We start from the raw sequence: 115,343 nt of genomic DNA on the forward strand, positions 1-115,343 counted from the left end.
TAAAGAGAATAATGGATGGTGGTGTAAAGAAGCAGAAGATTATATATTGAAAAAGGGGGAGAAAATAGATGTGTGATTGCCAAAGATTAAAAGATAGAGTAGCAATTGTTACTGGAGCAGCTCAAGGGCTTGGTGAGGCTCTTGCTTATAGGCTTGCTAAGGAAGGTTGTGATGTTACTGTTGCTGACATAAAAATAGATAAGGCTCAAGAAGTGGTAAGAAGAATTGAAGAGGAATATAAAAGAAGGGCATTAGCTATAAAATGTGATGTAACTAATGAGGAAGATGTGAAAAATATGGTAGAAAAGACGGTTGAGGTTTTTGGAAAACTTGATATAATGGTTGCTAATGCTGGAATATTGATAGCTCATGATATTACTGAATTTCCTCTTGAGGATTGGAAAAAGGTTATTGATGTAAATTTGACAGGCTATTTTCTCTGTGCGAGAGAGGCGGCAAAGGTTATGGTGAGACAAAGATCAGGTGTCATAATACAGATTAATTCAAAATCTGGTAAAAAAGGGAGTTTTAGGAATTCTGCTTATTCTGCATCTAAATTTGGAGGAATAGGTTTTACTCAGAGTATTGCATTAGATTTGGCTCCATATAATGTAAGAGTGATAGCTGTTTGTCCTGGAGATCTTCTGGATTCACCTTTGTGGAAAGAAAGTCTATATGATCAATATGCAAAGAGATTAGGGATAAGCAAAGAAGAGGTAAGAGAAAGGTATTTAAAACAGGTTCCCCTTGGAAGAGCATGTACTTATGATGATGTGGCAAATGTGGTAGTATTTCTTGCCAGTGATGAGGCATCCTATATTACTGGAGATGCTGTTAATGTTAGTGGTGGGGTAGAGATGAGGTGAAGAAATGAGAGTACATATAGATATTGGTGTTAATGGAGCCTTTTTAACAAGAAGGTGGGAAGAACCTGAAAATTTTATAAGGCTTACAAAAGAACTTGGGTATGATTACCATTCTTTCTGTAGTGATGTTTTAGATCCCTTCTTTAGTGGCGATAAGGAATATCAAATAGAGACAGCAAAGAAAATAAAGGAGTATTCAGAAAAATATGATGTAGATATATGGGACTACTATACAGGGATGGCAACCCATAGGTTCCATGGTTTGTCTCATAGTGATGAAAGAGTTAGAAAGAAAATGAAAGAATGGATCATATCTGCCATGGATATTGTAAGGGAGATGGGGGCAAAATATCTTGGAGGACATTGGGATGCTATTTCTGTAGAAGTATTGCAAGATAATAGCAAAAAAAGAGAAAGAATTAATTACGTTTATAATACTTTTAAGGAACTTGCTAAGATTGCTAAAGATAAGGGGCTTTTAGGCATTTCTAATGAACAGATGTATATACCAAGTGAAAAACCATGGACATTAAAAGAGGCTGAAGAATTTCTTATTGAAGTAAATAAAGATAATGAAGGGGTTCCTGTTTACTTAACTATTGATGTGGGCCATCAGGCTGGTATGCATTACGGACTTACAGGAGACGATCTTTCCTACGAAGAATGGTTAAGAAGATTTGCTTGTTTTTCTCCCATTATTCATTTACAACAGACAAAGCCAGATTCAAGTAGTCATTGGCCATTTACAGAAGAATATAATTCTATTGGACATGTCAAAATTGAGAAGGTGCTTTCTGCAATAAAGTCGTCTTTTGAAAATTATAAAGAAAATCCTGTATCTAAATATTTAAACCCAGTAGATAAAATAGTACTTATAGTTGAAGTTATTCCACCTTCCACAAAAACTGAGGAAAAGGTATTAGAAGAGCTTAAAAAGACCTCTGATTATCTACGAAATTATATTCCTAAGGGAGGAATTTATTATGAATTCTGATGTGGCAAAACTTAAAAAAGAACTTATAGAGATAGGAAAAAGAATTTCTATGGAAAGCTTAATTGTTGGGCCTGGAGGAAATATAAGTGCAAGGCTTGGAGATAGAATATATATAAAAGCAAGTGGATCTTCCTTTGAAGATGCTATAGAAGAGGACTATATAGGAGTAGAAATAGATTCTGGAAATGTTGTAGACGGTGATAAAAGGCCTTCCTCAGAAATTTGGATGCATCTTGAGTGCTATAAGCAAAGGGAAGATGTAATGGCAGTGATTCATACCCATCCTGTATATGCTATTGCATATGCTTTTCAAGATGAATCTCTAAAACCTTTTACTCCTGATATGGTTGCTCTCCTTGGAGGAGAGATTCCAGTAATTGAGTATGTAGTTCCTGGAGGTAAAGAGTTTGCTGAGGCAGTAGGTGAGATTATAAAAAATCATAATGGGGTTTTAGTAAAGAATCATGGTCTTGTTACAGTTGGAAGTAATTTAAAAGAGGCGTTATATAGAACTTTACTTATTGAATCTTCAATTAAAGTAATTTTTGTAGCAAAACTTTTTGGAAAGATGCGCTTCTTTACAAAAGAACAAATAGATGAAATTGATAATTTAGAAGTTGAAAAATATAGAAAAAAATTATTAAAGGATAAATTTTAAACTATTTCCAAGGAATATTATCTCTTCGTCTTACTTGGATTTCGTCAATAACTGCATTATTTCTAAATCTTAATAGAAATACAATAATTTCTGCAATTTCATAGGGTTGTATGAGGAATGATTTTTTAAGATCAGGTCTAACTTTGTTAACAAGATCAGTGGCAACTCCCCCTGGAGATATTAAATGTACCCTTATATCATATTCATGCACTTCTTGAGCAAGGACTTTTGTGAATCCGTGAAGTGCATGTTTAGATGCAGTATAGGCACTTTGATTTACATATCCTTTGTAGCCTACTACTGAAGATATATTTATAATAGTTGGAATTTCTGAGTTTTTCAAATAAGGTATGGCATATTTACATAAAAAATAAGGAACCTTAGCATTAATTGTCATTAAATTATCCCATTCTTCCTCTGACGTTTCTAATAAAGGTTTGGAAAGAGCTGTTCCAGCATTATTTATTAATATATCTAATCCCCCAAAATATTTAGTTACTTTATCAATAACAAACTTTGGAGCGTTATTTTCTGTCAAATCTATTGGTAAAATAAATATATCAATATTTTCTTTTGATAATTCATCTTTTATTTTTTTTAATTTATTTTCATCTCTTGCTATAAGAGCAAGATTAACCTTTTCCTTTGCAAGCCTTCTTGCAATTTCTTCTCCAATCCCTCTACTTGCTCCTGTTATTAATGCTATCTTTTTCTCTAGATTAATCATGAATTTATTATATCATGACATTGATAATGAAAAAAATCTTGACAGAAATGAAAAATAAAAATAAAATATAGACGTAAAAATATACAAAATCTTTGCATAATATTAAAGGGGGTGATCTGTAAATTTAAAAAATCTCTCCTAAATAATATTAAAAGGGGGTTAGATTTATGAAGTTTAAAGGGGTTTTAGTTTTTTTGTTACTTCTTCTCATCGTTTTGACAGTTAATTATTCTCAACAGCCTATAAATTTAAGGGTTGCTTGGTGGGGAAGCCAAACCAGACATAATCAGACTCTTGAAGTAATCAAGCTGTTTGAAAAAAGATATCCCAATATTAAAATAACGCCAGAATATACATCATGGAGTGATTACTGGACGAAACTTAATACACAGGCTGCAGCTGGAAACTTACCTGATGTAATACAACATGATTATCAATATATTACTGAATGGGTAAATAGAGGATTACTTTTACCTCTTGATGATTTTGTTAAGGATAATGTAATAAATCTAAAAGATGTGGCTACTAATTATATAAAGCCTGGAATAGTAAATAGTAGACTTTATGGTATAAATCTTGGTGTTAATGCTCTTGGTCTTGTTTATGATCCTGAATTATTCAAACAAGCTGGTTTTCCTCTTCCAAAAAATGATTGGACTTGGGAGGAATTTAAAAATACAGTTATACAAATAAAGAAAAAACTTTGTATTTATGGTGTTGAAGGCTTTACAGGTCAAATAGAATGCTTCAAAATTTGGTTAATTGAGAATGGAGAATGGTTATATTCTCAAGATGGTAAGTCCATAGGTTTTAGTAAAGACACATTTGTAAAATGGTGGAAAATGATGCTTGATATAGAGAATGCGGGTGCTGCTCCAGATGTAACAGTGGATGTTTCAAGGACAGGTCTTGGAGTTGAAGATCAATTTATTGTTAAAAAGAAATCTGCCATGTCTCTTGCTTGGAGTAATCAGCTTATTGCTATATCAAAAGCTGCTGGCAGACCTTTAAAGATGGTTCTTTTCCCAAGGCTTGATAAAAAATCAAAATCTGGTACCTATCTTAAAGCTTCCATGTTTTTCTCTATTTATTCCAGGACAAGATATCCTAAAGAGGCAGCTATGTTTATTGATTTCTTTACTAACAATTTAGATGCTCATAAGATTATGAAAGCAGAAAGAGGAGTTCCTATTTCAAGTAGAGTACAAACTTTCTTAAAACCATATATTGAGGCTTCTCAGAAAGAGGCTTTTGCTTTTGTAAGACTTGCTGAAAAAGAAGGATCGCCTACACCTCCTCCTGATATTCCTAAACATGCAGAGATATCAAATAATGTTATAGCTCCTATATGGGAGCAAATTAGATACAAGAAGATTGGATTAGAGGAGGCCTATGATACTCTTAAGAAAGAAGCAGAGAAAATATTGAATAGGTAATTAATGTTTTAGGGGGAGAATAATAAAATTCTCCCCCTTTTATACTTTATAAGGGGAGTAGATAATATTATGAGGCTATCTAAGAAAAAAAGATCCAATATCTTAGCAGGATATTTTTTTATTTCTCCATGGATTATAGGTTTTTTAGCATTTATTTTGTTTCCACTTGTGGCTTCTTTTCTTTTATCTTTTACTAAGTATGATGTATTAAGTACTCCTAAATTTATAGGTTTTGATAATTGGTATAGAATGTTTTTTGAGGATAGGCGTTTTTATAATGCACTGAGAGCAACTCTTAAATATGTGGTCTTTGCTGTTCCTTTTAGATTACTGTTTGCTTTTATCGTTGCTTTGGTATTAAATCTTTCAGAACATAAGATAATTAGATTATATAGGGCTATATATTATGTACCTTCTCTTGTTGGGGGAAGTGTTGCAGTAGCAGTAATGTGGAAACAAATTTTTGGTATGGATGGACTTGTAAATTATATATTACAGAATATTTTGGGGTATTCAGAAAAGATTATGTGGCTTGGTGATCCTCGTTTTGCAATATGGACTTTAATTTTACTTGCAATGTGGCAATTTGGATCTCCTATGCTTATATTTTTAGCAGGGTTAAAACAGATACCTGTAGAACTATATGAGGCTGCAAGTATAGATGGGGCAGGATTTTGGAGACAGATATTCAAAATAACATTGCCCCTTTTAAGTCCTGTTATATTTTTTAATCTTGTTATGCAAACAATTGGAGGATTTATGGTTTTTACACAAGCTTATATTATAACAGGAGGAGCACCTTTAGATACTACTCTATTTTATGCTCTTTATGTATATCAAAAGGCTTTTAGAGATTATGATATGGGATATGCATCTGCAATGGCTTGGTTCTTATTAGTTGTGGTAGCAGTCGTGACTTTTATTTTGTTTAAAACTTCTAAAAAATGGGTATATTATGAGGCATGGGAGGTTAAGTAATTTATGATAAAGAAAACTTTAACTTTTTATGTAATTTATTATATCCTAATTAGTATTTTTGCCTTTGTAATGATTTATCCACTACTTTGGTTGATAGGTTCGTCATTTAAAACGCATCAGGAGATATTTTCAGATATGACATCACTTATTCCTAAAAAATTTATGATTGAGAATTATATAGAGGGATGGGAAGGATTTGGAGGTATAACCTTTGCTACTTTTTTTAAAAATTCTTTTATTTTATCCACTGGAGTAACTATTGGTATAGTTATATCATCAACCATGATTGCCTATGGACTTTCAAGAATCGCTTTTCCGGGAAGAAATTTTTGGTTTACAACTATAATGTTAACCTTACTTCTTCCAGGACAAGTTCTTATTGTTCCACGATATATACTTTTTTATAAACTTGGTTGGGTTAATTCCTTTAAACCCTTAATTGTTCCTGCCTTTTTTGGGGGTCCTTTTTTTATTTTTTTGATGATGCAGTTTATAAGAGGAATTCCCTATGAATATGATGAGGCTGCATCTATTGATGGGGCTAGTAAATATCAAATATTTTGGTACATTATCTTGCCAGGATTAAAACCTGCTTTAATCACCAGTGTAATCTTTGCTTTTTATTGGACATGGGATGATTTTATGGGACCCTTATTGTATTTAAATAAACCAGAGTTATACCCTGTAGCTCTTGCTTTAAAGGCTTTTGCTGATCCTACAACTATTACAAATTGGGGAGCTGTTTTTGCTATGTCAGTTCTGTCGCTTATTCCTATTTTTATTATTTTTATATTTTTCCAAAAGTATATGGAGACAGGTATTGCTACTACCTCTGTATCAAAGTTATAGAATTCTTAATAATTAAAATTGGGAGGTCTAAAAATGGCAAATATTAAGATTGCTTTTGTAGGAGCAGGAAGTGTCAGGTATACCTTAACTCTTATTTCAGATCTTTGTAAAGTAAAGGGATTAAATGATTCTTCTGTATCATTAATGGATATTGATGAAGAAAGATTGAATGCTGTATACAATCTTGCAAAAAAAATTAATGATGTACTTGGAGCAAATCTTAGGATAGAGAAAACTACAGACTTAAGATTTGCTGTAGAAGGAGCAAGCTTTGTTATTAATACTGCTCTTGCAAGGGCTGAGGGGCATGAAGATGGATATGTACAATATGAAATTATGAGAGAGGTTGGAGAGAAACATGGTTATTATCGGGGTATAGATAGTCAAGAGTTTAATATGGTTTCTGATTATTATACTTTTACTAACTATAATCAATTAAAACTTTCTCTTGATATAGCAAAGGTGATAGAAAAATATGCTCCTTCTGCTTATATGATGCAGACTGCAAATCCTGTTTTTGAAATTACTCAGCTTGTCTTACGCCAGACTAATACAAAAATAATAGGTTTTTGTCATGGTTATGGTGGAGTTTTTGATTTGATAGAAACTTTAAATTTGGATCCTAAAAAAGTGGATTGGCAAGTTGCTGGAGTAAATCATGGTATTTGGCTAAATAGATTTTTATACAATGGTGAGAATGCATATCCTCTTATTGATAAATGGATAGAGGAAAATTCATCAAAATGGGAACCTAAAAATCCATGGGATGCCCAATTAAGTCCTGCATCTATAGATATGTATAGATTTTATGGGATGATGCCCATTGGAGATACATGTAGAAATGGAAGTTGGAAATATCATTATGATTTAGAGACGAAAAAGAAATGGTATGGTAAATTTGGATGCATAGATAATGAGATAGAAAGGCCTAAATTCTATGAAGCTTTAAGAGTTTATAAGAGAAGGCTTATTGAATTATCAAAAGATGATAAAGTAAATCTTTTGGATGTTTTCCCTGAACTTAAAAGGGAAAGTTTGAGTGGTGAACAACAAATTCCTTTTATTAATGCAATTGTAAATGGGGAAAAACAGAGATTAGTTTTAAATATCCTTAATAATGGAATTATCTCTGATATTCCTAAGGATGTGGTGGTGGAAGTTCCAGTAATAGTAGATGATAATGGAATACATCTTGAAGAGATTAAGCCTGATTTAACAGATAGAGTTAAGAAATTTTATTTAACACCTCGAATTATGAGAATGGAATTTGCTATAGAAGCATTTGTTACTGGTGATAGAAGAGTATTGGAAGAAGTTTTGATAAGAGATCCAAGAACAAGATCATATGAACGAGTAAAGGAAGTTATAGATGAAATTTTAAATTTACCTTTTAATAAAGAGATGAAAGAGCACTATTCCCACTAAGAGTTAGTAAGTACTTATTTCTTTACCATAAAAAGGCCACTTAAGTACCTTGGTAATCCTTCTCGGCAATTTAGAGGAGGGTTACCAAGGTTTTTTCTGAATTCATAGTTTTTATACTCTCAACAATAGAAAAATGATGGCAATATTACACAAATCTACATCAAAGATTGATTTTATTTATTATTGACCATAACTTTTTTTTGTGATAAAAATAAAACATAAAAACAATAAAAAATGAAAATTAAATTTGAAAAAATAAATAGAAAAATAAAAATATATAGGGGGTAATACTATGATAAATTATGAAAAAAGGTATGAGATTTTAAGGAATATGTTAGAAGATGAAGGTATAGATGTAGAGGGGGTTGAGAGGAAGTTAAAGAATTTTAGGGTCGAAACTCCTTCTTGGGGTTATGCTGATTCTGGAACCCGATTTGCTGCATTTAAGCAAAAAGGATCTGCAAGAAATGTAAAGGAAAAGTTGCAAGATGCTGCTATGGTGCATAAATTAACTGGAATATGTCCTACAGTTGCTCTTCATATACCATGGGATATGTATGATGATTGGGATGAACTATTAAAATATGCTGAATCTCTTGGAGTTAAACCAGGTGCAATTAATCCAAATCTATTTCAAGATGATGAGTATAAGTTAGGAAGTTTAACTCATGTTGATAAAAAAGTAAGGGAGAAGGCTATAAATCATATTAAAGAATGCATAGAAATAGCTAAAAGACTTGGATCTAAAGATATTTCCCTTTGGCTTGCTGATGGTACTAATCATCCTGGGCAAGATGACTTTAGAAAGAGAAAACATAGATTAGAAGAAAGCTTAAGAGAAGTATATTCTTATTTGGATTCCGATATGAGGCTTCTTATAGAGTATAAGTTTTTTGAACCTGCTTTTTATCATACGGATATTCCTGACTGGGGAACAGCAATGATTCTTTCAAGAAAGCTTGGAGATAGGGCTTATGTACTTGTAGACTTAGGACATCATCCTCTCGGGACAAATATAGAGCAGATTGTTGCTATTCTTGTAGATGAAGGAAAACTTGGGGGATTCCATTTTAACAATAAAAAGTATGCAGATGATGATCTTACTACTGGCTCTATAAATCCTTATGAATTATTTTTGATATTTAATGAACTGGTTTCTGCGGAAGAAGATGGTTTAAAGATGAATATTGCATATATGATAGATGAATCTCACAACCTTAAGAACAAAATAGAAGAGATGATACAAAGTGTTGAAAATATATTTAAAACTTATGCAAAAGCTTTAATTGTAAACAGAAAATTGTTAAGAAAATATCAAGAGGAATGTGATATTGTCATGGCAGAAAATACCTTGGTAAAAGCCTTTGATACTGATGTTATGCCATTAATTTATAAAGTAAGAGAAGAAATGGGAGTTCCTCTTGATCCATTGAAGACTTTTCGAGAAAGTGGTTATATGGAAAAGGTTGTTAAAGAGAGAGTATGAGGTGATAAATATGAAAGAGAGAAGGTTTATTGCTATTGATCTTGGGGCAGAAAGCGGAAGAATTATGTTGGGAACCTTGAAGGATAATAGAATAACTCTTGAAGAGATTCATAGGTTTGTAAATAGGCCTGTTGATATTCTTGGGAGACTTTACTGGAATGTTACACAGATGTTTCAAGATATTAAAGAGGGTTTGAGTAAGGCTTTTTCTAAATATAAAGATATAGAAAGTATAGGGATAGATACATGGGGTGTAGATTTTGGATTGGTTACGAAGGAAGGTTATTTAGCAGGGATTCCTGTATGCTATAGGGATCATAGGACAGATGGGATTCTTGAAAAGGCTTTTAGAGTAATGTCTAAAGAAGAAATTTATAAATTGACAGGAATACAAATAATGCAAATTAATACCTTATTTCAACTCTATAGTATGGTGCATGAAAAATCTTCTCTCTTTAATTCTTCTCATAAACTGTTATTTATGCCTGATCTATTTAATTTTATGTTGACGGGAGAGATGATAACTGAGTTCTCTATTGCAACTACTTCTCAGATGTATAATCCTTTTAAAGATGATTGGGAAGAAGAAATCTTGAATAAATTTAATATTCCTAAGTACATAATGCCCACTATAGTTCCTTCTGGTACAGAGATAGGTAAGTTATACAGAGGGATTCAAGAAGAATTAAATGTTAAGGATGTTTCTGTAATTGCCCCTTGTGAACATGATACAGGATGTGCTGTAGTGGGAGTTCCTGGAAAAGGTGAAGATTGGGCATATATTAGTTCAGGAACATGGTCATTGATGGGGGTTGAACTTAAAGAACCTATTATAAATGAAGAATCTTTTAAGGCAAATTTTACTAATGAAGGTGGTTATGGTAAGACTTATAGATTTTTGAAAAACATAATGGGACTTTGGCTTTTACAGAGAGTAAAAAGAGAATGGGCTAAAGAAGGGTGTGACCTATCATATTCTGAGATTACTAAATTGGCTGAAGAGGAAGAACCCTTTAAATATTTTATAAACCCTGATGATGTATCGTTTTTAAATCCACCGAGCATGGTAAAAGCAATTCAAGATTATTGCTATAAAACCCATCAAGGTATACCTGAGAAAAAAGGAGAAATAGCAAGATGTATATTGGAATCTCTTGCTTTTAGGTATAAAGAGGTCTTTGATGATCTTGAGAGAATTTTAAAGAAGAAGATCAAAGTTTTACATATTGTGGGAGGAGGCTCACAAAACCAATTACTTTCACAATTTACTGCTGATGTTCTTGGTATACAAGTTATTACTGGACCTGTTGAAGCAACTTCTTTAGGGAATATAGTAGTACAAGCTATAACAAAGGGAGCAATAAAAGATATAAAAAAAGCAAGAGAAATTATTGAATCCTCTTCTGATATGAAAACTTATTATCCAAAGGATACTGAGAAATGGCAAAAAATGTATGAGAGATATAAGGAGATTACAAATATAATTTAAGAAACCTTTTTCTTTTAGATTGAAATCCCTCTCAAAAAGATATAAAATAAAATATAATAATTTTAAGTTGGGAGGGATAAATTATGGAAAAATTGAAGGAACTTTTACAAGAAGCCGACTGGACAAGAGAAAAACATGTTCCTGTGATAGATATACTTGAAAAGGATAGAGAAAAAGGGGTTAAAGTAAGGGTTTCTGTAGGAAAAGAGATTCCACATCCCAATACATCTTCTCATTTTATTGCTTGGATTGAAGTATATTTCTTGCCAGAGGGAGAGAAGTATCCATATCAGCTTGGAAGATTTGAATTTACATCTCATGGGGCATCCACACAGGGTCCAGATACAAGTACTGTTTACACAGATCCAATAGTAGAATTTGTTTTTAAGACTCAAAAAGATGGAAAAATTTTTGCTTTATCCTATTGTAATATTCACGGACTTTGGGAGGGTTCTGCAGAATTAAAGTTCTAATATTTTGATTTAAAAGAGTATAGTTTTATTAGAGGAGGGCCTTTTGGGCTCTCCTTTTTTTGCTATAACAAAATATTGAATTTTTTATAAACTTATAATTAAAGTATTTTATATATCCATATATTACTCTGAATATCTTTTATTTTTTTCTTGACTTAAAAAATTCATAAGTATATAATTTTGTTACTAAAATGCAATGTTATTGTATAATGTGCAAAGGGGGTTTATAATGAAGTTTAAAGTTGCTAATTTAAATATAAAAGTTGGTTTACTATTATTTTTCATGTTCATTCTTTCAAGTGGATGTTCACCGAAAGTTAATAATGTTTCTACAAGTGTTCCTAATCCACCTAAAAATCTAACTGGTTTAGTTCTATCTGAGGTAAGGGTTAGATTAATGTGGGAAGATAAATCTAATGATGAATTAGGATTTATTCTTGAAAGAAAAAAAGAGGGAGATACTTGGCAAGAGGTTAAGAATATTCAAGCTAATATTACAAGTTATATTGATGTAGGTTTAACTCCAGGATGGAAATACTATTATAGAGTAAAAGCATATAATGCTTATGGTAGTAGTTCATATTCAAATGAGTTTGTTTGTATTACTCCCGTTATTATTGCTCCTACTAATCTATCGGCTGGTGTAACATCGGATGGAAAGGTTAAGTTAATTTGGGAAGATAGATCTGAGATAGAGGAAGGATATAAGATAGAGAAAAATGATAATGGTAATTGGATAGAAATAGGATCTGTAACCTCAGATATTAATGTTTATGTTGACAATGATGTTACCTGTGGAAATACTTACTCTTATAGGGTAAAGGCATATTATTCAAATGTAGAGAGTGAATATTCTAATGTAGCTTTTGTTTTTGTTGCCCCAATTGATAATGGTGTTGATTTCTCATTAATAGGTTTTGCAACCTTAGGTGGGGGTACTACAGGTGGTGAAGGAGGAGAGGTTGTTTATGTAAGTGATGGAATTAGCTTGCAAAATGAAATAAATAAAGGAGGGCCAAGGATAATATATGTTAATGGAATTATAACTCCAGAAAATAGTTCAGGAAAGTATGTGATATATGTAAAAAATGTGTCAAGAATATCCATTATTGGCGTAGGTACAAATGGGGAACTAAATGGAGTTGGAATAAAAATTAATAATGCTAACAATATAATAATTCGTAATCTTAGGATTCATCATGTTAAAGACCCTAATATAGCAAGTCAAGGACCAGATTGTATTACAATTGAAGGTCCTTCAAGAAATATATGGATTGATCATTGTGAATTTTATAATCAATTCCAAGGGATTGATAAAGATTATTACGATGGGCTTTTAGATATTAATGGGGCTGTAGATTATGTTACTATTTCTTGGTGCTATTTTCATGATAGTTGGAAGACAAGTCTAATAGGAAGTTCTGATTCTGATAATTACAATAGGACTATTACTTACCACCATAACTGGTTTAGAAATTGTAATTCGAGATTACCAAGTTTTAGATTTGGGGAAGGGCATATCTATAGTAATTATTATCAAGATATTTCAAGTTCAGCTATTAATTCACGAATGGGTGCAAAATTAAGGATAGAGCATAACTATTTTGAAAATGTAAGAAATCCTATAGGATCTTGGGACAGTCAAGAAATTGGATTTTGGGATGTAGTAGGTAATATTTTTGTTAACTGTTCAGGTAGTATGCCTACAACTTCTACATGTTCTTATACTCCTCCTTATAACTATACTATTACGCCAGCTGATAAGGTAAAAGAAATTGTTACTCAATATGCAGGTGTTGGAAAGATTAACTTTTAAAAGAAAGGGGGTGTGAATTACTAAATATTTTCTTTCTTGAAAAATAAATTCTTAAGGGGGGCAAAAGTTATGAAAAAAGTAAGAAATTTAAGTCTTATTTTGATTGTTATTTTAATAATCTTGTTAGTAAGTGGATGTACTCCTAAAACAGAACAGCCTCAACCACAGCCTACTAAACCGAATGCTCCAACAGATTTGACTGCAGAAGTTGTTTCAGGTACCGAAGTGAGACTTGCATGGAAAGATAATTCTAATAATGAAGAAGGATTTAAGATTGAAAGAAAAACATTAGATGGAGAATGGTCTGAAATAGCAACAGTAGGTGCAAATGTAAATACATATAACGATACAGGATTAACTCCAGGTACAACTTATTATTACAGAGTAAAGGCATATAACTCTGCAGGAGATAGTGATTATTCCAATGAAGTTTCTATAGTACCATTATACTCACCTACATGGGGCACTCATGATTGGACTAACACTTTTGAATTTCCAAGTGGATGGATAGATGGAAATGCAAATTATCCGATGCAAAACTTCTGTACAGTACAGGATGGAATCTTAATATTTGATACTACATATACTGCTGGTGCAACACCAAGTTTCAGGTATAATTTTGAAGCTTGTGCTCCAAATTCCTTCAGTATGACAATAGTACTCAAAGCTAAAGGAGATGTAGGAACAAATGTGACAAGAGCATGGACCCTCGATATTCAGACCGCTTTATATAGAGGAGGTTTTGAGATTCAAACTAATCCAACTCAAGTGAGAATATTAAATGGGACATCAACTTTAGCTTCCTATACCATGACTACTACCGATTGGCATATATATTGGTTTACTGTAAATTACACTGTAGATGGCTTATATGCCAAATTATATGTAGATAATAATTCTACTCCAGTTCTTGAAGGTATTATAAATGCTGCTCCTTCTACTCCACCTGATCCTCAGTTTATGAGGCTTGGTGATACTTCAACTTCAGCTTCTAACTTGTATAAAAGTCAGCTTGACTGGATATTCTGGACCTTTGAGGGGGCCTTTGCTCCAAATGAGGTAAAACTTCCTGAAGGTTTCAATTTGAATCCTTAAAAAAAGTGTATGGAGAGGGCTCAAGAATAAGCCCTCTCCATTTTAGAAGGTTTTACAGGAGGTACAAAATAACATGTTTCGAAGAATCTTTTTATTGATATTTATAATTTCTGTTTTTATAATAACTGGATGTTCTGCTGAACAGATTGAGGAGCAATTTAATGTAATTATAAATAATTCTCCAAAATCTGTGGTGATAGATAATCCATATGTTATAGAAGTTATACCTAATCAAGATGCTTATTTAAGCCTTTATTTGAATGACAAGGAAGTATACAAGGATAAAGAAATAAAAGGAAAAGTAAGTAACTCTATTCAATTTTCATTTGAAAAGTCGAGGGGTAATTCTTTGAGAATTGAGATAAGAAATAAGAAAGGTGAAATATTGGAATATAAATATGAAAATATTCTATTTCTTCCGAAAGTTCAAATAGTGGTTGACAAGAATTATCAAGGTGAAGAAGGAATGGAAATAAATGGAAGGAAGTATTTTAAGAGTGTTAAAAATGCTATTACTTATATAATGCTAAATCAGAGTAATTACAATAACCAAAGAGTATATGTATTTGTCAGAAGCGGAGATTATTATGAAAAAGTTAATATTGGATTTCCCAATGTTAGTTTGATAGGTGAAGATGTTAATACAACAAAAATTTATTATGATCTTGCTGCAGGAACACCATTGCCGGGGGGAGGTACTGTAGGAACATCAAATAGTGCAAGTGTTACTATAAATAGTAGTGCAACTGGTTTTACAGCAGAAAATATAACATTTGAAAATTCTTTTGATGAGCTTAATACTACTATTACAAGTAAGCAGGCGGTAGCTGTTCTTACCCAATCAAATAAAGCTGTTTTTAAAAATTGTAAATTTATTGGAAATCAAGATACTTTATATGTAAGAGGAGGAATCCATTATTTTGTTGATTGTTATATAGAAGGAGATGTGGATTTTATTTTTGGAGATGGAAAAGCAGTTTTTGAAAATTGTGTAATTTTCTCTATAGATCGTCCTGGAATAACACCAAAGGGTTACATTACGGCAGCAAGTACAAAGATTGGAAATCTGGGATTTTTGTTTATTAACTGTAAATTGTTAACAAATATTACAGAACCTAATTCAGTATATTTGGGAAGACCATGGCACCCTAGTTCAGATCCTTATAGTGTTAATTCAAATGTGGTATTTAGAAATTGCTATTTAGATCAACATATCCATCTTGATGGATGGACTGCGATGAGTTCTAAGGATCCTAATACAGGTGAGATTATTTGGTTCTATCCAGATACAGAGAGATTTTTTGAGTATCAAAATTATGGTCCGGGGGCTGTTGTTAATAATAAACGGCGACAGCTTGAAGGAGATGATATAACTCTATATTCAAAAGAGATTTTTTTGGGAAATTGGGATGTAGAAAGTTTTATTTTAAATCTTTATGAGAATTAGGAAGGCTAATGAAAGGGGGGTAAATATGAGAAAAATAATATTTTTAATAATATTATTAATGCTTTTGGGACCTGCATTTGCCCAAGTTAATATCTATAATAAAGTAGAGTTTTCTACAAAATATTATCCTGATTCTAAAAAGCTCAATTTTAATCCTAATTATTCTCTACAATTTAGCTATAAAGAAACTAATATTGATGCTTATCTTGATATAAGAGATGGAGGTTGGAGAAGCTATTTAAATATTTCAAATTTATTAGGAGCTTTAAATGTGTATTTTACTAAATATTACTTAAATATAGAGGGAACAAGAGCACTTTTTGATTCTCTTTTATACAGTAGGTTAGGAGGAATTAATGGAGTTAAAGTATCTTTGAATAAACCCATAAAATTTACTGCCACCTATATTCCAAGGCAAATTGAATCTGATGTAGATTTTAATCTTGGAAGATTAACCCTTAAGATTGAGACTTCCCCTATTTCTGCGAAGTTGATGGGATTGAATATTTATGGTTTATACGACAAAGATATGCTTAACATGGTTGAAACATATGTTGTGGGAGCTGAAGTATCTCCATTATCATTATTAAATTTGTTCTTTGAATATGGGAATAATTCAAGACAATGGGCTATTGGTGGATCTTTGAAACCTATACCAAATTTAACTTTGTCAGGATATTATAGAGGTGATGGGGGATATAAATTAGAGTTTGATTTAAAAGATATTGTACCTAAAATGACTTTAAATGGTGCCTATTTCTTGGCTCCTGATTCTGCTAACTATATGTATCTTTCACTTGCTTTGCCTCCTCAGAATTTTGGTAATATAGATACCTTGTATGGAAGATATACCTCTTTCAGAGATTACGATGTGTTTTATTTTAGGTTAAGTTATACCATGGGAAAAATCTCTAATACCTTGAGAATCTATAAGAATTGGAACTTTGGGTATGGATGGTTTGATACTACTGTTCCTTTAACTTTTGAGGATGTAGTTTCACTAAGTTTCTGAAAACAAGGGGGTTTATCAAAATGAGAAGTTTAAAAAGATATCTAATTTTAATCTTAATATTTCTTTTCATTTTAGTAATAGCAGGATGTGGAGCTCCATCTACTGGAGGACAACCTACAACTAAAAAGATAACAATTGAAGGATATGATGAACCTATGATTGGTTTTGCAACTATTGGGCAGAGGACTACTGGTGGTGCTGGGGGAGAAGTTGTTGTAGTACATGATTACTTTGAATTTTTTGATGCTGTTTATCATGCTGATGATACTCCAAGAGTTGTTCTTGTGGATGGTACTATAACATATACTCCAAGTTATTATCTTATAGATCCCAAATATTTAAATACAATTAATATTGCATCTAATAAAACTATACTTGGGCTTGGAGATGGTGCAACTATTTCTGGAATAAGTATAAGAATTGGAAGACAGGGAGATCCAGAAAAAAATATTGTTATAAGAAATATAACTTTTGAAAATGCTCCTGATGATAATATATCTATATGGTGGGGTTCCTCAAATATCTGGATTGATCATTGCACTTTTAAATCGGCTGTTGATAGTAATGTAGATATAACAAGACAAGGAAATTATGTAACCCTTTCTTGGAATAGATTTGAGAATGTAGGAGCAAAAGGTGTGAGTATAGTAGGGAGTGATGATAAATTATCAGATGATGCTGATTATTTAAGGGTTACTTATCATCATAACTTTTTCAATGGTACCGCTGGAAGAAATCCCAGAATGAGGTATGGAATAGTACATATTTTCAATAATTATTATACTGATGTTCAGCTTGGTCCTAATGGTACATGTGCTGTAAGAGCTCTTGTAGAATATAATTACTTTGAGAGAGTTCAGATTCCTGCCTCAGGTACATATAATTCTCCTCCAGGGTTTATTGTTTTTTCTAAAGAGGATCCAGAAAACGGAGATACAAATATCTATATAGAGAGTGGTACTCCTCAGAAAAACTTACCTACTTTAGATCAACTGACAGATGGTATTAATTACGATTTCAGAGATAGAGCAGATGAGTGGCTAAATATATCCAATTGGATACCTTATAACTACTCACCTGAAGATCCTATTAACCTGCCAAGCGTAATCTTAGAGAAGGCAGGAGCTGGAAAGATTATAGTTAAGTATGAGTAATAATAGGGGGGTCCTTTTAGGGACTCCCCGTTGAAACCTTGTCGTTTTATTGGTTAAAAGGAGGTAACAAAATGAAAAGATATCTATATTTGAAGATGTTATTTGTAGTACTTCTGATTATTTTTATTTCAGGATGTACTTATTTTACTCCTAAAACTACCTGGAGAAAGATTCATGGATATTCAGGCAATGAATATGTTAATGATATTATAAAAACAAAGGATGGAAATTACATTCTTGCAGGAATGAGCAATTCTAAGAATATTAATGGAGAAGATGATTTTTATTTTCTAAAGATTGATAAATGGGGAAATATTCTTTGGGAGATATTCTTTTTTGGTGAAAGAGATGATAATGCTCAAAGTGTAATAGAAACTAGTGATGGAGGACTTTTACTTTTAGGTGAAAGCTATTCTTATGCTACAGGAATTTCAAAGGATCTTTTTGCAATAAAGTATGATGCAAAAGGAAATCTTGCTTGGGCTAAAAATTTCGGTGGAATAGATATGGATGGCGGAAGACAGGTTATTGAGGATAGTGATGGAAATTATATTTTTGTGGGATGGACAAGGTCTTTTGGGCAAGGAAACTCTGATTTTTATGTTCTCAAATTAGATCCTAATGGAAATCTTATATGGAGTAAAACATGGGGTGGAAGGAATTTTGATGAGGCAAGTTCGGTAGTAGAAGTAGAAGACGGATATTTGGTGTTAGGATATACTATGTCTTTTGGTAATGGGAGTAAGGATGTAGTACTTGTAAAATTTGATAAGAATGGAAATGTAATTTGGTATAAAACTTATGGAGGAACAAAAGATGATGTGGGAAATAGAATTGAGAAGACAAAGGATGGAAACTTCATATTAGTTGGATCTACACTTTCTTATAGTAACTATAGTGATGTTTATATTATCAAGGTTGATCCTAATGGTGATATGCTTTGGGAAAGGTATTATGGTGGAGATTCGGGAGATGAAGGTGGATGTATAAGAACAACATCAGATGGAGGATATATAATATCGGGAAGTACAAGATCATTTGGAACTACCGGAACAGCTGTATATTTAATTAGATTAGACTCTGATGGTAACTTATTATGGCAAAAAGTATACGATGGAGACGGAGATGATGATGGTAAAACAATAATAGAAACAGAGGATAATGGATATATTTTGGCTGGACTAACCAGATCTTGGGGAGCATCCTTAGGAGATGTATTAATTACGAAACTCAACTCTCAAGGGGATTTTTAACCTTAATTTAAAATTTGCTTGAAAAATTTTAATGATATGGTTATAATATAATACAAATGAATTTCATAATATACAAAGGAGGTGTATAAAGAAATAAAAAAATTTTTAGCTTTGCTTTGATTTTCTTTTATTAAAAAACTTAGTTTGGGGGGATTAAAAATGAGAAGAAATTTTAGATTACTGATGATCTTATTAGTTTTAGTCTGTTTCTTATTAGCCATTTCTCCAGCTCAACAGCAGGTTACTTTAAGAATTATTTGGTGGGGCTCTCAGGATAGACATAATAGAACTTTAAAAGTTATTGATTTATTCCAAAAGAAGTATCCTAACATAAAGATAGTAGCTGAGTATACTGGATGGTCAGAGTATTATACAAAGCTTACTACTATGGCTGCCGGTGGTAATTTACCAGATATAATGCAACAGGATCATGCCTATTTAAGGGGATGGGTAGAAAAAGGATTTTTGCTTCCTTTGGATGATTTAGTAGCCCAAGGAGTGATAAATCTCAAGGATGTAGCAAAAAGTATAGTAGATTCAGGAAAGTTAAAGGGAAAACTTTATGCTATAAACTTGGGTAATAACTCTCAAGCATTTGCTATTGATCCTGAAATTTTCAGAAAAGCAGGTGTACCTTTACCTCCAACTTTATGGACATGGGAAGATTTCAAGAGAATTGCAAGGATAATTCATAGAAAACTTGGAATATATGGAGCAGCAGAAAACTTAGGAGACCATAATGTATTTAGAGTATGGACTATAGAGAATGGTGGCTATCTATTTAGTGACGATGGAAAATCTCTTGGATATGAAGATGATAATGTTTATGCCAACTTCTATAGAATGCTTCTTGAACTACAAGATGAGGGTGTAATTCCATCAAGAGATGTAGAAATAGCAAGAGGAAGTGTAAGCCCTGAGCAAAGATTCATTTGTCTTGGAAAATCTGCTATGCAATTTACATGGAGTAACCAGCTTACTGCTATGAGTAAAGCTTTAAAAGGAAAACAATTAAGACTTTATATGCTTCCTACACTTAAAGGAAAAGTAGGTAATTTCTTAAAGCCTTCCATGTTTTTCGCAATAAATGCAAAAACTAAATATCCCAAAGAAGCTGCAACTTTTATAGACTTCTTTATTAATGATATTGAAGCAGCAAAGATATTAATGGCAGAAAGGGGAGTACCTATTTCCAAGAGAGTACAACTTGCACTAAAACCTCTTCTTTCTCCAGTGGAGAAAGAAATATTTAATTTCATATCTATAGTTGAAAAATATGGAGCTCCAACTCCAGCACCTGATCCTGAAAGATGGCAAGAGATTTATAATAATGTTTACACTCCTCTATATGACCAGATTATGTATAAGAAGATTACCCCAGAAGAAGCAGCAAAGAAGTTCAGAGAACAAGTAATACAGATATTAAAGAGGTAAGTAAATTTTATTTAGGGAAGGGAGGCAAACTCCCTTCCCTATTATATTTTGAGGAGGTAATAAGAGATTTATGAAAAAACTTACTAAAAAGAAAAAACATGATCTACTTATGGGATATATTTTTGTAAGTCCTTGGTTGATAGGTTTTATTGCCTTTATAATTTTTCCCCTTGTAACTTCTTTATACCTTTCGTTTACCAGATATGACATCTTGACTTCACCAAGATGGATTGGTTTTCAGAATTGGATAAGAATGTTTACTCAAGATCCCAGATTTTGGAGTGCTACAAAAGCAACTTTTAAATATGTTTTATTCGAGGTGCCATTGAGGCTTATTTTTGCTTTTATTGTTGCTCTTATATTTAGTATGAAAGAAAGTAAAATTCTTAATTTATATCGTGCTATCTATTATATACCTTCTCTTATTGGAGGAAGTGTAGCTATAGCGGTAGTTTGGAGACAGATATGGGGATATGATGGAATTGTTAATGCATTTCTTTCTATTTTTGGAATTCATGGTATAAACTGGCTTGGAGATATTCGTACTGCTATATGGACTCTTATTTTACTTGCAGTTTGGCAGTTTGGATCTCCCATGTTAATATTTTTGGCAGCGTTAAAACAGGTTCCTACTGAGCTTTATGAAGCTGCGACTATTGATGGTGCAAGTTTTTGGAAAAGACTCACATCTATTACTCTTCCTATGATTACACCAGTTATTCTTTTTAATCTTATTAACCAGATGATACATGGTTTTATGGCTTTTACACAGTCCTATATTATTACTCAGGGAGGTCCATTAGATTCAACTTTGTTCTATGCAGTTTACATGTATAGGAAGGCTTTTAATGATTTTGAAATGGGTTATGCTTCAGCCCTTGCCTGGTTTATGTTAGCTTTAGTTGGCTTATTTACTATTATCATTTTCAAGACCTCTAATCGTTGGGTTTATTATGAAGCAGAGGAGGGAGTATAAGTGAAAAGGAAAACTTTGAATAATATAATTTATTATACCTTTGTTACTTTTCTTGCCTTCATTATGGTATATCCAGCCTTGTGGATGTTAAGTAGTTCTTTTAAACAGCCGTGGGAGATTTTTAGTGATGTTTTAAATCTTATACCTAAGGAACCTACAATAAATAACTATATAGAAGGATGGGGGGGATTTGGTGGTATAACTTTTGCTACATTCTTTAAAAACTCCTTTATATTAGCAGGTCTTAATACTATTGGAACAGTTATATCTTCAACTCTTGTAGCATATGGACTTGCCAGAATTCCTTTTGCAGGAAGAAAAATCATATTTACTACTATAATTCTTACATTGATGCTTCCTATGCAGGTTCAGATTGTACCCAGGTATATTTTATTTTCTAAACTTGGATGGATAAATACATTTAAACCTCTTATAGTACCAGCTTTTCTTGGAGGGCCTTTCTTTATATTTATGATTATGCAATTTGTTAGAGGAATACCTAAGGAACTTGATGAATCTGCCTTTATTGATGGGGCAGGAAGATTTGGTATTTTTTATCATATTATTCTTCCCAACTTAAAACCAGTAATTACTACCGCTACCATATTCTCTTTCTATTGGGCGTGGAATGATTTTATGGGACCTTTGGTATATTTAAATAGTCCTGAAAAATATCCAGTCTCAGTAGCGTTAAGAGCTTTTTCAGATCCTTCTGCAGTAACTAATTGGGGAGCAGTTTTTGCTATGTCTACGTTATCTTTACTTCCTGTGCTTATATTATTTGTATTCTTCCAGAAATATATTGTACAAGGTGTAACCACGTCAGGGCTTAGAGGATAGAGGAGAGGAGGAATTAAAAAAATGAATGATGTAAAGATAGCATACATAGGAGGAGGATCTAAGGGTTGGGCTTGGAAGTTTATGGCAGATCTTGCTCTTGAAGAGAGTTTTTCTGGAGAAGTGAGACTTTATGATATAAATTTTGAGGCTGCAAAAATTAATGAGATTATTGGAAATAGAATAAGTGAACAGAAGTCTGCTAAAAGTAAATGGAGATATAAAGCGGTAAAGGAGATAGGGGAAGCATTAGAAGGTGCAGATTTTATAGTTATTTCCATTCTTCCAGGTACATTGGATGAGATGGAAATAGATGTGCATCTTCCAGAGGAGTATGGTATTTATCAATCAGTAGGAGATACACCTGGACCTGGAGGAGTTATAAGAGCTTTAAGAACTATTCCTATATATATGGAATTTGCTGAGGCTATTAGAAAATATTCTCCCACTTCCTGGGTTATTAATTACACAAACCCTATGGCTCTTTGTGTGAGGACTCTATATACAGTATTTCCTAAGATAAAAGCAATAGGTTGTTGTCATGAAGTTTTTAAAATCCCTAAGATTTTGTCTCTCATGTTAAAGGAAAAGGAGAATATTGATGTCTCACTTTCTGAGATAAAACAAAATGTTTTAGGAATTAATCATTTTACATGGGTAGATAAGATTTCCTACAGAAATATGGATCTATTACCCATTTATGGTGAATTTGCCGAGAAATATTATTATGAAGGTTATGAAGAAGAGAAAGGTAGATGGACTTGGGATTATTTTGCCTCTGCTAATAGGGTAAAATTTGATCTTTATAAAAGATATGGAATAATTGCAGCTGCTGGTGATAGGCATTTAGCGGAGTTTTTCCCTGCTTACTGGTATTTGGAAAATCCTGAAAAGGTAAAAGAATGGAAGTTTTCTTTAACTCCTGTATCCTTTAGAAGACAGCAAGCAAAAGAACTTTATGAGATGAGTCAAAAACTTGCTAAAGGAGAGATGGAATTTCCTATTAAACCTTCTGGAGAGGTAGGAGTCCAAATAATGAAAGCTCTTCTTGGGCTTTCCGATTTCATAACTAATGTTAATTATCCTAATGTTGGGCAGATGGATGGAGTACCAAGAGATGTGATAGTTGAAACCAATGTATATATAACAAGAGATAATATACTACCTATATATGCAGGAAAATTACCTAATGATGTGAATTCATGGGTTTTGAGGCATATTATGAATCAAGAAATGATCCTTCAAGCAGTTTTGGAAAAAGATCTAAAGCTTGCTTTCAGGGCTTTTTATAATGATCCATTAGTAGAGTCAAGATTAAATCATTCTAAAGCCAAAGAACTTTTTGATAGAATGATTGATGGTACAAAAAGATTTCTAAAATATTTTGAAGAAAAATAAAGGAGGTATAGAGTCATGAAGAAACTTTTTATTCTATTACTAATTATTGCTTTATTAATGAGTTTTGGTTTCTCTCAAGAAAATATAGATGAAACTATACTTACTCTTGATGATAAGCCAGTAGGTTTTGGGGCAGGGACAACAGGTGGGCAAGGTGGAAAAGTTGTAACTGTTGATAATATTAATGATTTTAAAAAGTATGCACAAGATAAAGATCCATATATTATTCTTGTAAAAGGAATTATAGATACTAGTAAAGAACAGGGTCAGATTACTATTGAATCTAATAAGACTATTATTGGTATAACAGAAGATGCAGGTATTGTTGGCTGGGGCTTATATTTAAAAGGAGTAAGTAATGTAATTATCAGAAACTTAACCATTAAAAATACTTTTGAAAATCCTAAAAATGATGCCATAACTGTTGAAAACTCTAAAAACGTTTGGATAGATCACTGCACATTAACCAGTGATATGATTGTGGTACCAGAAAGAGAAAAAGAAAAGGATAGAGTTGATGCATTATTAGATATTATCAAAGGATCTCAAGGAGTCACTGTTTCATGGAATATTTTTGAGAATAGTTGGAAATGTACTCAAGTAGGTAGTAGTGATAGCTCTACGGTAGATGTAGATGCAAGGGTAACTTATCACCATAATATCTTTAGAAATACTAATTCAAGAAATCCTTCTGTAAGATTTGGGGCTGTCCATATCTTTAATAACTATTATAAAAATATACTTCTTTATGGTATTGCATCCAGAATGGGGGCAAAAGTTATTGTAGAAAATAACTATTTTGAGAATGTAAAAATTCCAATGACTACTCAGTTTGAAAGTCCACAGGATGGGTATATAAAAGAGTCTAATAATTTTTACTGGGAATGTGGAGAAAATAATATAACTCAAGAATTGGAGGACTTTAATATTCCTTATGAATATGAATTAGATGAAGCTGACGTGATTCCATATCTATTGGAAAAAGGAGCAGGAGCAGGAAAGAAGGTACTTTTACCTTAAAGGAGAGGGTTTATGAAAAGGTTTTTGATTTTCTTTTTAACTTTCTTTTCTCTGTTTGTTATTTCTTTTTCTCAAGAAAAAGAAATGTTGGATTTTGGGCAGAGTGTATATGGTGGTGAAAAAAGTGAAAAAGGTTATGGAATAGTTAAAAGTAAGGATGGATATATTCTTGTAGGAGAGACTTCATCTTTTGGTAGTGGAGGAAAAGATGTTTATATTCTTAAGATAGACAGAAAAGGGGAAAAAGTTTGGGAGAAATTTTATGGCGGGTCTAAGGATGATTATGCCTATTCTATAAATGAGGCAGAGGATGGATATCTTGTTGTTGGTGGTACCAGATCTTTGGGAGCAGGAAATAGTGATGTATATGTGTTAAAGATAGATGAAAATGGAGATCTCTTATGGCAAAAAACTTTTGGCGGTAAAGGTTTTGAAGAAGGTTGGAGAGTGACAAAGGATTCTGATGGTAATTTTGTCATAGTTGGAAGGACTAATTCTTTTGGAAAAGGGCAATATGATCTTTATCTATTAAAAATCGATGGTAAGGGTAATAAGCTTTGGGAAAAAGCATTTGGAGATAAAATGAGTGAATATGGATATGGGGTAGTGTCTGATAAAGATGGTTATGTGGCTGTAGGGATATCTAATTCTTTTTCAGAATCTCAGGATATATATGTAATAAAAGTGGATAAAAAAGGAAACTTGATTTGGGATAAGGTTTTTGGGGGTAAGGGATTTGATTATGCATACAGTATTACTTCTTGCAGGGATGGTTATATGATTGTTGGAAACTCCAATTCTTTTTCTGATAATCCTGATCTATATGTAATAAAGATAGACAAAGATGGAAACAAAATATGGGAGAAAACTTATGGTGGTAAAGGTTATGAGACGGGCTTCCTTATTATGCCTTCTAAAGATGAAAAGGGATATTTGATAGTAGGCGGATCTAATTCTAAAGGGGCAGGAAATAGTGATGTATATGTGGTGAAGATTAATGAGGATGGGGATCTTATTTGGGAGAAGTTTTTTGGTGGAGCGGATTTGGATGAGGGTTGGGGAGCTATATATGATCTTGATTATGTAGTGATCGTAGGTAGATCTGAGTCTTTTAGTACTGCTAATAGTGAGATGTATGTAGTAAAGTTTAGGGAATAAATCCATAGAAAGAGGGAGGAAATATGGTGGATATTATTTCTTATGGTGAGGTGATGGTAAGAATCACCCCTGAGAGATATCGTACTTTTCTAAGTAGTAATACTTGGAACGTGGAAATAGGTGGTACAGAGGCTAATGTTCTTATCTCCCTTTCTTTGTTAGGATTAAAAACTGAGTTTATATCTTTTTTTCCTAACAATTTTTTGGGTTATAGAGCTTTAAGTGAGCTTAGAAAATATGGTGTTGGAACAAATAGGGTGAGGCTTATATCAGAAGGAAGAATGGGAATGTATTTTGTGGAGCTTCATCATAGAACAAAAGGCATAAAAGTGCTTTATGATAGAAAAAATTCTTCTTTTTCCTTAACTCCTCTTTCTGATAGTGATCTTGATTATCTAAAAAAAGCCAAACTTATTCATCTTACTGGAATAACTCCCAGCTTAAGTGAGATATGTAAAAATAATGTGATAAAGATCTGTACATCCAAAAAAGAGAGTCAAAAATTATCCTTTGATGTAAATTTTAGACAAAAGTTATGGGGTGTAGAAGAATGTCGTAGATTCTTAGATATAGTGATTCCCTTTGTAGATATACTTTTTATTAAGAAAGAAGATTACAAGTTACTCTTTGGAAATAATGTAGAAGATGATAAAATTTTATATAATCTTCAGAAGAGGTTTGGAAAGGAAAAAATTTATGTCCTTACAAGAGGGGAAGAAGGATGTTCTGTACTTTATGGGGATAAATATTTTCTTCAAAAGGCTTTATCTACAGATATGGTAGATAGAATTGGGGCGGGAGATGCATTTGTTGCTGGTTTTCTCTATGGGTATTTAAAGGGTAAAACTCTTGAAGAATGTGCCAAATATGGAAATATATTAGCATCACTAAAGATGAGTGTATTTGGTGACTTTTTAGCATTGGATGAAGAGACTTTAGAAGGGTTTTTAGAATCTTTTAATAATGAATGGAGTGTAGAAAGATGAAATCTAAAATAGGTATTGGATCTGCAGGGCAAACTTTAGATATTCTTGAATATATAATTTTGGCTGGAAGAGAGGTTTCTTTAAAAGAGATATCGGAGGAGATTGGGCTTCACATATCTACTGTACATCGTTATCTGTCAACTTTAATTGATAAGGGATATGTTAGAAAGACACCTGCAGGATTATATAAGCCAGGATTTAGAATTCTTGAACTTTCTTCCTATATTCTTCAAAGTCTTGATTTAAGAGATATTGCTCGTCCTTACCTTATTGAGTTAATGGAGAACACAAAGCAGACAGTACATTTAACTATAAAAGATGGATATGAAGGAGTGTATATTGACAAAGTAGAAGGTCCAGGGACTCTTCCTATGATGTCAAGAATAGGTATGAGAATGCCTCTTTATTCAACGAGTTTTGGTAAAGTTCTTCTTGCCTTTAGTTCCGACGATTATATAGAGGATTATCTTAAGAAGGTACCTTTGATTCCAAGAACAGATAAAACTATTACAGACCCTAATAAATTAAGAGAAGAATTGCAGAAGGTTAGGAATCAAGGATATGCTTTTGATAATGAGGAAAATGAAAGAGGAATAAAATGTATTGGTGCTCCTATCTTTGATTTTTCTCAGAGGGTTGTAGCTGCAGTCTCTATATCTGGATACTACTTATCGGTAGAGGAAAATAAAGATATGTATCTCTCTGAACTTTTGAAAACTTGCGAGAAAATATCTAATGCTTTAAGGGGTAAGAAATAAAGGAGGAAATTTGTATGGACTTATCTTGCAATTATGTAGGATTGAAGCTTAAAAATCCTATTATTATTGCGTCTTCAGGACTTACAGAAAATGTTAAAAATATGAAAAAATGTGAAGAAAATGGAGCAGGGGCGGTGGTGGTAAAATCTCTTTTTGAGGAAGAAATATGTAGGATATCACCTACTCCTCGATTTGAGATAATAAATAGGACCATGGGACCTCTTAGATCTCAGACATTTTATTCCTTTGAGCAGGCAAGCCCTTTTGGTCCTGAAGAATATTTTAAGGAGATTAGTAAGGCCTTAAATACCTTATCTATACCAGTAATCCCCAGTATAAATTGTATAACCGATGAGGGTTGGTTTAAATATTCAAAGATGGCGGAAGAAGTAGGTGCTCCTGCTCTTGAACTTAATGTCTCTTGTCCTCATGCATCCATATCCTTTAGAGGACAAGATGTGGATGATACTATCTTGAGAGTGGCGAAAATGGTAAGAGAAAATGTAAATATTCCCATAATTGTAAAACTGCCTATGCAACTTTCATCTCCTCTGGCAATAGCTAAAATTTTGGAAGATATTGGGGTTAACGGAGTTGTTATGTTTAATAGGTTAACGGGTCTTGATATAGATCTTGATACAGAAAAGCCTATTTTACATGGTGGTTATGCTGGACATGGTGGTCCTTGGGCATTTAATTATGTTCTGAGATGGATTGCAACCTCTCGTCCTCATTTGAAATTATCAATTGCAGGCTCTGGAGGAGTGGGGAGTGGAGATGATGTGGCTAAGTATATACTAACTGGTGCTGATGTTGTTCAAATATGCAGTGTGGTCTATCTTATGGGTTATGAAATCATTTCAAAAATATTAGAAGGATTAAAGAGATTCATGGAGAAAAAGAATTATACAAGTCCTTTAGAGTTTAGGGGGAAAGTTTCAGGGAAGGTTATTCTTGGGAATAATGATATTGATAGAAGACATCTTTATGAAGCATATATAGATGAAAATCTTTGCACCTCTTGTGGGATATGTAAGAAGGTATGTATTTATGATGCTCCAATCGAGAAAAATGGAAAATATATTATTACTGATTTATGTAATGGTTGTGGTTTATGTGTAAAGCTTTGCCCTGTAAAAGCAATACGCATAATACCAAGGAGGAAAGACAATGAAAGTAATTAAGGGTGATGTGATAGTTATAGGTGCTGGAGGGGCAGGTCTTAGATCTGCTTTAACTGCTTATGAAAAAAATCCAAATTTGAAAATTATCTTATTATCTAAGAAACCGATTGGCAAAGGTGGCGTAACTGCTAATGCCTTTTCAGATAGAATGGCTTTTCATGCTACATTATCCTATACATTACCTATACAAAATAATTATATTTATCATGCTATGGATATATATAAGATCGGAGGAGAAGTATCGGATTACAATCTGGCTGAAATATTGGCTAAAAATAGTGAAGAAGCTATTAACTACCTTATATCTATAGGGGTACCTTTTGTCAGAACCCACGATGGAAAGATTGATCAATTTCTTACCGATGGTTCCGAATATCCCAGGGCGTGTTATGTAGGACCAAACACTTCTATTGAGATAGCTAAAGCGTTAGCTAAGAAGATAAGAGAAACAAATATTGAGACTTATGAAAATGTAATGGTTTATGATCTTATAGTCAAAGATAATAGGGTTGTTGGAGCAAAAGCTATAGATATGAGTACGCAAGAAAAAATAATTATTAAGGGAAAGGCTTTTGTGATTGCTACAGGTGGAGCAGGATCTTTATATCGTCAAAATGTATTTACTTCAGAAATGACAGGTGATGGATATGCAATATCTTTAAGAGCTGGGGCTCAAATGGTTAATATGGAGTTTATGCAGATTGGTATATGCCATCCTCAGATTCTCTTTGCTGAATCAGGAAGTATGTTTAGAGCTTTGCCTAAGATAGTGGATGAAAATGGTAGAGAATTTTTGTTAGATTATCTTTCAGAAGAGGATAAAGCTAATCTTTGTGTTCTTGAGTTTAAAAAGGGAGCTCGTTGGCCAGTATCTTACGAATCACCTACAAAGGTAATTGATTTGGCTGTCTATCATCATATAAAACAAGGCCACAAAGTATATATGAATTTTATGGAAAATCCATCTTACTTATCTTATGAAAGTATTCCAGAAGAAATATTGAAATGGAGTGAAAAGATTGGAAAAGAGATTTTTAAAGATACTACTCCCTATGAAAGGCTTAAATTAATAAATCCTTCAATTATTGAATGGCTGAAAAATTATAATATAGATCTTTCCAGGGAATTACTTCTCATACAAAATGCTCTTCAACATTTTCAAGGAGGGGTAAAAATAAGGGAAGATGCAAGAGCAAGTTTAGAAGGGCTTTATGCTGCTGGAGAAGTAGCAGGTGGGCAACATGGTGCCAATCGTCCTGGGGGAAATTCACTCCTTGATACTCAAGTATTTGGTAAAATAGCGGGAGAAAATGCAGTTCAATACGCTTCTAAAGTAGATTTTGTAGATTTTAATTTGGATGAGGTGGAAGAAAGAATTTCTCAAAGGGGTTTACCCTCAAAGTTAGTTAGGGAAAAGATCAGAGATATTGTATCTGAATATGGATTTTTAGTTAGAATGGAAGAAGATATTAAAAAAGGTATATCTTTAATAAAAGAAATTAAAAAAGAGGGTGTTTCCTTGGATGAGAATGGGATCTTCTATTACTATGAGACTTTAAATATGTTAGATATTGCGGAATTAATTTTAAATGCTATTTTAATAAGGGATGAAAGTAGAGGTCCTCATTTAAGATTTAAAAAGTTCAATCCCCCTGTTATGGATTTCCTTCCTAAAAGACCTGAATGGAATAAGTACATAATATTTTATAAAAGAGATGGAGAGTTAAAATATGAAATAAAAGAACCTATAAGACCTAAAAACTATGAAGGCTAAGGTTGCAGTTCTGGAAGAATTTAATAAACCCTTAGTTTTGAAAAGTGTAGAGATACCTGAAATTCCTTCTGGTGGACTTTTAGTAAAATTAGTCGCATCAGGTGTTTGTGGATCAGATCTGCACATCATAGAGGGAAAGGATCCCAGAGTGCCTTTGCCTATAATTTTAGGTCATGAAGGGGTAGGAGAAGTAGTAGAAATTAATGGAGAAAAGAAGGATCTTAATGGGGTATCATTAAGGAAAGGAGATCTAATTATTTGGAATAGAGGGATTGTGTGTGGAGAATGTTTCTACTGTAAAGTATTAAATGAGCCATTTTTATGTGAAAACCGAAAAGTTTATGGAATTAATAGATCATTTTCGGAATACCCCTATCTTCTTGGAGCATTTAGTGAGTACATAATATTAGAAGAAAAAACTGAAGTCATAAAACTTTCTTTAAAAGTAGATTTAGAAACAATGGTGATAGCTGGTTGTTCAGGAGCTACAGCAGTTCATGCCTTTGACTATTTGAAGGATAACCTGTTAGGTAGTACTGTGGTGGTTCAAGGGGGAGGACCTTTGGGGCTTTTTTCTGCTGCTTTAGCTAAGTATCAGGGAGCTAAAAATGTAGTGCTTATAACGGGAAGCCTAAAAAGAATAGAGGTAGCTCAAAAGATAGGTATTGATCTTGTAATAAAAAGAGACGAGTTTACTGAGGAAGAAAGAATAAAAAAAGTATATGATGTAACATACGGAAAAGGAGCAGATGTGGTAATTGAGGCTACTGGTTTTAATAGTGCTATAACTGAAGGGATAAAATTACTTAGAAAAGGTGGTACATATTTAATAGTTGGAATTGCTACACCTCAAGATAAAATACCCATAGATTTTTATGATATCTCTTCAAAGAATTTGAATGTTCAAGGGGTATGGGTAAGTGATGCAAGACACTTTAGAAAGGCTGTAACATTCATAGAAAAACATGAGGATATTTTCAGAGAAATGATAACTCATAGGATATCCTTAGAAGAAATAAATGAAGGATTAAAACTTTTAAAAGAGAAAAAGGCAGGAAAGATAGTTATAAATAGATTTTAAAAGGGGGGGAGAAAATCCCCCTCTTTTTTTTAAGCTGTAGATTTATTTATAAGTTTATAGAGAGGACAATATCTTACGGCCGCAGTAAATACTAAAATAAACCCTATTATATGTAAGATTATACCCCAAGCAGTCCCTGAAACAATTCCCCATTTTGTAAGATGAGGTAAAATCATACCAACGATCACCCTAATGATGGCGTCAGTCTTCCCGATGTTCATCCTTTCACCCCCTAATTAAGCTTTATTTTAATTATACTTATAAATTTATAGTCTGGCAATATTATCATCTATTTGTTAAATTCTTTCAAATTTTCTTTTTCATTTTAAAAATCAAGATAGTAAAATAAGATATAAATTTTTGAAAGAGAAGTATTTTAGGGGGAGGTGAAAAAATTGAAAATTATTGATTTAAGAAGTGATACTGTTACAAAGCCCACAGAAGAGATGAGAAAAGCGATGTATTTGGCTGAAGTAGGTGATGATGGGTATGGTGAGGACCCTACAGTAAATCTATTAGAAAAAAAAGCAGCAGAGCTTTTAGGTAAAGAATCCGCTCTTTTTGTAGTCTCAGGAACTATGGGGAATCAGGTGGCTCTTCTTTCTTGGACATCAAGAGGAGACGAGGTTATTCTTGAGGCAGAATCCCATATGTACTATTATGAAGCAGGTGGGATGGCAGGAAATGCTGGGGTGCAACCATTCCTTATTCAAGGTGAAGATGGAATGATGCCTGTAGAAAAGATTAGAAAAGCGATTAGACCACAAGGAAAGGTATTTCCAAAAACCTCTTTAATTGTTTTAGAAAATACTCACAATAGGGCTGGAGGAAAGGTACTTCCTTTAGATTATATGAAAGAGGTATATGAATTAAGTAGAGAATATAACATACCTATTCATCTTGATGGGGCAAGAATTTTTAATGTTTCCGTTTATTTAAAGGTTCCTGCAAAGGAGATAGCTAAATATGCCGATTCAGTGATGTTTTGTCTTTCCAAGGGTCTTTCTTGCCCTATGGGTTCTCTTCTTGTGGGATCTTCAAATTTTATTGAGAGGGCAAGAAAAAATAGGCAAAGGTTGGGTGGGGGCTTGAGGCAGGCTGGAGTTGTTGCTGCTTGTGGTCTTTGGGCTTTAGATAATATGATAGATCGCTTAGAGGAGGATCATAGGAAGGCTTACAATTTATATGATTTTCTCAAAACTATACCAATTTTTGACATTAAAAAGCCAGAAACCAATATTTTAAAGGTAAAAATAAAAAATGGTTTTAAGGCTTCTGATTTGATTAAAAGGTTCAAAGACTATGGACTACTTGCTACAAGTTTTGATGAAGAGACTTTAAGATTTGTGACTCACAAAGATGTATCCTTTGATGATATAGATGAGGCAAAAAATATTATAGATAAAGTGGTAAATTCATTGCATCTCTAAAAAGTTGCAAAAGTCTAAAAGATACTTTTTAGTTTCTTCCCATATTATAGGAAGATTTGTTATAAGATCTCTTATCTTTTCAGGTTTTAGCTTATAGGCGTATATATTTCTAACAACATGTCTAAAAGCTCTGTAGTTTTCAAGTTTTTCTTTGAGCTCTTTAGAAATAATTGCAGGTCTTACATAAGGAATTTCTATAGACATTTGGAGTAAAAGTTCTTTGTGCCAATCTGGTGTTTCTATAATTTTCCCATCTATCTCTTTAGCGATTAAACTAAAAATTCTCTCTAAACCACTATAAAAGTTATGAAGGTTTAGTGCTACACTATCTATATATAGCGAATCCTCTTCTTCAATTAATTCCCAGGCTTTTTGTGCTCTTTTAATTGTTTCTTCTATCTCTATAATTTCATTTTTTATCCTACTTGAAATTAATAAATACATTTTTTTCATAGTAATATACCTTCTCTCTCAAGACTAAGTCTAATTTCTTCTTCACAGCTATCCAAATCAATAATATCTATTTTAAAATCTGTGTTTAAAGATAAAACTTCAGATATTGCTTTAAAATAATCTTTATCAGATATTCCTGATACAGCTAAATCTATATCAGACCATTTTGTAAATAATTCTTTATCTTTAAGAGATCCCACTAATAATACCTTCTTAGCTTTATATTTTTTATAAAGAATTTCAGAGATTTCTTTTGCTAAATTTAATGCCTTTTCATATCTTATGTCTAAAAGCTTTTTTTCTTCTTCCTCAAGTCTTTTTCGGACTTCTATATATTTTCTTTTTTCTTCAAGGGATAAATCTCTAAAGGTTTTACTCATTGCCTAATACTCCTTTATAAATTTGTAATATAATTATAGCATTTTTATAATTTAAGGAGGGATCAAAGGTATGAAGACCTATAGAAAAGAATTGTGGTTTAATCTTCCAACAAGAAGGGGGTTTGTGAATATCACAGATACCTTGCAAAAATGTGTAGATGAGAGTGGAATTAAAGAGGGGCTTCTTCTTTGTAATGCTATGCATATTACTGCAAGTGTTTTTATCAATGATGATGAGCCAGGTCTTTTAAAAGATTTTGAAATATGGTTAGAAAAGCTTGCTCCTGAAAAACCATATAATCAATATTACCATAATGTGGGTGAAAATAATGCTGATGCACATTTAAAGCGTACCATAATGGGAAGAGAAGTGGTAATAGCAATTACTGATGGTAAGCTTGATTTAGGTCCATGGGAGCAGGTTTTTTATGGTGAGTTTGATGGAATGAGGAGAAAAAGAGTACTTGTAAAAATAATTGGTGAATAGCTATTTATACTATGAATTTAACTCAAATTAGTAAAATCTTGCAATTTATTATTTTCATGTATCATTATATAATCCTAAATTAAAATTATTTTGTGAAGGAGGCTTTAAATATTTTATGGCAGATGAATATATTTTTAAGAACCCTTTATTCCCTATTGATGAAAGAGTAAAAAATCTTCTCTCTCTTCTTACCCTTGAAGAAAAGATTAAGTTGCTTCCTACCAGACAAGCACCAATACCCAGATTAGATATAAGAGAGTTTCATATAGGTGGGGAATCCGCTCATGGTGTAGCTTGGTTGGGAAAAGCCACTGTGTTTCCTCAACCTATTGGTCTTGTATCTTCCTTTGATAGAGATCTTATGAAAAAAATAGGAGAAGTGGTCTCATTAGAGGCTCGAGCTTACTACTATATGAGGGGAAAGATTGGGGGACTTATGCTTTGGGCTCCTACTGTAGATATGGAAAGAGATCCAAGATGGGGTAGGATGGAAGAAGGTTATGGTGAAGATCCTTATCTTGCTGGAGAAATGGCAAGTGCATATATACAAGGTATGCAAGGAGATGATGAAGTATATCTTAAAACCGCAATGACTCCTAAGCACTTCTTTGCTAATAATAATGAGAAGGATAGAGATAAATTTTCCGCCAATATTGATCCCAGAAATATGTATGAATATTACTTAGATGTTTTTAGGAGGGTTATAGAAAAGGGAAAAGCTATGGGAATAATGACTGCTTACAATGCTGTAAATGGTGTACCTTGTATAGTAAATCCAATAGTAAAGAAGGTTTTAAAAGAGAAATTTGGATTAAGTGGATATGTAGTAACTGATGCTGCAGATTTTAGTCAAACAGTTACCTCACATAAAACTTTTGATAATCATTACGAGACAATGGCTTATGCTCTGAAAGCTGGAATTGATGCCTTTACTGATGATCCTGATCTTGTTATAGAATCAGCATGGAAAGCTCTTGAAAGGGGATTAATAACTGAAGAGGATATTGATAGGGCTGTTTTTAATACCCTTCGTGTAAGATTTAGACTTGGTGAATTTGATGAAGAAATAAGTAAAAAATTTTATGTTTCTCCTAACAAAATATGTGATAAGGAGCATTCTCAGCTTGCATATCAATCTGCTCTTAAATCTATTGTACTTTTAAAGAATCAGAATAAATTCCTTCCTATAAATAAAGAAAAAATAAATAATATTGCGGTCATAGGTCCTTTAGCCAATAAAAACTATAATGATTGGTATAGTGGTACTTATCCATATAAAGTTTCTATTCTCCAAGGAATAGTAAACAGATTATATAATAAGGAAATAAAATATTATGATTCCTATGATATTATTGCAATAAAATCGGTAAAAAATAATAAATATTTGAGAGTTATAGAATCAGAGATCAGTCCTTTATGGGCTATAAGTGAAGAAATTGGCCCAAGGGAAAAATTTAGATTTATAGATTGGGGATGGGGCAATAAAAGCCTGCAATCTTTAGCAAATAACAAATACTTAACTTGTGATGACTCTAATTTTTCTATCCTGTCTGCATCAGAAGAAGTATTTGGGTGGTTTGTAAAGGAACTTTTCCAAATAGATTCCTTAGGAGATGGTACCTTCTATATTAAGACTTGGCATGGAAAATATCTTTATATAGATGAAGAGAATGGAAATTTGATTAAATTCAAAGATAGTTTTAAAAACCTTCCAGAGGAAAAATTTATAATTGAGAAATTAGAAGATGGTATAGAAAAATCTTGCAATATAGCAAAAGAATCCGATTTAGTAGTATTATGTGTAGGAAATAATCCTTTAGTAAATGGAAGAGAAGGAGAAGATAGAGTAGACATTGTTTTACCAGATCACCAAGAGAAACTTGTTAGAGAGATTTATAAAGTAAATCCTAACACAGTGCTTTTAATAATTAGTAGTTATCCTTACGCTATTAACTGGGCAAAGGAGCATATACCAGCCATTTTATGGTCTTCCCATGGGGGACAAGAAATGGGAAATGCTATAGCAGATGTATTAATTGGAAATTATTCTCCGGCAGGAAGATTATGTATTACATGGTATAAATCTGTAAATGATATACCTCCCATGATAGATTATGATGTAATAAGGGAAAAGAGAACCTATATGTATTTTGATAAAGAACCCCTCTTTCCTTTTGGACATGGACTTTCTTATACTGAATTTGAATATAGTAATTTATTTTTAAATTCTAAAAATTATGGAATAAAAGATGAAATAAGGCTTAGTTTTGAGATTAGAAATGTCGGAGATATGGATTCTGATGAGGTACCACAAGTTTATGTTAGAGCTATTAATTCAAAGATAAAAAGGCCAAAGCTTCAGTTAAAAGGTTTTCAAAGGATATTTATTCCAAAGGGAGAAAAGGTTAAGGTTGAATTTACAGTACCTGTTTCGGAGCTTTTTATATGGGATGTGAGAAAAGAGAAGTATTTAGTTGAGAAAGGAGAATACGAGATTTTAGTTGGTGCTTCATCAGAGGATATAAGATTAAGAGGAAGAATTTATGTGGGGGGAGAGGAAATTGAAGATAGAGATCCTTTTGAGAGAATAAAAGCTTTTAATTTTGATGATGGATACAATTTAGTTTTCAATACAAAAAGAAATTGGGAAGAAACTTATGTAATCTTTCCTAAAGAAGATTCATGGATACTATTTCAGGATTTAAATTTTTATAGACCCTCTCAAAGGATAAGGATGGAAATATCTACTACCAAAAATTCCAAAATGTTTTTATATTTTAGCAAAATTGATAAAGAATTTTCTTTTGATGTAATAGATACTTTTAATGAATGGGAAGAAATTGTTTTTGTTTTAGATGAGAATATTTTAGGTAAACAAGATATGTATATAAGAGGAGAAAAGGAAGTAAAAATAAATTGGTTGAAATTTGAGTGAGGAGGATGATTTTATGAGATTTACTGATGGGCATTGGCGTATTAGAGAAGGTATAAGAATACATTATCCTTTCATGGTTTGGGATTACGAAGTTAAGGAAAAAGAAGTTATAGTATATGCACCTTATACCTTTGTTAGAAATAGGGGAGAAACTCTATTTGGTCCTCTTTTAGAAATTCATTTTTCAGCTCCATTTCCTAATGTTATAGAGGTGATATCGTACCATTTTAAAGGGGTGGTAGAGAAAGGACCATCTTTCGAGTTAAATAAAGATAAAAATTTTAAACCTGAGATATTAGATAAAGAGGATGTGATCATATTAAAGTCTGGAAATCTTAGGGTGGAAATTAATAAAAAAGGAGTGTTTAAATATACCTTCTTCTGGAAAGATAAGAAATTGACGTCTTCTGGATTCAAGCATATGGCTTATGCTATTGATGAAAACAAGACTCCTTATATGGTAGAGCAATTAGATCTTTCTGTAGGGGAATTGGTATATGGCCTTGGAGAAAGATTTAGTCCTTTTATAAAAAATGGGCAACAGGTGGATATGTGGAATGCTGATGCAGGAACTATTTCAGATCAAACATATAAAAATATACCTTTTTATATAACAAATAGAGATTATGGAGTTTTTGTAAATCATCCAGAGAGGGTTTCTTTTGAGATAGCTACAGAGAATGTTGAAAGGGTGCAATTTAGTGTAAAGGGTGAAAAGATAAATTACTTTATAGTTGCAGGAGAAAATTTAAAGGAAGTAATTGAAAATTATACCCTTCTTACAGGAAGGCCTGCTCTTCCTCCTTCTTGGTCTTTTGGACTTTGGCTTACCACGTCTTTCACAACCAATTACGATGAAAAAACGGTAACAAGTTTTATTGATGGAATGAAGGAGAGAAATATACCTTTACATGTTTTCCATTTTGATTGTTTTTGGATGAAAGAATATCATTGGGTTGATTTTGAATGGGATCAAAGAGTGTTTCCTAATCCCGAAGATATGTTGAAAAGGTTAAAAGATAGAGGCTTGAAAATATGTGTATGGATTAATCCCTATATAGCTCAAAGATCAAAACTCTTTGAGGAAGGAAAAGAGAAGGGTTATCTCTTAAAGAAGCCTCACGGTGATGTATGGCAAACTGATGAATGGCAACCGGGCATGGGAATTGTGGACTTTACAAATCCATCTGCAAGAAAATGGTATGCTAATAAGTTAAAAGAGCTTATTAGAATGGGTGTTGATGTTTTTAAGACAGATTTTGGAGAAAGGATACCTACAGATGTGGTTTATTATGATGGATCAGATCCTGAAAAGATGCATAATTTTTATACCTATCTATATAACAAAACTGTTTTTGAAGCATTAAAGGAGGAGCTTGGAGAGGAAAATGCTATAGTGTTTGCCAGATCAGCTACTGCGGGAAGTCAGAAATTTCCAGTACATTGGGGTGGAGATTGTTTATCTACTTATGAGTCCATGGCAGAGACATTAAGAGGAGGACTTTCCTTAGGTCTTTGTGGATTTGCCTTTTGGAGTCATGATATTGCAGGATTTGATAGTTCTGCTACTCCTGATCTTTATAAGAGATGGGTAGCATTTGGACTTCTTTCTTCCCATTCAAGACTTCATGGAAATCATGATTATAAGGTTCCATGGTTATATGACGAAGAAGCTGTAGATGTATTGAGATTTTTTGTAAATTTAAAATGCCAATTAATGCCTTATCTTTTTGCAAAAGCGGTAGAAGCAGTAAATAAAGGAATTCCAATGATGAGAGCTATGCTTCTTGAATTTGAAGAAGATCCTACTTGTCATTTCTTAGATAGACAATATATGCTTGGAGATTCTTTACTTGTAGCTCCCATATTTTCAGAAACGGGAGAAGTGGAATATTATCTTCCTAATGTAGGTATATGGACAAATCTTATAACAGGAGAGAGAAAAGAAGGGGGTAAGTGGTACAAAGAAAAGTATGATTATTTCTCTTTACCTCTTATGGCAAGACCTGGAAGCATAATTGCTATTGGGAATAATAAGGAAAGAACTGATTATGACTATGCAGATGGTGTGACTTTGTATGTTTTTGAACCTCAAGATGGGAAAGTATCAGTCTGTGAAATATATAATCAGCAAAGAGAAGTAGAATTAAAGGTGAATTTGTTAAAAGATAAAGATGAGATAGTAATAAATGTAGAAAAGGATTCTGGAAAGATGTTTTCTGTACTTTTATTTAATACATATGAGATAGAAAAGGTAGAAGGCGGTAGTTTAGAAAAGACAGATAAAGGTATATTAATTAAGCCAAATAAAGGTATAAAAGAAATAAAGATTAGGTTTTAGAGAAAAGCCCCCTAAATAGAATAGGGGGCTTTATTTTTTTATTGTTTCAAATAATCCTTTAAATAATCTATTGATGATTTTGCAGATTCCACATATTCACTATTAGGATAATTTTTAATTAATTTTTCATACTCTTCTATAGCCTTTTTGTAATCTTCAAGGAATTCATAGCTTAATGCAATTTCATATTGGGCATCGTCTGCGTATTCACTGTCAGGAAAGTCTTTTATAAACTTTCTATATGCTTCAATAGCTTCTTTATATTTAGCATCATAATATAATTCTCTTGCCTTTTCATACGCCTCTTCATCTGGTGTTTTTTCCTTTACAGTCTCCACAGGAGAAGTAACAGCAGGGGTCTCAGGAGTGGATCCTTGCTCAGGAGCCTTTTTCCCTGTGGTTGAGATAATCACTCCTATAATTATTACCATGATAATCACCACAATTACGTAAGGAAACCATTTTGGAAGATTCTTGTTCATATCTTCTCTACCTCCCTTTTTATGGATTAGATTCTTCCCATAATATGTTAGACATAAAAATTTTGTAATTATTCCTAATTTTAAAAAATAAAATTTAGTATTATAGAAATGAAATATAAAGAAAGAAGGATAAGCCCTGTTTTCTTTCCTATAATGTTATCCCTTTTAAGAGATATACTCAATGCAAGTAAGGTGATTAGTATTACTGGCATTATATAAGTGATAAATTTTTGATCAACTTTTATGGGATTTATTATAGATGCTATTCCTATCACCACTAATACATTTAGTATACTTGCACCTATTATATTTCCAACTCCTATATCTGGCACTTTTTTTATTGTTGAAATAACAGAATTAGCAAGTTCTGGAAGAGAAGTACCTAATGCTACTAATGTAAGGCCTATTATAAGTTCTGAAATATTGAGAAAGCGAGCAATATTTATACTACTCTCTACTAAAAATCTTGAACTAACAATAACTACTCCTATACTAAGTATCATAAGTATAAAAATTTTTATTGCTGAGTTTTGGTCTTGGTAATTTTCAGACTTGTTGTCTCCTTTAACCCTATAAATTATATAGATAAATATAGCATACAGGATTAATAAAATAAAGCCTTCAAATCTTGATATTTTCATATCAAACATTAATAAAAATAAGAGGAAATTAATAAATAATAAAAAAAATGAATTTTTCCACGCTAAATCATCCACTTTCATGGGAGATATGAGAGAACATATACCAAGAATTAAGGCGGTATTAACAATAACACTTCCTAAGGCATTACCAAGAGCTAAATTACTATTTCCCTTTAATGAGGAGATTATGGATACTATGATTTCAGGAAGTGTTGTGGCAATACTTGCTAGTATAAGGCTAATAACGAAATCTTTTACTCTTAGTTTTATCCCTATTATTTTTAAATATTCAGTAAATTTATCGGATCCTTTTATTAGAAAGAATAAGCTTATTATGAATATTATTACATCTTTTAACATTAAAATTTTCTCCTTTTTTCAGAAAGTATTATCTATAATAGATATTATCATAATAGAAGAAAGTTTGAAAATAGAAGAAAGTTTGAAAAAATTGTAGATTCTGAATTGAAATATTAATAAATGGTTTCGTAGCATCTCTTTTATTATGTAAAATTTTATTTAAAGGGTATAGTATCCATTTTACACTCCCTTAAGTCCCTTAATCTCTTTGAGTTTAATCTCCCATCTTAAAAAATCAAGTATAATAGCCTCTCAAAGTTGATCTGTTGTGTATATAAATTGTCTTATCTCCTTCGGATAATTCAAAAAGTTAATATTGCTTTCCAAGCATGAGGTTTTCCAAAAGGTGTTTAAGTAGCTTTTTGACCTCCTTGTGAAATAAATTTAAAATACCTCTCAAAGATTTGTACAACTAATGAGACAATACCAATGGTTAAGTATGTTTTTTAGTACATTATGCTTTATAATGTTGTAAAATAAATTTTGTCGGAGGCAGTTATGAAATATAACTTTGATAAAGTTATAAATAGACGAAATACAGCCTCATTAAAGTGGGATGCTGTTCATGATATATTTGGGGATAAAGATGTTCTTCCCATGTGGATTGCAGATATGGATTTTGAAGTTGCGAGGCCTATATACGAAGCAATTTTGAAAAGGGCTGAACATGCAATTTATGGATATACTACTATTCCTGAATCTCTTATAGATGCAGTGATTGAAAGAATTAAGTCAAAGTTTAACTGGGATGTTAAACCTGAGTGGCTTATTTTTACGCCTGGTACGGTTTCTGCTTTATATATAGCAATAAAAGCAATTACCTCTATTGGGGATAGTGTACTCGTACAAGAACCAGTATATTATCCATTTTTCAGTGCAATAAGGGATAATGGGGCTCATATTGTAAGTAATGATTTAAAACTTGTAAACTATCATTATGAAATTGATTTTGATTATCTTGAGGATAAATTTTTAGGCAAGGATGGGATATTTACAGGCTCAAATCGTATTAAGGCAATGATTTTATGTAATCCACACAATCCTGTGGGACGAGTTTACACAAAAGAGGAGTTAACAAAGATTGGCGAGATTTTAATTAAAAATGAAGTTGTTGTCATTTCTGATGAAATTCATTGTGAAATTGTTTATACAGGTCATAGACATATTCCTTTTGCATCCATATCAGAAGAGTTTGCAGATAACTCTATTACCCTTATTTCAGGAAGTAAGACTTTTAATATTGCAGGATTAGAAACCTCTATCATAATTATTCCAAACAAAAAACTCCGTAGGAGATTTATTGAAGCAAAAGGTAAACTTTTATCAAATCCAAATCCTTTTGGACTTGTAGCAACAGAAGCTGCATTTCGTTATGGTGATGATTGGCTTTCACAGCTTCTTGAATATCTTGAAGGAAATCTCAAGTTTCTTATGGATTACGTGGAGAAGAGAATTCCAAAGGTCAAAGTTATAAAACCTGAAGGTACATACCTTGCATGGCTTGATTTTAGAGAACTTGGTATGGATAAGTATACTTTAAGCGAATTCCTCCGAAAAAATGCGAAGGTTGGTCTTGATGATGGCTATATCTTTGGTAAATCAGGGGAAGGGTTTGCCCGTCTTAACTTTGCTTGTCCCCGTAGTATTCTTGAAGAAGGCCTTAGAAGAATTGAAAAAGCAGTGAAAGAGATTATTTAAATAAATTATTAAGGAGGTCAACCTATGAGGTATAAAATGCCAGAAGGACCTTTTGAGCCTACTTGGGAATCCTTGAAAAATTATAGGATTCCGGATTGGTATAAGGATGCTAAATTTGGGATATTTATACATTTTGGTGTCTATGCAGTGCCTGCCTTTGGTAATGAATGGTATCCAAGAAACATGTACATAAAGGGTACAAAAGAATATGAACATCACTTGAAAACTTATGGAGACCATAAAAAGTTTGGATATAAAGATTTTATTCCTCTTTTTAAGGCAGAGAAGTTTGACCCATATGAATGGGCAGATCTTTTTAAAAAGGCAGGTGCTAAGTATGTAGTACCTGTTGCAGAACATCACGATGGTTTTGCTATGTATGATTGTAGCTATACCCGATGGTGTGCCAGTAAAATGGGACCTCAAAGAGATATTATTGGAGAACTTGCTAAAGCAGTGAGAGAAAATTATCTTACCTTTGGAGTTTCCTATCATAGGGCAGAACATTGGTGGTTTTTACATGAGGGAATGAAATTTGACTCTGATGTAAGAGATAGGAATTATTTTGACCTATATGGACCTGCCCAGCCTGAAAGTATGCAACCTACAGAAGAATTTTTAGAGGATTGGCTTTTAAGGCTTTTTGAGATTGTAGACAGATATCAGCCTCAGCTTATTTATTTTGATTGGTGGATAGAGCAACCTGCCTTCGAACCTTATTTAAAGAAATTTTTTGCCTATTATTACAATAGAGCCTATCAATGGGGAAGAGGAGTAGTAATAAATTATAAAAATTATGCGGTACCGAGAGAATGTGCAGTATGGGATATAGAAAGAGGAAAGCTTGGAGATATTGATCCCATATATTGGCAGACAGATACCTCCATCTCTCGTCTTTCTTGGGGATATATAGAAAATGATATCTATAAATCAGCTAAAGAACTTATTTGGGAACTCATAGATATTGTAAGTAAAAATGGGAATTTTCTTTTAAATGTAGGTCCTAAAGCTGATGGAACTATACCTGATATTGCTCGTGAGATTCTTTTAAAGATAGGTAATTGGCTTCTTAAAAATGGTCCTGCTATTTATGGTACAAGACCATGGAAAATTTATGGTGAAGGTCCTACAAAAGAAGCTCATGGGCCTTTTAGTGAAAAGGAAATAAGTTATACAGGAGAAGATTTTAGATTTACTACAAAGGGAGATGATCTTTATGCTATTTTAATGGAAAAGCCTACAAAAGGAGAAGCCTTAATAAAGTCTCTTAGTACAAATCTAACTTTATATAATAAAGAAGTTAAGAAGGTAGAGATTTTGGGAATAGGAGAAATTGGATTTGAAAGAGATGAGAAGGGTCTTAGAATACATATTCCAGATTATGATAAATTAGATTATCCTTTAGTATTTAAAATTATGGGGTAAATAAAATAAGAAATTTATTCTTAATTCTCCTGTTTTCTATTATATTGATTATTATTATCTTTCAAATAAAAGATTATTATTATTATGGATTTAAATTAAAAAATGAACTTAAAGCTTTGGAAAGGAGTGTATCATATAAAGAGAAAGAACTATTAAGTTTTATTAGAAGAGATTTTATTGATAACAGGGGATTTATCATATCAAAAATAGAAAATGGAAAGCCTTTGGAATATTCCCTTCTGGAATCCTATGGGGAATTAATGGAATATGCTTTATTAAGGGGAGACAAAAATCTTTTTGATATTCTTCTTTCAATAGTAGATAAATATTTTTATAGTAAAGAAGGATATCTATATTGGAGGATAAATAGGTTAAACTTGAGACCTGATAATAGTACTGCTTTAATAGACTCTATAAGGATCTTGTATGCTCTTTTATGTGCTTATGATACTTTTAAGGATAAAAAGTATATGGAAATGGGAGAAAAAGTAGCAGATGGAATATTGAAATTTAATTCATCAGGAGAATTTTTTGTAGATTATTATGATGGAAATATGAAAGAAAAAGCTAATAAAATTTCTCTATTCTATTTAGATCTTAGGAAATTGAAAAAGATAGCTGAAATATTGCCCTCCTTTAATAAATACTACATTACATCAAAAAAGATTCTTGAAAACTCCGTATCCATAAATAGTCCCTTTTTCCCTAAGGAATTTGACTTCTTTACTTTCTCCTATAAGACCTATTATCCTCTAAATATGTTGGAACAGGTAATTACTGCTATAAATTTTGATGATACGAATAAAATAAAAGGCTTTTTAGAGTTTGTAAAAAATGAAATAAATAACTATAACAAATTAAATACATTCTATATGGATCATAAAGTGCTAAAAGATGAAGAGAATGTAGCAATATATGCTATTTTAGCAAGGTTATTTATTTTTTGTAATGATAGAATAGGGGCTAAGAGGATATTAAATTTTGTTGAAAAATTTAGCGGTAGATCTTCTTCGGGTTACGGAGATTTTTTAGGGAAGGTCTATTATGCTTTTGATCAATTAGAAGTATTATTGACATTAAGTTATATGGAGGAGTAGATGGAAAGGAATTTTATGAAAGATAATCTTATTTTTAGCCTTTTGTTAATTTTTTGGCTTTTAATTCTAATAGTAATATTTAGTACTAGCTATAATGTAAATTTTATTAATTACTTATTGTTTTCTGCTCTTATTTTGAATATGTTGATAGCCTATAATCTTAGGATAGTAGCTGGCTTAATTACTTCTTTATTTTTAGTTTTTGGGTACGGATCCTATCTCTTATATTCCATTATAGTATTGAATACTATTTCTGAGTTTAAATTGGAATATGCTTTTTGGTTAGTTTCGTTTCCTGTAGGAGCTTTTCTTTCGGGAAGTTTGGAGAGGGAATTTAGGGTTTTGAAGGAAAGGCTTAGAGAATTTGAGGAAAGGGAAAAATTGGTTTTATTAGATGATGTTACTGGATTTTATAATCCTTTTGGGTTTTTTCAGAGATTAGAAGAAGAGATTAAGAGGGCACAAAGGTATAAGGAGACTTTTTCTATACTTTACATTAATATTGTGGATTGGAAGGAATTGAAGAATATATATGGAGAGGATGGATATAAGAGTATCTTAAGGGTAATTGCAAATGAAATCTTAAAGAATACAAGGACTACAGACATAAAAGGAAGAATAGAAGATGGAGTTTTGGGCATCATATTGCCAGATGCTGATATCAATTCCGTAAAAATAGTAAAGGAGAAACTTCATAGAGCTTTGGATAAGATCATTGTTGAAATAGGAGGAAAAAGAAGGGTTATATCATTAAAAATTAAAATTGGTGAGGCAGAATTCCAGGAAGGTGAAGATACACTGATTATTTGGGAAAGAGCAAAAGATAGTAGTAAATATGATGTATAAGTTTAAGATAATTCTTATCTTTCTTATCTTAATTATTTTAACCCTCTCCTTTGCAGAGGAGACTAAGAGAGTATTAGTAATCTATGACAGTTTTTCAAGAATAGGAGAAGACTATCCAATTGGGAATCAGTTAGAAGAATATTTGTCCCACTATGGAGTATATGTAGGATCTGTAAATAGTGAAGAGCTTTTACCTGATGTAACCCAATATGATCTTGTTATATATTTGGGGTTTCAAGAGAAGCTCTTAAAAAGGGATTTTTTAAAAGAGATTTCAAAGAGTAAAAAGATTGTTTGGATTGAGGAAAATATAGATCAGTTTGCAAAATATATAGGATGTAGTGAATTCAAGGATGTAGGAAAAAGATACGGCTTTATAGAGTTAAGTTATAAGGGTTATAAACTTTCTTTTGATCCTCAAACTTTTATTCATATAGTTCTTCCTAAAAAAGCCAATGTATTGTCTTATGTATCTGATGATTTAAATAATTTTCCTTATGTATTTCGAGTGGACAATCTTTATTATTTTGGGAGATTAGATTTTAGAGATAGTACTGGAATAGTTTTTTTAGATCTTTTACATGATATTTTAGGAATTAAGCATCCTTCTTTTAAAAAAGCTCTTATAATTATTGATGAAATAAATCCTTTTACTGATGCATCTCTCCTTCAAGGAAAACTTCAAACGGTCTGTTGTCATCAGATTCCTTATTCTATAGTGGTGTATCCCACAGTAAAAAAGGATGGAAAATTATATTATCTTAGTGATAATGAAAAGCTTAGTAAGGTATTATTGGAAATAGAAAATAGTAATATTGGTATAATACAGGGAAGTTATTATGAGAAAAACTACGATTCAAAGATAAATAGTGATTTAAATCTTTTGGCAAGTTATGGAATACATCCCATTGCTTTTAAATTTTACGGTGTACCTTATAAAGAGAGATATATTGATGCTGCAAAATTCTTTAGGATCCTTCTCGGTGATGATCTGATCTTTACAAAAAGATTGTATACACTTATCTATCCAATAAATGCAGGCTTTTATAATCCAAAGGATCCAAAGAATGTGAATTTAATTTTAAGAAAAGCAAAAGATTTTTTGGCTTTGAGGGATGCCATATTAGGAATTTCTATACCTATATATTTAGATAGGGAAGACATAGAAAGGCTTATACTGGGTTTGAAAGATTTGGGTTATGATTTTCTTGATCTTTTAAAAGAGCCATATCATGTGGAGAATAATAATTTAATAATAATGAATAAAAATGGGAAAAAAGTTGTTGTAAGCAATGTATTGCCGTATTCAAAAAGTAGATTAGAAAGGTTTTTTGAAAAATTTGTTGAATATTTAAGAATTATATTGATATTCGTAGTAACAAGTTTTATTGTTATTATTCTTTATCTTGTGTTTTCCAGAATCAGATTATATGAGAGGGGAAAAAGGCAGTGAAAGTTCTGACTTTCTGGGATTATGCTTTTGTAATATCCATGGTAATGACTTGGTCTGTTCTTTTATATCATATCTTGCTAACCTATTTTGGATATCGCTATTTTCTTATAAGTTTAGACTTTGAAGAAGATGAAGAGATAAAAGAGTATCCTTTTATCTCTGTTTTGGTGCCTGCTCATAATGAGGAAAAGGTTATAGGCAATACAGTAGATGCTATAGCGAGGGCTTATTATCCTCGTGATAAATTTGAAATCATAGTGATTAATGATAATTCTACTGATGGGACAGGAGAAGTATTAAAAGAGAAACAAAAGTTATATCCAAATCTTAAAGTACTTGAGATTAAGCCCCCCTTAGGAGCTAAGGGTAAATCAAATGCTCTAAATCAAGGATTAAAGATAGCGAAGGGAGATTATATATTGGTTTATGATGCTGATAATACTCCAGAAAGAAAAGCAATTTATAATTTAGTGAGATTTATAATTAAGGATGATAATCTTGGAGCAGTGGTAGGAAAGTTTAGAACGAGAAATAAAGATAAAAATCTTCTTACAAGGTTTATAAATATAGAAACACTTAGTTTCCAGTGGCTTATTCAAGCTTCAAGAAACTATTTTTTAGGTCTTACTACTATTCCTGGTACCAATTTTATAATTAGGAAAGACCTTTTGGAAAAAATTGGAGGATGGAATATTCATTCCCTTACTGAGGACACAGAGCTTACTATAAGGATATATAAGGAGGGATATAGAATAAAATGGATACCACAAGCAGTAACTTGGGAGCAAGAGCCAGAAAGATTAAAGATTTGGATAAAACAAAGAACAAGATGGGCAAGAGGTAATATTTCTGTTATTGCTCAGTATTTGAAGAATATATTTAGTTTAAGAAGCAAAATTGCTTTTGATATTATTTATTTCTCTTACATCTATCTTGTGGCTTTTTCTGCCATTTTAATATCAGATATTATTTTTGGGTTGGGGCTTTTAAAAGTTATAAAACTTCATTTGGGAGGGCCTCTATTTACTATATGGATATTAGCATATTTACTTTTTATAACTGAGACTTTTATATCTTTGAGCTTGGAAAGGGGAGAAGGTAATTTAAAAAATCTTCTACTTATATGTCTTATGTATTTTACATACTGTCAATTATGGCTTTTTGTTGTTATCAGGGCAATCTATTTTACTCTTAAAGATAGAATAACAGGTAAAACTGTGAAATGGTATAAAACAGAAAGGAGTTCAGAATAATGAGGAGATGTTTGTTTCTTTTTCTCATAATATTAATGATGGTTCCTGTTTTTGGCTATGATAATATAAAAGTGTACAATTTACCTATAACCTCTCAAGATGTTCTTCTTAATTTACCTTTAAATAGGTACTCTTTTTGGTTTTATATTCCGGAAGGTGTAAATATATTGGACAAGTGTTATTTAAATCTAAATTACTTTTATTCAGAGACCATAAAGTCTAATGAGTCTTTTTTTACCATTTTAATAAATGGATATCCTATATCCAGTAGTTCTATTGTAAAAAAAGAAGGAAACTATGTGAAACTTACTGTTAAGATTCCTGTAAGGAGATTAAAGCACGGCTTCAATGAATTAACAATTTCTACAAGACAAAGAAATATTGAGGGACCTTGTAAGGATTTGGATAATGATGCTAATTGGTTCATCATTAACAATACTTCTATTTTACATCTTGAAACATCAGATAAGCCTTATAAAATTTCTTATTTCCCTTATCCCTTTATGGATTTATTATCTCTAAAAGTGATTAATTCCAATATCTATTTAAATGAGGTATCAAATCAAAATTTAGATATTCTCTTTAAGCTTGTAAATAATCTTTCGATAAAGGAGAGATATAAAAGGCTTTCTTTTAGGGTGTTTTTGGATGATCCTTATGTTAAAAAAGGAGAAAATCAAATATTAATTGGAAGTTTAGAAAGATGGAGAATTTTTAATGATAAAAGTTTTACTAACATAGATGAGGATTCAGGTTTATTATATTTAGCTAAATACAATGATAATTTGCAAATATATATTTCTGGTAAAGGAAAGGGTATTGAAAAGTCTATAAAATATCTATTGAATCCTGAGCAGGTAAAATTAACAGAGACAAATCCTGTTATCATAACCTCGGAGCCTTCTTTATCTGAAAGAGAAATTGAAAGTAAGAAGGTTTTGACTTTAAAGGATCTTAGTTATAGTAATGTGGTAATTTCAGGAGCCCATCATCAAAGTTTTTCTTTCTCCTTAAAATTACCTATAGGTTATCAATCAATACAGACAGGTTCTTATATAGAGCTAAAATTTTCCCATTCTCCTGTATTAGATCCCGAGAAATCAGGTATAACTCTGTATATTAACGGGATTCCTGTAAAAGCAGAAAGGTTATATGGTGGGAATATAGAAAGTGGAAGATTAAAAGCATATTTTCCTAAGGATCTTTTGAAAGAAAAGGAATGGAATATTGAAATAAAAGTTTATCATGCATTGAAAGATGGGGATTGTGATAAAAGGTATGATGAGATTGCATGGACAAAGATAGATGGTGATTCTGTTATTTACTTAAATAAAGGTTATGCGGAAGAATATCCTAATTTGAGGAACATATGGAGTGGAAATTACCAGGATATCTATATATGGTTTCCTCAAAATCCAACTCCTTACGAAATATCTTTAATGGCTACATTGATAGGAAAGATTTCGCAAAACACAGGTAATATTTATAACTTTAAAGTAATTTTAGGGAATGAATTGAAAGAGGAAATGAAGGATAAGGATATCTTCTTTATAGGTAGTTTCTATGATGATAGATTAAGGAAAATTGAGAAAAATCTATGGGTAAAACCAGAAGGTAATAAATTTATATTTAAAAAAGATTTAGGTATATTCTTCGATGGTTTTACAACAGATATAGTTATGCAATCTGATTATTCTCCTCTTGGAGGAAATGGGAAACTATATGTTATCTTATACAATGACGAAAGTTCTCTTATTAAGTTTAATAATTTTTTAGATGATATAAGGAATATAGGAAAGATTTATGGACAAGTTTTCATAATGACAAAACTTGGAAATACATCATCTTTTAATCTTGTGGAAAGAAAAGAAAGATTTATATCTATTTTTGAATTCCGACCTTCGATTCTATATCTTGCAGTATTTATAATAGTTTTAGCAGTAAATATTATTATATTAATCTTTTTGAGAAAAAGGGAGGTCATGAAATAAAAGAATGTGAAAAATTTATTACAAAATATCATTATAGATACTATAAGAAGTTTGAATCCAAAAGATGCAATTAAAAAATATGTTTCCTATGATCCAGAATATAAATTGTTAAAGGTAAAGGAGAGAAAGTTTGAAATAAAAAGCAAAGTATATCTTCTTGCTGTTGGTAAAGCATCTTTTACAATGACCGAGGGGATTATAGAAATCTTAGGAGATCTGATAAATAAAGGATATGTAGTAGTACCTTATGGATATGAGGGATCTTTTGAGGGAAATATTGAGGTTATACATTCCTCTCATCCTATACCCGATGAGAATGGGGTTAAAGCTGCCGAGAAAATTTATGATTTTGTAAAAAGTATGGAGGAAGGGGATATATTAGTATTCTTATTATCGGGTGGAGGATCAGCTCTTCTTCCATTACCAAGAGATGGGATATTGCTTGAGGATAAGATAGAGACCACTAAACTTTTGTTATCATGTTCTGCCAGAATACAAGAGATAAATGCTGTCAGAAAGCATTTAAGCAAGATAAAAGGTGGACAACTTGCTGATATATGTAAAGGAACAATTGTTACTTTAATAATATCTGATGTTCTTGGAAATCCATTGGATAGTATTGCTTCTGGTCCTACTGTTCCTGATCCTACCACATATCAAGATGTTTACAATATTTTTATTAAATATGATTTATGGGAAAAGATACCAGATAGGGTTAAAGAGCTTATAAAGAAGGGAATGGCAGGAGATATTCCAGAGACTCCAAAATCTATCGACAGTAGGCATTATGCTTTGATTATCCTTTCTAATAGGGATTATTTAGAGAAAGTGATGCAGAGGTTAAAGGAATTAGGTTTCAATACTATTCTTGTTTCAGGTTTTTTAGAGGGTGAGGCGAGAGAAGTAGCTAAGGTAATTGCAGGTATAGTTAGAGAGATAAAATATTCAGGAAATCCTATTTCTTCACCATGTGCTCTTATTTTTGGGGGTGAAACAACAGTTACTATAAAGGGCAGTGGCTTAGGGGGTAGGAATCAAGAACTTGCTTTATCTTTTGCTATTGAAATAGATGATTTAGAGAAGGTTTATATGATGGCTTTTGCCACAGATGGAAGAGATGGTCCTTGTGATGCAGCTGGAGCATATGCCGATACTACTACTCTTAAAAGGGCACGAGAATTAGGATTAGATCCAGTATTATATCTTCTAAATAATGATTCATATCATTTTTTCGATAAGTTGGGTGATTTAATCAAAGTTGGACCTACGCATACAAATGTGAATGATATAGTTATAGTGATTATTTCTGATAATGATACTTAGTTGAAATTAGTTATAATTTATTATATAAATTTTTAAGAAGTTAAATAATTAAGGGGTGAAGATTATATCTTCTGAAAAAGAAAAATCTTTTGAAAACTCAAAGGACAGTAGTGATTGGGTAAATCTTAGCAGATATTTAATAAAGGCTCAAGAAGAAGAGAGAAAAAAGATTGCAAGAGAGTTACATGATGAAATAGGGCAAATACTTACTGCTATAAAGATTAACCTGGAATTACTAAAGAGGAAAATAGGTAAAGATTTTGAAGGGCAAATAGAAGAAAATATAAATTTAATAAATAGAGCTATAGAAGAGGTAAGAGATATTTCTTTAAACTTAAGACCTTCCCTTATTGATGATTTAGGACTAATTTCGGCTATAAAATGGCTTGTAGATAAAATTAAGGAAAAAAGTAATCTAAATATAGAACTCTCCTTGAAACTTGAACAAAAGGATATTCCTAAAGATTTTTCTATAACTATCTTCAGAATAATTCAAGAAGGTCTAACTAATGTTGTGAGACATGCTGAAGCTACAGAGGTTTTATTAAGAGTAATACAAGAAGATGATGAAATTGAGATATTTATTAAAGATAATGGAAAAGGATTTGATATAAAACAGGTTTTTAAGGATATTAGTAAAGGGAGGGCTTTAGGGCTTCTTGGTATAAAGGAAAGGGTTGAACTACTTAACGGAAGAATTGAGATTAAAAGTGAAATCCAAAAGGGTACAGAAATAAAAATTAATATTCCTTTAGAGAGAAATATATGAGTATAAAAATTATAATTGCTGATGACCATACTTTGGTAAGAGAAGGGATTAAATCTCTTTTAAAGGATGTTGAGGGCATAGAGGTAATTGCAGAGACAGGAGATGGAGAAGAAACGTTATTAAAAACATCCGATCTTAAACCAGATGTTTTAATACTTGATATTTCAATGCCAAAGGTTTCTGGAATAAGATTTTGTGAGAAGATTAAAGAAATTTCACCTGAAACCAAGATAATTATTTTATCTATGCATTTTTCTAAAGAATATGTAAGAGAAGCCTTTAGATATGGGGCTAAAGGTTATATATTAAAAGATTCCTCCTTCATTGAATTGGAATTCGCAATTAAATCAGTATATGAAGGTAATATATACATTAGTCCTAAGATAGCTCAAATGTTAGTAAAGGATTATTTAGATCTCCTTGAAAACCCATTAGAGGTTCTTACAGAACGTCAAAAGGAGATTCTTAAGTTAATAGCAGAGGGATATTCTACTAAAGAAATAGCTAATAAACTAAACTTAAGTGTAAAGACCGTTGAAACTCATAAATCTCAAATTATGGATAAGTTAGGAATATATGATATACCCGGACTTGTAAAATATGCCATTAAACATGGATTAACTGATATTTAATTTATATGTACCCATAAGAACTTTCCCTAAAAAATCTTAAGGAAAATCCTTATAGATTTATATCCATATCTATTCTATCCTTTTACAAGGGGGATGAAGTAGAAAAATGTATAAAGTAGTGCTTATTGATGATAGTAAAGATTTTATAAATTCTGCAGTAAAGATTTTGGAAGAAGAGAATTTTGAAGTTGTAGGTTTTGCTAATTCAGGCCAAGAAGGAATAAGAATTGTGAGAGAAAAAAAACCTGATCTTGTTTTTGTGGATATAGTTATGCCAGATATGGATGGTTTTGCCACTATAAAGGAAATAAAAAAAATGGAGAATCCACCTAAAACAATTATTTTAACTTTATATGATAACGAGGAATACAGAAAGGCAAGTAATGAAGTAGGAGCAGATGGCTTTATTTCAAAGTCAGAGCTGTTTTCTCATATTGACGAAATAATAGAAAAAATTGGGGGAAAAGAATATATGAAGACAATATTATTAGTGGATGATTCTAAGACTATCCGTAAAATGCTTATGACTGTATTATCAAAGATTCCCAAGGTTCAGTTTGAGGAAGCTGAAAATGGTTTATTTGCTCTTGAAAAACTTGCATTAAAAAAGATTGATTTAGTGATTCTTGATCTTAATATGCCAGATATGCATGGAATTGAGGTTTTGAAATTCATGAGAAAGCATGATTTATATAAAGATATTCCTGTAATTATATTAACTACTCGTGGAGACGAAGAAATGAAGGAAACAGCTATAAAAGAAGGAGCTAATTTGTATGTGGTAAAACCCTTTAATCCCCAGGAACTTTTGGATAATGTTAAGAGGTTTTTGTTTAAGGAGTGAAATTAGATGAAAGATGATAAGGAGTTTTTAGATTCTTTATTGCAAGATTATTTTGCTGAATGTGATGAACACCTATTATCAATAAAGAAAAATCTTATTGCTTTAGAAGATTATTTAGACAAAGAAGTAATTAATGAGGAGATAATAAATGAGCTTTTTAGAAGTTTTCATACCATAAAAGGTCTTTCTGCCATGGTAGGTATATTGCAAGCTGAAAAATTATCACATCAATTGGAAAGTTATCTTAAATTGCTGAGGACTGGAAAAAAGAGTTTTAAAGAAGAAGATCTTTTATTACTTAGAGATGGTGTAAAGCTATTGGAAGAAGTCATTTTGTGCAAAAAGGAGAATAAAGAAATTCCTGATATAGAAGAGGCACTTTCCAAGTTAAAGGTACTCACTACTCATGATGAGACTCCTAAGGAATTTAAGGAAGAGGTAGAAAAGAAAAAAGAAGAAAGGGTATATAAAATTGTTTTTATCCTTCTCAAGAACTATCTGAAAAAGGTATAAATGTAGAATTTTTAAGAAAAAATCTTCAAGAGAAGACCAAATTACTTAAAGCCATACCACAAGTGGATAAGGATAAAAAGATATATTTTGAGTTTTTGTTCTCTTGTGATGATGAATCAAATTTAGAATTTCTTAAAGAGTTGAATATTCAATATTATCCTGAAGAAGAAAAAGGAAGATTAGAGGAAAAAGTAAAATCTGTTCCAACTACCCTTTCTCCTACCACATTTATAAGAGTGGATCTTTCCAAATTAGATGAACTTATGAGGATTGTGGGAGAATTGGTAATTACAAAGTCAAGATTACAAGAAGATTTTAAAGAAATAGAATCGGTAGTATCACCAATAATGCAAAGTAGACTTTCTGAGACCATAAGACTTTTAGATAAGAATTTAAGAAATTTAAGAGAAAGTCTTATGAAAGTCAGATTAGTACCCATAGGAGAAGCTTTTGAAAGAATGCAGTTTGTTATAAGAGATCTTATTAGAGAAAGCAAGAAAAAAATAAATCTACATATATTGGGAAAAGAAACGGAACTTGACAAGTATATCGTGGAAAGATTAATAGATCCTCTTTTACATCTTGTAAGGAATGCTGTAAGTCATGGAATTGAGGAAGAGAAAGATAGATTGGAAAAGGGTAAAGATCCTTATGGGAATATATATTTAAGAGCTTATACTTCTGGAGATAATGTGATTATTGAAGTAGAAGACGACGGTAAAGGAATAGATAGAGATAAAATAGCGGATAAGGCGTTAGAGCTTGGAATGATAAGAGGTAGAGATGAATTAAATTCGGATGAAAAGGTGTTAGAAATTATATGTTCTCCAGATTTTTCCACACGAGATTCGGCAGATAGAGAAAGCGGAAGAGGAGTAGGTATGTCTGTAGTGAAAAATACCATCCAGGAATTGGGTGGTAATCTTTATTTGAGTAGTGAGAAAGATAAAGGCACAAGATTTATTTTGAAACTTCCTTTAACTCTTGCTATTTTGGATTCAGTATTGGTAGAGGTAGGAAAAGAAAGATATGCTATTCCTCAATCCTATATAAAGGAGATCATAGAGGTAAAAAATGAGGATATTGTAAGGTTCAAAGGGATAAAAATGATTCCCTATAGAGCCAAAAGTATTCCTGTATTATTTATTTCTGAGATTTTTAACCTTCCTACAGAGAAGAAAGAGAAATATCATCTTCTTATTGTAACAAAGGAAAATCAAGATATTGGAATAGGAGTTGATAAGGTAATAAGTGTGAAAGAGGCAGTAGTAAGATCTATTACGGATCCTATTATACTTAAAAATCCTGCCATTATGGGGGGGAACAGATTTTGGGGATGGAAAAGTTGTACTGATTTTAAATATAGATGGACTTCTAAAGGGAAGGAGTGAAAAAAGTGTTTTACATCATTGATGAAGAAAATTCTTATGTGGTTTTTAAAATAGGTGAAACCTTTTACGGTATAAAAAGTAAGTATATTCAGCAGATAGAGATGGTGGAGAATATTACCCTTGTGCCTAATGCAACACCTTATGTTGATGGTGTTACCCTTTCTCGGGGAAAAGTAATACCAGTAATTAATTTAAGGGCAAGAATGGGATTAGAGAGAATTCCGTATGATATAAAAACAAGAATGATTGTTATTAAAATAGAAGATAAAGAGGTAGGGCTTATTGTAGATTCTGCTCGTGAATATATCTCTATACCACCAGATAAGATTCAAGAATCTTTTGAAAATATTTTTGGTATATCGGAAAAATTTTTGGAGGGAATTGCTAATCTTGGAGATAGATTAATTTTGATATTAAATCCTAAAGAGATTCTAAAAGAAGGAGGCTTAGAAGATGAGAAGGAGAAAAAGTGAGGAGTTAGATTTGGATAAATTAGAAAAATTGACTGAAGATTTGAAGATAATAACAATTGAATCAGAAAATATAACTTCTTCAACAGAAAATATCATATCTTCTACTAATGAACTTTCTACTTCTATAGAGGAACTCAAAGAAAACCTTGAAAGTTTTTCTTCTGCAGTAGAGGAAATTTCAGCAAGTATAGAGGAATTGTCTAATTCGATCCAGAGTGTAAATCAGATGTCCCAAGAGATGGCTACATCATCTCAAGAGATTTCTGCAAGTATCACGGAAATGTCCCAATCTATAAAAGGGGTTACGGCTGATGTTGATTCTCTTGCCTCTGCAGTAACACAGACGGCATCCTCTATAGAGGAAATATCTCGTTCAATTCAGCAAGTAGCAGATAATGCAAAAGAACTTTTGCAGTCTGCAGAAATAACAACTTCTTCTATAAATGAGATGGCCTCCTCTATTGAAGAGGTAACAGCTTCAGTTGAAAATTTATCTTCATCAGTGGAACAAATAGCAACTGCTATAGAAGAGATGGCAAGATCTATAGAGAATGTGGCAAAGAGAGCTGAAGATATAACTTCAGCGGTACAAAATAGTGCCACAAGTGCTATACAGCTTGATAAGTCTATAAGATCGGTAGTGGATATTACAAAAAGAGCTGATGAAACCTCAAAGAGACTTGAGAGAGAGGCAAAAGAAGGGGGAATTACAATTGAAAAAGCTATTCAAGGTATCAATAAGATAAGAAATGTGATGGAACAAATATCATCGGTAATTAAAGAAATGGGAAAAAGGGCAGGAGAAATTAATGAAATAGTGGATACTATAGACCTTATAGCTGAAAGAACTAATCTTCTTTCCTTAAATGCTTCCATAGAGGCAGCAAGAGCTGGAGAAGCAGGCAGAGGTTTTGCTGTGGTTGCAGAGGAGATAAGAAATTTGGCAGAAAGAGCTACAAAGGCTACTTCTGATATTGGAAAGATTATAAGAAATTTGCAAGAAGTGGCCTAAGAAGCTGTGTCAGCTTCTAAGGAGGGACTAAGAGTAGTAGAGGAAAGCACAAATCTTTCAGAAGAAGGAGCTAATGCTTTAAAGAGAATTCTTTCTGGAATAGAGGAGACAACTCTTATGATTTCTCAAATAGCAAGAGCCAGTGAGGAAGAGTTGGTGGCAGGTCAAAATATGGTTAATACCGTAAATATTACCTCTAAACAATCAGAAGAGATTGCAAAGGCAACCTCAGAGCAAAATAAAACAGCCCATTCTATAGTACAAAATGTAAACAATATTAGGAGAATAACAAAACAAATAACTGAAGCTATGCAGGAACAATCAAAAGCTGCCAGGGAAATATTAAGATCAGGGCAAGCAACCTCGAGACTTGCAAGCTTAGTACAAAAGGCTACAGAGGAGCAAGCAAAAGGAGCTAACCAGATTGTACAAGCAGTGGATTCAATGAGAAAAATTTCATTAAACACTGCAAAAGCTATGCAAGAACAGTCTATTGCCAGTGATCAAATTGCGAAAGAAACTGAAAGATTAGGTAAATTAATTAATAGTATAAGTAAGGCAATATCTGAGCAAGCTATTGCATCATCTCAAATTGTGAAGGCTATAGAGATGATAAGGAAACAACTTAATAGTATAAAGAAAGGAATGGATGAACAAGTTATTGCCAATAAAAATGTGTTTGAAAATATAACCAAAATAGCAAAACAGATAAAAGAAATAGCAGAAGCTAATAAGAGAAATATTAGTAATTTAGAGGCTCTATCAAAGAGTATTTCTAAGATACAAGAAGGTATGGATAAAATGGAGGAAAGAGAAAATGGAGGATAAAGAAAATTATGGTATTCTTACTACTGATAGAAATCTTATAATTACTTACTGGAATAGTTGGTTAGAAGAAAAAACAAAAATTCCAAGAGAGGATATAGTTGGAAAATTAATCACTGAGATATATCCTGATTTGATAGATAGAGGTATCACTAAAATCTTTGAAGAAGTACTTCAAAATGGTGTGGTAAGAATTCTATCTACAAGATTTCACAAGTATCTTATACCTATTGAACTATCCTATCCTTCCAAGTATTTTGATAAAATGAGACAGAGAGTTACTATTGCCCCGCTAAAGACAGAGAAAGAGGTTGTAGGTTTGATAATAACTATTGAGGATGTTACTCAGATTTTAGAAGAAGAAATGGAGTTAAAAGAGAAACTGAAAAGCCCTGATGAAAAGGAGAGAATTTTGGCTTTAAAGAAGTTAAGTCAAATGGAAGATGAAGGAATAGTAGAAGCTATTAATGATGAAAGTTGGAAAGTAAGAAAGATTGCGGTGGAAGAGATAAAGAAAAAAAGTGGAAAATTTGCTTATGAACTTTTAAAGAGAATGAAAGAAGAATACCGAAATTTGAGTGTATTGAATAGTGTGATTCAAATTCTATCCTCCACTACTGATTTAGATATTTTATATGCCCTTTCTCAAATGTTGAAGGATAAAGATCCAGATTTAAGACTCTATACAGTTCAGATACTTTCAAATATTAATTTTGAAGAAGCAGAGGATCTTTTAATATCTGCCCTTTCAGATAGTAATCCTAATGTGGTGTTTTCAGCTATAGAAGGATTGGGGAATAAAAAATCTCAAAAAGCAGTACCTTATCTTTTGAAATTTCTTGAAAGTAAAAACTATTATTTAGGAGTAGCGATTTTAAATGCCTTAAAAGAAATAAATGATCCAACTATTATTGAGAAAATCTATCCTTATTTTGAAGATGAACTCTTTAAACCTCACGTAATAGAGATTTTAGGAGAATTGGGAGATAAAAATTCAGTAAAAATACTTGTAAATCATTTAAATCAATCGCCTGAATATATAGAAGATATTTTAGAGGCCTTAGGAAAAATATATAGAAGATATGAGAACATATACGAAGAGGGTGAATATATTGCTAAAGAGATAAAGGACAATTTAACACCCCAAGGGTTAAAAAATGTTTTAGATTTTATTTTTAAACTTAGAGAGGAAACTCTAAAAAACATCATACCTATTCTTGCCTACCTTAAGGATCCTACTGTGGAAAGATATTTAATAAAGTTTATTGGAAATCCAAACGTGAGAAATGAAATTATTGAGGTGCTTATTAAATATGGAAAAGAAATAGAGGATTTGCTTATAGAAAGCTTAAGGGATGAAGATATAGAGATAAAAACCTTAGCTATTATGGCCTTAGGAAGAATAGGAAGTAAAAAGGCAGTACCTTACATATTAGAACAATTAGAAGACGAAAATCTTACAATTGTTTGTGCAGGAGCGTTGGCCAAAATAGGAGATAGAAGGGCTTTTGATCCATTAATTAAGAAATTAGGACATCCTAATCCCTATATAAGACAGTCAATAATATCTGCCTTGAATTCTTTGGGGCATCCTGAAATGAGAGAAAGGGTAAAAGAACTCTTAGTAAGTAATAATTGTTATGAAAAGGAATCTGCTATAAAGATAATAGGATATTTTGGATATGAAGAGTATAAAGACGACTTAATAAAACTTTTGGAAGAGGATAATGAAGAAATAAGGAAAGCAGTATATGAGAATATAGTATTTTTTGATGATGAAAGAATTTTTGAGATTCTTAAAAGTGGTTTAGAAAAAGAGAAAAGAAAAATAAGGGAAGTGATAGCAAGAGCTTTAATATATATAGAAAAAGAAAAAGCATTACCATTAATAGAGATAGCATTAAAAGATTCCTCTCCTTTATTATGCAGTAAAATCCTTAGTTTTCCATAATCCTCCCTATATTATTGATTTGCTTGAAGATTTATTACACAGAGAGGAGTCAGAGTTAGTAAAGGCTATTATTATTGAATCCTTAGGAAAGATAGGAAATAAAAGAGCTATACCTTTAATCCAAAAATTTTTAGACTCTGATAACAAAGACTTAATATTAAATTCCATATCTGCTCTTGGTAACATAGATCATCCTGAGACCATACCTTTGCTTTTGCAATTTCTTAACTCCAGAGATAAAGATTTAAAAAAAGAAGCAATAAGAGCGTTAAAAAATAAGAAAAATCCTATAGTGATACAAAATATACTTTGGTGCACTATAACAGAAAATGATAAGGATATAATAAAAGAAGCTCTTTTGGCCTTTTTACAAATGGGTATCTTAGAAAGTTATAGGGCTATATTGTCTCTCAGTTTATATGCTGATAAGCGAGATATGGCTATTGATACTCTTTCTCAAATACCTTTAGAAGAAATCCCAAATTTATTGAAAGCATGTAACAATATAACAAAAATAGAAAAGAAAGCTTTGATTCTTGCTTTAGAGAGAAAAAGGAAAGGGGTTACAAAATATATTGCTCAATTTTTAAAAGACGATGATAGGGATGTAAAAATTCAAGCTATATTTTCTTTACACAATTTGGGTTCAATAGAAGAATATAAAATCCTTAAGGACTTCTTGTTAGAAGAGAAGGATTCTGAAATTATACAAATTGTAAAAAATATATTAGAAGGTAGGGAAATATGATTTTCTATCAAGAGACTTTAGATTTTCCTGGAAATTCTTTTTCTCTTCTCAGAGATTTAATCAAAGATAAAATTGGAATATATTACGATGATTCGAAGAAAGATATTTTAGCAGATAAACTTACTCCCCTTGCTTTAGAAAGGAATTTTACTAACTTTGTTGATTATTACTATTTCTTAAAATATGACCCTGAGGGAAAAGAGGAATGGGATAAAATAGCTGATGCTCTTTCTGTGCAAGAGACCTATTTCTTCAGAGAATATGAACATTTAAAAGTTTTATCTGAACATATTATTCCTGATCTTTATGAAAAAGGGGAAAGATATGTAAAGATATGGAGTAGTGCATGTGCTACAGGAGAGGAACCGTTGTCTATAGCTATTGTTTTAAATGAAAAGGGTTGGTTTGATAAGATGCGAATAGAAATATTTGCAAGCGATATAAGTAATTCTGCTTTAGAAAAGGCTAAAAAAGGAATTTATAAAGAAAGGTCTTTTAGAAATTTTCCAAATGATTTAATTGATAAATATTTTATAAAAGTAGAAAATGGGTATAAAATAATACCAGATATACATAAAAAGGTTATATGGAAAAAAGCAAATTTGGTAAGTAAGCAAGAGATAGTGGATTTATCGAAGTCAAAGATTATTTTTTGTAAAAATGTTTTTATATATTTTTCTGATGACATAATACAGAAAGTTATAAGGATATTTGAAGAGAATATGGAAAATCCTGGTTATCTCTTTATTGGATTATCAGAGTCCTTACTTAGATTTTCCCATTCCTTTGATTTACAAATTATTGGAGGTGCTTTTGTATATGTCAAAAAATAATCCAGATAGAATAATCCGAGTACTGGTTGTAGATGATTCTGCTTTTGTAAGAAAAGTATTAACTAATATTCTCTCTAAAAGTCCTTTTATTGAGGTAGTAGGGACTGCACGAGATGGAGAAGAAGCTCTTGAAAAGGTGGAAGAATTAAAACCTGATGTAGTAACCTTGGACCTTATTATGCCGAGACTTGATGGTATTGGCTTCTTAAAGGAACAAATGAAAAGAAGACCTCTTCCTGTTGTAATAGTAAGTATAGCAAGTGAGACAGGAGATTTAGCTATTGAGGCTCTTAATTTAGGTGCAGTAGATATTATACAGAAACCCACTGCATTAGCCTCTGAAAAGATCTACGAGATATCCAATGAGCTTATAGAAAAAGTGAAGAATGCAAGTATGATATCTCTTGAAAAAGTCAAAAAAGTTATCAGCTCACCCACACCTAAATTAGAGATTAAAAAAGAAATTAAAAAGACCAGAGTAGATGTTGTGGTTATTGGAATCTCTACTGGAGGCCCACAGGCTTTGAGGTATTTAATACCAAAATTTCCAAGGGATTTTCCAGTTCCAATAGCTATTGTTATTCATATGCCAATAGGATATACAGAAATTTTTGCAGAAAAATTAAATGAAATATCTGAATTAGAGGTCAAAGAAGCGGAAGATGGTGATATCTTACAGGGAGGAAAGGTGTATATTGCACCTGCAGGCAAACATATGTTCTTTGAAAAAATGGATGATAAGGTTTTGGTGAGACTGGATTTAAAACCTTTAGATACTCTTCATAGACCTTCAGCAGATGTTTTGTTTAAATCTGCAGGAGAAATATTTGGTAGTAGAACTCTTGGTATTATAATGACAGGGATGGGAAATGATGGACTCTTAGGGGTAGAAGTAATAAAATCAAAAGGGGGAATTGTATTTACCGAATCTGAGGAAACATGTATAATTTACGGCATGCCAAGAGCTGTCGAAGAGAGAGGATTAAGTGATAAAAGTATTCCTCTTTATAATATGGCGGAAGAGATAATAAATTTTGTTATGGGGGGAAGCAATAATGAAAATTCTTCTTATTGATGATTCAAGTCTTGCAAGAAGGATTTTGAAAAGAGTATTAGAAAAGGAAAATCATGAAATAATTGAGGCAGGAAGTGGTATAGAGGGGTTGGAAAAATTTTATCTTGAGAAGCCTGATGTGGTATTTTTGGATCTTACTATGGAGGGATTAAATGGGCTTGAGGTTCTTGAAAAAATTAAGGAAATAGATAACTCTGCGAAGGTTATAATAGTTTCAGCTGATATACAAAGACAAACGAAAGAGCTTGCCACGCAAAAAGGGGCTACTGCTTTTTTAAATAAGCCAGTTGTTGAGGAAGAGGTTTTAAACATTCTTAAGAAAATTTCGGGAGGATAAGATATGATCTTAAATGAGAATCAAAAAGATGCTCTTTCCGAGCTTATTAATATTGCTTTCTCAAGAGCTGCAGCCTCTTTATCAGAGATTACAGGAGACAGAGTTTTATTGGAACCACCTAAGGTAGATATAGTTCCTATTGGTGAATTGCAGGGTAGGCTCATGAAAGAGATTAATGGCGATGTGACTACAGTACACCAGATATTCTCAGGACCTGTAGCAGGAGATGCACTTCTTCTTCTAGACTATCAGGGTGCTGTAAAACTTACAAACCTATTATCTGGAGAAGATTTGGAAGTTGATTATTTGACCCCATCTTTAAAAGAAGTATTAATGGAGATAGGAAATATTCTACTTAATGCATGTCTTGGAATGTTTGGAAACTTATTGCAGCTTCATATTACCTTTTCTGTTCCTAAAATCCATCTAGAAGCTCTCAATGTGATGCTTGACACTCTTGTAATATCTCAAGAGGAGTTAAAATATGCCTTAATAGCTATAACTCAGTTTAAGGTGAGAGATAGTAGTATAAAGGGATATTTGGTAATAATCTTGGGAGTCTCTTCCTTAGAAAGACTTTTGGAAAGCCTTGAAAAGATTGGATAAATATGAATGAACTTTTTCTTAGTAGTCTCATTACATGGCTTGAAGAATACAGTATATGGGGTATCTTCATTACAGATACCAATTTTAAAGTTATATTTTGGAATAAGTGGCTTGAAGTAAATACAGGAATAAAAAAAGAAAATATCATTGGCCAAAATATTTTTGAGGTAGTTCCCCAGATTAAAAGATTTGAAAATTATTTTCAGCAGGTATTGCAAGGAAGTTCAGTTATTCTTTCTCAAAGATTTCATAAATACCTTATACCTATTGAAATAAAGGATGAAGAATATAAATATATGCAACAAACTGTACAGATGTTTCCTCTTTTAGAGGGAAATGTAGAAAAAGGCATAATAGCGATAATTGAAGACGTAACAGATAGGGTAAAAAGGGAAGAAAATTATAAAAAGCAAATAAGAAGTTTAAAGGTTTTAAATGATATTCAAAAATCTATTTTTACCTTAGATAGGGAAGAATTATTTGATAAACTTTTTGAAGGAGCTATAAAAATAAGTAATGCTCCCTTTGTTTATCTTTTTTTGATAAAAGATGGTAATTTTCTTCTGAAAAGATCTACAAAAAGTGTATTAGATTATTCAAAAGACTTAGAAAGCCCTTCTTGTATTTTAAAAAAAGTTCTTAGTGAAAGGAGAACTATTTATATACCTTATACTGGGGAAACAGATATAAAATGTGTTAATCCAGTATCAAATTCTGTCTTAGCTGTTCCTATATTAGGTAAAGAGAAGGTATTAGGCATATTAGTTTTAGAGTCTCTTGAAAGGAATTCTTTTAAACAGGATGATATTCTCAATTTAGAAACACTTACTATGCAAGCTGCCATAATCTTTGAGAATATTGAGCTATTAGAAGCGTTAAGGGAATCTGAGGCCAGGTATAGAGTTTTAGCAGAACAGTCTCTTACTGGTGTTTCTTTATTACAAGATAATAAATTCATATACACTAATTCAAGGTTTGTTGAGATCCTTGGTTATCCACCAAGACTTGAAACTCTAAATGATTTTACAAAATATGTTTATGAAGAGGACAAAAATAGATTTTTGGAAAGGTATAATCAGATATTAGAAAATACTTTTGAATATATAATAGATGAAATTAGAATAAGAAAAATAAATAACGAAATAGCATATTTAGAGATCTCTATGGTTAATGTTCTTTATAAAGGTAAAAAATCAATACTCCTATCAATTCTTGATATAACTTATAGGAAGAAGTTAGAAGAAGAATTAAAGTTACTCTCTATAACCGATGCTCTAACGGGCCTTTACAACCGACGTGGATTTATGACTCTGGCAGAGCATACCTTCTCTATAGCTAATAGATTAAATAAAAAGATAATTGTTATGTTTATTGATCTTGATCACATGAAAGAAATAAATGATAAATATGGACATCAGGTGGGAGATCAAGCCCTTATTGATTTAGCTAATATTTTGAGAGAAACCCTTAGACAGAACGACCTTATAGCAAGGTTTGGTGGAGATGAATTTGTAATTATGGGTATTATAGGGGAAGAAAATCATAAAGAAATAGTCCTTAAAAGGCTTTTAGAAAAGATAGAAGAATTCAATAGCAAGCAAGATAGACCCTATAAGATATCTATAAGTATAGGAATTGTGACCTATGATCCTAAGAATCCTGTTTCTTTAGAAGATCTTCTTCAAAAAGCCGATGAAATCATGTATGAACAAAAAAGAATTAAAAAAGAGAAACTAAAAGGATAAGAGGGGATAAGGATTAAAAAATTATCCCTATCCCCTCTTTATTTTCTTATTTCTTAATCGAATAAGATTTTCATACTTTCATCGTGATCAAGATCCATTACATAGGTTATACCTGTAACTTCCGCAGCTTCTTTTGTAAGAGCTACAATATCATCTCTTGAGATAAATTCAAGCTTAAATTTTCTTGCTCCTGCCATAAATTGTTTTAAGCCGACAGCTAATCTATCAAAATATCCATAAACTGCAAGGGCTGCTGGTGGAATCTTTTTCCAATCTTCTCCAAAGAGTTTTTTCATTTCTGCAACTGCTACAAAGATTTCTTCTACATCATTACCATACTCTGCATAATCTTTTGGTATATTTCCACTCTTAATTAAGTTTCCAAGAGTTTTTCCTACCATAGCTGCAGTAAGTGTGGCTCTTCCCATAGCCACAAGCTTTACATATGGAGCTCCTAATGCAAGACCTTTAAAGATGTGATCTTCTAAGGTAAATCCACCAGCTATTGCTATTGCAGGTACATGTTTCCCTTTTTCTGCTAACATCTTTGCATATTTGTAGGTTAAAGCTTCCAAGTAGACGGTAGGAATACCCCATTCATTCATCATTCTCCATGGACTCATTCCAGTTCCACCGCCAGCGCCATCTACAATTAGTAAATCTGCCTTACCTTCAGATGCTGCTCTCAAAGCAAGGGCAAGATCTTTTGGTCTATAAGCTCCTGTCTTTAATGATATATATTTGGCTCCTCTTTTTCTGAGTTCATCTGCTCTTTTTACAAATCCCTCTACTGATGCCATACCAAGTCTTGAATGTCTTTCAAACTCCTTAATTCCACCCTTTGCAAATAACTCTTGAATTACAGGATCATCTGGATCAGGGAAAACAATATATCCTCTATCTTTTAACTGTTTTGCTCTCTTAATATCAGAGAGTTTTATTTCTCCTCCTATATCTTTTGCTCCTTGTCCCCATTTTATCTCTACAAATTCTATTCCTAAACTTTCAATCACATATTCCAATGTACCAAGTCTTGAATCTTCTACATTTTCTTGAACTATAACTCCACCATAACCATCTTTTTGCCATTCTTTAAATAATTTAATTCTTCTTTCCATTTCAGGAGATCTTACAACTTTTCCATTCTTGAATTCAGCATCTGGATCTACACCACATACATTTTCACCGACTCCTACCATTGTACCGAAGAGGGCAGATCCAATAGCGACGCCTTCCCAGTTATCTCTTGCGATGAAGGTAGATCCGAGACCTGTAGTAAACCATGGACCTCTTAATTTAATGTTACCTATTTTTGTTTCTATGTCTACTGCAGGAAAAGTTGCTTTATCAGGATCTGGTTCTACTCCTTGAGCTCCGACACAGGTACCATTGATATTGAAGTGGGAAAAATCTATTGGGTAGTCTTTTTCGGAGGCTGATGTTACTTTACCGTAAGGCTTTGGATAAATATATTCTCTTCCTCTTACAGCTGATTTTGCAATTTCACAATATCCAGGACATCCATCCAAACAGGTGACACACATTCCACTAAATGGAGAATAATCTTTTAGACGAAGGCGGGTCAAAGTGGCTTCTGAGAAATTAGGTTTAGAAAAGGACATAAATTATGCACCTCCCTTAGTAATTTTCAAAAATTTATTTTAGGAATTCTAACATTTATATAATTATATTGTCAATACTGATTTTTAAAACATACAAAGGAAAGCTATTGCCTTATTAAAGAATCTTATCATTTTTTTAAGTATTATTTTTTATGTAACTATTTTATTTTAAATTGTGCTTAAATTTACTTAAAATAAATTTAATTAACTTTTAAATTTATATTAACACGGGTAAATTATAATAGTACTCGAAAACAATGAAAAAGGAGGGATGCTAAATGAAAGCAATCCTTAAACAGGTTAATATAATTCCAACATTAAGTGAAAAAGAGATAAAGACTATAAAGAAGGAAGAAAGAAATGTAAAAAATTTAGAAGTTGAGTATTTAATAATTGAATCTCCTGTAGTAAACTATTTAACATCAAGGATTGTATAGAGGTCACCTACCCCCATTACCGTATCAAAATAAGGGAAGCCTTCGGGCTTCCCTTATTTATTACTATTATAGGGAAGCTTTAAGAGTCGATATCTTATCTTTTAATTTGGGATTATTACTTACTTCAAATAAAGATAAAATATCATATGTAAACAATTTCACTTCTTCCTCTGAAATTAATGTAAGTTTATTTAAGATATACCTCCAATTGATGGGATAGTCTTCTATAATCTTTTCTACTATAAATCTTGTATCTCTTGAATCTTTATCTATAAACTCTCGCACTTTTTTGTAAATTTCTATATATTTACTATTATTTTTGTATTCATTTTTAATATCTTTCCAAAGTTCAATAAATTTATGTATAATTGTCGACTTTTCTTTTCCAAATATAGAAATAATTTTACCTTCATCTATTAGTTTGCTGAAAATAATTAGGTTCTTTTTCTCGTCAAAGATAAAATCTCTTACAAAAGTTTCTAAATTTCTATTACCATTCAAAAACCATGAAAGGATTTCTTCCTCCAAAGAAGATATCTCTCCATTATATATGTATAGGTCTCTTAGTTGATTGTCACTAAAGTTTTGATATAAGTGATTTGTATTTAAGTCAAGATATTTTTTGTATAAAGGTTCTTCTATGGAAAAGAGTTTTATCAGAAAGTCTTTTACAAAATCTTGTATGGCTTTGTGAGAAAAATCTTTTATAGTTTTATAGATATGGTCCCAAGGAATCTTTTCATCATAAATCAAGTTTTCATAAACATTTTCTATATCTTCTTGGTTGATAGTTTCCTCTTTAATGTATTTATAAAAATGAAGAGGGGAGATATTATAAGGTGAAATTATCTCCTTAAAAATCTCTTTAAGATATGATCCACTTCTATCTATAAATTTTCTGGCAAAATCTCTTAATTTTTGTTCATTAATTTTTAGTTTATTGGATTCTTTTATTAAATAATCCCATATACGACAAAAGAGATAAAACCAGAAGATATTAGTATCATCAGTAATTCTTATGATCTTTTTGTCTTTATTGAGCTTTATTATATTTTCTAATCCTTCTGTTTTTATTCCTTTGTATTCTCCTATAATTTCCTTAACGTTTTTTATTCCATCAAGAATAGAAACAATTTTGTATTCTTCTTCAGATAAATCCTCCATATTTATCGGTACTAAAATAAAATCAGAGAAATAATTCATTTTATCCACATATGTATCCAGTTGAAATAAAACTTCAAAAATATCTAATGTCATGGTAGATTTGGGTGGGTTGATGTTCTGTAAAAAATTAAAATTTCCTTTTGACCATAAGAATATATCTATTAGGGCATCTATACCTTCTAATTTTCCAGACTTTGCATAAACTATTTTTCCCTCTGAAAAATAAACTTCTGCCAGATTCTCATTGTATTCTAATTGAAGTTTGCCGTTTTTTTGCTAATGGAGATTAACTGGAATATTTCCCACATGGACATTGTTGAGATATCTCCTTTAAGTCCCATAAGCTCACCTCCTTTTTTATTTATAAAAGAGGCTGGCATATGCCAGCCTCTTTAAATTTTCCATAATTTTCAATGGCTTTCTTTTATTGTTTTAAGACTTCTTCCCATGTTGTTACAGGCCATGTTGTTTTAAAGAGCTCTTCAACAGCTGGTTTTGCTTTTTCTCTTATTTGTTGCATTGTTTTAGAATCTAAATAGATCACTGTCATACCATTTTCTATAAGAGACTTTAGTATGTTATTTTCGTTTTCAAAGAGTTTTTTAGTGGCTTGGTCACATACCTTTTCAACTGTTTCTCTAAATAATTGTTGATCTGAAAGGGTTAGCCTATCAAAGGTTGGTTTATACATGTGTACCCATCCGAAGGAAACAAGGTGATTTGTGATTATGAGATATTTTTGTACTTCGTATAATTTATATCCAGATATCTGAGTAAGATCACCTTCAGAAGCTTCAGCTGTCCCTTCTTTTAGGGCTTGATATAATCCTGTGAGAGGTACAGGGACTGGCTTAGTGCCAAGGGCTTCCCAAACTTTAATCCAAGTTGGTACTACAGGAAGTCTGAGTTTTAGCCCTTCTAAGTCTTTTAGTCCAAGTATTGGTTTGTTAGAGGTCATTTGTCTATAGCCTCGATATAGATATCCAAGAGTATACATTTTACCTTTTGTTAAGATCTCTGCTTTAGCTTTTTCTCCAATTGGTCCTTTCATTAGGCGGAAGAAATGTTCGTAATCTTTTAAAACAAAGGGAGCATTTATAAAGAAGTATTGTGGAGCAAATACTTCTAAGGCTCTGCCACCAGTGAATTGCATGTCGACTTCTCCTTTTGCACATTTGTCATTTACGCCTTCTTCTGTATCTTGGGCAATTTGTAGTTCTATTCTTATTCTTCCTTTTGTTTCTGCTTCAATTATAGACTTAAAGTTTTCCATAGCATCAGTTATGATATGTCCCTTGGGGAAAGGTGTAGCTGCTTTTATAGTAGTAATGTTTTGAGCATTGATATTGTTTATGGCAAATACTACACAAAGGGTTAAAATTAAGATAAAATATTTCTTCATATAGAACCCCCCTATTATTTATTTTAAGGCTGGGAAGAACATTCTTGATTTCTTCCCAGCCTTATTTTTTAAAGCTCTATTTTTCTTCCTTCTTCACTTGATAGATATCCTGCATATATTACTTTTATAGTTTCCTTAGCAAGTTCAAAATTTGATATAGGTTCTTTATCTTCTATTACTGATATAGCAAAGTTCTTTAATTCTTGAGGAAAGCCTCTGGTCCAGAAATCATCAGGGGATGGAAAATTCCAGCCTTCTTTTGTTTCTATTTTTTCAGCAATATATTCATCTTTCCAAATTTCCTTTTCAGGAGCGTAGGCTACCATCATATTGTTTGGATTTATATTTGCATATATCTGACCTTTGGATAGAGATACTTGAATCCAATTTTTTAGACCTCCCAAACTAATATCATTGGAGAATATAATTCCTTTTGTTCCATCCTCAAAATTGATTATAAGGATTGACCAGTCCTCTACATCTTCCCAGGCAGTTGCTACGTAGTGCTTTTCTTCTCTTATAAAAGGTTCTATCTTGGTAAGATTTCCTATCTCTGCTAACACAGATTTTGCTTTAATAGGTTTTCCATATCTTTGGATTCCCTCATAATATTTTAAATGAAGAACAACAGCTACAGGATGAGACCCAAGTCTCATCAGGCTTCCTCCGCCTGATGTTCTCCAGAGCTTAGCATAACTTGCATGAGAGCCAGAATGGCTACATTCTGCCCGAATTTCTAAGATAGTAGAGGAAGAAGCTGATATCATTCTTTTCATTTTCTCAATAGAGGGAGCGTATATTAAATTTTCACCGTACATAAACTTTATATTATTTTCTTTAATGGCTTTTTCTACTTTCTCTATTTTTTCTAATACCTTTTTATACATATGACTCTTTGGTACTTCTATGCCGACAAATTCCTTTTCACTGTCTTCTCCAAAATACCCAGTAAGAGGTTTTTCGCATATCACATTTTTTTTATTTTTAGCAGCACAAATTATTACTTCATCATGTAGGTTGGTAGGTGTGCATATATCAACTATATCTATATCAGGAGAAGTACATAATTCCTCAAAATTATCAAATACTTTAGGAATATTATGTTCTCTTGCAAAGTTCTCTGCGTTCTCTTTTTTTCTGGAACAAATCCCTGCTATTTGTGCATATGGAGCAATTTCTTTATATGCAGCTATATGAATTTTAGCTATAAAACCTGTACCTACAAGTCCTATCCTTGCCTTTTCCATAAGGCCCCTCCTTTACGATATTACCAGAATATCCGGTCTAACAAAATTTATTCCCTCTATTTCCAAATTTATAGTGGGGAAAATAATTGGTTTTGTAATCATTAATAGTCCTTTCTCTGTTACTATAAATCCATCTTCTGATTTAGTACCTGAAATAGAAGGATTCCAGCAAAAAGCCTGATTTTTTAAAATTCTATCTGGGGTAGATGGTGTTACTCTTATCTCTCTGGGATAATAACCTATGCATCCTCCTTGGTGATGTAGTTTCCATTCATCTTTGTATCCTCTTTTTTCATACTCTTCTATAGCTGCTAAAACTGAAACTCTCATTTCTTCTCCAATCTTAGTTTTAGCAATCATAATGCATTCGATTTCTACATTGTCTCTATATTGTTTCTTTAGACTTTCTGGTAAGTTCCCAAAATATACCATGCGGGTAATAGTGGCAATTAAACCTTTGTATCGAGCATTTACTGACGCCATAACATATTTTTCTATTTTTTTGTTTTTGGATATGGGATGTCTATAATTTTTAATTCTTTCGTCAGAGGAAACCATAAAAGCTGTAGGTTCTATTCCTTCTTTCCATAATTTGGCTGATATTTTTCCTGCTACTTCTAATTCTGTATCGCCAGGTTTTGTTTCATACATCAGCACTTCTTCTACTATTCTTGATAATTTTTCTCCTAAGAATATATACCTTTCTATTTCTCCCTCTGTAAGCTCAAAGCGAAGTTTTCTAAAGGAATTTTCTACAAATTGTGTGCCTGGAAGAACTATATCACATCCTATTTCTCCGTTTTTGACTATATTTCTTACTATTTCCATCTCTTTGTCTTCATACCATTCATATTCAAGAACTTCAAAGCCAATATCTCCTACTTCTTCATCTTTCATTCTTCGTGCCTCAATCTTATTAGCAATTACAAATTGATCATTACGAGTAATTAATACTGATGTGACTCCCATCTCTGTTGCTATTCCTACAAAATTTACTCCACCTGCTGTTATCCATGAGAAATTTGGTTGTTTCTTAATGAGCATAGCTGACAATTTATTTTCTTCCATAAATTTTCTAACTTTCTCTAACTTTATTTTTACTTCCTGTTTTCTTTCCATTTTTAACCTCCTTACCTTTTACTTCCTTTTCTTGTAGGAAATACTGCAAAAACTATTGAGAGTACTGATAATACAAGAAGAAGTAACGAAATGGGGCTTCTAAACATAATAGTCCAATCATTTCCGGATAGGATTAGTGCTCTGTTTAAGTTTTGCTCAGCCATAGGTCCTAATATCAATCCTAAGATTAAAGGGGTTGAAGGAAAGGCATGTTTTCTCATGAAATATCCAAAGAGTCCAAAGGCTATTGCTACTCCAACATCATATAAGCTATTTCTAATGGCAAAAGACCCAATAATTGCGAATATCAATATAATTGGCATTAGTATTTTCTTTGGAACTTCTAATATGTATGGAGCAATTAAAGTAGATATGAATCCTGTTATTAACATAAGAAATTGAATTATAAACCAACCTGCAAAAAAGGAGTACACAAGGTCAGGAGTAGATTGGAAAAGAAGTGGTCCAGGTCTAACTCCTATAAGGATCATGGCTCCGAGCATAACAGCAGTAACCACATCTCCTGGTACGCCTAGAGCGAGAGTAGGAACTAAAGCTCCACCTGTTACTGAGTTGTTAGCACATTCTACAACAGCTATACCTTCAATAGCCCCTTTTCCAAATTTTTCCTTTTTTCTTGACCAACTTCGTAATTGGTTATATGCTAAATAAGTAGCAATAGTTCCTCCTGTTCCTGGAATTATGCCTAAAGCTATGCCAATTATGGCTCCAACCAATATAGGTATTATTATAGATTTATATTCCTCTTTGGATAAAAATATGTTTGAGATTTTTTGTTTTGGTATTATTTCCTCTTTTTCTTTCTCAAGTTCCATCATAATCTCAGTTATAGCAAAAATACCTATTAACACTGGTAAAAGTTCAAATCCAGCAGAAAGAGATGGTATTCCAAAGATAAATCTTGTAGAGCCTCTTATATTTTCAATTCCTACTGTTGAGATAAAAAGACCCAATAATCCCGAAATAATTCCTTTTAGTAAATTTTTGCCAGAAACACTTGCAATGATTGATAATCCAAAGATTGCTAAAGCAAAATAGTCTATGGGAGAAAATTTAAGGGCAAAATTTGCAAGTTGAGGAGCTAATAAAGCTAAAATAATGCCACTTAAAATGCCCCCACTTACAGAAGCAATTAAAGCTGTAAATATAGCTTTCCCTGCCTTACCTTGTCTTCCTAAAGGATAGCCATCAATTAATGTAGCTGCTGCGGAGGGAGTCCCTGGTACTCCAAGAAGGATTGCTGAGATAGAACCTCCAAACATGGAGCCAGAATACATTCCTGCTAACATTAAAAGGGCTAATTTAGGATCTAAGTAATAAGTAAATGGAAGTAATAATATTATCCCCATAGATGATGTAACACCTGGGAGGGCGCCAACTATGATTCCTCCTACTGTTCCAATTAACATAAGGATTAAATTACCAGGTTGGATTGCAATTTTTAAGCCTTCTAACCAATAGTTAATCATTTTTCTTTCACCTCTAATCAAAATAAACTTGGAAGTGGTAAGGGTACTTTAAATATGCTAAAAAATACATAATAAACTAATATTGTAAATACAATACTAATGATTACCCCGAATATCCATTTTTTGTATCCAAAAAGATAAAGTGTAGCCATCATTAAAAATGGTGTAAGATACAGAAAACCTATATAGGATACAAGATAAACATATAAAAAACATAGAAGAGTTAATAAAAATATCTTTTTTAAATCTTTAAAAGAGTATAACTTTACTGTTTCTTCTGTCTTTTTAATTCCTTGATATACTAATAGAAGACCACATATGATAAGGCCATAGGATATAATCATAGGAAAATCTCCAGCTCCAAGTCCTAAGGGAGATTTTGGAAGTGAAAAAGAATTAATAAGAATGAAAATTCCTAAAATAATTATTCCCAATCCAATTCTGGTGTCCCAGCTAATTTTTAATTTCATAAAAGATAACCCTCCTAAATCTTAAATTCCCCCTACCCATAAAGGGTAGGGGGAAGGTTTTTAATATTTATATTTGGTTCCTAATTTATTTGTTTTAATCAGATTTTCATAATAAGCATTGTAATCTTGTATGAATTTTGAGAAAGAAGATGGTCCTCTATATTCTAAGGTTAAGGAAAGTTCTTTTGCCTTCTTTACGAAATCTGGATCTCTCATACATCTCAAGAAGATAGTATGGAGTCTATCTACAATCTCTTTTGGGGTACCTTTCTGGACAGCTACTCCTCTCCACATTCCAAATTTAAAATTGAATCCTTGTTCTTTTGCAGTAGGTATGTCAGGATATTTATCAAGTCTTTTATCTCCAAAAACCCCTAATATTCTTAATTGTCCAGCATCTACATTGTTAAGACCTTCTGGAGCAGCCCCCATGTAAGAGTTAATATGTCCGCCAACTAAAGCAGTCACGGCAGGACCTCCACCTTCAAAAGGAACATGGGTTAATTTAATCTTTGTAAAACTTTCAAAGGCAAGAGCTGCAAGATGTGTACCTCCACCTGCTCCTCCGTTACCTATGGTAATTTTTCCTGGATTCTGTTTTGCATACTCTACATACTCTTTTAAATCTTTCCAAGGAGCGTCTTTTCTTACTAATATGTAGCATGGGTCATTGACGATTAAAATTACAGGCTCAAAAGAATTTACATCAAAATTTACAGGATCCATATGAGATTTTATTAGTATAGGAGCTGCGAAGGAGAGTAAGGTATAGCCATCAGGTTTTGCTCGTAGGAACTCTATAGTACCAGGAACTGCTCCACCACCGGGAATATTATTCACTACTAATGGCTGTCCATTGGCATATTTAGGAAATACGGAGGCTATAGCTCTGAAGAGCACGTCTGTTGCTCCACCTGCAGACCATGGAACAATTATCTGTACTGGTCTTCTGGGATAATCTACGCTGGTTCCAATATTTAAAAGAAGAAGCAAAAATAAAGAGATAGCGATAAATGTTCTTAAACGCATAGGTATAACCCCCCCATTTATAGTTTTTGGCTTGCGATTTTGGGATATGTTATCACCTCCTTATTTTAAAATCTAATTTTTCATGCTATTTAAAAATACCAAATCTTCTATATTCATTTAAAATCGTATATTATAAAACTTTAGGCTTTAAAATAATTTTAATCTACCTTCAGTTTTTTTATAGCAAAAAATAAGAAAAATTTCAATAGATTTTTTGATTTGTTTTTATAGTAATATACAAAAAAATATTTACTATACAAAAAAATATTTACTACAATATTTTGGGGATTATCTTTATCTCTTATTTGTAGAAAATTTTCTTCTTAAAAAGTTTTTTTTCTATTTTTAATCGTAATTAAAAAATTTTCCCATGTCTATAAGTTTATATGTTCTTTTTGAAGGTTTAATATCTTTTTATATCTTTCTACTACTTTATCAACAATCTTTTCCCATGGTTTATAAAGGGTTTTTTGGGCATTCTCTCCAACAGATTTTAATCTTTCTCTATCAGAGATTATTTGAGAGATTTTCTCAGCATAAATATATGGATCATTCTGGGATAAGAAGCCATTATACCCATCTATAATCTCTTCTGCTATATTTGAATTCTCAATAACCAAGGAAGGACATTTGATAGCTGAAGCCTCTTGAAGAACAATCGCAGAGGTATCATAAAGGGATGGGAATGTAAATAAATCTGCTCTTGCATAGTATGCTTTTAGAAGTTCTCGATCTAAAATTTTTCCAGTAAATATTACAATTTCATCAAGATTAAGTTTATGTGTTAAGTCTTTGAAATATTTCTCATCCTTTCCTGTCCCTATAAGAATAGCTTTAAAGTGATAGCCTCTGTCTTTTAGTATTTTGAAAGATTTCAATAACAGCTCTATATTTTTTTGCTTTATTATTTGTCCTACAAAAAGAAATAAAATTTCGTCTTCTTTTAAATTATGGATTTTATTTATTTTTTCTCTATATTCTTGAGGATTTTCAGGAGGAATAAAATCAGTCCCATTAGGCATTATTTTTATATCTTTTTTGAAGCCATATGATCTTAAAGTTTCTGCGGTAGAATGATTTACTGTCCAAACCTCATCTACTTGGTTATAGAATTCTACTATTAGTTTTACTGCTATTTTGCTTATAAGATCAGATTTTGTTGCGGATTTAAAATCATCATAATATTTTGTATGAAAGGTAGCTACTATGGGTATTTTTTTCTTTCTTGCTATATATAACCCTAAGAGTCCTGTGGAGAAAGGAGAATGGGCATGTATTATGTCAAAAGGAATTTTCTCAATTTTTTTTATTGTATTAATGTCTAAAAAAGGAATTCCGAGTCTATATGGGGGTCTAAATATGAGAGGTAATGAAAAGTACCTAATAACTTCAAATTCTTCATTATCTTTATATTTAGGGTATGCAGGAGTAATTACATAGGATAAACCATGTTTTTTGTTTATCCAATATGCATAATTTTTAACTGTTATAGCTACTCCATCTATTACTGGAGGAAAGGAATCATTAAATAATCCTACAATCATATTCGGGATAGATTATATCATTTAAAGCTCTTGTCTTTCAAAAGATATTATTCCTGATATTAATAAGATGAAAGAATATATGAGGGTGAAAGTTATATTTTTTAATGCATCCTTCCATATTACACTTTTTAAGATCCATTCATTTTGTAAAGAAGAGAGAGACATAGGATTGTATGGATCCATATTGGGAAATATAGAAAGAAGATTAAAAATAATAAATATTCCTAAGAAAATACCTGCTGATTGAATGAAATTGTTGCCTAAGGAGCTTGAGAAGATAATAAGTGATAAAATAAAAAAGATATAGATAAAATATAGCAACATAGCTGAAAGTGAATTTTGTATGGGAAATTTTGAAAAAAGGAAATATGTATAATAGGTACAAGCTATAAAGGAGACTAGTAGAAAGGTATAGGTTATTATTATTTGAAAAAGGAATTTAGAAAGTATCCATTTTTTTCTGTCAATACCTAAAGCAATAAAGATGCTTGCAGTGTTTTTATTTTTCTCTTCAGAGATACTTCCAATGAAAAGTAAAACTATTATAAGAAATACTATCTGATTTAAATTTTTGAAAAACTGCATAAAAGCATCTTTCCAAGTAGGAGGAGGAAGTTGTATTATGAGACCTTGCATTTCTTGATTTTTGACAAGACTTTCTATAATTTCTGGTGTAAATTTAGCAATTATAGGACTTGAAATTCCAAAGAATAGGAGGGAAAAAAGAAGAACATAAATTTTTCCTGTTTTTAAAAACTCCTTTAATTCCTTTTTCATTAATTTCCATATCATGATATCACCTCAAAGAATATGTCTTCAATGGTAGGTTCAAGAAATTCAAAATGTATTAATGAGAGGTTATTCTCAGAAATAATTTTGGGAATTTCTTTCTGTGCCATAGATATATTATTGATATTTAATAATAAGCTTTTATTGTGAGTTGTAATATTTATAACCCAAGGTTTATCTTTAAGTTTTTCCAATAGTATATCTTTATTATCTACTTCAATAGTGATCAATCTTTTAGCATATCTCTTTTTAAGTTCCTCTACATTCTCATTAAGAAGAAGCTTTCCATCCTTTATTATAGCTACTCTATCACATATTTTTTCTACATCTGAGAGAATGTGTGTTGAGAAAAATATGGTTTTACTACCTTTTAGAGATTTAATAAGATCCAAGATTTCCTTTCTGCCTTGTGGATCAAGGGCTGATGTAGGTTCATCCAATATTAGAAGTTTAGGGTTATGGAGCAATGTTTGAGCAATACCAAGGCGTTGTTTCATACCTCTTGAAAATGTACCAATTCTTTTTTTCTCATTTTTCAAATCAACCAATTCGAGTACTTCATCTACTCTTTTTTTATCTACTCCTAATATTTCGGCTAATATTTTCAAGTATTCTTTAGCTGTAAAGTAATTGTAAAAATTTGGTACGTCTGGTAGAAATCCGATTTTTCTTAAATAATTTTTACTTTTTAATATATTTTCTCCCATAATTATTGCGTAACCATTAGTCGGTTTTGCCAGATTTAATAACAGCCTTATAGTGGTTGTTTTTCCTGCACCGTTTGGTCCTAAGTATCCAAAGATTATTCCGTCTGGCACTTCTAAGTTAAGATTATCTAATGCCTTTTTGTTTTTGTAATATTTACAAAGGTTAAAAGTTTCAATTATATTCATGATTTTCTCCCAAAGATAAAATATAAAATTGGTCCTAATATACCCAAGGCCAAGATTATAATTACCCAAGGAATCTTATTTTCCCATCTTATTTCTTCTTTGTTTCTCTTTATTAAATCAATTAATGCTGTAAACTGAAAGATTATCTGTATAATAATAAGAGGTAATAATAAGGGAAAATTTTTAGTTAAATATTCCATTTTAGTTTTTCTCCTTTCTTTCTAATTTCTGGTAAAGGATAAAGGAATAAAGAGTGGTACCTAAAACTATAAGAAGTATTGATAATATGAGAATTATCAAATTCATAAGTGGTGGTAGAAAGCCTGTAAATATAATAGGTACTCCACCAATAATAGATATGTATCCTCCGAATCTATGGGTTCTTTTCCATACCTTTTCGTTGGATAAGGTCCAAGGGGTTCTTATTCCTACGAACCAATTAGGCTTTATTCTTGGCATGTAGTTTCCTAATATGATGAAAAGAAGTCCGACTAAGGCTGGTGTTATTTTAGGTATTAAATCTTTAGGACCTCCTAAGGTGACTATAATGATCGCCATCTGTAGTGTAAATAAAAAAAAGATATAGGCATATTTTATTATCTGATATACTTTTTCGAATTTTTGATAATTTTCCTTTTTGGGATCTAAATAAGGAAGTACTAAAAATAATAAGTAGAAACCAAGACTCATTAAAGGTATGCCAAAAAGACCTTCAAATTTTGAGCCATATCTATCTATTTCTCCTTTAAAGTTCCAATGCATTGGGATTTTTTCAGGAAAATAAGGATAGAAAAAGATTCCAATAATAAACATAAGGGTAATTAGTATAATAATTGCTATATCCTTTTTTATAGAGCCTTTTAAACTATACATTTGTTTTTTTATCCTCCTTTATGAAATTGTCCATAAACCACATAATAATCTCTTGAAACACAGTGGTATTTAGGGAATAGACAATATATTTTCCTCTCTTTTCTTCAGTTATAAGCTCTGCCTGTTTTAATATCTCGAGATGGTAGGAAATAGTAGGCCATGATTTTTGAAATCTCTCAGCAATCTCTCCTGCAGTCATGTCTCTTTCGGAGAGTATTTTTAATATCTCTCTTCTTGTCTCATCACTCAAGGCCTTGAATAAAAGATCAAACCTCATACTTTAATGTTTCTATTATTTAGATAAATATCTAAATGTATTTTAACACAAATCTTTTGAGTTGAAAAGTAAAGATAAAAAAGAGGGGGACCTTAGTCCCCCTACAAGATGAAAGTTTTATATATTTAGATACTATTGTTTTATGAAAAATTGTTCTGGGAATGCGTTTAGAGGAGTGAAAAGAGGAGCATCACTGATTAGATCTTCTGGTACATTTCTAAAATTATTTTTAACTATTACTAATTGTGGGAGAGCCCCAACAGTACCAATAATCCATATATTTTTCTTATGTAGGCTTACAATCTGCCTAATAAGTTGATCTCTCTTTTTAGCATCTATGGTTTGGTTGACTTCGTCCCATAAATCATATAGTTTCTTTATATCTCCTGTTGGTTCTTCTCCTTCTTTTCCTTTTGTCCAATACCATCTAGCATAAAGAGGTGCCCAAGGACCATCGGTTATAGTACCTAAAATTCTTCCAGGACTGAGAATGAAGTTAGAACATCTATCCATAACCCAGACTCCAATTTCTATATCTCCAGAGTTACAATTAGTGGTATATAAGCTTCTGTCTATTTGTTTAATTATAGTTTTTATTCCGATAGCTTCCCAGTAGCTCTTTATTAATTCCATCACATTAATATTGGCATTTCCAGGATATGTTGTAAAGCTTATTATTAATTCTATAGGTTTTCCATCTGGCCCTATTCTAAACCCATCTTTTCCAACTTTAAGCCCCATAAGATCAAGAAGTTTTCTTGCTCTTTGAGGATCGTATTGAGCATAGGCTTTTTCCCATCCTGGATCGTAATAGGATGCTCCCTTAGGTATTGCAGCCTGCATTGGAGTTCCAAGTCCTAAGTAAAGGATTTTGTTTATTTCATCCCTGTTTATAGCAAGGGATAAGGCTTGTCTAAATCTTACATCTTGGAAAAGTTTTCTCTTTACAGGATCTTTTACATTTTGATTTAGGTATATAGCTGGATCAGCACCTACAGCTGATCTCCAACGAATTATTCTATAATTTCCCTTATCCTTGTTCTGCATGAATAAAGTATAATTGGAAAGTCTGGTATGTCTGTCCATCATGTCAAGTTCTCCTGCTACTGCCTTCATGTTTACCATTTCTGCGTCACTCACTAAATAATGTGCTATACGATCTATATATGGCAATTGATTTCCTTGAGGATCTATAGCAAAGTAGTATGGGTTTCTTTCCATTATAAATACTGGATCATTGGTAGATTTACTTACTACTTTCCATGGAGATGTCATCGGAAGATCAGGGTTTTGTAACCAGTCAGCCTTGAATTTGAAAAGATCATACCATTTATTAAAACCACCAGCTTTTGCAAGCTTATCTAATTCATCTTGAGGAGTATATTTAGGATGGAATTGTTTTAAATAGTGCTTAGGAGCGTAATATGAAAGAGAACCATAAGTATTATCTATATACCATCCCTGAGCTGGAATATCATAAATAAATAGTGGTTTAGGTTCTGGAAATACGATTCTAAAAGTATATGTATCTATTTTTTCGAATTTTGCAATCTCTCCTTTGGAAGATATAAATTGAGCTGGCATAGTTGGTGTTAATTCTTTATTGCAGATAATATCTTCATACCAAAATATGACATCATCAGTTGTAAATGGGGTGCCATCAGACCATTTAATTCCTTCTCTTATATGGAAAGTATATACTCTTCCATCCGAAGATATAGTGTATTTATCTACAAGCCATGGTAATACTTTTTTACCATCGGAGCTAAATCTTAATAGGTTTGCAGCTGATATTGATAATCTTGCTATTCCCCATCTATCTCCAGGTCCAAGCCAAGCTCTTCTCCAAGTTCCTCCATATTGTCCAATTTCTTCATAAGGTTTTATTACAACAGGATTTTTAGGAAGTCTCTTTTCTATGGGTGGAAGTTTTCCTTGTTTTACAAGAGATTCAAGCATGGGTGATTCATTATATTTTTTCTGGGCAAGAAGCCCATTACTTAGTAAGGTTAACAAGATTAAAAGGAGTACAATCCATTGGATTTTCCTCATATATAACCCCCCTTATTGAAATGCTTATACAAACGTTTTAATAAAATTTTATGCATAAAAATTTTTTCTGTCAAATTAAAAAATAAACGTTAATCTATAATAAATAATAATTCTTAAGAGGAGGTTTAAAGATGGAAAAAAACGAATATGTTTCTACTCTCGTTGAACCAAAAGTTTGGCATATTTCGGATTATAGGAATGATAGCATGTACTTAATAGAGGGAGAAAAGGAAAGTGTACTTTTTGACACAGGTATGGGAGAAGGTGATCTTAGATTTTTTGTGGAAAATATTACTAAAAATCCATTAAAGGTTATTATATCTCATGCTCATTGGGACCATATTATGCAAATAGATCAATTTGATGAAGTTTACATGAGTCATAAAGACTTCAAAGTATTAGAGATTTTTGGCATGAATATCAAGACAGATAGGATTAAAGATGTGAAAGATGGAGAAATCTTGGAATTAGGTGATAGAAAATTAGAGGTTATTGAAGTACCAGGACATACTCCAGGTTCAATTGTGGTATTAGATAAAGAAAATAAACTTCTTTTTAGTGGTGATGCTTTGGGAGCAGGACATACTTGGCTACAGCTTCCGGGATGTTTGCCATTAACTTCATATCTTCAGAGTTTATATAAATTACGTGAAAGAATTGATGAATTTGAGAAAATATATAATGGGCATCTTTCTCAGTGTAATATGACGCCTTATTCCAGTGATTACCTTCTCGATTTGATAAAGGCAGTAGAAAAAGTTGTATCAGGAGAACTTAAGGGTGAACCATACCCCTATGGTAATTTTGGAGGCTTTTATGTTACTTACGGTAAAGCAACTCTTGTGTATAATCCAGATAACATAAGGTAAAATTAAAGAAGGATTGACTGTAGAAGAGTTTTGTCATATAATTTCGGAAAAATGTTTATGCAAATGTTTTATTATAAAATAAAGGGGTAGTTTATGAAGAAGTTATTTATTTCATTAATCTTAATCACTTTAAGTCTCTTTTCTGTGAATTCTGCGGTACAAAATACTATTAAGATTTGTGCTCTTACCTTTGATGATGGACCTGATACAAAACTTACACCACGTGTACTTGATAGGCTGGAAAAATATGGAGTACCAGCAACCTTTTTTGTTGTAGGATTTAGGATAAATGATACTACAAAATCAGTAATTGATAGAGCACTTTCCCTTGGTTGTGAATATGAGAATCATTCTTGGGACTATAATCCCCTTGATAAAGCTGATCCAAAAGAAATAATAGATAAAATTGCTCGTACAAATGAAGTAATAGAAAAGTATACAGGTAAGAAACCATCATTTTTTAGACCACCCAATTTAGCTATTAGTAAGACCATGTTTGATGTGATAGATATGCCTTTTGTAAGTGGAGTAATTGGATTTGATTGGTTTGGATGTGATAGAACTCCAGAGAATATAGCAAACAATGTCTTAAAAGGGATAAGAGATGGGGCAATTATTCTTCTTCACGATGTACAACCGGAACCCCATCCAACTCCAGAAGCCCTTGATATCATAATACCAGAACTTAAGAAGCAAGGGTATGAGTTTGTTACTTTAAGTGAATTATTTAGGAGGAAGGGTATAAATCCTAAAGATCCTAAGTATAAAAATAAACTTTGGGTTTATGTAGAACCATAAAATGAAGGTGGGAGGATTTTATCCTCCCACCTGAGAAGTTTTATTGAGATTCTAATTTGACATCTTTAAAATATATATTTCCAGTTGCTGGATTTTGCGTTTTTCCAAGCTCAAAGGATAGATTTGCTGCAGGATAATCAGCATTGAATGTAAATTGTAATTCAAAGGTTTGCCAATCATTGGTTAAATTGAAACTTTGATTTGCGTAAAGAGCATATGTTGTTGGATGGAGGAATTTTACATTTATGTCTCTTGCATTATCTGCCTTAGCTGTGAAAGTAAGTTTATAGGTTTTTCCTTTTGTAAGTCCTACCCATTGATTGAATTGTACATGCCAAGACTCCCATCCGTAATCTTCCACACTTATAGTGGCAATCTTATTAGTAGTATCAATATCTGCTGTTGCTGTACCTCCCATTCCATAAGGTGATCCATACCATAAGAACCAGTCATCTGGCCAATTTGCTTGATCATTAGTAAATGGGAAGCTAAAGTCACCGTTATTTATTTCTTCCATTGTTACACCTTTATATACCTTTATATAATCTACATACATTCTTTGAGGGAATTCTGTAGTTTCATCTGGATATCCGGGCCAATATCCACCAACTGCCACGTTCATTATGATAAAGAAAGGATGATCAAATACCCAATTTCCGTAAAGTTCTATTTCAGGTCTTGTTATGGTGAAGAATTTAATATCATCAACATACCAGGATATTCCTATCGGATCCCATTCAACTGCAAATGTATGGAAATCTTGCGTAAAGTCTCCACTTGGTAGAGTATAGCTTCCTCCTTTACTACTTGCTCCAGAGTATCCAGGTCCATGTACTGTACCATATACTTTGTTTGGTTCATGACCCAAAAGCTCCATAACATCTATCTCTCCACAAGCAGGCCATCCAACTTGGGTAATATCTTCTCCAAGCATCCATAAAGCAGGCCATATTCCCTTTCCTTTTGGAAGCTTTGCTCTAAACTCAACTCTACCAAATTTGACATTGAATTTACCTTGAGTCTTCATTCTTGCAGATGTATAGTTATATGTACCGTGATCATCAGAAACATCTTCTTCTCTCGCTTCTATTATTAAAACTCCATTTTCTACCCATGCATTTTCTTTCTTATAGTATTCAAGCTCAGCATTACCCCATCCAGGAATTCCTTGGGCATGTCCATTTCCAATTTCAAAGCTCCATACATTTTCATCAAGAGAATCAAAGTTTTCTTCCCATACTGTTTGATACCAATATTTTTGTCCTAATGCTGGTGGAGGAGCAGGAGGTTCAGCTGTGCCAACTTTGACAAGTCTTACATTATCAATATAAATTGTTCCATCATCTTGACCTAATTGAAATTCAAATCTTGCTCTCTCATCGGTTTCATATACCATCTTGAATTGGAAAGTGTAGGTTTGTTTTGTGGTAGTTATATTTATAGCGTATCCTCCTGATTGATCTACCTGTCCAGATGGTCCCGGGTTATATGGTGTCCATCCTCTGTTTGCATTTCCTCCTACTTTAACACCTATTCTTCTATTTTTGCTTGCCCATGCCTCAAAGCTTACCTCATATATTCCTAAATATTCTATCTTTATTGGTGATTGTAGCACTTGTACTGACCAGGAATTTGGCCCTCCATTTATTATTTCTACTTTTAATACTCCATTTTCCACTGTGCCAGTTGCGGAAGCACCATCTCCTGTTCTAAATAGCCATGTTCCTTGTGTATCAAAATTTCCATCTGGCAGTTCAGGGTAGGATTCAGATATGTAGATTAGAGGATTTGAGAAATCTCCATTTGATAAAAGATTTTCAACTTGAGGTTGGGCTTGTGCCTTTGGAGCACAGCCAGCTACTAATACCATTAAGAGAATAATTAAGATGATTTTTAATAGATTCTTTTTCATACTTACTTCCCCCTAAATATTTCTTCTTGAAAGAAACTAAAAAATATAATTTATTTATATTATTTAAACCATCTTAAAGTTCACCTCCTCATTTTTAGTTTCTTTTTGAAATTATATAATATTAAAAGAATTTTGTCAACTATATTTCCTTTTTCTTTATTTTCACAGCTGTACCATAAGCAAGTATTTCTGCAATACCTTGCATGATTTGAGTTGTACCAAATCTAACTCCAATTATTGCATCTGCATTAAGTCTTTTTGCTTCTTCTTTCATTCTATCTATAGCTTGTTCTCTTGCTTCTCCGATTAATTTTGTATATTCTACTACTTCTCCACCTACAACATTTCTTAAACTTGCTAAAATATCTTTTCCTAAATGTCTTGCCCTTGCGGAACTCCCTTTAACAATTCCAAGTATTTCAGTGATCTCATATCCGGGAATAAAATCTGTGGTGGTTATAATCATAATATACACCTCCTACCATTTAATATCTTTATATTTTTCTTCTTTGCCTTTACTTGTAAATTTATCTTTTAATACTTTTATAAATAGAAGTCCCATAGCTATAATAACTAAAAGACCTATTATGCCAACAGGAAAAGCCATAATGAAACCTAAAATTATAGCTATTATATATGTGAGAACTATGATTAAGAGAATAATGTAAGATATTTTTTCTAACATCTTGATACCCCCTATTTTATTTGGTGCGGATGGGGGGACTTGAACCCCCACGGGGCATTTCCCCACAAGATCCTGAATCTTGCGCGTCTGCCATTCCGCCACATCCGCAAAAAATTTTGTAATTATTAATTATATTTTATCATAAACTCTAAATGATTTTAATTAAGACCATGTAAAATGGCATGATTACGATACTTAGAAGGGTGGTATAGGTTATCATGACTACAGCAAATTCATAGTCTCCTCCATATATTCTTGAGACTATGGCAGAATTTACCATTACAGGCATGGCAGACATTATGACAAAAACATCTCTCATGATTTTTGGAAGAGGAATAAAGTGGTTTAATATTATTACTAATAAGGGTGTTACTATAAATCTTCCTATGAATGTGATGATGGTATCTTTATCAAGATTAAATTTTTTAAAACCCATTTGATAAATAATAATACTTACGTAAAAGAGAGATAACGGAGTAGTAAGATTTCCTATCATTTTAAAGCTATTAAAGATAAAAGAAGGTATTTTTAAATTGGAAAAGATAAGAATTACACCTATAAGAAAACCAAGAAAAGGTGGATTAAATACTCTTTTTAATGTTTCCATATTAAAAATTCCTTTATCTATTTTTTCTTGAGTATCTAATATAATGCCATAAACGCCTATAGTCCACCATATAGTTGTATTTGCCATATAATAGAGAAGGGTATAAGGAGTGGCTATTTCTCCAAAAAGAGCCTGAGACATAGGAAGGCCTATAAATATGGAATTAGAAAGAGAAAACATTCCTGCTAATAGTCCTCTTCTATATTTATTGGTTTTAAATATGAGGGCTAATATATATCCTATAATATAAGAAGTAACAATAGATAAAAATGGAATAATGAGTCCCTTAGCAGAATGGATCAAATCTTCTCTTTTAAAAAAAGTAGTAAGGTTAACAATCATATTTAGTGGTAGTGATAAGTTCAAAACCAGTTTAGCGAAAAGGTCTGCAGTATTTATATCAAACCAGCTCTTTTTAGATAAGAAATATCCAACTATTAAGATTATGACTATTTCTAAAACTCCTTGTATTGCTAATAAAAATGTCCTCATAATTCGTCCTTCTTTCTTTTGTTTTAAATAACTTATCACAGAAAAATTTTTAAATAAAGTGAAAATTTTCTAAGCAATTTTTAAGTTTTTTCTAATTTTTGTCTAAGTTTGTACTTTTAAAATTATTTTCAGTCTCAAGGATAACCTTGAGAAAAAAAATAAAAAATGGAGGTGCAGTATTATGAAATTCAAAGGTTTAGTAATTCTAAGTTTAGTGATTCATAGTGTTTTTTCATTAGCTTATGCCTATGGACCGAAGTTTGGTGGTTATATGGCTAATGTAAATATTCAACTTACAAAGATATCTGGTACAGTAAGCAAAATTACAAATACTCCAGCGCTTACAGTAACGATAAAAACAGTGTCTGGAGACAAAGAAGTAATTTTAGGTCCTGCTTGGCTGCAAATTAAGGATTTGAAAGTAGGAAGTAAAATAGAAGTGGAAGGTTTTGTATCTCCAGTTACTAATGTGTTTAAAGCAGTAAAAGCGAGTGTTGATGGAAAAGAAGTACTAAATTTACAAAATTCTCCTTGGAATAATATTGTTAGAGGTGGTAGAAGAGGATTCCAAAATTATCAAAATTGTCCTTGTTTAAATCTTAAGACTAACTAATAAAGTTCGGTATTAATAAGATATGGATAAGGAGGAAGCCAGAAATGGCTTCCTCCTTTTTTATTCTCCTAAATATTCTTTTACTAATGCTACATTCTTTTCTATAAGATCAGGAATTGGAAGATTATAAGGACATCTTGTAGTACATATTCCACATTTTGTACAATTTTGAGCTTTTAAATAAGCATCATAAAACCATCCTTGCCTTATAGTAGATTCAGGAAGTCTTTTTAAAAAAGACTCAGATCTTATGATTGTAGATATTGGGATTCCTTGAGGACATGGCTGACAATAATCGCATTTTCTACAAAAAGTTGTCCCTATCTCTTTTCTTGTTCTCTCTATTTCTTCCCATTCCTCGTGAGTTAAAGGTGTAAGATTTAATGCTACTTCTACATCTTCTTCTAATTCTTCTATAGATTCTATTCCTGGATCTGGTATTATAAATTCTTTTTGGAGTACAAATTTCAGTGATAGGCGAGGATTCGGGAGTACTCCTCCTGCCATAGGCTTCATGGCTATTATTCCTATATCTTTTTCAAGAGCTAAAGGAAATATTTTCTCTTCGGGTTCTATTTCTATAAAATTATAACTAACTTGTATAACATCAAATTTATCTGTCTTTATTAATTCTGCTAATATATCGTTGCTATGACTTGATACCGCTATAAAGTCAATTAATCCTTCCTCTTTCGCCTTTAATAGTCCAAAATAGGCCCCATCTGGTTCAAATATTTTTTTTAAAGTCTCCCAATCATTAACACCATGGATATGATAAATATCTATTTTGTTTATCCCTAAATTTTTAAGACTTATTTTTACATCTTCATATATACCATCTTTAGTTCTATTAGCAGATTTTGATGATAAATATACTTTTTTATCTATACCTTTTAGGGCTTTTCCAATTTTTATTTCGCTGTCGGTATAACCTCTTGCAGTATCAATTAAATTAATTCCAAGTTCTATGGCTCTTTTTACAATTTTCACAGCAGTTTCTTCATTTACTCTTTGGATAGGTATTCCTCCAAAGGCTATAGGAAAAACCTCAATATTTGTTCTTCCAAGTCTTCTAAGCTTCATACGCCAAATCCTCCCTCTTTTTTTACTTTGATGTTATTTTTTCTTTTTTAAACTCTCTCTCTAAGGATAAAAGAAGACTCTCGTAATATTCAATCTTAAAATTAAGTTTGTCTATTGCTTTTTGAATTGCCTCAATACGTGCTATAAGCTTTTCTCTTTGCTCTATCAGGATTTTCTTTCTTGCTTCTAAAGTAGAATCACCTTCTTGAAGAAGCTTTACATATTCTATGAGAGCTTCTATTTCTAAACCCTGCACTTCTCATATGTTTAATAAGTTCAATTAATTTGCAGTCTGCATCTGTATATTCTCCAACTTCATTTTTATTACGTTTTATACGAAGAATTAATCCTATCTTCTCGTAGTATCGCAATGTATCTTTAGGAATTCCATATTTTTCACTTACTTCTTTTATCTTCATAAAAATCCCTCCCAACTTTATTTTAATAGTCCAATCTTTTTAAGCCATTCTGCAACTTTATTTTCTAAATCCCTTGATTCACCACCATATATAGAAAAACAATCTAAAAATTTTGCATTATTGCAAAGCTTTGAGATATCTTCTACAATTCTTCCTTTTCCACCCCTACCATGAGTACAAAATGGTACAATAGTTTTACCCGAAAGATCATATTGTGATAAAAAAGTTGCAATAGGAGGTGCAATAGTACTCCACCAATTGGGTGTACCTATAAATATAATATTATAATCGTCTATATTATCAATTTTGTTTTTTATAGCAGGTTTATATCCTTCTCTGATTTCTTTTTTAGCCTGTTGAACTGTATCATTGTAGGACTTTGGATAGGGTTTCTCTGGAATGATCTCAATTAGAGTGCCATCTACATATTTATGTATAATCTCAGCTATCTTACGAGTATTTCCAGACCAGCTATAATATACAATAAGAATTTTTTGATTCATATGATCACTTCTCCTTTTTAAGTTTGATTTAATTATAAACATTAGAGCAAACTCTAAGTAAAGAGGAATGATATAAAAATAAAACCCTCCCTTTTAAAGGAGGGTTTTAAAAGATTTTCAAAAAAAATAATATTTTATGATTCATTTATTAGTTTTCTTATAGCCTCAAGAGCTTCTTCTGTATTCATATTTCTTATCTCTACTCCTATATGTTTTGTCCTATCAAACCCTGCTCTTTCAAATGCATCTCTAAACATTTTTGTTTGCATCTTTGGGTCACATCCTGCTACATAGAGTTTTTCAATAAGCTCGTTACTTTCGGTAAGGGTAGTTAAAAAATTGTCACCATCATCTGCACAAAGTTGAGGATGAATAGCCACAAAATCTACAAGTCCCTCTCTTCTTATAGTATTGAGAATTTCAAATATATTCATATTTTGGAAGGATGGACAGGTACCCTGACATACACAAAGAAGTAATCCCTTCATTGAGTTTCACCTCCATCAGTCATAATTTTTACTTTATCTCCTACAAAGCTAATAGCTCCAACTGGGCAGGCTCCTTTTAAACAGCCTTTGCAAAAGTCTATGCACTCTTCTGGGTGTACTACATATGGTTTTCCATCTTTTTCTTCATACACCCCATGAGGACAGAAATTTACACAAGCAAGACATCCAATACATTTTTCATAATCTATTACAGGATACCAAATTTTGGACATACCTCTTTACCTCCATCTTTTCATTATCAATCTCTGAAGTGGTCTCTTTCTCTATTTTTATTTCAATCCTTTTGCTATTTCTAACCAACGCGGATCATTAACTCCTATTACACATTTATTTTCTTGTCTTAGAGAAACTCTCAAGTTTAGAAGTTCCATATTTCTTAGTAAAAAAGAGTCGGGAATACTTAATATAGCCTTATATATGTTTTTCATGAATTCGTCTTCTGCCTCTTTTACAGAATATAAGACTCCTCTTCCAATTCTCCTTTCCTTAACTAAACCTTCTCTTTTAAGTTCATTCAAATATTTAGAAATATTGTAATGGGATTCTTCAAGAGCATCTGCTATTTCACAAACATAATATTCTTTTCCCATCTTTAAAAGAAGGGTAAAAACCTTTAGCCTTTTATTATCAGAAAGGACCTTAAAAATTCTTTCGTATCTTTCCATAGGAGAAATTCACCTTGTTTAGTTTCAATAAAGAAGCTTTCATTATAGTCAATAATTACTTAAGATAGATCTTCATATAAATCTTGATTTATGAAAATCTTTATTCCATCTTTTTCTATAACTTTATCTTCTAACTCTCCTTCTTCTATAATCTCAAGTATGAGAGATCCTCCACAGTAAGAAGATCTACCCAATATATTCTTATTCAAGCTCCTTCTTTATTATTTTCAGAAAGAATTCTTTTAAACTCTTCGATAGTCCTATCAGTTGTATTTATCATTGTTTCACCTCCTTAATTTTCCCATTTGCCCATATTAGCATATGAAAAATTAAAATGCAAGTTAAGATTATGTTAAATAAATAAATGAGATTATTTTATAGAATTTCTTTTAGATATTCTCTGACTTCTATTAAGGAGTTAAAAACCTTGTAAGCAAGATTCATAATTTCTTTTTTGGGGTGCTTAAAATCCAATACTAAAAAGGGGATCATATTAGCTCTGTAAGCTCCTAAAATGCCATTTTCTGAATCTTCTAAAACTATACATTCAGAAGGATTTACATTAAGTTTTTTAGCAACTTCTAGAAAGATATCAGGTTCTGGTTTACTTTTTGTTATCTCATCACCACAAATTATGGTGTCAAATTTTTCTATAATACTTGCTTTTTTTAGTAGATAAAAGGCTTTAGCCTTTTCGGTAGATGTGGCGATACCTTTTGGGATTTTTCTTTCTTCTAACAAAGATATTAATTCAAATAGTCCCTCTTTAATTGGTACACCATTATTTTCTATGTGATCTTGGGTTAATGCTAAAACTTTTTGATAGATGTCTGTAAAAGGTAGATTATTGCCATAATATTTTTTAAGGATTTTTTCTGTTTCTCTAATATTTACTCCTATAGTCTCTTTATAAATTTCTTCTGTTAGGTCATATCCATAGTTATTTAAAACAGTTTTCCAAAATTGATAGTACAATCTTTCTGTGTCAAAAATTATTCCATCCATATCAAAGATAACTGCTGAAATTTTCATCTTATCATCTCCTTTTTATAGTAGAATAAAACATGTATATATTTTATTTCCAATTTTTTAAAATTATATTTAAAGAAGGATGATTTTAATGTGAAGGATTATATATCTCAGAGTACAAAGAGTCTAACAAGGAAAGAAAGAGAAGATCGTTATAAATGTCCTGGGCTTGATTCTGTAGCAGGATTTTATGGAATTTCCCATGCAATATGTGATGATTGGAAGGATGGAAGAATAGATACAAAGACAGATCTAAGAAGGTTTTCTTTCTTTATTAAAACTTTTGAGTTTTAAGGGTAAGAATAATAAGATACAAGATATTGATGATGTGAGGCAAGTAATTAAAAGTAAAGGGAGAAGGAGAGAAGAATTTAGACCAAGAATAAAATTTTTTAAAAACATATTGACAAAATTTAAAATTGTGTTAAAATTATAATTGCCACAGGCATCAAGGGGTCCGTAGGGAATCCCAAGATGCGCTTGGCTGGGACGGAGTAAGTCTCAGGGGCTGGGGAAAGGTTTGGAGCAAGCCTCCTTACCGAGTACTCAGGTGGTGCCAGAGAGTAATGAGAGTATTGGTAAAGCCTGGTACTCTCATGAAACCTGGAGCTAAAGCCTGAGACTGAAAGTTCTCAGTAAAGTGCAGATGGGAAGTACTGAGGGGTCCGTTGAGCCTGTGGCACCTTTTTATGTACTCTTTATATATTTCTATTTTTCTTTGTTTGGGGGTTTTATTGATGGAAGTAAATATTTCAAGAATAGGTGCTAAAGGAGATGGAAAAACAGATAATACGAAGATAATTCAAGAGGCAATAGATTATTGTTATGATCATGGATGGGGAAATGTTATAATTCCTAAAGGTATATACTTATGTAAACCCTTGAGGTTAAGATCCAATGTAACTCTTTATTTGGAGGAAGGTTCTATTTTAAAGGCTTCATCAAATATTAATGATTATTACAATATAGGTTATTATCATAATGAATGGGGTGAAGTTACATCATTTTTATATGCTTTATCAGAGAAAAACATATCTGTAGAAGGAAAGGGGATTATAGATCTTTCTGGTGAAAGTTTCATGGATTTTTCAAAAACTCATAATAATTTCCCTGAATTATCTTCATTGAATGAGGAACAGATTGAAGAAACGGAATGTAAAACCAAAGATCGTCCAAAACAACCTATTTTCTTTTATAATTGTAAGAACATTACTATAAGAGATATTGTTATAAAAGATTCTCCTTGTTGGACAGTATCAATAAATTCATCAGAAGATATAAGAGTGGATGGTATACAGATAATAAATAATTTGAGGGTGCCTAATAGTGATGGTTTACATTTTTGCTCATCAAGAAATATAAAGGTCTCAAATAGCAATTTTGTATGCGGTGATGACTGTATAGCTATAACTGGAATTACTAATTGGGATATACCTTGTGAGAATGTAATAGTGAGTAATTGTGTTATGGAAACAAGATCAGCAGGAATAAGAATTGGTCATCTTGATAGTAAAGTGAGGAATGTTATTTTGTCTAATTCAATCATAAGGAATTCAAATAGGGGGATAGGAATTTTTGCAAATGGTAGATCTGGTTATGTAAGTTCTATCATAATAAATAATATAATTATGGAAACCAAGATCTTTGCAGGAACTTGGTGGGGTAAAGGAGAACCCATTGCAATATTAGCTCCTGAATATGGTAATACTATAGAGGATGTGAGTATAAGTAATATAAAATCTCGATCAGAAAATGGTATATTGATATATGGCAAGAATAAGAATATAAAAAATGTGGTTTTAAAAGATATAGATATAAGTATTAATTTAGGTAAAAACAGAGAAATCTTTGGTAAGTATTTAGATCTATCTCCAAGTGCTAATATACCATTTCCAGATTATATGAGAAAAGTACCCTGGATAATTGGAAAAGATATCTTTTCTTTAAAAATTGAAAATATTACTTATGGAATTTCAAAAGATTTAGAAAATAAGGTTAATACCGAAGGAATTTTAGAAGATATAAAAGAGTTGTCTATTTTTAATGTGGTTAGTAAAAGTACTCTTTAAAAGTAATCCCAGCAAAAGGTAGGATGTTCGGGAAATAGGTTTTCCATCTTTTCAAGGATAGGAATATTTTTTATTTCTATAAGACCTAACTCATAGGCAGTTTTTGGTGATAAAATGCCTGAGATTATTTGGGAAAGAGTATTAATACTTAAGGATAAGTCATAATCTGAATCTTCTTTTTTCAAAACTTTTACCTCATCATTGATCTCTATTTCCCATACGCCGTTATTCCATTCTGCATATTCATCTTTAACCTTTATGGAAATCTTATCTTTCACATTATATTTTATTTTTGACAAGGCTTTTTCTACATCAACAATTCTTATCATAAATGTAGGCTCAATATTACATTCTACGCTTGGATTAGGAAGAATAAAGGGAAGTATATCGTTTAATGGGGTTGTGATCTCTATTTCCTCTATATTCATAGCTTGTCTTGAGAATAGTGATAGAAATCCCTTATATGCGGAATTATTTAAACAGATCATTTCTCTAACTATAATTTTATTTATATTGGTTTTTTCAACATTATATAGTAGATATCCTTCTATTTTTTGATCTTCATATATATAAAGGTAGGTAAGGTTCTTTGTCCTAAAGATAATACTTTCCCATTGTTCATCGGATCTTTTTATTGCTCCAGAAAAGCCCTTAGCATAGGTTTCATAAATAGGTTTTATTATCTTCCATTCACTTAGTGGTATTCTTTTGACTTTCTCTATTTCTTGGTATCTTGGTATGAGAGAAGTTTTTATTTTATATCTTTTTTTAAATCCGCCAAGTTCCCATCCAAAATTTCTATAAAATTCGAAAGAAAAGGGGTATAAAGAAGAGAAAATCTTTTTCTCATCTTTTGATATTCTTATTGCTTCTTTTAATAAACAATGAACATGTTTTTTTCCTCTTTTTTCTGGAAATGTAGCGACACCACCTATACCTGAAAAAGAAAAAATTTCATTTCTAATATAACCTTCTAATGCATTTATGCTTAATGCAGATACTAACTTCCCGTTTTCGATAGCACCTATGCAATTTCTGATGTTTTTTTCATTTACCCAAGTGCTTACCTGTTCATAAGGAAGTATAAAGGATTGACTCCAAAGCTCGATGAGTTCATCTATATATGAAGAATTTAATCTTACTATTTCCATAATTTATTCCCCCTTAAAGTTTTCATGTATGATCTTTAATAAAGTATTACCTTTATAAGGGTAATCCTCAGTTATCTCCCATATCATAATTCCTCCTAGACCATTTTTTAAAACATATTTGCATTTTTCTTTTATAGATATTTCATCATCATAAGTATAAAAGATTTTTTCCTTTGGATTCCAAAGCCAAGGTACCCTTGCATATTCATCTCTAAACTTGAGATAATTAGGATTGTTTTCTAAGACTCCTTTTATGAAGAAGAAAGGATTGCTACCTGAAGGATGATCTTCAGAGTCATAAATACCTATAGGTATCCCTATAACTTTTGCAAATAATCCATTATCTCCGTCATCTTCACATATCCATCCCTTCCCATAGAATGGAACCCCAAGAATTATTTTTTTCGATGGTACACCATATTTAAAATATTCTTTAACTGCAAAATCGCAATTAGCTTTTTCTCTGCTTAGAGGATTAGGATCCTTAGGATTGGAAAACAAGGGGGAATGATGATTGGTATATTTATCCCAAACACCATGGAAATCGTAAGTCATTAAATTTATAAAGTCTAAATAGATTTGATATTTATCTGGTTCTGTGTTATGAATTATTTGAAAACTTGCAGGGGCTGCTATGGTTAATAAATAATGTTTATTATCTTTTTCTTCTGCTTTTAAAAGTTCCTCTCTTATATCTTTAAGAAGGTATGTAAAATTTTGTTTATCCTCAGGTCTTGTCTTATTGGTAGGTAAGCCTCCTTCTACTGGAAATTCCCAATCTATGTCAATACCATCCAAGCTGAATTCTCTTATAATTTCTAATGCACTTTTAGCAAAATTTAATCTGCTCTCACGAGTAAGGGCTACATCTGAAAATTCTCCTGAATCAGTCCATCCTCCTACGGATATTAAAACTTTTACATTTTTATGCTTTTCTTTCAACTCTTTAAATGTTTTCATGTTTTTTGCGAATAGATTTTCATCGATGGGAGAGACCCTTCCATCTTTTATTTTCATGAAGGCATAATTTATATGAGTAAGTAGGTTCCACGGAAGTTCTTCTATAGAGTAATTTAAATATTCCTCTTTTACTTTCCATTCAGGGAAGTATCCTACTATTATTTTCTTATGCATTAGTAAACCCCCTTAATAAAATATGTTAATTTTATTTTAACACATAGTTATCAATATTTTATAATTCCTTAACTAATATTTAAAACCAGTGATTTAAATTATAAACTGAGAAATTTTTAAATAAGGGGGTGCTTCATATGAGTAAAATGGATAGGATTCTCTCAAAGATTCTGCTATTTTCCTTTCTTCTTTTTACTTTTCTGTTCTTTTCTTCTAATGTGGTAGATGCCTTGTCCAACAGTGTTACCCTTTATTCAGGTAGGCCAGTTAAGTATGTTTTTTGGTTTATTGGAGATGGTATGGGAATGAATCATGTTTATGCTACAGAAATGTTTTTAGAAAGAGAAAGTAAAGAGCCATCTATTAAAAATCTTGATTTTACCAGATTTCCTAATATAGGATGGATGACTACTTATGCTGCAGACAGTTATATCACTGATTCTGCTTCTGCTATTACTGCAATGGCTACTGGAAAGAAAACTTACGATGGTGTATTAAATATGGATCCATCCCTCAAGACAAAATATAAGTCTATTGCAGAAATGGCAAGAGATATGGGATATAAAGTAGGAGTTTTGACAAGTGTATCTATAGATCACGCAACTCCTGCTGGTATGTATGCTCACCAACCCAGCAGAAACAATTATTATGAGATAGCTTTGGAACTTTTGGACAGTAATTTTAATTATTTTGCGGGTGGAGGATTCTTACAGCCTAAAGGAAAAGATGGAAAACAAAAGGATATATATGAAATAGCTAAGGAAAAAGGATATAAAATTGTTGATAATATTGAAAATATCAGATTAATTGGAAAAGGGGATGATAAGGTTATAGCTATTAATCCTATATTGGATAATAGCAAAGCTTTACCTTTTGCAATAAATAGACTTAGAGGAGCAAATATAGGACTTTCTCTTGCTGACTTTACAAGAAAGGCTATTGAGGTATTAGATAATCCAAAAGGCTTTTTTATAATGGTTGAGGGTGGAAAGATTGACTGGGCAGCTCATGCTAATGATGCTGCGAGTGTTATATATGATGTTTTAGATTTCAATGAGGCCATAAAAGTTGCTTTAGATTTCTACAAGAAGCATCCTTTTGAGACTGTTATCATAGTTACTGCAGATCATGAAACTGGAGGTATGAGTATTGGTTTTGCAGGTACAAAATATGAAGTATTTCCAGAACTTCTTTCTTATCAAAAAATCTCCTATGACGAATTTTCAAAAATAGTACAAGACTACAGAGTAAAAGCAGGAGATCAAGCTAAATTGGAAGATTTGTTGCCACTTATTGAAAAATATTATGGACTTTCCATTCTTGATGAGAGCACTAAGAAGGCTTTAGAAGAAAAGGCAAAGTCAGGAGATAAGGAGGCAAAAATTAAGCTTCAACTATCCCTTAATGATTATGAAATAGAAGAAATCAGAAAAGCCTTTAGTGTATCTATGATGGATTCTCAAAAAAGACCTAAGGACTATAGATCATATATATTATATGGAGGATATGATCCATTGACAGTTGTGGTTACACGTATTTTGAATCAAAAAGCGGGTATTGGTTTTACATCTTATTCCCATACTGGAGCTCCTGTACCCGTATATGCAATAGGTGCTGGTTCTCATATATTTAGAGGATATTATGATAACACAGATTTATATAAAAAGCTTTGCAGTTTGATTGGTATAGATCCTTTCAAAGAATATATTCTATCATCTGAAAGTAAAGAACTTTCTGTATCTATATCAAAGTAAAAAATTTAGGGGGGATAGAGTATCTATCCCCCCATGAGATTAAAAGGGGGTAAGTAAGCTATGTTTTTAGAAGGTAAATTGGAAGCCCTTGATTTTATAACCCTAATTTCATTTCTTACCTACTCTAATAAAACAGGAATATTAGAGATTTCTATAAACCATAATGAGGGATTAATTTTCATATATAATGGAGAAGTTTATAATGTGTATTATAATAAAAGATGGGGGAAAGACGCTCTTTTTGAGATAGTACTTTATGAATATATAGATTTTTGCTTTATCGAAGGAAATTATAAGGTGGAAAGAAAAATATGGGATAGATCTGAAAAGATTATTTTAGAACTACTTAAAGATTATGACGAAAGAAAAGCCTTAGAATTATCCTCTGTAAATGTATAGGAGGGTATTCTTTATGATAAAAGAAAGAATTAAAAAGTTGAATGAAACCTTAGAAGTTTTAGAATACATGAAGAAAAACTTTGATATAAATGAATTAAAATTGGATAAAATTAAACAATATGCTTTAAAGTACGGAATATATTTAAGTATTACTGGAATAGGTGAAATTGCCTGTGCATATTTAAATGAGAAAGGTATTGAAAGTGTTTCAAATTTTAAAGAATGTATTGCCATGTTAGGAGATATGAAAATATTGGATAGAATTATAGTTGAAAAACTTATGGAACTTATGAAGTATAGGGATCTTCTGAAACGACCATATATAGAAATAGATATTCTTAAGCTTTACTCCCTCTTAGAAAGGTTAGATCTTGTTAAAGAATTTATAGATAGGATTACAATAGGAATAAGGGTTTAATATCTACTATTAATATGGAAATCATGCTAAAATACTATAAATTGTTATTTAGGGGGGAGTATCATGACAAAAGAAAAAGGGCTCAAAATAGGTGAGTTGGCTCCAGATTTTTTATTAAAAGATCAAGAAGAAAAAGAATTTAAATTATCTGATTTTAGGGGACAAAAGGTACTTCTTTCTTTTCATCCTTTGGCATGGACTTCTGTATGTGCAAAACAAATGCAATCTCTTGAAGAGAATTATGCAAGATTTCTTGAACTTAATGTAATACCAGTAGGTATAAGCGTGGATCCTGTACCATCTAAAAAGGCTTGGGCTGACAGTTTGGGAATAAAAAAGTTGAGAATATTATCGGATTTTTGGCCGCACGGGGAAGTAGCCAAAAAATATAACATATTCATAGAAGAATATGGATTTTCGGAAAGAGCGAATGTAGTTGTAGATGAGGATGGAGAGATTATCTTTTTTAAAATATATCCTCTTAAAGAGCTTCCTGATATAGAAGAAATATTTCTTTTTTTAAAAGATTAATTTTGATTTAGCCTCATTAAAAGGTAATTAAATCTACCCCCACTATCTATATTTCCAATTTTAATTTTTAAATATTGACATTTATATTTTTTAGGTTTATATATGTAAGTAGCATATATATGGAGGTGAATATATTTGAAAGGATTTAGACAAGGAATGGGAAAAAGAGATGTGGGTTTTGCCCCAGGATTTTGGCTCAGAGTCTTTGTGCTTTCTGCTCTATCTAAGAAGGATCTTCATGGGTATGAGCTTTTAAACATGCTTGATGAGTATTTTCCTGAATTCTGCTTTTGTAGAGGACCTTCTGGTATGGGTACAGGTTATAGAATTCTTAGAATTCTGGAGATGGAAGGTCTTATTAAATCTCGTTGGGAGACAGGAGAAGGTCCTGCAAAGAGAGTTTATTCAATTACACCTGAAGGACAGATGGTAAAAAAAGAGTTAATAAATTACATAAAGGAAATGAGAGATAGAATTGATAAATTTTTGGAATTTGTTGAAGGAAAGGAGGTGTAAAATATGTGGAGATGGTGGAGAGGTCGTGGATGGGGTTTCGGAGGTTATGGAGCTCCTTGGTGCCCATGGTCTTTTTGGGGTCGTAGATGGTGGTGGAGAGGTGCTGGATATTATCCTTACTCTGGGCTTACCAAGGAGGAAGAAAAGGAACTTTTGGAAGCTTGGAAAAAAGATCTTGAGGCTGATCTTGAGGATATAAAGAGACACTTGGAAGAACTTAAGTAAAAGAAAGGGGCGGGGTTTATCCCGCCCCTTATAAAAGGTAAAAAACATTTAACTTATTTAAGGAAGGAGTTTAGAAATGGATGTTGGGGATATTTATCTTATAATTGCCTTATTTCTTCATAGTTGAATATTTTGTAAATCTAAAATGAAGAGAGGTGATTTATGCATGAAGAAGCATATACATGATCATAGTGGCTTAGGTTCTGAGGGTTTTTGTATATGTCCTAAATGCGGGTATAGAAAGATACATACCCAGGGGATTCCCTGCAGAGATGAGAGATGTCCCAATTGTGGCTCTGCTCTTATAAGAGAAGGATCCTATCATCATAGATTAATAGAGGAGAAGGAAGAATGAAAAGTGAGGATTTTAATAAAGAAAAAGAAAAGATGAAAGAAAAAATGAGTAAAATTCAACATAAAATTGTAATAATGAGTGGGAAAGGTGGAGTAGGAAAAAGTACATTTTCTGCAAATCTCTCTATAGCTTTTGCTATGAAGAGATCTGAAGGAAAAGTGGGGATATTAGACGCTGATATACACGGATACAGTATCCCAAAATTATTTAATATTACAGCAGAGAGATTATATCAAGCTGATGAAGGAATTCTTCCTGTGGAAGGCCCCTTAGGGATTAAAGTAGCTTCTGCTGGATTTGTAGTGCAAGATGAAGATTCTCCAATTATCTGGAGAGGACCATTAAAAGCTCAACTAATTAGGCAATTTTTATCAGATATTATCTGGGGAGAACTTGAATATTTGATAATTGATCTCCCCCCAGGTACAGGAGACGAACCATTAAGTATAGCTCAAGAACTTCCAGATCTAGATGGTGCTATTATTGTAACCATACCTTCAGGGGTTTCAGAAAGGGTAGTTAGAAGATCAGTAAACTTTGCAAAGGCTCTTAATTTGCCAGTAACAGGAATAGTAGAGAATATGAGTGGTTTTGTCTGTCCTCATTGTGGAACAAGGGTGGATATTCTTGGAAGTGGGGCTGGAGAGAAAATTGCAAGAGATTTAAAAGTCCCTTTTTTGGGTAAGATACCTTTAGATCCAAGGATTAGTGAGAGTGGTGATAAAGGAGTGCCTTTTATTTTAGAAGATAAAAATTCTGAAATTACAAGGATATTTTTGGATATTACTGATAAGATTGAAAATTTTTTAAAAGGGAGGTAGATATTATTAAGATTGCAGTTGCTTCTGACGATGGAAAGACTATTTCCTCTCATTTTGGTAGAACAAGGGGTTTTGTGATTTTTGAGATAGAAAATGGTGAGGTAAAAAGCAGAGAATATATTCCAAATACTTTCACTGGACATGCAAGAGGTTTACGTGAAAGGGGACTTCATCATCAATATGACACTCATGTAGCTATTATTGAAAATTTAAGAGATTGTAAAGCTGTAATATCTCATGGAATGGGTAGAAGACTTTATGATGATTTAACTTCTGCTGGAATAGAAGTTTATGTGACTGATGAGACAAATGTAGATAAAGCTATTGAACTCTACTTAAAGGGTCAACTTAGAAATGTTTCAGAGCTTCTTGACTAAAATAACAGTCTTATGTGATGATAGGCTTTCTTCTCCTCTCTTTTCAGAGCATGGATTCTCCGTATTAATTGAATGGGAGGGGAAAGCCCTCCTTTTTGATACAGGTGCAAGTGATATATTTATTAGGAATGCAAATATATTAGGGAAAGACTTATCAAAAGTTGAAAGTATAGTTATAAGTCATGGGCATTATGACCATTCAGAAGGCCTAAAACATCTTTTGCCTTTTAATAAGAAATATAAAGTTATTCTTAGAGAAGAAGCTTTTTTCCAAAATATAGTAATGATAGATTTACGGGAATAAATTGGGAAAATTTAAAAGAATTTTTAGATTTTGTTATCGTTAAAGATGAAGTTATGGAGATTTTTGATAATGTTTTTGTATTTGGTCCTGTACCTTTTAGAAATAATTTTGAAGAACCAGATCCTTATTTTTATGTGTTAAAAGGAGACAAAAAAGAGAGAGATTTTTTTTGAAGAAGAATTAAATTTAGTGATAGATGAGGGAGACGGTATAACTTTGATCACAGGATGTGCTCATAGGGGAATTGTTAATATAGTGGAGTAGGCAATAAAGAAATTTAATAAGAGAATAAAGCTTCTTATTAGGGGGTTTTCATCTTTATAAATCTACCTTTCCTAAAATAGAAAAAGTAATAAATAGCCTTCAAAAATTTGACATTGAGAATATAATCCCATATCATTGTACGGGAGAGGAGGCTATAAAAATCTTGAACAAGAGGTGATTCAATGGATAAAAAGCGTGTTCTTTTTATATGTACCCATAACTCCGCAAGATCACAGATGGCAGAAGGTATTATGAATGCTTTGTATGGAGATAGGTTTCAAGCTTTTTCTGCAGGAACTAATCCCTCTAAGGTAAATCCTCTGGCTATAGAAGTACTAAAGGAGATAGGAGTAGATATTTCTCATCATAAAAGCAAAAGTATAGATGAATTTAAAGGAGAAAACTTTGATTATGTAGTTACAGTTTGTGATAATGCAAAGGAAAATTGTCCCTATTTTCCTGGTGGAAAAAAATATGTTCACAGAGGTTTTATGGATCCAGCAAGTGTAGAAGGTACATATGAAGAGAAGCTTTCAGCCTTTAGAAAAGTTAGAGATGAAATATTAGAATGGATAAAGGAATTTTTTATAGAGAATAAAGAAGAGAAAGAGCAATTTTTCTTACCTTAAATTATGAAAGAAGAAATTTTAGAAAAACTAAAAGATTATTTTAATAAAAAAGAAAATGTGATAATGGCTTTTCTTTTTGGATCTTTATCCAAGGGAAAGGTTCATAGACATTCTGATATAGATATTGCTATTTATCTAAAGGAATATGACATAAAAGAAGTAGAAAAAATATGGGATGAACTTGAGGATTTATTAAAAAAAGATATAGACCTTATTGTATTAAATAATGCGAAACCTCTTGTTGCTTTTGAGGCTATCAGAGGAGAAAAAATAATAATAAGAAATTACGATTTTTATACTGATTATATGTTAGAGGTATCCTCTGAAGCTATAGACTTAAAGGACTTTATTTTAGATCTATACAAGATGAGAAGAGAGAATGAAAGATATAAATAAGATTAAAATAATTAAGAGAATAGATTTTATTAATACGGAAATGCAAGATTTAAAAAGATATGAGAATATAACTTATGAGGATTACAAAAGTGATAGAAATACTCAAAGGATAATAGAGAGAATTATAGAAAATATTGCCAATGCATTAATAGATATAATTAAAATAATTCTTTCTGAATTTAACATTACCCTTCCAGATACCTACAGGGAGATAATTCTTTCTCTAAAAGAGATAGAGTTTTTTAAAAAATATAAATTTTGTTACTCTCTCAGATATCACAAAGATGAGAAATATATTAGCATATTTAATATCTTGATCTTAGATGGGAGTTAATTGAAAAATTTATAAAATATGAGAAAGGAGAAATTGAGAATTTTATTAAAGACCTTGAAATCATGTTAGAAGGTAGTTAACAAATACAAACAAGATTATTGAGATAATTGTATTAAGAGCTAAAACACCTGCTATAAATTCTGCATCTTCTTTATCCTCATCTCTCATATATAATGGAATTATAAAGGGAGCTGGTAATATAAACATAGTAAATAAGGCAGATTGAAAAATTTTATCCAAGTGAAGGAGTCTTATTATAAGTATCTCATTAAGAATAAAGGCTAAGATCAAAAGTATGATATGCCTTAATACTACTGTAGAGATGGTAAGGGTGAGATTTTTCTTTTTGAATCCTAACTCATATCCTATTACTAAAGCAATCATAGGTACTGTAATATTTGATAAAAGCTTTAAAGTTTCTATGAGCGAAGAGAGAAGTATATTTTCTTGAAAAATATTTATTAATCCAGTTTTTTGAAATATAATTCCTAAGATAATAGCAATTATTACAGGTGTTTTTATAAAAGAAGAGAGCATGTTCTTAAAACTTTGTTTTTGAGTATCTTTAAAGCTTGTAAGTATACCAACCATAACAAAAAATACAAAGGTAACTTGTCCCAAGTCTATAAGGGCAAATTTGAATACATTTTCTGGGCCATAGAATAATGTAAAAATTGAGTAACCAAGCATTCCTGCCTCAAATCCTGTAAATAATAGAGGATAATACTTTGAATTAATATTAAGAACCCTTTTAATCCCATAACCCATAAAAAGAAGAACTCCACATGTAACAAATATAGTAAATGCAATTAAAAGATGCTTATATTCTACATTTGTTTGGGAAAAAGAGAGAAAAATTAAAGAGGGTAAAAATAAGTTAACAACTAACGTTTTAATTTCTCTTAATGTATTAGGACTTAAGTATCCACTTCTTTTAAAATATTGTCCAAGGGTAAATAAAATTAATACAGGAAATATTTTGCTAATTATTGATAAAAGCATGGTAAAGCTCCTTTTTATATATTTTTATAATATTTTCATCTTGAATTTTATTTTAGCATATTTTAACATAAATGTTTAATATTAGATATAATTTTTATTGCAAAATTAATTTATTTATCAAATAATTATATCTATGGTAAACTATTTAAAAAATAATATAGGATGGAGGTTAAAGTTATGGAAAAAAGAACAGATGTATTAATAGTTGGTGGTGGTCCTGCAGGTATGGTATGTGCCTCAACTGCTAAAAAATACTATCCTGATAAGCAGATTAAAATTATAAAAAATGTTAAGAACAGTGTAGTTCCATGCGGTATTCCCTATATGTTTTATAGTTTGAAAAATCCAGAAGATAATAAAATGGGGTTTACGTCTCTTGAAAATGCTGGAATAGAAGTAATTGTGGATGAGGTAGTAAAGGCTGATAGAGAAGGGAAATATGTGGAGACAAAAAATGGTGATAAGTATTATTATGAAAAATTAGTGCTTGCTATGGGTTCACTTCCTATCATTCCTAAAATTCCTGGTATTGAGAAGAAAAATATTTTCCCTATTTATAAGGATTTAGATTATCTTAAAACAGTAGTAGAAGAGGTAAGAAAAGCTAAAAATGTTCTTATTGTTGGTGGTGGATTTATAGGCGTAGAAGTAGCTGATGAGATATCTAAATTAGAAGGGATTACTGTATATTTGGTTGAATTACTCCCCCGTCTTTTAGCCCAATCCTTTGATGAGGAGTTTTCAATATTAGCTGAGGAAAAATTAAAGTCCAAGGGAGTAAATATTCTCACTAATGCTAAGGTAGTGGAATTTCTGGGTGATGAAAAAGTAAGAAAGGTAAAACTTGAAGATGGAAGAGAGATCGAGGTAGATGTTGTAATTCTTGGAATTGGTGCAGTACCGAATTCTTCATTAGCAAAAGAGATGGGCTTAGAGACTATAAATAATGGAGCTATCTGGGTAGATGAATATATGAGAACTTCAGATCCTGATATATTTGCTATAGGTGATTGTGCTTTAAAAAGAGATTTCTATACCCGTAGGAATACACCTGTGATGTTTGCTTCTACTGCTACTGCAGAGGCAAGGATAGCAGGAGCTAATTTATATCAAATAAAATTGATAAGGGAAAATAAAGGTACTATTGCTGTTTATTCAACTTATATAGACGGTTTAGTATTAGCCTCTGCTGGACTAACTGAGAATAGTGCCAAAAGAGAAGGATTTGAAGTAGTAGTGGGTTCGGTAGATGGTATTGATAAGCATCCAGGGACACTTCTTGGTGTTAATAAAACGAAGGTTAAGCTTATCTTTTCAAAATATTCTGGAGTACTTTTAGGTGGACAAGTAGCTGGCGGAACATCATTTGCTGAGTTAATTAATCTAATAGGTGTTGCTATTCAGCAAAGAATGACTGCCTCCGAACTTGAGACATTACAAATGGCCACTCATCCATATTTGACTTGTGCTCCCACTGTATACCATGTGGTTATGTCAGCCCAAGAAGCGATAAATAAAATATTTCTATCTAAATAGATATGGAGATATTTAACGAGTTTTTTAAAGAGTATGATCAATGGTATGAAGATAATAAGTGGGTCTATCTCTCAGAGGTAGAAGCTTTAAAGAAGGTTATTCCAAAAGGTAAAAAAGGGCTTGAAATAGGAGTTGGAACAGGAAGATTTGCAGAAATCTTAGGTATAGAATATGGGATAGACCCATCTGAAAATATGCTAAGTATTGCAAAAGAGAGGGGAATAAAGGCTTTTGTAGGGAGGGGGGAGAATTTACCCTTTTCTGATGAGAAATTTGATTATGTAGCTCTTATTATTACCATATGTTTCGTGGAAAATCCCCATGAGGTGATAAAGGAAACAAGAAGAGTTCTCAAAGATGGAGGAAAGATAATTATAGGAATTATTGATAAAAATAGCTATCTTGGAAAAATCTACCAAGAAAAAAAGGAAAAGGGACATAAATTTTATAAATATGCTAATTTTTATTCAGTAGAAGAAATTGTAGATTTGTTAAAGAAATATAATTTTAAGAATTTTACTTTTTATCAAACTCTCTTCAGGCATTTAGAGGATATTAAAGAGGTAGAAAAACCAAAGGAGGGTTTTGGAGAGGGAAGTTTTGTGGTTATTTCTGCGGAAAAATCTGTTTAATCACTATTAACCTATTTATAATCTTAACTTAATCTTTTGTAATAAACTATACCTTTTATAAACAACGAAAGTGATTTTTTTCATCCCTACAAAATTTAAAAGTCATATAGTTTTTGATATATTTATAATAAAGAAGGCCCTAAATTATGTTAACATCAATGTAAGAGGGGTGTAATGATGAATAAAAAGGATTCAGATATTCCTTTTTTATCTCAGGAAAAGATAAATTACTCAAAGCTTAAGATCCTTTTTCCTTATATTAAGGAGCATATAAGAACTTTTATTATTGCAAGTTTGTTTCTTTTAATTACATCTTTAATTGCGACTCCCATTCCTTATATTTCTAAAATTATTTTTGACAATGTATTCTTAGGAAATAAAGATATTAGATTTTTTGGTTATCTTGTAGTAATTTCTGCGATATTACACATAGGAAGGACCATTTTTTCAGGGATATCAAGTTATTATTTTGCAAAGGTAAGCCAGGAAGTATTATCAAGTCTAAAGAGTGATTTATTTAGAAAGATTTTAAAGCTACCTTTTAGATTTTATGATGAGGCTCAGACAGGATATATATTAGCAAGAATAGGAGAAGTGGAAGGTCTTGGTCTTTTCTTTTCATCTACAGTGATAAATCAGATGATAAGATTTTTTGAGTTTGTATTTGCCCTTTTAATGCTAATGTATCTTAATTTAAAATTGACTTTTTATGCTATTTCCATACTTCCAGCTTATTATGTAGTTATAAGGGCATTTTCCTTAGGATTAGTATCAGCGACAAAGGATGTTCTTGAGGGATCAGCAAATATTATGGGAAAGATACAAGAGAAAGTTTCAGGAGTAGAGGTTGTGAGGCTATTTGGGACTGAGGAAAGGGAAGCTGAAGAGGTAAAAAAGGAATTTAAAGGTCTTGCCAGGAAGAATTTATTACAAAGTATATTTTTTACCATTTTTGGAGAGTTAAATTTTGTTATTATCGCTTTAGGTGGTCTTTTAATTTTATGGGTAGGAGGGATGGATATAATAAAGGGTTCTTTTACGATTGGAAGCTATTTAGCTTTTGTAGGATACCTGCAAAAGCTTTATGGTCCAATTCAAAGTATGGCTACATTTAGTTTATCTTTGTATCCAGCTTTTGTTTCTCTTCAAAGAGTATCAGAGATATTAGAAGCAGAGAAAGAGAAGGAAGGGAATATAGAGCTTAAAAATTTAATAGGAGACATACAATTTAAGAATATTTCTTTTTCTTACGATGGAGAGAAGAAAGTTTTAGAAGGGATAGATTTACACATAAAACCAGGGGAGAAGGTAGTGATTTTAGGGCCTAATGGATCTGGAAAAAGTACCTTAATAAAGTTACTTTTAGGGATGTATGACCCTTTAGAGGGAGAAATTGTAATAGACGGAATAGATATAAAGGACATAAAACTGTCATCTCTTAGAGAAAAAATTGGTATTGTTTCTCAAAATGTATTTTTATTTAACGACAGTGTGAGAAACAATGTAGGCTATGCGATACCACAAGTGAAGGATGAAGAAATCATTAATCTTTTAAAGACAGCAGAGCTTTATGATATTTTTATGGAAGGATTTAAAGATGGACTTAACACGATAATAGGAGAGAGAGGAGCAAAGATATCAGGTGGACAAAAGAAAATAATAGCCTTTTTAAGGGCTGTACTAAAGAAGCCACATGTTTTAATACTTGATGAAGCCACATCGGAAGTTGATATGACAGTTGAGAGAAAGATTTATGAATATATAGAGAAGTTTATGAGAGATAAGACATGCATAATCATATCCCATAGAGAGATTCCTTGGGAAATAATTGATAAAGTGGTTTATCTTGATAAGGGGAGAATAATTAAAGTGGAGTTAATCAACAAAAATTGCTAATTTTGTTCATCCTAATAATTATTTTTTGAAATTTTTTTCTTTCCTTTTTATCAAAAGAAAAGAAAGAGAGATAGGAAGGAATTTTCTGTAGTTTATAAGTTTCGATGAAATTATTCAAACCATTTGATATTAGGGGAATATCAAATTCCCATTTTCTATTGTATCTAACATAATTTCTTACAAAGATATCAATAATTTCTCTATCTTTCTCAGGGAGGGATAAGTAGAAATTAATAAATTTACTTCTATTTTTGGGAGAAAGGTTATTAATAAAACTTTCAGCAAGGGTTCTTCTTGCTAAGAAGAAAGGATGAATGTCCTTTCCCATAAAAGAGATAAACCTTTTAATTTCCCATTTATTTTTAAATTCTGAGAAGAAGTTCTTCCAATTTTTTGAAAAAAGTTCAAAGAGTATTAAAACATTTTTGGTAAGATATGGAAAATTTTTCTTTCTATTAAAAAGTGCCATATAGGATGAGATGAACAAAATAATTTTAGTTTCATCTGAAAGTTCATAGAAATGGTTATATATATTGTAAAAATCTTCATTTATTTTTAACTTTTTGTATTCAAGGATTATAGGAAGAGAATTTTCAAAGTCAATCATATAATAGTCCTTATTTTTAAGAAATTTTCTTATAGTAGAGCTTTTTATTCTTTTCGATTTAGTTTTAAGTAAGTCTTTTAAAAGAATGGTATTAATAAGTTTGGATTTATTGTAAGACAGATTATTATAAAAGAATTTAAAATTTTTAGCACTCTCAATGGTATCTTTATAATATTTTAATTTGTCATCAGAGAGGTATAGCTTATTTAAAGATTTTTCGAGAGATACGAGAATATCAGAGGTTTCAAAAATATTAAGGTCTGAATTTATGTATTGTACTTTAAATATTGTATCGAGGACATATAAAAATCTATGTAAATCTTCTTTGTAAAATCCAAGGAAATAGGCAAGTTTATTGGAAAGATATGAAGAGATTTTAGGATGTAAATCTTTAAGATACCATGAAGAATCATTTAAAGTATTAATGATGCCTGTAGGATGAGGTATTAGATTTGCAATTTTGTAAGCTTCGAGATATAAAGTTACACCTTTTCTAAGATTATTCTTTTTAATTTCCTCCTTTGCTTTCCCCATAAGAATAAAGGTTTTTGCAGAATTATCTTCTTCATATATTTTTCCAAAGATACGGAATTTAGAGAACTTAGAGTAAGGAATATATGAAGCAAAGTAATTAAGAAGAGTTGTAGCAACAATTTTTCTTGCATGCTTAGGGATTTTGGTAAAATTTCTTTTAAGATTTAAAAACAAATTATCTGCCTCTTTATTTTTGTTAGTTCTTTTTAAGATAAGAAGTTTTTGAGATAGAAGAAGGAAATAGAGAGTTTTATTATTCTTGCAGAGGGTTAATCCCCTTTGTACTGTAGAGAGAGCTTTTTGGTATTTTCCATTCCAGATATGTTTAAGGGTAAGGAGATAATATTTACAAGGAGATGTTATTTTCTCATGTTCAAGGGAAAAATAAAGAAAAGGCAAGGAAAAAGAACCATATTTAGAGATTATGTCTACTACGATGGGGGTCTTTCTATTCATTTTCCACTTCTCCTATTCTTGCTAATATATATCCTGTCTGAGCCTCATCATAAAATCTAAAAGGTAGCTTTAAAATCTTTCTAAATAAATCACTCTTTAGACTTGATAATACTTCTTGGCTTACCTTTGCAAAATAATAACTTGATATCCCTGAAAAATGGTCCTTCCTATGTGTAATATCGCAGAAATTACTACAAGATAACCAAAGATAAAAAAAGTAATATTTCAGTTCTCACTGCTCATTTTTAGACTGTTTTAGTTACTATCTTCTCATTATCTATTTTTCTTATAAGCATATATGAAATGACAATAAGAATTACTCCCACAATAAAGAAAATTAGACTCATCTGAGGTATAAAACTCAACTTAGCATTATTAAGGTTCTCAAAATCGAATACATAATTATTTAAAAACCATAAAAAGAAAGTCATTGGAATAATAAACAAGTAAGATATTATGGATCTCATGAATAGAAAACCCCCAAACATTATACTTAAACAACCCATAAATGAATTAATTCCTAATATAAACACAGGAACTATGATGGTAAAGTATATAACTGTAAAGATGTTAATAGATAGAGAAACCCCATTAATCAAAAATAAAATATATAGTAAACAACTACTGATTAAACTTCCTAAGTAAACTATAATAGATATAGATAAAACCTCTCCTAACCACCACTCTATAGGTCTTAATGGGGTTGCTAAAAAAACTGAGATATTTTTAGAATAATAATCTGAAAATATATTTGCCCATATTAGATAGCTGCCAAAAGATATTGCAAACAAAAATGGTATATAAAAAATCATTTTCTCCCATAGAACTATAGCCATGTTTTTAAATTCGGGAGAGAATAAGATAGAATACTTATCTTCAATTAAAATTGGTATTAATAGTGCAAAGGGCATTAAGGCTAATATAAATGATCTCCTAAAAATTCCATTCTTCAAATTTTTATATAATATAGCTTTCATATCATTCCTCCTTTGTTAAGGCTAAATATATATCTTCTAAAGGAGTTTTTACCTCTTCTATACCAAAAATCTTAATACCTTTCTCTGTTAGAAAATTTATTAATATAGGTATTTTTTCTTTATTAGAAATAGATATTCTTATACCACCATTACTCTCTTTTAGATCTACAATAAAATCTAAATTTTTCAAATCTCTCTCTACCTCATTCAATCTTTTATCTATCCTTACCAACACCTCTTTTTTACCAAATATATCTTGCATTTCTTCATAGGAACCATATGCTACAATTTTACCCTTGTTTATAATAGCGATCTTATCGCAAAGCTGAGATATATCATATAGATTATGGGATGTAATAAATATAGTAACTCCTTTTTCTTTTGCTAAATCTTTAATATAAGACTTTATCAATTTCTGATAATCAACATCTAAACCCAAGGTAGGTTCATCTAAGATAAGCACATAAGGATCATTCAATAAAGCTCTTGCAAAACATAATCGCTGTCTCATACCCAAAGAATAAGTATTAATTTTATCTTTTGCCCTATCTGATAAACCCACTAACTCTAATACTTCTTTTATTCTTTTTATCCTTATACACTTTGGAATATCATAAAGAAGAGCATAAAATTCTAACATATCATAACCAGTAAACCAATCATATAATCCTCTCTCTTCCAACATAAAACCTATCTTTCCTTTTTGCTTCCCTAAATCAACAACCTCTGTTCCAAAAAGCTTAGCTACCCCTTCATAATTTAGCAGTCCTAAAAGTATCTTTACAGTAGTAGTTTTTCCTGCACCATTTGGCCCTATATATCCAAATATCTCTCCTTCTTTTATGTGAAAACTAACCCTGCTAAGAGCTAATACTTCACTATTCTTACTTTTATATTTTTTGGTTAAACCTTCGCAGTAGACAACATAATTATGCATTTCCAACTACCTCCATTCTCCTAATAAAGGATTATAATTGCAATAATTTGTCTTATATAATGAGCTCCCTCTCAAAACTTCATATGCCCTACAATCCAAACATGCATATCTAAATTCACAATATTTGCAAGGTTCTATTTTATCTTTTGTAATTTTATAATATTTTTCTAAATCCTCTAAAATATCAATTAGCTCTTTATTTTTGATATTTCCCAAAACATAGTCTTTAATTAGAGGACATAAAAGATATTTACAATCGTAGGTTATAGTTATCTTACCATATAAGCATGGATTATAAATTTTCATTAATTCATATTCGGCAATTGAAGGAGGATTTAATAAATCTTTACTCAATGAAAAATCATAACAGTATATGGGAATTGCATTGATATCTTTTCTTTCAAAGTCTTCTTTTAACTGTTCTAATATATTAGAAATGTTTACACTCTTAGTCAAAACTAAACTTATATTGTAATTTATTCCTGTTTCATCTAATTTCAATATATTCTTTAATACTTCTCTAAATCTATATTTACCTTTTGAGAGTCTTTCATAAATATTAAAAGGATAAAAAATAGTAATGAAAATATGTAAATTATAATATCTTATCAGATCAATAACCTCCTTATTATTTAATTCAAAACCATTTGTCAATACAATAATTTTTTGGAAATTAAATTTCATAAGTAAAAGGCAAATATTTTTTAAGCTTTCTATATCCAAGAAAGGGTTACCACCAAATAGAACGATATTTTTACAATTTAAATCATTTAAATATGACAATATTTCAAAGATATTATCTTTTAAAACATTGTCATCAGTATTTGATTTGGTACAAGCTAAACATCCATAGTATTTAGGAGCATTACAAAAATAACATTCCAAATTACAAATATTGCATACTTCAATATATGCTGTGGCTAACGTAGGAACTTTTAACAAAGGTTGACCTAACAAAAATTTAGGAAATCCATAAGTATATTTGTCTATGTATGTTTTACTATCACATTTTATTATTATATCTTCCCTAAAAAGGAAATCTAATAAATTAACAACTTCAGATTCAGCAAAATTTCCCATTTCTATTATTTTTGATAAACTATAATTCTTTTCAAGTAACTCGATAAATTTACCCTTTTTTTCGTCAAGACTTATTAACCTACCCTTGATAAGATCATATAAAGCTCCTTTTCTTATTCCCTTAACATAATGTATTTCTGGTTTTAGCTTCAAATAGTAATTATTAATCATAATTACAACTCACAATCTATAAAAGTAAACATATTCTTCCAATGCTTCTTATTTAAATTACTTAGAACAACATTGAAACTTGGGTTTTCCTCTAAAATCTTATATAATTCTGACAACTCTTTTTTTACTTCGTCAATCAATCTATCACAAATTTCTGGAGGGTCTTTATCAAAAGTTCTATCTTTCATAAAAGTAGCAAAACACATAGAACATAAACGGGTTATAGGGCAATTTTTACAACTATCCATTATACATTTTTTATACTCCCTTAACATCTTTACAATACTGTTATAATCTATCCCCCTATATACATCACCTATTGGAAAACTATAATTAACTTTTTCACAAACATGAAACTCTCCATTCACATCTACACACAATTTGGAACCAGGTATACATGTTGATGTGTATAATATGAATACAGGCCTTGATCTTGTAATTTTTTCAATTAGTAATAATTGTCTATAACTACTACCTATAAATATTTCTAAAAATGGTGATATTTTTCTATCTATTATTAGATTAAAGTATTTTTTCTTGATCTCACTTAATTGTTTCTTATATGATTCAAAATCTCCTTTGCTAAAATTTCTAACGTAATAATTGGTAAAAAAAGGAGATACTAATGAAATTCTTCCAAGGGGAGGTAATTCATTCTTATGAATCGTAAAAAATTCTTCCATTTTAAATAAATCTGTTTTCCAATCATAGCAAACTAAAATAGAAAGATTATTATAAAAATAATTAGGATAGTTTTCCCGTATTTCCGATAAATTAGCCATTATTATATCAAAGGTTCCATCTCCATTTACAAAAACTCTATTTCTGTCATGATTCTCTTTATATCCATCAAGACTAACAGCTATATTAACATTATTTTCTACCATGAATTTCACAATATCTTTTTTTAACAAAATACCATTTGTAGTCATATTATATAAGACATCGACATTATGATATTTACTTTTAATATATTCTATTATATTTTTTATCAACTCAAATTCTAACAACGGTTCTCCACCATAAAAAGTTATTGCTGGCTTTCTGAAAGGATTATACCTTCTGTAAATTTCAATATTATTTAAAAAAAAATCAACAGCTCTAATTGCAATCCCAATATTCATAGATCTATG

The 115,343-nt window shown here is 31.6% G+C and carries 118 protein-coding genes, 1 tRNA gene and 2 pseudogenes (2 of these 121 only partly in view); 77 read left to right on the forward strand and 44 right to left on the reverse strand.

Annotated elements, in window-relative coordinates; translation table 11 throughout:
- The 4 genes in view from ACY3JM_RS02375 to ACY3JM_RS02390 are tightly spaced (at most 4 nt apart) and all read left to right on the forward strand, a layout consistent with a single transcriptional unit that may run on beyond the window.
- Positions 1–76, forward strand: partial view of a zinc-binding dehydrogenase gene (locus ACY3JM_RS02375; RefSeq protein ID WP_463111602.1) — the 3' portion only. It extends 1,196 nt beyond the left edge of the window; the window shows 76 of its 1,272 coding nt (coding positions 1,197–1,272); its start codon lies off the left edge, out of view; it ends in the stop codon at positions 74–76.
- Positions 69–866: a sorbitol-6-phosphate dehydrogenase gene (srlD, locus tag ACY3JM_RS02380; RefSeq protein WP_463083194.1), complete on the forward strand. Its 798-nt coding sequence runs from the start codon at positions 69–71 to the stop codon at positions 864–866. Before ACY3JM_RS02375 ends, srlD begins: the two co-directional genes overlap by 8 nt.
- Positions 867–870: 4 nt before the next feature.
- Complete coding sequence (locus ACY3JM_RS02385) at positions 871–1,860, forward strand: sugar phosphate isomerase/epimerase family protein (RefSeq protein ID WP_463083195.1); 990 nt, start codon at positions 871–873, stop codon at positions 1,858–1,860.
- Positions 1,850–2,518: a class II aldolase/adducin family protein gene (locus ACY3JM_RS02390; protein WP_463111603.1), complete on the forward strand. Its 669-nt coding sequence runs from the start codon at positions 1,850–1,852 to the stop codon at positions 2,516–2,518. The genes ACY3JM_RS02385 and ACY3JM_RS02390 overlap by 11 nt, the downstream gene beginning before the upstream one ends.
- 1 nt (position 2,519) lies before the next feature.
- Here ACY3JM_RS02390 and ACY3JM_RS02395 read toward each other — a convergent pair whose 3' ends face one another.
- Positions 2,520–3,245 carry an SDR family oxidoreductase gene (locus ACY3JM_RS02395; protein WP_463111604.1) on the reverse strand — a complete coding sequence of 242 codons (726 nt, stop codon included), beginning with the start codon at positions 3,243–3,245 and terminating at the stop codon, positions 2,520–2,522.
- 167 nt (positions 3,246–3,412) lie between these two features.
- Between ACY3JM_RS02395 and ACY3JM_RS02400 the strand changes: the two genes are divergently transcribed.
- From ACY3JM_RS02400 to ACY3JM_RS02515, 24 genes are all read left to right on the forward strand, one after another.
- On the forward strand, positions 3,413–4,681 hold the full coding sequence (locus ACY3JM_RS02400) for an ABC transporter substrate-binding protein (protein WP_463111605.1): 1,269 nt from the start codon (positions 3,413–3,415) through the stop codon (positions 4,679–4,681).
- A gap of 69 nt (positions 4,682–4,750) precedes the next feature.
- Positions 4,751–5,659, forward strand: coding sequence for a carbohydrate ABC transporter permease (locus tag ACY3JM_RS02405; RefSeq protein WP_463111606.1), 909 nt, complete (start codon positions 4,751–4,753; stop codon positions 5,657–5,659).
- Between the two features lie 3 nt (positions 5,660–5,662).
- Positions 5,663–6,508 (forward strand): carbohydrate ABC transporter permease, encoded by an 846-nt coding sequence (locus ACY3JM_RS02410; RefSeq protein WP_463111607.1) that lies wholly within the window; start codon positions 5,663–5,665, stop codon positions 6,506–6,508.
- A gap of 33 nt (positions 6,509–6,541) precedes the next feature.
- Positions 6,542–7,933 carry an alpha-glucosidase AglA gene (aglA, locus tag ACY3JM_RS02415; RefSeq protein WP_463111608.1) on the forward strand — a complete coding sequence of 464 codons (1,392 nt, stop codon included), beginning with the start codon at positions 6,542–6,544 and terminating at the stop codon, positions 7,931–7,933.
- 292 nt (positions 7,934–8,225) lie between these two features.
- Entirely contained in the window at positions 8,226–9,419 is a 1,194-nt protein-coding gene (gene rhaI, locus ACY3JM_RS02420) for an L-rhamnose isomerase (RefSeq protein ID WP_463111609.1), read from the forward strand.
- A gap of 10 nt (positions 9,420–9,429) precedes the next feature.
- Positions 9,430–10,908, forward strand: a complete 1,479-nt coding sequence (rhaB, locus tag ACY3JM_RS02425; RefSeq protein ID WP_463111610.1) for a rhamnulokinase — start codon at positions 9,430–9,432, stop codon at positions 10,906–10,908.
- Between the two features lie 83 nt (positions 10,909–10,991).
- Positions 10,992–11,381 (forward strand): class II SORL domain-containing protein, encoded by a 390-nt coding sequence (locus ACY3JM_RS02430; RefSeq protein ID WP_463083204.1) that lies wholly within the window; start codon positions 10,992–10,994, stop codon positions 11,379–11,381.
- Between the two features lie 229 nt (positions 11,382–11,610).
- Positions 11,611–13,197, forward strand: coding sequence for a pectate lyase family protein (locus tag ACY3JM_RS02435; RefSeq protein WP_463083205.1), 1,587 nt, complete (start codon positions 11,611–11,613; stop codon positions 13,195–13,197).
- Between the two features lie 69 nt (positions 13,198–13,266).
- Positions 13,267–14,292 carry a fibronectin type III domain-containing protein gene (locus tag ACY3JM_RS02440; protein WP_463111611.1) on the forward strand — a complete coding sequence of 342 codons (1,026 nt, stop codon included), beginning with the start codon at positions 13,267–13,269 and terminating at the stop codon, positions 14,290–14,292.
- Positions 14,293–14,365: 73 nt separating this feature from the next.
- Entirely contained in the window at positions 14,366–15,739 is a 1,374-nt protein-coding gene (locus ACY3JM_RS02445) for a pectinesterase family protein (RefSeq protein WP_463083207.1), read from the forward strand.
- 25 nt (positions 15,740–15,764) lie between these two features.
- Complete coding sequence (locus ACY3JM_RS02450) at positions 15,765–16,751, forward strand: hypothetical protein (protein WP_463083208.1); 987 nt, start codon at positions 15,765–15,767, stop codon at positions 16,749–16,751.
- Positions 16,752–16,771: 20 nt separating this feature from the next.
- Complete coding sequence (locus ACY3JM_RS02455; protein WP_463111612.1) at positions 16,772–17,905, forward strand: pectate lyase family protein; 1,134 nt, start codon at positions 16,772–16,774, stop codon at positions 17,903–17,905.
- 71 nt (positions 17,906–17,976) lie between these two features.
- Entirely contained in the window at positions 17,977–19,158 is a 1,182-nt protein-coding gene (locus tag ACY3JM_RS02460) for a hypothetical protein (RefSeq protein WP_463083210.1), read from the forward strand.
- 159 nt (positions 19,159–19,317) lie between these two features.
- Positions 19,318–20,592, forward strand: a complete 1,275-nt coding sequence (locus ACY3JM_RS02465; RefSeq protein ID WP_463111613.1) for an ABC transporter substrate-binding protein — start codon at positions 19,318–19,320, stop codon at positions 20,590–20,592.
- A 70-nt stretch (positions 20,593–20,662) separates the two neighbouring features.
- Positions 20,663–21,568 (forward strand): carbohydrate ABC transporter permease, encoded by a 906-nt coding sequence (locus tag ACY3JM_RS02470; RefSeq protein WP_463083212.1) that lies wholly within the window; start codon positions 20,663–20,665, stop codon positions 21,566–21,568.
- Complete coding sequence (locus ACY3JM_RS02475; protein WP_463083213.1) at positions 21,569–22,408, forward strand: carbohydrate ABC transporter permease; 840 nt, start codon at positions 21,569–21,571, stop codon at positions 22,406–22,408.
- Between the two features lie 21 nt (positions 22,409–22,429).
- Positions 22,430–23,803: a family 4 glycosyl hydrolase gene (locus ACY3JM_RS02480; RefSeq protein ID WP_463111614.1), complete on the forward strand. Its 1,374-nt coding sequence runs from the start codon at positions 22,430–22,432 to the stop codon at positions 23,801–23,803.
- A gap of 15 nt (positions 23,804–23,818) precedes the next feature.
- Positions 23,819–24,823: a pectate lyase family protein gene (locus ACY3JM_RS02485; protein WP_463111615.1), complete on the forward strand. Its 1,005-nt coding sequence runs from the start codon at positions 23,819–23,821 to the stop codon at positions 24,821–24,823.
- 12 nt (positions 24,824–24,835) lie between these two features.
- Positions 24,836–25,981 (forward strand): hypothetical protein, encoded by a 1,146-nt coding sequence (locus ACY3JM_RS02490; RefSeq protein ID WP_463111616.1) that lies wholly within the window; start codon positions 24,836–24,838, stop codon positions 25,979–25,981.
- Positions 25,982–26,004: 23 nt separating this feature from the next.
- Positions 26,005–26,967 carry a sugar kinase gene (locus tag ACY3JM_RS02495; protein WP_463083217.1) on the forward strand — a complete coding sequence of 321 codons (963 nt, stop codon included), beginning with the start codon at positions 26,005–26,007 and terminating at the stop codon, positions 26,965–26,967.
- The gene (locus ACY3JM_RS02500) at positions 26,964–27,725 is read left to right on the forward strand and encodes an IclR family transcriptional regulator (protein ID WP_463083218.1); all 762 of its coding nucleotides are present in this window, start codon (positions 26,964–26,966) and stop codon (positions 27,723–27,725) included. Before ACY3JM_RS02495 ends, ACY3JM_RS02500 begins: the two co-directional genes overlap by 4 nt.
- Before the next feature lie 14 nt (positions 27,726–27,739).
- Positions 27,740–28,909, forward strand: a complete 1,170-nt coding sequence (locus ACY3JM_RS02505; protein ID WP_463083219.1) for a 4Fe-4S binding protein — start codon at positions 27,740–27,742, stop codon at positions 28,907–28,909.
- Positions 28,896–30,683, forward strand: a complete 1,788-nt coding sequence (locus tag ACY3JM_RS02510) for an FAD-binding protein (RefSeq protein ID WP_463111617.1) — start codon at positions 28,896–28,898, stop codon at positions 30,681–30,683. The genes ACY3JM_RS02505 and ACY3JM_RS02510 overlap by 14 nt, the downstream gene beginning before the upstream one ends.
- Positions 30,673–31,764: a zinc-binding dehydrogenase gene (locus tag ACY3JM_RS02515; RefSeq protein ID WP_463111618.1), complete on the forward strand. Its 1,092-nt coding sequence runs from the start codon at positions 30,673–30,675 to the stop codon at positions 31,762–31,764. Before ACY3JM_RS02510 ends, ACY3JM_RS02515 begins: the two co-directional genes overlap by 11 nt.
- 29 nt (positions 31,765–31,793) lie before the next feature.
- On the opposite strand, the gene ACY3JM_RS02520 is transcribed toward ACY3JM_RS02515, so the two are convergent.
- Complete coding sequence (locus ACY3JM_RS02520) at positions 31,794–31,985, reverse strand: YgaP family membrane protein (protein WP_463111619.1); 192 nt, start codon at positions 31,983–31,985, stop codon at positions 31,794–31,796.
- A gap of 174 nt (positions 31,986–32,159) precedes the next feature.
- Here ACY3JM_RS02520 and ltaE point away from each other — a divergent pair, with 174 nt between their 5' ends.
- Positions 32,160–33,194, forward strand: coding sequence for a low-specificity L-threonine aldolase (ltaE, locus tag ACY3JM_RS02525; RefSeq protein WP_463111620.1), 1,035 nt, complete (start codon positions 32,160–32,162; stop codon positions 33,192–33,194).
- Here the strand turns inward: ltaE and ACY3JM_RS02530 are convergent.
- Positions 33,180–33,647 carry a ribonuclease toxin HepT-like protein gene (locus tag ACY3JM_RS02530; RefSeq protein ID WP_463111621.1) on the reverse strand — a complete coding sequence of 156 codons (468 nt, stop codon included), beginning with the start codon at positions 33,645–33,647 and terminating at the stop codon, positions 33,180–33,182. The genes ltaE and ACY3JM_RS02530 overlap by 15 nt on opposite strands.
- The gene (locus ACY3JM_RS02535) at positions 33,644–34,027 is read right to left on the reverse strand and encodes a nucleotidyltransferase family protein (protein ID WP_463111622.1); all 384 of its coding nucleotides are present in this window, start codon (positions 34,025–34,027) and stop codon (positions 33,644–33,646) included. Before ACY3JM_RS02535 ends, ACY3JM_RS02530 begins: the two co-directional genes overlap by 4 nt.
- Positions 34,028–34,097: 70 nt before the next feature.
- Between ACY3JM_RS02535 and ACY3JM_RS02540 the strand changes: the two genes are divergently transcribed.
- The 3 genes from ACY3JM_RS02540 to yicI all read left to right on the forward strand — a co-directional run bounded on the left by ACY3JM_RS02540 (position 34,098) and on the right by yicI (position 39,790).
- Positions 34,098–34,514, forward strand: a complete 417-nt coding sequence (locus tag ACY3JM_RS02540) for a secondary thiamine-phosphate synthase enzyme YjbQ (protein ID WP_463083226.1) — start codon at positions 34,098–34,100, stop codon at positions 34,512–34,514.
- A gap of 115 nt (positions 34,515–34,629) precedes the next feature.
- On the forward strand, positions 34,630–37,449 hold the full coding sequence (locus ACY3JM_RS02545; RefSeq protein WP_463111623.1) for a glycoside hydrolase family 3 C-terminal domain-containing protein: 2,820 nt from the start codon (positions 34,630–34,632) through the stop codon (positions 37,447–37,449).
- Positions 37,450–37,462: 13 nt separating this feature from the next.
- On the forward strand, positions 37,463–39,790 hold the full coding sequence (yicI, locus tag ACY3JM_RS02550; RefSeq protein ID WP_463111624.1) for an alpha-xylosidase: 2,328 nt from the start codon (positions 37,463–37,465) through the stop codon (positions 39,788–39,790).
- A 38-nt stretch (positions 39,791–39,828) separates the two neighbouring features.
- On the opposite strand, the gene ACY3JM_RS02555 is transcribed toward yicI, so the two are convergent.
- Both ACY3JM_RS02555 and ACY3JM_RS02560 read right to left on the reverse strand, forming a co-directional pair.
- A complete protein-coding gene (locus ACY3JM_RS02555) occupies positions 39,829–40,272 on the reverse strand; it encodes a tetratricopeptide repeat protein (RefSeq protein WP_463083229.1) in 444 nt (147 codons plus the stop codon).
- An 80-nt stretch (positions 40,273–40,352) separates the two neighbouring features.
- Positions 40,353–41,273 carry a calcium/sodium antiporter gene (locus ACY3JM_RS02560; protein ID WP_463083230.1) on the reverse strand — a complete coding sequence of 307 codons (921 nt, stop codon included), beginning with the start codon at positions 41,271–41,273 and terminating at the stop codon, positions 40,353–40,355.
- A gap of 498 nt (positions 41,274–41,771) precedes the next feature.
- Here ACY3JM_RS02560 and ACY3JM_RS02565 point away from each other — a divergent pair, with 498 nt between their 5' ends.
- The 23 genes from ACY3JM_RS02565 (at position 41,772) to ACY3JM_RS02675 (ending at position 66,113) form a co-directional block, all read left to right on the forward strand.
- The gene (locus ACY3JM_RS02565) at positions 41,772–42,971 is read left to right on the forward strand and encodes a MalY/PatB family protein (protein WP_463111625.1); all 1,200 of its coding nucleotides are present in this window, start codon (positions 41,772–41,774) and stop codon (positions 42,969–42,971) included.
- A gap of 24 nt (positions 42,972–42,995) precedes the next feature.
- Positions 42,996–44,396 (forward strand): alpha-L-fucosidase, encoded by a 1,401-nt coding sequence (locus ACY3JM_RS02570; RefSeq protein WP_463111626.1) that lies wholly within the window; start codon positions 42,996–42,998, stop codon positions 44,394–44,396.
- Between the two features lie 44 nt (positions 44,397–44,440).
- Positions 44,441–45,493, forward strand: coding sequence for a hypothetical protein (locus ACY3JM_RS02575; protein ID WP_463111627.1), 1,053 nt, complete (start codon positions 44,441–44,443; stop codon positions 45,491–45,493).
- Positions 45,494–46,339: a diguanylate cyclase domain-containing protein gene (locus ACY3JM_RS02580; protein ID WP_463083234.1), complete on the forward strand. Its 846-nt coding sequence runs from the start codon at positions 45,494–45,496 to the stop codon at positions 46,337–46,339.
- Positions 46,329–47,792 carry a hypothetical protein gene (locus tag ACY3JM_RS02585; protein WP_463111628.1) on the forward strand — a complete coding sequence of 488 codons (1,464 nt, stop codon included), beginning with the start codon at positions 46,329–46,331 and terminating at the stop codon, positions 47,790–47,792. The genes ACY3JM_RS02580 and ACY3JM_RS02585 overlap by 11 nt, the downstream gene beginning before the upstream one ends.
- Entirely contained in the window at positions 47,789–49,045 is a 1,257-nt protein-coding gene (locus ACY3JM_RS02590) for a glycosyltransferase family 2 protein (RefSeq protein WP_463111629.1), read from the forward strand. Before ACY3JM_RS02585 ends, ACY3JM_RS02590 begins: the two co-directional genes overlap by 4 nt.
- Positions 49,045–51,036, forward strand: coding sequence for a cellulose biosynthesis cyclic di-GMP-binding regulatory protein BcsB (locus tag ACY3JM_RS02595; protein ID WP_463083238.1), 1,992 nt, complete (start codon positions 49,045–49,047; stop codon positions 51,034–51,036). Before ACY3JM_RS02590 ends, ACY3JM_RS02595 begins: the two co-directional genes overlap by 1 nt.
- A gap of 6 nt (positions 51,037–51,042) precedes the next feature.
- The gene (locus tag ACY3JM_RS02600) at positions 51,043–52,359 is read left to right on the forward strand and encodes a glycerate kinase type-2 family protein (RefSeq protein WP_463083239.1); all 1,317 of its coding nucleotides are present in this window, start codon (positions 51,043–51,045) and stop codon (positions 52,357–52,359) included.
- A gap of 55 nt (positions 52,360–52,414) precedes the next feature.
- On the forward strand, positions 52,415–53,128 hold the full coding sequence (locus ACY3JM_RS02605) for a sensor histidine kinase (protein ID WP_463083240.1): 714 nt from the start codon (positions 52,415–52,417) through the stop codon (positions 53,126–53,128).
- On the forward strand, positions 53,125–53,760 hold the full coding sequence (locus tag ACY3JM_RS02610; protein ID WP_463083241.1) for a response regulator: 636 nt from the start codon (positions 53,125–53,127) through the stop codon (positions 53,758–53,760). Before ACY3JM_RS02605 ends, ACY3JM_RS02610 begins: the two co-directional genes overlap by 4 nt.
- A gap of 106 nt (positions 53,761–53,866) precedes the next feature.
- On the forward strand, positions 53,867–54,604 hold the full coding sequence (locus ACY3JM_RS02615) for a response regulator (RefSeq protein ID WP_463111630.1): 738 nt from the start codon (positions 53,867–53,869) through the stop codon (positions 54,602–54,604).
- A 6-nt stretch (positions 54,605–54,610) separates the two neighbouring features.
- Positions 54,611–55,117, forward strand: a complete 507-nt coding sequence (locus ACY3JM_RS02620; RefSeq protein ID WP_463111631.1) for an Hpt domain-containing protein — start codon at positions 54,611–54,613, stop codon at positions 55,115–55,117.
- A 62-nt stretch (positions 55,118–55,179) separates the two neighbouring features.
- On the forward strand, positions 55,180–56,508 hold the full coding sequence (locus tag ACY3JM_RS02625) for a chemotaxis protein CheA (RefSeq protein ID WP_463111632.1): 1,329 nt from the start codon (positions 55,180–55,182) through the stop codon (positions 56,506–56,508).
- 5 nt (positions 56,509–56,513) lie between these two features.
- A complete protein-coding gene (locus ACY3JM_RS02630) occupies positions 56,514–56,981 on the forward strand; it encodes a chemotaxis protein CheW (protein WP_463083244.1) in 468 nt (155 codons plus the stop codon).
- Positions 56,962–57,993 carry a methyl-accepting chemotaxis protein gene (locus tag ACY3JM_RS02635; protein ID WP_463111633.1) on the forward strand — a complete coding sequence of 344 codons (1,032 nt, stop codon included), beginning with the start codon at positions 56,962–56,964 and terminating at the stop codon, positions 57,991–57,993. Before ACY3JM_RS02630 ends, ACY3JM_RS02635 begins: the two co-directional genes overlap by 20 nt.
- 6 nt (positions 57,994–57,999) lie before the next feature.
- A complete protein-coding gene (locus tag ACY3JM_RS02640; protein ID WP_463111634.1) occupies positions 58,000–58,821 on the forward strand; it encodes a hypothetical protein in 822 nt (273 codons plus the stop codon).
- Positions 58,811–60,769: a HEAT repeat domain-containing protein gene (locus ACY3JM_RS02645; RefSeq protein ID WP_463111635.1), complete on the forward strand. Its 1,959-nt coding sequence runs from the start codon at positions 58,811–58,813 to the stop codon at positions 60,767–60,769. Before ACY3JM_RS02640 ends, ACY3JM_RS02645 begins: the two co-directional genes overlap by 11 nt.
- A 19-nt stretch (positions 60,770–60,788) precedes the next feature.
- Positions 60,789–61,517: a HEAT repeat domain-containing protein gene (locus ACY3JM_RS02650; RefSeq protein WP_463111636.1), complete on the forward strand. Its 729-nt coding sequence runs from the start codon at positions 60,789–60,791 to the stop codon at positions 61,515–61,517.
- Entirely contained in the window at positions 61,514–62,350 is an 837-nt protein-coding gene (locus ACY3JM_RS02655) for a CheR family methyltransferase (protein ID WP_463083247.1), read from the forward strand. Before ACY3JM_RS02650 ends, ACY3JM_RS02655 begins: the two co-directional genes overlap by 4 nt.
- Positions 62,337–63,425 carry a protein-glutamate methylesterase/protein-glutamine glutaminase gene (locus tag ACY3JM_RS02660; RefSeq protein WP_463083248.1) on the forward strand — a complete coding sequence of 363 codons (1,089 nt, stop codon included), beginning with the start codon at positions 62,337–62,339 and terminating at the stop codon, positions 63,423–63,425. Before ACY3JM_RS02655 ends, ACY3JM_RS02660 begins: the two co-directional genes overlap by 14 nt.
- A complete protein-coding gene (locus ACY3JM_RS02665; protein WP_463083249.1) occupies positions 63,406–63,762 on the forward strand; it encodes a response regulator in 357 nt (118 codons plus the stop codon). Before ACY3JM_RS02660 ends, ACY3JM_RS02665 begins: the two co-directional genes overlap by 20 nt.
- A 3-nt stretch (positions 63,763–63,765) precedes the next feature.
- A complete protein-coding gene (locus ACY3JM_RS02670; RefSeq protein ID WP_463083250.1) occupies positions 63,766–64,368 on the forward strand; it encodes a chemotaxis protein CheC in 603 nt (200 codons plus the stop codon).
- A gap of 2 nt (positions 64,369–64,370) precedes the next feature.
- Entirely contained in the window at positions 64,371–66,113 is a 1,743-nt protein-coding gene (locus ACY3JM_RS02675) for a sensor domain-containing diguanylate cyclase (RefSeq protein WP_463111637.1), read from the forward strand.
- 53 nt (positions 66,114–66,166) lie between these two features.
- On the opposite strand, the gene ACY3JM_RS02680 is transcribed toward ACY3JM_RS02675, so the two are convergent.
- Positions 66,167–67,735, reverse strand: coding sequence for an FMN-binding glutamate synthase family protein (locus tag ACY3JM_RS02680; protein WP_463083252.1), 1,569 nt, complete (start codon positions 67,733–67,735; stop codon positions 66,167–66,169).
- Positions 67,736–68,013: 278 nt separating this feature from the next.
- Here ACY3JM_RS02680 and ACY3JM_RS02685 point away from each other — a divergent pair, with 278 nt between their 5' ends.
- On the forward strand, positions 68,014–68,172 hold the full coding sequence (locus tag ACY3JM_RS02685) for a hypothetical protein (protein WP_463083254.1): 159 nt from the start codon (positions 68,014–68,016) through the stop codon (positions 68,170–68,172).
- A gap of 66 nt (positions 68,173–68,238) precedes the next feature.
- Here ACY3JM_RS02685 and ACY3JM_RS02690 read toward each other — a convergent pair whose 3' ends face one another.
- The 15 genes and pseudogenes from ACY3JM_RS02690 to ACY3JM_RS02760 form a co-directional block, all read right to left on the reverse strand.
- The gene (locus ACY3JM_RS02690) at positions 68,239–69,429 is read right to left on the reverse strand and encodes a hypothetical protein (protein WP_463111638.1); all 1,191 of its coding nucleotides are present in this window, start codon (positions 69,427–69,429) and stop codon (positions 68,239–68,241) included.
- Positions 69,430–69,435: 6 nt separating this feature from the next.
- A pseudogene (locus ACY3JM_RS02695) lies at positions 69,436–69,573 on the reverse strand (DUF4388 domain-containing protein); the annotation flags it as partial.
- 187 nt (positions 69,574–69,760) lie between these two features.
- Positions 69,761–70,738 (reverse strand): TRAP transporter substrate-binding protein, encoded by a 978-nt coding sequence (locus tag ACY3JM_RS02700; RefSeq protein ID WP_463111639.1) that lies wholly within the window; start codon positions 70,736–70,738, stop codon positions 69,761–69,763.
- Between the two features lie 68 nt (positions 70,739–70,806).
- Entirely contained in the window at positions 70,807–71,985 is a 1,179-nt protein-coding gene (locus ACY3JM_RS02705) for a Gfo/Idh/MocA family protein (RefSeq protein ID WP_463111640.1), read from the reverse strand.
- 12 nt (positions 71,986–71,997) lie between these two features.
- Complete coding sequence (locus ACY3JM_RS02710; RefSeq protein WP_463083258.1) at positions 71,998–73,104, reverse strand: M24 family metallopeptidase; 1,107 nt, start codon at positions 73,102–73,104, stop codon at positions 71,998–72,000.
- Positions 73,105–73,115: 11 nt separating this feature from the next.
- Positions 73,116–74,594, reverse strand: a complete 1,479-nt coding sequence (locus ACY3JM_RS02715; RefSeq protein ID WP_463083259.1) for a tripartite tricarboxylate transporter permease — start codon at positions 74,592–74,594, stop codon at positions 73,116–73,118.
- A 17-nt stretch (positions 74,595–74,611) separates the two neighbouring features.
- Positions 74,612–75,064 carry a tripartite tricarboxylate transporter TctB family protein gene (locus tag ACY3JM_RS02720; protein WP_463083260.1) on the reverse strand — a complete coding sequence of 151 codons (453 nt, stop codon included), beginning with the start codon at positions 75,062–75,064 and terminating at the stop codon, positions 74,612–74,614.
- Positions 75,065–75,124: 60 nt separating this feature from the next.
- Positions 75,125–76,093, reverse strand: coding sequence for a tripartite tricarboxylate transporter substrate binding protein (locus ACY3JM_RS02725; RefSeq protein ID WP_463111641.1), 969 nt, complete (start codon positions 76,091–76,093; stop codon positions 75,125–75,127).
- A gap of 374 nt (positions 76,094–76,467) precedes the next feature.
- Complete coding sequence (locus tag ACY3JM_RS02730) at positions 76,468–77,637, reverse strand: glycosyltransferase (RefSeq protein WP_463083262.1); 1,170 nt, start codon at positions 77,635–77,637, stop codon at positions 76,468–76,470.
- A 21-nt stretch (positions 77,638–77,658) separates the two neighbouring features.
- Entirely contained in the window at positions 77,659–78,429 is a 771-nt protein-coding gene (locus ACY3JM_RS02735) for an ABC transporter permease (protein ID WP_463111642.1), read from the reverse strand.
- Entirely contained in the window at positions 78,426–79,319 is an 894-nt protein-coding gene (locus ACY3JM_RS02740; RefSeq protein WP_463111643.1) for an ABC transporter ATP-binding protein, read from the reverse strand. Before ACY3JM_RS02740 ends, ACY3JM_RS02735 begins: the two co-directional genes overlap by 4 nt.
- The gene (locus tag ACY3JM_RS02745; RefSeq protein WP_463083265.1) at positions 79,316–79,519 is read right to left on the reverse strand and encodes a PLD nuclease N-terminal domain-containing protein; all 204 of its coding nucleotides are present in this window, start codon (positions 79,517–79,519) and stop codon (positions 79,316–79,318) included. The genes ACY3JM_RS02740 and ACY3JM_RS02745 overlap by 4 nt, the downstream gene beginning before the upstream one ends.
- A gap of 1 nt (position 79,520) precedes the next feature.
- Positions 79,521–80,192: an SdpI family protein gene (locus ACY3JM_RS02750; protein ID WP_463111644.1), complete on the reverse strand. Its 672-nt coding sequence runs from the start codon at positions 80,190–80,192 to the stop codon at positions 79,521–79,523.
- Complete coding sequence (locus tag ACY3JM_RS02755; RefSeq protein ID WP_463111645.1) at positions 80,185–80,469, reverse strand: autorepressor SdpR family transcription factor; 285 nt, start codon at positions 80,467–80,469, stop codon at positions 80,185–80,187. Before ACY3JM_RS02755 ends, ACY3JM_RS02750 begins: the two co-directional genes overlap by 8 nt.
- Before the next feature lie 132 nt (positions 80,470–80,601).
- Complete coding sequence (locus ACY3JM_RS02760; RefSeq protein ID WP_463111646.1) at positions 80,602–82,521, reverse strand: ABC transporter substrate-binding protein; 1,920 nt, start codon at positions 82,519–82,521, stop codon at positions 80,602–80,604.
- Positions 82,522–82,652: 131 nt separating this feature from the next.
- Between ACY3JM_RS02760 and ACY3JM_RS02765 the strand changes: the two genes are divergently transcribed.
- Entirely contained in the window at positions 82,653–83,390 is a 738-nt protein-coding gene (locus ACY3JM_RS02765; RefSeq protein ID WP_463111647.1) for an MBL fold metallo-hydrolase, read from the forward strand.
- 93 nt (positions 83,391–83,483) lie between these two features.
- Positions 83,484–84,188 (forward strand): polysaccharide deacetylase family protein, encoded by a 705-nt coding sequence (locus ACY3JM_RS02770; RefSeq protein ID WP_463111648.1) that lies wholly within the window; start codon positions 83,484–83,486, stop codon positions 84,186–84,188.
- 40 nt (positions 84,189–84,228) lie between these two features.
- Here the strand turns inward: ACY3JM_RS02770 and ACY3JM_RS02775 are convergent, their stop codons facing one another.
- The 5 genes from ACY3JM_RS02775 to ACY3JM_RS02795 all read right to left on the reverse strand — a co-directional run bounded on the left by ACY3JM_RS02775 (position 84,229) and on the right by ACY3JM_RS02795 (position 87,884).
- Positions 84,229–86,100: a carbohydrate binding domain-containing protein gene (locus tag ACY3JM_RS02775; protein ID WP_463111649.1), complete on the reverse strand. Its 1,872-nt coding sequence runs from the start codon at positions 86,098–86,100 to the stop codon at positions 84,229–84,231.
- A gap of 139 nt (positions 86,101–86,239) precedes the next feature.
- A complete protein-coding gene (locus ACY3JM_RS02780) occupies positions 86,240–86,566 on the reverse strand; it encodes a YbjQ family protein (RefSeq protein WP_463083272.1) in 327 nt (108 codons plus the stop codon).
- A 12-nt stretch (positions 86,567–86,578) separates the two neighbouring features.
- Positions 86,579–86,785 carry a hypothetical protein gene (locus ACY3JM_RS02785; RefSeq protein ID WP_463083273.1) on the reverse strand — a complete coding sequence of 69 codons (207 nt, stop codon included), beginning with the start codon at positions 86,783–86,785 and terminating at the stop codon, positions 86,579–86,581.
- 21 nt (positions 86,786–86,806) lie between these two features.
- A tRNA-Leu gene (locus ACY3JM_RS02790) sits at positions 86,807–86,893 on the reverse strand.
- Positions 86,894–86,933: 40 nt separating this feature from the next.
- Positions 86,934–87,884: an AEC family transporter gene (locus tag ACY3JM_RS02795; protein WP_463111650.1), complete on the reverse strand. Its 951-nt coding sequence runs from the start codon at positions 87,882–87,884 to the stop codon at positions 86,934–86,936.
- Between the two features lie 181 nt (positions 87,885–88,065).
- On the opposite strand from ACY3JM_RS02795, the gene ACY3JM_RS02800 reads away from it, so the two are divergent.
- Entirely contained in the window at positions 88,066–88,497 is a 432-nt protein-coding gene (locus ACY3JM_RS02800; protein ID WP_463111651.1) for a hypothetical protein, read from the forward strand.
- A gap of 60 nt (positions 88,498–88,557) precedes the next feature.
- Here the strand turns inward: ACY3JM_RS02800 and ACY3JM_RS02805 are convergent, their stop codons facing one another.
- From ACY3JM_RS02805 to ACY3JM_RS02840, 8 genes and pseudogenes are all read right to left on the reverse strand, one after another.
- A complete protein-coding gene (locus ACY3JM_RS02805) occupies positions 88,558–89,580 on the reverse strand; it encodes an aldo/keto reductase (RefSeq protein ID WP_463111652.1) in 1,023 nt (340 codons plus the stop codon).
- A gap of 22 nt (positions 89,581–89,602) precedes the next feature.
- Positions 89,603–89,999 (reverse strand): annotated as a pseudogene (locus ACY3JM_RS02810) (MerR family transcriptional regulator).
- A gap of 17 nt (positions 90,000–90,016) precedes the next feature.
- Entirely contained in the window at positions 90,017–90,502 is a 486-nt protein-coding gene (locus tag ACY3JM_RS02815; protein ID WP_463111653.1) for a flavodoxin, read from the reverse strand.
- Positions 90,503–90,636: 134 nt separating this feature from the next.
- Positions 90,637–90,990: a heterodisulfide reductase subunit A-like protein gene (locus ACY3JM_RS02820; RefSeq protein WP_463111654.1), complete on the reverse strand. Its 354-nt coding sequence runs from the start codon at positions 90,988–90,990 to the stop codon at positions 90,637–90,639.
- Positions 90,987–91,223, reverse strand: a complete 237-nt coding sequence (locus ACY3JM_RS02825; RefSeq protein WP_463111655.1) for a 4Fe-4S dicluster domain-containing protein — start codon at positions 91,221–91,223, stop codon at positions 90,987–90,989. Before ACY3JM_RS02825 ends, ACY3JM_RS02820 begins: the two co-directional genes overlap by 4 nt.
- Positions 91,224–91,280: 57 nt before the next feature.
- Positions 91,281–91,676: an ArsR/SmtB family transcription factor gene (locus tag ACY3JM_RS02830; RefSeq protein WP_463083280.1), complete on the reverse strand. Its 396-nt coding sequence runs from the start codon at positions 91,674–91,676 to the stop codon at positions 91,281–91,283.
- A 59-nt stretch (positions 91,677–91,735) separates the two neighbouring features.
- On the reverse strand, positions 91,736–91,885 hold the full coding sequence (locus tag ACY3JM_RS02835; protein ID WP_463092277.1) for a hypothetical protein: 150 nt from the start codon (positions 91,883–91,885) through the stop codon (positions 91,736–91,738).
- Positions 91,886–92,051: 166 nt separating this feature from the next.
- The gene (locus ACY3JM_RS02840) at positions 92,052–92,708 is read right to left on the reverse strand and encodes an HAD family hydrolase (RefSeq protein WP_463111656.1); all 657 of its coding nucleotides are present in this window, start codon (positions 92,706–92,708) and stop codon (positions 92,052–92,054) included.
- Positions 92,709–92,798: 90 nt separating this feature from the next.
- Between ACY3JM_RS02840 and ACY3JM_RS02845 the strand changes: the two genes are divergently transcribed.
- Together ACY3JM_RS02845 and ACY3JM_RS02850 are read left to right on the forward strand one after the other, a co-directional pair.
- Complete coding sequence (locus tag ACY3JM_RS02845) at positions 92,799–92,999, forward strand: hypothetical protein (protein WP_463083283.1); 201 nt, start codon at positions 92,799–92,801, stop codon at positions 92,997–92,999.
- Positions 93,000–93,442: 443 nt separating this feature from the next.
- On the forward strand, positions 93,443–94,774 hold the full coding sequence (locus tag ACY3JM_RS02850) for a glycoside hydrolase family 28 protein (RefSeq protein ID WP_463111657.1): 1,332 nt from the start codon (positions 93,443–93,445) through the stop codon (positions 94,772–94,774).
- Here ACY3JM_RS02850 and ACY3JM_RS02855 read toward each other — a convergent pair.
- Complete coding sequence (locus ACY3JM_RS02855; protein ID WP_463083285.1) at positions 94,771–95,925, reverse strand: GNAT family N-acetyltransferase; 1,155 nt, start codon at positions 95,923–95,925, stop codon at positions 94,771–94,773. The two genes, ACY3JM_RS02850 and ACY3JM_RS02855, sit on opposite strands and share 4 nt — an antisense overlap.
- 3 nt (positions 95,926–95,928) lie before the next feature.
- The gene (locus ACY3JM_RS02860) at positions 95,929–97,059 is read right to left on the reverse strand and encodes a glycoside hydrolase family 18 protein (RefSeq protein ID WP_463111658.1); all 1,131 of its coding nucleotides are present in this window, start codon (positions 97,057–97,059) and stop codon (positions 95,929–95,931) included.
- A gap of 137 nt (positions 97,060–97,196) precedes the next feature.
- Between ACY3JM_RS02860 and ACY3JM_RS02865 the strand changes: the two genes are divergently transcribed.
- The 13 genes from ACY3JM_RS02865 to ACY3JM_RS02925 all read left to right on the forward strand — a co-directional run bounded on the left by ACY3JM_RS02865 (position 97,197) and on the right by ACY3JM_RS02925 (position 104,382).
- Positions 97,197–98,813, forward strand: a complete 1,617-nt coding sequence (locus ACY3JM_RS02865) for an alkaline phosphatase (RefSeq protein WP_463111659.1) — start codon at positions 97,197–97,199, stop codon at positions 98,811–98,813.
- Positions 98,814–98,873: 60 nt separating this feature from the next.
- Entirely contained in the window at positions 98,874–99,212 is a 339-nt protein-coding gene (locus tag ACY3JM_RS02870; protein ID WP_463111660.1) for a DUF4388 domain-containing protein, read from the forward strand.
- 13 nt (positions 99,213–99,225) lie between these two features.
- Positions 99,226–99,630: a HepT-like ribonuclease domain-containing protein gene (locus ACY3JM_RS02875; RefSeq protein WP_463083289.1), complete on the forward strand. Its 405-nt coding sequence runs from the start codon at positions 99,226–99,228 to the stop codon at positions 99,628–99,630.
- A 63-nt stretch (positions 99,631–99,693) separates the two neighbouring features.
- Entirely contained in the window at positions 99,694–100,161 is a 468-nt protein-coding gene (locus ACY3JM_RS02880; protein ID WP_463083290.1) for a peroxiredoxin, read from the forward strand.
- Positions 100,162–100,296: 135 nt separating this feature from the next.
- A complete protein-coding gene (locus tag ACY3JM_RS02885) occupies positions 100,297–100,677 on the forward strand; it encodes a PadR family transcriptional regulator (protein ID WP_463111661.1) in 381 nt (126 codons plus the stop codon).
- Between the two features lie 3 nt (positions 100,678–100,680).
- Positions 100,681–100,902: a DUF5320 family protein gene (locus ACY3JM_RS02890; RefSeq protein ID WP_463111662.1), complete on the forward strand. Its 222-nt coding sequence runs from the start codon at positions 100,681–100,683 to the stop codon at positions 100,900–100,902.
- Positions 100,903–101,068: 166 nt separating this feature from the next.
- Entirely contained in the window at positions 101,069–101,257 is a 189-nt protein-coding gene (locus ACY3JM_RS02895; protein WP_463111663.1) for a ferredoxin, read from the forward strand.
- Positions 101,254–102,078, forward strand: a complete 825-nt coding sequence (locus ACY3JM_RS02900) for an Mrp/NBP35 family ATP-binding protein (protein ID WP_463111664.1) — start codon at positions 101,254–101,256, stop codon at positions 102,076–102,078. The genes ACY3JM_RS02895 and ACY3JM_RS02900 overlap by 4 nt, the downstream gene beginning before the upstream one ends.
- A 41-nt stretch (positions 102,079–102,119) precedes the next feature.
- Complete coding sequence (locus ACY3JM_RS02905; RefSeq protein ID WP_463111794.1) at positions 102,120–102,455, forward strand: NifB/NifX family molybdenum-iron cluster-binding protein; 336 nt, start codon at positions 102,120–102,122, stop codon at positions 102,453–102,455.
- Positions 102,433–102,759 carry an MBL fold metallo-hydrolase gene (locus tag ACY3JM_RS02910; RefSeq protein ID WP_463111665.1) on the forward strand — a complete coding sequence of 109 codons (327 nt, stop codon included), beginning with the start codon at positions 102,433–102,435 and terminating at the stop codon, positions 102,757–102,759. The genes ACY3JM_RS02905 and ACY3JM_RS02910 overlap by 23 nt, the downstream gene beginning before the upstream one ends.
- A 446-nt stretch (positions 102,760–103,205) precedes the next feature.
- Entirely contained in the window at positions 103,206–103,652 is a 447-nt protein-coding gene (locus ACY3JM_RS02915) for an arsenate reductase ArsC (RefSeq protein WP_463082673.1), read from the forward strand.
- A gap of 3 nt (positions 103,653–103,655) precedes the next feature.
- Positions 103,656–104,048, forward strand: a complete 393-nt coding sequence (gene mntA, locus ACY3JM_RS02920; protein WP_463111666.1) for a type VII toxin-antitoxin system MntA family adenylyltransferase antitoxin — start codon at positions 103,656–103,658, stop codon at positions 104,046–104,048.
- Positions 104,032–104,382, forward strand: a complete 351-nt coding sequence (locus tag ACY3JM_RS02925; protein WP_463083295.1) for a HepT-like ribonuclease domain-containing protein — start codon at positions 104,032–104,034, stop codon at positions 104,380–104,382. Before mntA ends, ACY3JM_RS02925 begins: the two co-directional genes overlap by 17 nt.
- Positions 104,383–104,442: 60 nt before the next feature.
- Here the strand turns inward: ACY3JM_RS02925 and ACY3JM_RS02930 are convergent, their stop codons facing one another.
- Positions 104,443–105,384, reverse strand: coding sequence for an AEC family transporter (locus ACY3JM_RS02930; RefSeq protein WP_463111667.1), 942 nt, complete (start codon positions 105,382–105,384; stop codon positions 104,443–104,445).
- A gap of 177 nt (positions 105,385–105,561) precedes the next feature.
- On the opposite strand from ACY3JM_RS02930, the gene ACY3JM_RS02935 reads away from it, so the two are divergent.
- The 3 genes from ACY3JM_RS02935 (at position 105,562) to ACY3JM_RS02945 (ending at position 109,448) form a co-directional block, all read left to right on the forward strand.
- On the forward strand, positions 105,562–106,920 hold the full coding sequence (locus ACY3JM_RS02935) for an FAD-dependent oxidoreductase (protein ID WP_463111668.1): 1,359 nt from the start codon (positions 105,562–105,564) through the stop codon (positions 106,918–106,920).
- A 2-nt stretch (positions 106,921–106,922) separates the two neighbouring features.
- Positions 106,923–107,552 carry a class I SAM-dependent methyltransferase gene (locus ACY3JM_RS02940; protein ID WP_463111669.1) on the forward strand — a complete coding sequence of 210 codons (630 nt, stop codon included), beginning with the start codon at positions 106,923–106,925 and terminating at the stop codon, positions 107,550–107,552.
- Between the two features lie 174 nt (positions 107,553–107,726).
- Positions 107,727–109,448 carry an ABC transporter ATP-binding protein gene (locus ACY3JM_RS02945; RefSeq protein ID WP_463111670.1) on the forward strand — a complete coding sequence of 574 codons (1,722 nt, stop codon included), beginning with the start codon at positions 107,727–107,729 and terminating at the stop codon, positions 109,446–109,448.
- Here ACY3JM_RS02945 and ACY3JM_RS02950 read toward each other — a convergent pair.
- The 6 genes in view from ACY3JM_RS02950 to ACY3JM_RS02975 are tightly spaced (at most 16 nt apart) and all read right to left on the reverse strand, a layout consistent with a single transcriptional unit that may run on beyond the window.
- Positions 109,432–111,045 (reverse strand): hypothetical protein, encoded by a 1,614-nt coding sequence (locus ACY3JM_RS02950; protein WP_463111671.1) that lies wholly within the window; start codon positions 111,043–111,045, stop codon positions 109,432–109,434. The two genes, ACY3JM_RS02945 and ACY3JM_RS02950, sit on opposite strands and share 17 nt — an antisense overlap.
- Entirely contained in the window at positions 111,038–111,274 is a 237-nt protein-coding gene (locus tag ACY3JM_RS02955; RefSeq protein ID WP_463111795.1) for an ABC transporter transmembrane domain-containing protein, read from the reverse strand. The genes ACY3JM_RS02950 and ACY3JM_RS02955 overlap by 8 nt, the downstream gene beginning before the upstream one ends.
- Positions 111,275–111,290: 16 nt before the next feature.
- Positions 111,291–112,022, reverse strand: a complete 732-nt coding sequence (locus tag ACY3JM_RS02960) for a hypothetical protein (RefSeq protein ID WP_463111672.1) — start codon at positions 112,020–112,022, stop codon at positions 111,291–111,293.
- 1 nt (position 112,023) lies between these two features.
- Entirely contained in the window at positions 112,024–112,959 is a 936-nt protein-coding gene (locus ACY3JM_RS02965) for an ABC transporter ATP-binding protein (protein WP_463111673.1), read from the reverse strand.
- 6 nt (positions 112,960–112,965) lie between these two features.
- Positions 112,966–114,210, reverse strand: a complete 1,245-nt coding sequence (locus ACY3JM_RS02970) for a radical SAM protein (RefSeq protein WP_463111674.1) — start codon at positions 114,208–114,210, stop codon at positions 112,966–112,968.
- Between the two features lie 2 nt (positions 114,211–114,212).
- Positions 114,213–115,343, reverse strand: partial view of a radical SAM protein gene (locus tag ACY3JM_RS02975; RefSeq protein ID WP_463111796.1) — the 3' portion only. It continues 144 nt past the right edge of the window; the window shows 1,131 of its 1,275 coding nt (coding positions 145–1,275); its start codon lies off the right edge, out of view; the stop codon is at positions 114,213–114,215.

It is taken from the genome of Dictyoglomus sp. SSW (assembly GCF_055181335.1).

Coding starts and splice junctions, on each gene's coding strand:
- srlD (WP_463083194.1), top strand. CDS start 69: ATGTGTGATTGCCAAAGATTAAAAGATAGAGTAGCAATTGTTACTGGA.
- ACY3JM_RS02385 (WP_463083195.1), top strand. CDS start 871: ATGAGAGTACATATAGATATTGGTGTTAATGGAGCCTTTTTAACAAGA.
- ACY3JM_RS02390 (WP_463111603.1), top strand. CDS start 1,850: ATGAATTCTGATGTGGCAAAACTTAAAAAAGAACTTATAGAGATAGGA.
- ACY3JM_RS02395 (WP_463111604.1), bottom strand. CDS start 3,245: ATGATTAATCTAGAGAAAAAGATAGCATTAATAACAGGAGCAAGTAGA.
- ACY3JM_RS02400 (WP_463111605.1), top strand. CDS start 3,413: ATGAAGTTTAAAGGGGTTTTAGTTTTTTTGTTACTTCTTCTCATCGTT.
- ACY3JM_RS02405 (WP_463111606.1), top strand. CDS start 4,751: ATGAGGCTATCTAAGAAAAAAAGATCCAATATCTTAGCAGGATATTTT.
- ACY3JM_RS02410 (WP_463111607.1), top strand. CDS start 5,663: ATGATAAAGAAAACTTTAACTTTTTATGTAATTTATTATATCCTAATT.
- aglA (WP_463111608.1), top strand. CDS start 6,542: ATGGCAAATATTAAGATTGCTTTTGTAGGAGCAGGAAGTGTCAGGTAT.
- rhaI (WP_463111609.1), top strand. CDS start 8,226: ATGATAAATTATGAAAAAAGGTATGAGATTTTAAGGAATATGTTAGAA.
- rhaB (WP_463111610.1), top strand. CDS start 9,430: ATGAAAGAGAGAAGGTTTATTGCTATTGATCTTGGGGCAGAAAGCGGA.
- ACY3JM_RS02430 (WP_463083204.1), top strand. CDS start 10,992: ATGGAAAAATTGAAGGAACTTTTACAAGAAGCCGACTGGACAAGAGAA.
- ACY3JM_RS02435 (WP_463083205.1), top strand. CDS start 11,611: ATGAAGTTTAAAGTTGCTAATTTAAATATAAAAGTTGGTTTACTATTA.
- ACY3JM_RS02440 (WP_463111611.1), top strand. CDS start 13,267: ATGAAAAAAGTAAGAAATTTAAGTCTTATTTTGATTGTTATTTTAATA.
- ACY3JM_RS02445 (WP_463083207.1), top strand. CDS start 14,366: ATGTTTCGAAGAATCTTTTTATTGATATTTATAATTTCTGTTTTTATA.
- ACY3JM_RS02450 (WP_463083208.1), top strand. CDS start 15,765: ATGAGAAAAATAATATTTTTAATAATATTATTAATGCTTTTGGGACCT.
- ACY3JM_RS02455 (WP_463111612.1), top strand. CDS start 16,772: ATGAGAAGTTTAAAAAGATATCTAATTTTAATCTTAATATTTCTTTTC.
- ACY3JM_RS02460 (WP_463083210.1), top strand. CDS start 17,977: ATGAAAAGATATCTATATTTGAAGATGTTATTTGTAGTACTTCTGATT.
- ACY3JM_RS02465 (WP_463111613.1), top strand. CDS start 19,318: ATGAGAAGAAATTTTAGATTACTGATGATCTTATTAGTTTTAGTCTGT.
- ACY3JM_RS02470 (WP_463083212.1), top strand. CDS start 20,663: ATGAAAAAACTTACTAAAAAGAAAAAACATGATCTACTTATGGGATAT.
- ACY3JM_RS02480 (WP_463111614.1), top strand. CDS start 22,430: ATGAATGATGTAAAGATAGCATACATAGGAGGAGGATCTAAGGGTTGG.
- ACY3JM_RS02485 (WP_463111615.1), top strand. CDS start 23,819: ATGAAGAAACTTTTTATTCTATTACTAATTATTGCTTTATTAATGAGT.
- ACY3JM_RS02490 (WP_463111616.1), top strand. CDS start 24,836: ATGAAAAGGTTTTTGATTTTCTTTTTAACTTTCTTTTCTCTGTTTGTT.
- ACY3JM_RS02495 (WP_463083217.1), top strand. CDS start 26,005: ATGGTGGATATTATTTCTTATGGTGAGGTGATGGTAAGAATCACCCCT.
- ACY3JM_RS02500 (WP_463083218.1), top strand. CDS start 26,964: ATGAAATCTAAAATAGGTATTGGATCTGCAGGGCAAACTTTAGATATT.
- ACY3JM_RS02505 (WP_463083219.1), top strand. CDS start 27,740: ATGGACTTATCTTGCAATTATGTAGGATTGAAGCTTAAAAATCCTATT.
- ACY3JM_RS02510 (WP_463111617.1), top strand. CDS start 28,896: ATGAAAGTAATTAAGGGTGATGTGATAGTTATAGGTGCTGGAGGGGCA.
- ACY3JM_RS02515 (WP_463111618.1), top strand. CDS start 30,673: ATGAAGGCTAAGGTTGCAGTTCTGGAAGAATTTAATAAACCCTTAGTT.
- ACY3JM_RS02520 (WP_463111619.1), bottom strand. CDS start 31,985: ATGAACATCGGGAAGACTGACGCCATCATTAGGGTGATCGTTGGTATG.
- ACY3JM_RS02530 (WP_463111621.1), bottom strand. CDS start 33,647: ATGAAAAAAATGTATTTATTAATTTCAAGTAGGATAAAAAATGAAATT.
- ACY3JM_RS02535 (WP_463111622.1), bottom strand. CDS start 34,027: ATGAGTAAAACCTTTAGAGATTTATCCCTTGAAGAAAAAAGAAAATAT.
- ACY3JM_RS02540 (WP_463083226.1), top strand. CDS start 34,098: ATGAAGACCTATAGAAAAGAATTGTGGTTTAATCTTCCAACAAGAAGG.
- ACY3JM_RS02545 (WP_463111623.1), top strand. CDS start 34,630: ATGGCAGATGAATATATTTTTAAGAACCCTTTATTCCCTATTGATGAA.
- yicI (WP_463111624.1), top strand. CDS start 37,463: ATGAGATTTACTGATGGGCATTGGCGTATTAGAGAAGGTATAAGAATA.
- ACY3JM_RS02555 (WP_463083229.1), bottom strand. CDS start 40,272: ATGAACAAGAATCTTCCAAAATGGTTTCCTTACGTAATTGTGGTGATT.
- ACY3JM_RS02560 (WP_463083230.1), bottom strand. CDS start 41,273: ATGTTAAAAGATGTAATAATATTCATAATAAGCTTATTCTTTCTAATA.
- ACY3JM_RS02565 (WP_463111625.1), top strand. CDS start 41,772: ATGAAATATAACTTTGATAAAGTTATAAATAGACGAAATACAGCCTCA.
- ACY3JM_RS02570 (WP_463111626.1), top strand. CDS start 42,996: ATGAGGTATAAAATGCCAGAAGGACCTTTTGAGCCTACTTGGGAATCC.
- ACY3JM_RS02580 (WP_463083234.1), top strand. CDS start 45,494: ATGGAAAGGAATTTTATGAAAGATAATCTTATTTTTAGCCTTTTGTTA.
- ACY3JM_RS02585 (WP_463111628.1), top strand. CDS start 46,329: ATGATGTATAAGTTTAAGATAATTCTTATCTTTCTTATCTTAATTATT.
- ACY3JM_RS02595 (WP_463083238.1), top strand. CDS start 49,045: ATGAGGAGATGTTTGTTTCTTTTTCTCATAATATTAATGATGGTTCCT.
- ACY3JM_RS02610 (WP_463083241.1), top strand. CDS start 53,125: ATGAGTATAAAAATTATAATTGCTGATGACCATACTTTGGTAAGAGAA.
- ACY3JM_RS02615 (WP_463111630.1), top strand. CDS start 53,867: ATGTATAAAGTAGTGCTTATTGATGATAGTAAAGATTTTATAAATTCT.
- ACY3JM_RS02620 (WP_463111631.1), top strand. CDS start 54,611: ATGAAAGATGATAAGGAGTTTTTAGATTCTTTATTGCAAGATTATTTT.
- ACY3JM_RS02635 (WP_463111633.1), top strand. CDS start 56,962: ATGAGAAGGAGAAAAAGTGAGGAGTTAGATTTGGATAAATTAGAAAAA.
- ACY3JM_RS02645 (WP_463111635.1), top strand. CDS start 58,811: ATGGAGGATAAAGAAAATTATGGTATTCTTACTACTGATAGAAATCTT.
- ACY3JM_RS02655 (WP_463083247.1), top strand. CDS start 61,514: ATGATTTTCTATCAAGAGACTTTAGATTTTCCTGGAAATTCTTTTTCT.
- ACY3JM_RS02660 (WP_463083248.1), top strand. CDS start 62,337: ATGTCAAAAAATAATCCAGATAGAATAATCCGAGTACTGGTTGTAGAT.
- ACY3JM_RS02665 (WP_463083249.1), top strand. CDS start 63,406: ATGAAAATTCTTCTTATTGATGATTCAAGTCTTGCAAGAAGGATTTTG.
- ACY3JM_RS02670 (WP_463083250.1), top strand. CDS start 63,766: ATGATCTTAAATGAGAATCAAAAAGATGCTCTTTCCGAGCTTATTAAT.
- ACY3JM_RS02675 (WP_463111637.1), top strand. CDS start 64,371: ATGAATGAACTTTTTCTTAGTAGTCTCATTACATGGCTTGAAGAATAC.
- ACY3JM_RS02680 (WP_463083252.1), bottom strand. CDS start 67,735: ATGTCCTTTTCTAAACCTAATTTCTCAGAAGCCACTTTGACCCGCCTT.
- ACY3JM_RS02685 (WP_463083254.1), top strand. CDS start 68,014: ATGAAAGCAATCCTTAAACAGGTTAATATAATTCCAACATTAAGTGAA.
- ACY3JM_RS02690 (WP_463111638.1), bottom strand. CDS start 69,429: ATGACATTAGATATTTTTGAAGTTTTATTTCAACTGGATACATATGTG.
- ACY3JM_RS02700 (WP_463111639.1), bottom strand. CDS start 70,738: ATGAAGAAATATTTTATCTTAATTTTAACCCTTTGTGTAGTATTTGCC.
- ACY3JM_RS02705 (WP_463111640.1), bottom strand. CDS start 71,985: ATGGAAAAGGCAAGGATAGGACTTGTAGGTACAGGTTTTATAGCTAAA.
- ACY3JM_RS02710 (WP_463083258.1), bottom strand. CDS start 73,104: ATGGAAAGAAAACAGGAAGTAAAAATAAAGTTAGAGAAAGTTAGAAAA.
- ACY3JM_RS02715 (WP_463083259.1), bottom strand. CDS start 74,594: ATGATTAACTATTGGTTAGAAGGCTTAAAAATTGCAATCCAACCTGGT.
- ACY3JM_RS02720 (WP_463083260.1), bottom strand. CDS start 75,064: ATGAAATTAAAAATTAGCTGGGACACCAGAATTGGATTGGGAATAATT.
- ACY3JM_RS02725 (WP_463111641.1), bottom strand. CDS start 76,093: ATGCGTTTAAGAACATTTATCGCTATCTCTTTATTTTTGCTTCTTCTT.
- ACY3JM_RS02730 (WP_463083262.1), bottom strand. CDS start 77,637: ATGATTGTAGGATTATTTAATGATTCCTTTCCTCCAGTAATAGATGGA.
- ACY3JM_RS02735 (WP_463111642.1), bottom strand. CDS start 78,429: ATGATATGGAAATTAATGAAAAAGGAATTAAAGGAGTTTTTAAAAACA.
- ACY3JM_RS02740 (WP_463111643.1), bottom strand. CDS start 79,319: ATGAATATAATTGAAACTTTTAACCTTTGTAAATATTACAAAAACAAA.
- ACY3JM_RS02745 (WP_463083265.1), bottom strand. CDS start 79,519: ATGGAATATTTAACTAAAAATTTTCCCTTATTATTACCTCTTATTATT.
- ACY3JM_RS02750 (WP_463111644.1), bottom strand. CDS start 80,192: ATGTATAGTTTAAAAGGCTCTATAAAAAAGGATATAGCAATTATTATA.
- ACY3JM_RS02755 (WP_463111645.1), bottom strand. CDS start 80,469: ATGAGGTTTGATCTTTTATTCAAGGCCTTGAGTGATGAGACAAGAAGA.
- ACY3JM_RS02760 (WP_463111646.1), bottom strand. CDS start 82,521: ATGAGGAAAATCCAATGGATTGTACTCCTTTTAATCTTGTTAACCTTA.
- ACY3JM_RS02765 (WP_463111647.1), top strand. CDS start 82,653: ATGGAAAAAAACGAATATGTTTCTACTCTCGTTGAACCAAAAGTTTGG.
- ACY3JM_RS02770 (WP_463111648.1), top strand. CDS start 83,484: ATGAAGAAGTTATTTATTTCATTAATCTTAATCACTTTAAGTCTCTTT.
- ACY3JM_RS02775 (WP_463111649.1), bottom strand. CDS start 86,100: ATGAAAAAGAATCTATTAAAAATCATCTTAATTATTCTCTTAATGGTA.
- ACY3JM_RS02780 (WP_463083272.1), bottom strand. CDS start 86,566: ATGATTATAACCACCACAGATTTTATTCCCGGATATGAGATCACTGAA.
- ACY3JM_RS02785 (WP_463083273.1), bottom strand. CDS start 86,785: ATGTTAGAAAAAATATCTTACATTATTCTCTTAATCATAGTTCTCACA.
- ACY3JM_RS02795 (WP_463111650.1), bottom strand. CDS start 87,884: ATGAGGACATTTTTATTAGCAATACAAGGAGTTTTAGAAATAGTCATA.
- ACY3JM_RS02800 (WP_463111651.1), top strand. CDS start 88,066: ATGAAATTCAAAGGTTTAGTAATTCTAAGTTTAGTGATTCATAGTGTT.
- ACY3JM_RS02805 (WP_463111652.1), bottom strand. CDS start 89,580: ATGAAGCTTAGAAGACTTGGAAGAACAAATATTGAGGTTTTTCCTATA.
- ACY3JM_RS02815 (WP_463111653.1), bottom strand. CDS start 90,502: ATGAATCAAAAAATTCTTATTGTATATTATAGCTGGTCTGGAAATACT.
- ACY3JM_RS02820 (WP_463111654.1), bottom strand. CDS start 90,990: ATGAAGGGATTACTTCTTTGTGTATGTCAGGGTACCTGTCCATCCTTC.
- ACY3JM_RS02825 (WP_463111655.1), bottom strand. CDS start 91,223: ATGTCCAAAATTTGGTATCCTGTAATAGATTATGAAAAATGTATTGGA.
- ACY3JM_RS02830 (WP_463083280.1), bottom strand. CDS start 91,676: ATGGAAAGATACGAAAGAATTTTTAAGGTCCTTTCTGATAATAAAAGG.
- ACY3JM_RS02840 (WP_463111656.1), bottom strand. CDS start 92,708: ATGAAAATTTCAGCAGTTATCTTTGATATGGATGGAATAATTTTTGAC.
- ACY3JM_RS02850 (WP_463111657.1), top strand. CDS start 93,443: ATGGAAGTAAATATTTCAAGAATAGGTGCTAAAGGAGATGGAAAAACA.
- ACY3JM_RS02855 (WP_463083285.1), bottom strand. CDS start 95,925: ATGGAAATAGTAAGATTAAATTCTTCATATATAGATGAACTCATCGAG.
- ACY3JM_RS02860 (WP_463111658.1), bottom strand. CDS start 97,059: ATGCATAAGAAAATAATAGTAGGATACTTCCCTGAATGGAAAGTAAAA.
- ACY3JM_RS02865 (WP_463111659.1), top strand. CDS start 97,197: ATGAGTAAAATGGATAGGATTCTCTCAAAGATTCTGCTATTTTCCTTT.
- ACY3JM_RS02870 (WP_463111660.1), top strand. CDS start 98,874: ATGTTTTTAGAAGGTAAATTGGAAGCCCTTGATTTTATAACCCTAATT.
- ACY3JM_RS02875 (WP_463083289.1), top strand. CDS start 99,226: ATGATAAAAGAAAGAATTAAAAAGTTGAATGAAACCTTAGAAGTTTTA.
- ACY3JM_RS02880 (WP_463083290.1), top strand. CDS start 99,694: ATGACAAAAGAAAAAGGGCTCAAAATAGGTGAGTTGGCTCCAGATTTT.
- ACY3JM_RS02890 (WP_463111662.1), top strand. CDS start 100,681: ATGTGGAGATGGTGGAGAGGTCGTGGATGGGGTTTCGGAGGTTATGGA.
- ACY3JM_RS02895 (WP_463111663.1), top strand. CDS start 101,069: ATGAAGAAGCATATACATGATCATAGTGGCTTAGGTTCTGAGGGTTTT.
- ACY3JM_RS02900 (WP_463111664.1), top strand. CDS start 101,254: ATGAAAAGTGAGGATTTTAATAAAGAAAAAGAAAAGATGAAAGAAAAA.
- ACY3JM_RS02910 (WP_463111665.1), top strand. CDS start 102,433: ATGTTTCAGAGCTTCTTGACTAAAATAACAGTCTTATGTGATGATAGG.
- ACY3JM_RS02915 (WP_463082673.1), top strand. CDS start 103,206: ATGGATAAAAAGCGTGTTCTTTTTATATGTACCCATAACTCCGCAAGA.
- mntA (WP_463111666.1), top strand. CDS start 103,656: ATGAAAGAAGAAATTTTAGAAAAACTAAAAGATTATTTTAATAAAAAA.
- ACY3JM_RS02925 (WP_463083295.1), top strand. CDS start 104,032: ATGAAAGATATAAATAAGATTAAAATAATTAAGAGAATAGATTTTATT.
- ACY3JM_RS02930 (WP_463111667.1), bottom strand. CDS start 105,384: ATGCTTTTATCAATAATTAGCAAAATATTTCCTGTATTAATTTTATTT.
- ACY3JM_RS02935 (WP_463111668.1), top strand. CDS start 105,562: ATGGAAAAAAGAACAGATGTATTAATAGTTGGTGGTGGTCCTGCAGGT.
- ACY3JM_RS02940 (WP_463111669.1), top strand. CDS start 106,923: ATGGAGATATTTAACGAGTTTTTTAAAGAGTATGATCAATGGTATGAA.
- ACY3JM_RS02945 (WP_463111670.1), top strand. CDS start 107,727: ATGATGAATAAAAAGGATTCAGATATTCCTTTTTTATCTCAGGAAAAG.
- ACY3JM_RS02950 (WP_463111671.1), bottom strand. CDS start 111,045: ATGAATAGAAAGACCCCCATCGTAGTAGACATAATCTCTAAATATGGT.
- ACY3JM_RS02960 (WP_463111672.1), bottom strand. CDS start 112,022: ATGAAAGCTATATTATATAAAAATTTGAAGAATGGAATTTTTAGGAGA.
- ACY3JM_RS02965 (WP_463111673.1), bottom strand. CDS start 112,959: ATGCATAATTATGTTGTCTACTGCGAAGGTTTAACCAAAAAATATAAA.
- ACY3JM_RS02970 (WP_463111674.1), bottom strand. CDS start 114,210: ATGATTAATAATTACTATTTGAAGCTAAAACCAGAAATACATTATGTT.